General features: G+C 64.2%; 80 protein-coding genes (1 of these 80 running past the window's edge). 31 read left to right on the plus strand and 49 right to left on the minus strand.

Translation table 11 applies throughout. From position 1 onward, the window contains the following. A protein-coding gene (locus NLM31_RS39575) for a di-heme-cytochrome C peroxidase (RefSeq protein WP_254195748.1) crosses the window boundary here: on the plus strand, positions 1-1,300 show its final stretch. Its footprint begins 1,508 nt before the window's first position; 1,300 of the gene's 2,808 nt are visible here — the last part of the coding sequence; its start codon lies off the left edge, out of view; it ends in the stop codon at positions 1,298-1,300. Between the two features lie 175 nt (positions 1,301-1,475). On the opposite strand, the gene NLM31_RS39580 is transcribed toward NLM31_RS39575, so the two are convergent. Beyond that, the gene (locus tag NLM31_RS39580; RefSeq protein ID WP_254134574.1) at positions 1,476-2,423 is read right to left on the minus strand and encodes an alpha/beta fold hydrolase; all 948 of its coding nucleotides are present in this window, start codon (positions 2,421-2,423) and stop codon (positions 1,476-1,478) included. A 236-nt stretch (positions 2,424-2,659) separates the two neighbouring features. Between NLM31_RS39580 and NLM31_RS39585 the strand changes: the two genes are divergently transcribed. Both NLM31_RS39585 and NLM31_RS39590 read left to right on the plus strand, forming a co-directional pair. Then, on the plus strand, positions 2,660-3,121 hold the full coding sequence (locus NLM31_RS39585; protein WP_254134575.1) for an Hsp20 family protein: 462 nt from the start codon (positions 2,660-2,662) through the stop codon (positions 3,119-3,121). A gap of 221 nt (positions 3,122-3,342) precedes the next feature. Then, positions 3,343-4,113 (plus strand): alpha/beta fold hydrolase, encoded by a 771-nt coding sequence (locus tag NLM31_RS39590; RefSeq protein ID WP_254195749.1) that lies wholly within the window; start codon positions 3,343-3,345, stop codon positions 4,111-4,113. A 233-nt stretch (positions 4,114-4,346) separates the two neighbouring features. On the opposite strand, the gene NLM31_RS39595 is transcribed toward NLM31_RS39590, so the two are convergent. Then, positions 4,347-5,123 carry a hypothetical protein gene (locus tag NLM31_RS39595; RefSeq protein ID WP_254195750.1) on the minus strand — a complete coding sequence of 259 codons (777 nt, stop codon included), beginning with the start codon at positions 5,121-5,123 and terminating at the stop codon, positions 4,347-4,349. Between the two features lie 492 nt (positions 5,124-5,615). Between NLM31_RS39595 and gltB the strand changes: the two genes are divergently transcribed. Both gltB and NLM31_RS39605 read left to right on the plus strand, forming a co-directional pair. Continuing rightward, positions 5,616-10,349 carry a glutamate synthase large subunit gene (gltB, locus tag NLM31_RS39600; protein ID WP_254134578.1) on the plus strand — a complete coding sequence of 1,578 codons (4,734 nt, stop codon included), beginning with the start codon at positions 5,616-5,618 and terminating at the stop codon, positions 10,347-10,349. Between the two features lie 155 nt (positions 10,350-10,504). Beyond that, entirely contained in the window at positions 10,505-11,956 is a 1,452-nt protein-coding gene (locus tag NLM31_RS39605) for a glutamate synthase subunit beta (protein ID WP_254195751.1), read from the plus strand. Positions 11,957-12,124: 168 nt separating this feature from the next. Here NLM31_RS39605 and NLM31_RS39610 read toward each other — a convergent pair whose 3' ends face one another. Continuing rightward, positions 12,125-13,870: an outer membrane beta-barrel protein gene (locus NLM31_RS39610; protein WP_254195752.1), complete on the minus strand. Its 1,746-nt coding sequence runs from the start codon at positions 13,868-13,870 to the stop codon at positions 12,125-12,127. 192 nt (positions 13,871-14,062) lie between these two features. Between NLM31_RS39610 and NLM31_RS39615 the strand changes: the two genes are divergently transcribed. Continuing rightward, on the plus strand, positions 14,063-15,064 hold the full coding sequence (locus NLM31_RS39615) for an SIS domain-containing protein (protein WP_254195753.1): 1,002 nt from the start codon (positions 14,063-14,065) through the stop codon (positions 15,062-15,064). Positions 15,065-15,219: 155 nt separating this feature from the next. Here NLM31_RS39615 and NLM31_RS39620 read toward each other — a convergent pair whose 3' ends face one another. Next, positions 15,220-15,771: a carboxymuconolactone decarboxylase family protein gene (locus NLM31_RS39620; protein WP_254195754.1), complete on the minus strand. Its 552-nt coding sequence runs from the start codon at positions 15,769-15,771 to the stop codon at positions 15,220-15,222. 85 nt (positions 15,772-15,856) lie between these two features. Here NLM31_RS39620 and NLM31_RS39625 point away from each other — a divergent pair, with 85 nt between their 5' ends. Continuing rightward, positions 15,857-16,183: a helix-turn-helix domain-containing protein gene (locus tag NLM31_RS39625; protein WP_254134583.1), complete on the plus strand. Its 327-nt coding sequence runs from the start codon at positions 15,857-15,859 to the stop codon at positions 16,181-16,183. Positions 16,184-16,227: 44 nt separating this feature from the next. On the opposite strand, the gene NLM31_RS39630 is transcribed toward NLM31_RS39625, so the two are convergent. The 4 genes from NLM31_RS39630 to hemH form a co-directional block, all read right to left on the minus strand. Beyond that, on the minus strand, positions 16,228-16,671 hold the full coding sequence (locus NLM31_RS39630; RefSeq protein WP_254134584.1) for an NfeD family protein: 444 nt from the start codon (positions 16,669-16,671) through the stop codon (positions 16,228-16,230). 49 nt (positions 16,672-16,720) lie between these two features. Continuing rightward, positions 16,721-17,728, minus strand: coding sequence for an SPFH domain-containing protein (locus NLM31_RS39635; RefSeq protein ID WP_254195755.1), 1,008 nt, complete (start codon positions 17,726-17,728; stop codon positions 16,721-16,723). Positions 17,729-17,935: 207 nt separating this feature from the next. Continuing rightward, positions 17,936-18,901 (minus strand): ABC transporter substrate-binding protein, encoded by a 966-nt coding sequence (locus NLM31_RS39640; protein ID WP_254195756.1) that lies wholly within the window; start codon positions 18,899-18,901, stop codon positions 17,936-17,938. A gap of 11 nt (positions 18,902-18,912) precedes the next feature. After that, on the minus strand, positions 18,913-19,950 hold the full coding sequence (gene hemH, locus NLM31_RS39645; protein WP_254195757.1) for a ferrochelatase: 1,038 nt from the start codon (positions 19,948-19,950) through the stop codon (positions 18,913-18,915). An 82-nt stretch (positions 19,951-20,032) separates the two neighbouring features. Here hemH and NLM31_RS39650 point away from each other — a divergent pair, with 82 nt between their 5' ends. Next, the gene (locus NLM31_RS39650) at positions 20,033-20,431 is read left to right on the plus strand and encodes an MAPEG family protein (protein WP_254195758.1); all 399 of its coding nucleotides are present in this window, start codon (positions 20,033-20,035) and stop codon (positions 20,429-20,431) included. A 150-nt stretch (positions 20,432-20,581) separates the two neighbouring features. Here the strand turns inward: NLM31_RS39650 and NLM31_RS39655 are convergent, their stop codons facing one another. The 3 genes from NLM31_RS39655 to NLM31_RS39665 are packed head-to-tail and all read right to left on the minus strand — an operon-like array spanning position 20,582 to position 24,422. Beyond that, positions 20,582-21,706, minus strand: coding sequence for a nickel/cobalt transporter (locus NLM31_RS39655; protein WP_254195759.1), 1,125 nt, complete (start codon positions 21,704-21,706; stop codon positions 20,582-20,584). Continuing rightward, on the minus strand, positions 21,703-22,335 hold the full coding sequence (locus NLM31_RS39660) for a DUF1007 family protein (protein WP_254195760.1): 633 nt from the start codon (positions 22,333-22,335) through the stop codon (positions 21,703-21,705). Before NLM31_RS39660 ends, NLM31_RS39655 begins: the two co-directional genes overlap by 4 nt. A 5-nt stretch (positions 22,336-22,340) precedes the next feature. After that, positions 22,341-24,422, minus strand: coding sequence for a M3 family metallopeptidase (locus tag NLM31_RS39665; RefSeq protein WP_254195761.1), 2,082 nt, complete (start codon positions 24,420-24,422; stop codon positions 22,341-22,343). Positions 24,423-24,556: 134 nt separating this feature from the next. On the opposite strand from NLM31_RS39665, the gene NLM31_RS39670 reads away from it, so the two are divergent. From NLM31_RS39670 to NLM31_RS39690, 5 genes are all read left to right on the plus strand, one after another. Then, positions 24,557-24,811 carry a hypothetical protein gene (locus tag NLM31_RS39670; protein WP_254134592.1) on the plus strand — a complete coding sequence of 85 codons (255 nt, stop codon included), beginning with the start codon at positions 24,557-24,559 and terminating at the stop codon, positions 24,809-24,811. A gap of 678 nt (positions 24,812-25,489) precedes the next feature. Beyond that, on the plus strand, positions 25,490-26,632 hold the full coding sequence (locus NLM31_RS39675; protein ID WP_254134593.1) for a type III PLP-dependent enzyme: 1,143 nt from the start codon (positions 25,490-25,492) through the stop codon (positions 26,630-26,632). A 132-nt stretch (positions 26,633-26,764) separates the two neighbouring features. Continuing rightward, positions 26,765-27,352 (plus strand): GNAT family N-acetyltransferase, encoded by a 588-nt coding sequence (locus tag NLM31_RS39680; RefSeq protein WP_254195762.1) that lies wholly within the window; start codon positions 26,765-26,767, stop codon positions 27,350-27,352. A gap of 146 nt (positions 27,353-27,498) precedes the next feature. Beyond that, positions 27,499-27,888, plus strand: coding sequence for a RidA family protein (locus NLM31_RS39685; RefSeq protein ID WP_254134595.1), 390 nt, complete (start codon positions 27,499-27,501; stop codon positions 27,886-27,888). A 60-nt stretch (positions 27,889-27,948) separates the two neighbouring features. Further along, positions 27,949-29,391, plus strand: a complete 1,443-nt coding sequence (locus NLM31_RS39690; RefSeq protein ID WP_254195763.1) for a homospermidine synthase — start codon at positions 27,949-27,951, stop codon at positions 29,389-29,391. A 102-nt stretch (positions 29,392-29,493) separates the two neighbouring features. Here NLM31_RS39690 and NLM31_RS39695 read toward each other — a convergent pair whose 3' ends face one another. The 11 genes from NLM31_RS39695 to NLM31_RS39750 form a co-directional block, all read right to left on the minus strand. Then, positions 29,494-30,234, minus strand: a complete 741-nt coding sequence (locus NLM31_RS39695; RefSeq protein ID WP_254195764.1) for an acetoacetate decarboxylase — start codon at positions 30,232-30,234, stop codon at positions 29,494-29,496. Positions 30,235-30,349: 115 nt separating this feature from the next. Next, positions 30,350-30,688, minus strand: a complete 339-nt coding sequence (locus NLM31_RS39700) for a hypothetical protein (RefSeq protein ID WP_254195765.1) — start codon at positions 30,686-30,688, stop codon at positions 30,350-30,352. 101 nt (positions 30,689-30,789) lie between these two features. Further along, complete coding sequence (locus tag NLM31_RS39705) at positions 30,790-31,509, minus strand: MgtC/SapB family protein (RefSeq protein ID WP_254134599.1); 720 nt, start codon at positions 31,507-31,509, stop codon at positions 30,790-30,792. A gap of 30 nt (positions 31,510-31,539) precedes the next feature. Next, the gene (locus NLM31_RS39710; RefSeq protein WP_254195766.1) at positions 31,540-32,559 is read right to left on the minus strand and encodes a WD40 repeat domain-containing protein; all 1,020 of its coding nucleotides are present in this window, start codon (positions 32,557-32,559) and stop codon (positions 31,540-31,542) included. Next, positions 32,559-33,605, minus strand: coding sequence for a GTP-binding protein (locus NLM31_RS39715; RefSeq protein ID WP_254134601.1), 1,047 nt, complete (start codon positions 33,603-33,605; stop codon positions 32,559-32,561). The genes NLM31_RS39710 and NLM31_RS39715 overlap by 1 nt, the downstream gene beginning before the upstream one ends. Before the next feature lie 56 nt (positions 33,606-33,661). Beyond that, positions 33,662-34,525 carry a metal ABC transporter substrate-binding protein gene (locus NLM31_RS39720; protein ID WP_254195767.1) on the minus strand — a complete coding sequence of 288 codons (864 nt, stop codon included), beginning with the start codon at positions 34,523-34,525 and terminating at the stop codon, positions 33,662-33,664. A gap of 2 nt (positions 34,526-34,527) precedes the next feature. Beyond that, the gene (locus tag NLM31_RS39725; protein WP_254195768.1) at positions 34,528-35,397 is read right to left on the minus strand and encodes a metal ABC transporter permease; all 870 of its coding nucleotides are present in this window, start codon (positions 35,395-35,397) and stop codon (positions 34,528-34,530) included. Positions 35,398-35,403: 6 nt separating this feature from the next. Next, positions 35,404-36,156 carry a metal ABC transporter ATP-binding protein gene (locus NLM31_RS39730; protein WP_254195769.1) on the minus strand — a complete coding sequence of 251 codons (753 nt, stop codon included), beginning with the start codon at positions 36,154-36,156 and terminating at the stop codon, positions 35,404-35,406. 312 nt (positions 36,157-36,468) lie between these two features. Further along, entirely contained in the window at positions 36,469-36,969 is a 501-nt protein-coding gene (locus NLM31_RS39740) for a hypothetical protein (protein ID WP_008138982.1), read from the minus strand. Next, positions 36,966-37,577 carry a permease gene (locus NLM31_RS39745; RefSeq protein WP_254195771.1) on the minus strand — a complete coding sequence of 204 codons (612 nt, stop codon included), beginning with the start codon at positions 37,575-37,577 and terminating at the stop codon, positions 36,966-36,968. The genes NLM31_RS39740 and NLM31_RS39745 overlap by 4 nt, the downstream gene beginning before the upstream one ends. Positions 37,578-37,755: 178 nt before the next feature. Next, complete coding sequence (locus NLM31_RS39750; protein ID WP_063985730.1) at positions 37,756-38,352, minus strand: superoxide dismutase; 597 nt, start codon at positions 38,350-38,352, stop codon at positions 37,756-37,758. 209 nt (positions 38,353-38,561) lie between these two features. Here NLM31_RS39750 and NLM31_RS39755 point away from each other — a divergent pair, with 209 nt between their 5' ends. Together NLM31_RS39755 and NLM31_RS39760 are read left to right on the plus strand one after the other, a co-directional pair. Continuing rightward, entirely contained in the window at positions 38,562-39,089 is a 528-nt protein-coding gene (locus NLM31_RS39755; protein WP_254195772.1) for a GNAT family N-acetyltransferase, read from the plus strand. 101 nt (positions 39,090-39,190) lie between these two features. Beyond that, positions 39,191-39,631, plus strand: coding sequence for a DUF2147 domain-containing protein (locus NLM31_RS39760; RefSeq protein WP_254195773.1), 441 nt, complete (start codon positions 39,191-39,193; stop codon positions 39,629-39,631). Here the strand turns inward: NLM31_RS39760 and NLM31_RS39765 are convergent. Then, on the minus strand, positions 39,628-40,782 hold the full coding sequence (locus NLM31_RS39765; protein ID WP_254195774.1) for a DUF3095 domain-containing protein: 1,155 nt from the start codon (positions 40,780-40,782) through the stop codon (positions 39,628-39,630). The two genes, NLM31_RS39760 and NLM31_RS39765, sit on opposite strands and share 4 nt — an antisense overlap. A gap of 174 nt (positions 40,783-40,956) precedes the next feature. Between NLM31_RS39765 and NLM31_RS39770 the strand changes: the two genes are divergently transcribed. Next, positions 40,957-41,331 (plus strand): hypothetical protein, encoded by a 375-nt coding sequence (locus tag NLM31_RS39770; RefSeq protein WP_254195775.1) that lies wholly within the window; start codon positions 40,957-40,959, stop codon positions 41,329-41,331. A gap of 13 nt (positions 41,332-41,344) precedes the next feature. Here the strand turns inward: NLM31_RS39770 and NLM31_RS39775 are convergent, their stop codons facing one another. The 5 genes from NLM31_RS39775 to NLM31_RS39795 form a co-directional block, all read right to left on the minus strand. Beyond that, on the minus strand, positions 41,345-41,554 hold the full coding sequence (locus tag NLM31_RS39775) for a hypothetical protein (protein WP_254195776.1): 210 nt from the start codon (positions 41,552-41,554) through the stop codon (positions 41,345-41,347). 127 nt (positions 41,555-41,681) lie between these two features. Beyond that, positions 41,682-42,404, minus strand: coding sequence for an SDR family NAD(P)-dependent oxidoreductase (locus NLM31_RS39780; RefSeq protein ID WP_254134612.1), 723 nt, complete (start codon positions 42,402-42,404; stop codon positions 41,682-41,684). Next, positions 42,397-43,779, minus strand: a complete 1,383-nt coding sequence (locus NLM31_RS39785) for a class I adenylate-forming enzyme family protein (RefSeq protein WP_254195777.1) — start codon at positions 43,777-43,779, stop codon at positions 42,397-42,399. Before NLM31_RS39785 ends, NLM31_RS39780 begins: the two co-directional genes overlap by 8 nt. Next, positions 43,766-44,011 (minus strand): acyl carrier protein, encoded by a 246-nt coding sequence (locus NLM31_RS39790; RefSeq protein ID WP_015688794.1) that lies wholly within the window; start codon positions 44,009-44,011, stop codon positions 43,766-43,768. The genes NLM31_RS39785 and NLM31_RS39790 overlap by 14 nt, the downstream gene beginning before the upstream one ends. A 153-nt stretch (positions 44,012-44,164) precedes the next feature. Continuing rightward, positions 44,165-45,979: a long-chain-acyl-CoA synthetase gene (locus NLM31_RS39795; RefSeq protein ID WP_254195778.1), complete on the minus strand. Its 1,815-nt coding sequence runs from the start codon at positions 45,977-45,979 to the stop codon at positions 44,165-44,167. A gap of 226 nt (positions 45,980-46,205) precedes the next feature. Between NLM31_RS39795 and NLM31_RS39800 the strand changes: the two genes are divergently transcribed. Further along, positions 46,206-47,186, plus strand: a complete 981-nt coding sequence (locus NLM31_RS39800; protein WP_254195779.1) for a tripartite tricarboxylate transporter substrate binding protein — start codon at positions 46,206-46,208, stop codon at positions 47,184-47,186. Positions 47,187-47,256: 70 nt separating this feature from the next. Here the strand turns inward: NLM31_RS39800 and NLM31_RS39805 are convergent, their stop codons facing one another. The 4 genes from NLM31_RS39805 to NLM31_RS39820 all read right to left on the minus strand — a co-directional run bounded on the left by NLM31_RS39805 (position 47,257) and on the right by NLM31_RS39820 (position 50,956). Next, positions 47,257-47,535 carry a DUF3551 domain-containing protein gene (locus NLM31_RS39805; protein ID WP_254195780.1) on the minus strand — a complete coding sequence of 93 codons (279 nt, stop codon included), beginning with the start codon at positions 47,533-47,535 and terminating at the stop codon, positions 47,257-47,259. Between the two features lie 119 nt (positions 47,536-47,654). Next, entirely contained in the window at positions 47,655-49,532 is a 1,878-nt protein-coding gene (gene htpG, locus NLM31_RS39810; RefSeq protein ID WP_254195781.1) for a molecular chaperone HtpG, read from the minus strand. Between the two features lie 126 nt (positions 49,533-49,658). Next, a complete protein-coding gene (locus NLM31_RS39815; protein WP_254134618.1) occupies positions 49,659-50,090 on the minus strand; it encodes a hypothetical protein in 432 nt (143 codons plus the stop codon). Between the two features lie 266 nt (positions 50,091-50,356). After that, complete coding sequence (locus NLM31_RS39820; RefSeq protein ID WP_254195782.1) at positions 50,357-50,956, minus strand: nuclear transport factor 2 family protein; 600 nt, start codon at positions 50,954-50,956, stop codon at positions 50,357-50,359. A 186-nt stretch (positions 50,957-51,142) separates the two neighbouring features. On the opposite strand from NLM31_RS39820, the gene NLM31_RS43505 reads away from it, so the two are divergent. Both NLM31_RS43505 and NLM31_RS39825 read left to right on the plus strand, forming a co-directional pair. Continuing rightward, positions 51,143-51,568, plus strand: a complete 426-nt coding sequence (locus NLM31_RS43505; protein ID WP_375167562.1) for an energy transducer TonB — start codon at positions 51,143-51,145, stop codon at positions 51,566-51,568. Between the two features lie 35 nt (positions 51,569-51,603). Further along, positions 51,604-52,458, plus strand: a complete 855-nt coding sequence (locus NLM31_RS39825) for a TonB family protein (protein WP_254195783.1) — start codon at positions 51,604-51,606, stop codon at positions 52,456-52,458. Between the two features lie 73 nt (positions 52,459-52,531). On the opposite strand, the gene NLM31_RS39830 is transcribed toward NLM31_RS39825, so the two are convergent. Beyond that, entirely contained in the window at positions 52,532-53,338 is an 807-nt protein-coding gene (locus tag NLM31_RS39830; protein ID WP_254134621.1) for a response regulator, read from the minus strand. Positions 53,339-53,558: 220 nt separating this feature from the next. Between NLM31_RS39830 and NLM31_RS39835 the strand changes: the two genes are divergently transcribed. Together NLM31_RS39835 and NLM31_RS39840 are read left to right on the plus strand one after the other, a co-directional pair. After that, positions 53,559-53,789 carry a NepR family anti-sigma factor gene (locus NLM31_RS39835; RefSeq protein WP_200471650.1) on the plus strand — a complete coding sequence of 77 codons (231 nt, stop codon included), beginning with the start codon at positions 53,559-53,561 and terminating at the stop codon, positions 53,787-53,789. Then, positions 53,789-54,337 carry a sigma-70 family RNA polymerase sigma factor gene (locus tag NLM31_RS39840; RefSeq protein WP_084292346.1) on the plus strand — a complete coding sequence of 183 codons (549 nt, stop codon included), beginning with the start codon at positions 53,789-53,791 and terminating at the stop codon, positions 54,335-54,337. Before NLM31_RS39835 ends, NLM31_RS39840 begins: the two co-directional genes overlap by 1 nt. 89 nt (positions 54,338-54,426) lie before the next feature. Here NLM31_RS39840 and NLM31_RS39845 read toward each other — a convergent pair whose 3' ends face one another. From NLM31_RS39845 to NLM31_RS39880, 8 genes are all read right to left on the minus strand, one after another. Next, the gene (locus NLM31_RS39845) at positions 54,427-55,128 is read right to left on the minus strand and encodes a nitroreductase (protein WP_254195784.1); all 702 of its coding nucleotides are present in this window, start codon (positions 55,126-55,128) and stop codon (positions 54,427-54,429) included. A 123-nt stretch (positions 55,129-55,251) separates the two neighbouring features. After that, positions 55,252-56,496 (minus strand): acyl-CoA dehydrogenase, encoded by a 1,245-nt coding sequence (locus NLM31_RS39850; protein ID WP_254134623.1) that lies wholly within the window; start codon positions 56,494-56,496, stop codon positions 55,252-55,254. Positions 56,497-56,634: 138 nt separating this feature from the next. Further along, entirely contained in the window at positions 56,635-57,876 is a 1,242-nt protein-coding gene (locus tag NLM31_RS39855) for an acyl-CoA dehydrogenase (protein ID WP_254195785.1), read from the minus strand. Between the two features lie 15 nt (positions 57,877-57,891). After that, on the minus strand, positions 57,892-59,019 hold the full coding sequence (locus tag NLM31_RS39860) for an acyl-CoA dehydrogenase family protein (protein ID WP_254134625.1): 1,128 nt from the start codon (positions 59,017-59,019) through the stop codon (positions 57,892-57,894). 112 nt (positions 59,020-59,131) lie between these two features. Continuing rightward, entirely contained in the window at positions 59,132-61,003 is a 1,872-nt protein-coding gene (locus NLM31_RS39865) for an AMP-binding protein (protein ID WP_254195786.1), read from the minus strand. Positions 61,004-61,047: 44 nt separating this feature from the next. Further along, positions 61,048-61,854, minus strand: a complete 807-nt coding sequence (locus tag NLM31_RS39870) for an enoyl-CoA hydratase/isomerase family protein (RefSeq protein ID WP_254134627.1) — start codon at positions 61,852-61,854, stop codon at positions 61,048-61,050. Between the two features lie 181 nt (positions 61,855-62,035). After that, positions 62,036-62,794 (minus strand): SDR family NAD(P)-dependent oxidoreductase, encoded by a 759-nt coding sequence (locus NLM31_RS39875; protein ID WP_212327383.1) that lies wholly within the window; start codon positions 62,792-62,794, stop codon positions 62,036-62,038. A gap of 55 nt (positions 62,795-62,849) precedes the next feature. Beyond that, the gene (locus tag NLM31_RS39880; protein ID WP_254195787.1) at positions 62,850-63,428 is read right to left on the minus strand and encodes a TetR family transcriptional regulator; all 579 of its coding nucleotides are present in this window, start codon (positions 63,426-63,428) and stop codon (positions 62,850-62,852) included. 230 nt (positions 63,429-63,658) lie between these two features. On the opposite strand from NLM31_RS39880, the gene NLM31_RS39885 reads away from it, so the two are divergent. Together NLM31_RS39885 and NLM31_RS39890 are read left to right on the plus strand one after the other, a co-directional pair. Continuing rightward, a complete protein-coding gene (locus NLM31_RS39885; protein ID WP_254195788.1) occupies positions 63,659-64,831 on the plus strand; it encodes an acetyl-CoA C-acetyltransferase in 1,173 nt (390 codons plus the stop codon). 186 nt (positions 64,832-65,017) lie between these two features. Further along, positions 65,018-66,562 carry an acyl-CoA synthetase gene (locus NLM31_RS39890; protein ID WP_254134630.1) on the plus strand — a complete coding sequence of 515 codons (1,545 nt, stop codon included), beginning with the start codon at positions 65,018-65,020 and terminating at the stop codon, positions 66,560-66,562. A gap of 121 nt (positions 66,563-66,683) precedes the next feature. Here NLM31_RS39890 and NLM31_RS39895 read toward each other — a convergent pair whose 3' ends face one another. After that, positions 66,684-67,226, minus strand: a complete 543-nt coding sequence (locus tag NLM31_RS39895; protein WP_254134631.1) for a methylated-DNA--[protein]-cysteine S-methyltransferase — start codon at positions 67,224-67,226, stop codon at positions 66,684-66,686. 140 nt (positions 67,227-67,366) lie between these two features. On the opposite strand from NLM31_RS39895, the gene NLM31_RS39900 reads away from it, so the two are divergent. After that, positions 67,367-68,185: an alpha/beta fold hydrolase gene (locus tag NLM31_RS39900; protein WP_254134632.1), complete on the plus strand. Its 819-nt coding sequence runs from the start codon at positions 67,367-67,369 to the stop codon at positions 68,183-68,185. A gap of 2 nt (positions 68,186-68,187) precedes the next feature. Further along, complete coding sequence (locus NLM31_RS39905; RefSeq protein WP_254195789.1) at positions 68,188-69,000, plus strand: alpha/beta fold hydrolase; 813 nt, start codon at positions 68,188-68,190, stop codon at positions 68,998-69,000. Positions 69,001-69,036: 36 nt separating this feature from the next. On the opposite strand, the gene NLM31_RS39910 is transcribed toward NLM31_RS39905, so the two are convergent. Then, positions 69,037-69,492 (minus strand): carboxymuconolactone decarboxylase family protein, encoded by a 456-nt coding sequence (locus NLM31_RS39910; protein ID WP_254135549.1) that lies wholly within the window; start codon positions 69,490-69,492, stop codon positions 69,037-69,039. 99 nt (positions 69,493-69,591) lie between these two features. Between NLM31_RS39910 and NLM31_RS39915 the strand changes: the two genes are divergently transcribed. The 4 genes from NLM31_RS39915 to NLM31_RS39930 all read left to right on the plus strand — a co-directional run bounded on the left by NLM31_RS39915 (position 69,592) and on the right by NLM31_RS39930 (position 73,751). Continuing rightward, complete coding sequence (locus tag NLM31_RS39915; RefSeq protein WP_254195790.1) at positions 69,592-70,461, plus strand: sigma-70 family RNA polymerase sigma factor; 870 nt, start codon at positions 69,592-69,594, stop codon at positions 70,459-70,461. A 176-nt stretch (positions 70,462-70,637) separates the two neighbouring features. Beyond that, entirely contained in the window at positions 70,638-71,315 is a 678-nt protein-coding gene (locus NLM31_RS39920) for a GntR family transcriptional regulator (RefSeq protein WP_254195791.1), read from the plus strand. Between the two features lie 138 nt (positions 71,316-71,453). Then, positions 71,454-72,254 (plus strand): phytanoyl-CoA dioxygenase family protein, encoded by an 801-nt coding sequence (locus NLM31_RS39925; protein WP_254195792.1) that lies wholly within the window; start codon positions 71,454-71,456, stop codon positions 72,252-72,254. A gap of 189 nt (positions 72,255-72,443) precedes the next feature. Next, positions 72,444-73,751, plus strand: coding sequence for an NAD(P)H-dependent oxidoreductase (locus NLM31_RS39930; RefSeq protein WP_254195793.1), 1,308 nt, complete (start codon positions 72,444-72,446; stop codon positions 73,749-73,751). A 309-nt stretch (positions 73,752-74,060) separates the two neighbouring features. On the opposite strand, the gene NLM31_RS39935 is transcribed toward NLM31_RS39930, so the two are convergent. From NLM31_RS39935 to NLM31_RS39945, 3 genes are all read right to left on the minus strand, one after another. After that, complete coding sequence (locus tag NLM31_RS39935) at positions 74,061-76,202, minus strand: pentapeptide repeat-containing protein (protein WP_254195794.1); 2,142 nt, start codon at positions 76,200-76,202, stop codon at positions 74,061-74,063. Positions 76,203-76,353: 151 nt separating this feature from the next. Continuing rightward, positions 76,354-76,794 (minus strand): hypothetical protein, encoded by a 441-nt coding sequence (locus tag NLM31_RS39940; RefSeq protein WP_254195795.1) that lies wholly within the window; start codon positions 76,792-76,794, stop codon positions 76,354-76,356. Between the two features lie 887 nt (positions 76,795-77,681). Beyond that, positions 77,682-78,026: a hypothetical protein gene (locus NLM31_RS39945; protein ID WP_254195796.1), complete on the minus strand. Its 345-nt coding sequence runs from the start codon at positions 78,024-78,026 to the stop codon at positions 77,682-77,684. 427 nt (positions 78,027-78,453) lie between these two features. Between NLM31_RS39945 and NLM31_RS39950 the strand changes: the two genes are divergently transcribed. Further along, positions 78,454-80,250 (plus strand): NAD(P)/FAD-dependent oxidoreductase, encoded by a 1,797-nt coding sequence (locus NLM31_RS39950; RefSeq protein ID WP_254195797.1) that lies wholly within the window; start codon positions 78,454-78,456, stop codon positions 80,248-80,250. Positions 80,251-80,325: 75 nt separating this feature from the next. Here the strand turns inward: NLM31_RS39950 and NLM31_RS39955 are convergent, their stop codons facing one another. The 3 genes from NLM31_RS39955 to NLM31_RS39965 all read right to left on the minus strand — a co-directional run bounded on the left by NLM31_RS39955 (position 80,326) and on the right by NLM31_RS39965 (position 83,649). Continuing rightward, a complete protein-coding gene (locus NLM31_RS39955) occupies positions 80,326-81,990 on the minus strand; it encodes a sulfatase-like hydrolase/transferase (RefSeq protein ID WP_254195798.1) in 1,665 nt (554 codons plus the stop codon). 195 nt (positions 81,991-82,185) lie between these two features. Further along, entirely contained in the window at positions 82,186-82,374 is a 189-nt protein-coding gene (locus NLM31_RS39960) for a hypothetical protein (protein WP_254134640.1), read from the minus strand. Between the two features lie 174 nt (positions 82,375-82,548). After that, entirely contained in the window at positions 82,549-83,649 is a 1,101-nt protein-coding gene (locus NLM31_RS39965; RefSeq protein WP_254195799.1) for an NAD-dependent epimerase/dehydratase family protein, read from the minus strand. 288 nt (positions 83,650-83,937) lie between these two features. Between NLM31_RS39965 and NLM31_RS39970 the strand changes: the two genes are divergently transcribed. Then, entirely contained in the window at positions 83,938-85,029 is a 1,092-nt protein-coding gene (locus NLM31_RS39970; protein WP_254195800.1) for a TRAP transporter substrate-binding protein, read from the plus strand. Positions 85,030-85,139: the final 110 nt, after the last annotated feature.

Below are 85,139 nucleotides of genomic sequence, written 5' to 3' on the forward strand. Positions count from 1 at the left end.
CAACGAGAAGACGAAGCGGGACGAGCAGCAGCAGGACACCGAGGAAGGCTACGGCCGCCTCGACGCACTCAACCGCATCGGCAACCAGGTGTTCTCCCAGGACATGACGCTGAGCGGCCTCAGCGGCTTCGAGAAGAATCTGCATGCCAAGGACGCGCCGGTCAGCTTCCCGCCGATCTGGACCGTGCCTTGGCTCAAATACGCGCAATATGACGCGTCCATCGAGCAACCGCTGATCCGCAACGCCGGCGAAGCCCTGGGCGTGACCGCGCTGCTCAACCTGTCCGACAATACGCCCAAGGACGCGCTGTTCCGCTCGTCGATGGACATCAAGAACCTGAACTGGATCGAGGATCTGCTGAAGGGGTCGGCGCCCTATCCGAAGAAGCAGCTCTCCGGACTGACATCACCGAAATGGCCTTCGGACATCTTCGGCGATGCCGCCTGGAAGATCGACGGCGAGCGCGTCAAGCGCGGCCGCAAGCTCTATGCGGAGATCTGCGTCGAATGCCATCTTGGCCCGGTCAACGATCCCGTGTTCGACAGCGAATTTCCCGACCAGAGCATCTGGTCTTCGTCACGGTGGGAGACCATCGGCAATGAGAAATTCCTGAACGAGGTCCAGAAAAGCGTCAAAGGCATGGGGACCGATCCCTCTCAGGCCAGCGTGCTGGCGACCCGGACGGTGCAGGTGCCGGGCTTCCTCAAGCTCGATCCCACGCAAAACCTCAATGCCTGGTGGCGTTGCAATCTGCCGGATATTTCGTCGACCGACATGCCGTACTCGGTCGGCCTGATGGTGCTCGTCGACATCGTCAGCCGCAAGGCGATGGACGATGCGAAGATTCCCCCGAAGGTTCAGGACGCCTGGTGGGGTGCGCGCAAGAACTGCCCGAATTCCGGTCCGCAGCCGGCCGAGAAGAACGAGCCCGGGCCGTGGTATCGCGCGCGTCCGCTCAACGGCGTCTGGGCCACCGCGCCTTACCTGCACAATGGATCGGTGCCCTCGCTCTGGTGGATGCTGAGCCCTGCCGCCGAGCGCCCCAAATCGTTCTGCATGGGCGGTGGTCGCGACTACGATCCGAAGCAGGTCGGCTTCGCCGTCGCCGATGGCGAGAGCTGCAAGACCGGGCAGTCGCGCTTCTCGACGCGCGCGTCGGATGGCACCGAGATGTTCGGCAACAGCAATGCCGGCCACTCCTTCGATGGCACGCCGGGCCCCGGCAAGGACGGGACCATCGGCCGCGTGCTCAAAGAGCAAGAGCGCTACGATTTGATCGAGTATCTGAAGACGCTTTGAGCTGCGCTTCACCTCTCCCCGCTTGCGGGGAGAGGTCGGAATTCGCGCGCAGCGCGGATTCCGGGTGAGGGGGTACAGGTCTCACGACGATCGCGCGTGTGGAGAGAAGCCCCTCACCCCAACCCTCTCCCCGTAAGAACGGGGCGAGGGAGCACACCGCCTTCGCGGATGCATCTCACTTGAACAGCGGCGTGCCCGGCACGAACGCATCAAACGCGGCCCAGAACTGGGAGCGGTAGCGGTCCTGCTCCTGCAGGATCTCGTGCTTCGAGCCGGCGATCACGAGATGGGAGCCGGCGCGCAAATGGTAGGCGAACTCCTCGATCGCAGCCGTTGAGACGACCGTGTCGTTGGAGGCCGCCAGCATCAGGATCGGCTGCCGGATTTCGGACGGATAGGTCATGCCCTTGAAGGTGTTCATCGCACGGAACGCGGAATCGGCCCAGGCAACCGTCGGTGACGCCAGGCCGAGCGTGGGGTCCTCCTCCAGGATCGCGGCGTTGCGCGCATAGCGCACGGGATCGCTGGTCAGCGGATTGTTGATGAAGGGGGACAGCCCGGTGAGGTGGTCGCTGCCGCCGGGAACATAACCGCCGCCCCGCCCCAGCATCCGCATCGTCCTCAACAAGGTCCGCACCGGAAACGAGGTGGAGCGGCCGGGCAGGTCGATCATCGGCGCCGACAACACCATGCGGTCGAACCAGCGCTTTTGCGCATGCGCCAGCCGCAGCAGCACGGCGCCCCCCATCGAATGGGCCAGCGCGAAGAACGGCGGCGGACAATCCGGCAGCACCACCTGCTGCACGAAAGTCTCCACGTCGATCTCGTAGTCGGCGAAGTTACGTACATAACCCTTGCGCGGATCGCGAAGGCGGCGCGAGGAGTGTCCCTGCCCGCGCCAGTCGAACGTCGCCACCGCAAAGCCGCGGTCGCGCAAATCGCGTACGGTCTCGAAATATTTCTCGATCTGCTCGCTGCGCCCGGTGAAGACGCAGACGGTGCCCTTGCGGTTCGCCGGCGGCGCCCAGCGCGCAAAGCGCAGCTCGACGCCGTCGGGCGTCTTGATGGTGCCGCTGACGACGTCTTCGGGAACGGGATTGGACGGAATCGAGACCAGCGTCATGATCGGGAGTGCGTGGGCGCCAAGTGCTGTAACTCAAGTGCTGCAAATCAAGGGGCGGGAGCGCCGAAAAGGCGCCAGTGCCGCCCTCTTGAACGCTGTCTGGACTCACCCATATCACCTTGGTGCAGGCCGCTACCAGTGTTTCGGAACCGGAACATCAGGCTGCACACAGACTAAAGCCCGGCCCGATTGGCGGGCGGGTTACCGAAAACAGTCGCTCAATGGAGGACTAGACCATGCGTACCTACGATCTCACCCCGTTCTATCGTTCCACCGTCGGCTTCGACCGTCTCTTTAACCTGCTCGACCAGACGAGCTCGGACGGCAGCCCCGGTTATCCCCCCTACAACATCGAGCGCACCGGCGAGAACGCCTACCGCATCACCGTTGCGGTGTCCGGCTTCGCCAAGGATGAGCTCTCCATCGTCGCGAAGGAAAACACGCTGACGATCAAGGGCGAGAAAGTCGCCAACGAGAACTCGAAGTCCGAAGTGCTCTACCGCGGTATCGCTGCGCGAGCCTTCGAGCGCGCCTTCCAGCTTGCCGATTTCGTGCAGGTGAAGGACGCCTCGCTCGAGAACGGCCTGCTCCATGTCGAGCTCGTGCGCGAGATTCCCGAAGCCAAGAAGCCGCGCCAGATCGCGATCAACAGCGGCGCAGCCAAGGCGCAGGTGATCGAGAGCTCGGTCGCCGCCTAAGCACGCAGCAACTTCCAGGTTACGAGAACGCCCCGGTGCCCCGGGGCGTTTTTCGTTGTTGATGTCGTCTCTCTCCCCATCATCGTCCCGGCCTGCGCCGGGACGACACCGGTTGTTTGATTAGCCTTTTTGCACCGCATCACAGAACGGTGAGCGCGTAACGCCGCCCCCTCACGCTCCGTCCTTTGGACATCGAACCCAAAACAAGACGGAGAACGATCGTGACTTTCTGGCGCAGCCTTTTCGTCGCCGCGAGCCTGCTGGCGGCCCCCATCAGCCTTGCCCATGCGCAGACCCCGCAGACGGTGAAGGCGAAGAACGTCGTGCTGGTGCATGGCGCCTGGGCCGATGGCTCGAGCTGGTCGGAGGTGATTCCGATCCTTCAAGCCGCAGGCCTCAATGTCACCGCCGTGCAGAATCCGCTGGGATCGCTCGCCGAGTCGGTCGAGGCGACCAAGCGCGTGCTGGCCGAACAGGACGGTCCGACCGTGCTGGTCGCGCATTCCTGGGGCGGCACCGTGATCAGCCAGGTCGGTACGGATCCGAAGGTGACCGGCCTCGTCTACATCGCCGCGCGCGCTCCCGATGCCAACGAGGATTTCGTCGCACTGTCGAAGCAGTTTCCCACGGGACCCGCGCGCGCCGGCATCGTCGAGCGCGACGGCTACACCAAGCTCTCCGAAGACGCGTTCCTGAAATATTTCGCCAACGGCGTCGCGCCGGAGCGCGCGAAGGAGCTCTACGCGGTGCAATGGCCGACGGCCGCCTCGATCTTCGCCGGCCGCACCACTGAAGCCGCCTGGCATTCGAAGCCGAGCTGGTACGCGGTGTCGAAGAACGACGGCACCATCAACCCCGATTTCGAGCGCTTCCTCGCCAAGCGCATGAATGCGACCACGATCGAGCTCGACGCCGGCCACCTCTCGCTGGTGTCGCATCCGAAGGAGGTGGCGAATCTGATCCTGGAGGCCGCGGGGTATCCGCGCAGCTGAGCGGCGATCGCTGAAACGCAGGAGGCGCCTGAATGCTCAGGCGCCTCTTGTTTTGTTCCGGTGTCGTCCTGGCGAAAGCCAGGACCCATTACCCCAGGCAAAAGTTTGGCGAAGACTCGCAGTTCGGGACTCACACCAGCCGAAATCGATAGACCTCGCGGTATGGGTCCTGGCTTTCGCCAGGACGACACTGAGGGTGTTGCGCCAGCTCGCGTCTCACTAACCGCAGCAGATCAATCCAGCCCCTGTGCCGCGGGCATCTCCTGCGTCGGCTGGATCGTTGCTGGCTGCTTGGCCTGACCGACGGTTGCCTGCGGCGCGGCCTCGGCGGGCTTGGGCTGCGCGGCGGCCGTCTGCTGCGTAGGCTGCGCTTGCGGCGCCTGGGCAGGCTGCGCCGCCTGCTCGACGGGCTTCGCGGCAGCCACCGGGGTCTCGGCGCGCGGCGGAGCCGCCTTCGGCAACGGGACGGTGCGGCTGGCGACATGCGGGATCGACGCCGGCGGGCGCGGCGGGCCGCCACGGACCATGGTCGGCGGCGGCAGCGCGCTTTGCGGCCGGTAAGGTGCAACCGAAGGCTCCTCATAGGCCGGCGCCATGCCATAGGCATCAGCGGCCGGCATGAAGCGCAAAATTCTTCCGTCGCGGGCATCGATCACGAGCCGGCCGTCGTCGCCGCGACGGTCGATCACCGCGATGGTGTAGACGGCGCCGCGCAGGCGCGGGATGCCGAGCGGCGAGAAGCCGTTCTCGCGCAGCACCGCATAGACCTCGGTGGCCGGCAGCAGCGCCGGTGCCGGGCCGCGCTCCTCATAGCCATAGCCGTAACCGTAGCCTTGGCCGTAACGCGGCGGTGGCGGGGGCACGACGACCGGCGGCCCGTAGGGTCCCTCGAAATCCGACACCGCGATCATGGTCCCGCCGGACATACCGCTCGCCGGAACCTGGGCCTGAACAGCGGTTGCAGCCAGCGCCAGCGTGGCCGCGGCCACACATCCTGTGAAAAACTTCATGGTCGACACGCTCCTGTCAGGCCGTTCGGAGGGTCGCGCTCTTTCGCTTCTTGCGGCGTGGCGCGCCTTTCGAAGGGCTGAGGTGAAGCTTCATCCGGGATTTCGGCGGCGCTTGGGCCGGAACAGGGCGCGTTTGCTTCAAAACCGGGGCCGCGCAACTTTCGGAAAGCGATTGATTGACATATCGGGAATCGGGACTTCCACGCGCTTGTGTGATAGACAAAAATTTGGCAAGGTGATGGTTAGGACAGGAAGACTGTCTCAATTTTGCTCGCGATTCCGGCACAGGGATTGCAGCGAAAACCGGCACTTTCGAGCGCCGGCAAGGTACCAGGCAAAGCCGTTCTCGGGGACGAAGAACGCCTAGGCCTGAATTTAAGAAAATGCGGCTCGCAACGGACGAGCGGTGACCCAGAGGCGGGTGCCGCGGAACGCCCAAGGTGCGCCGAAGATAGCGGTGAGGCAGCTTGCCGCATGGAGAGGATTGGAACAATGAACGGGTCGCAATTCGAGCGCGCAAACATCGTGGCAGAAGAGCTGTCGGCGACGGTCGCCTCGAAAACGACCGATCCGATTCAGGAACACAATTCGCGCCCGCCCGCCGAAGGCCTCTACGATCCGAGCCTGGAGAAAGACTCCTGCGGCGTCGGCTTCATCGCCAACATCAAGGGCAAGAAGTCCCACGAGATCGTCTCGGACGCGCTCAACATCCTCTGCAATCTCGAGCATCGCGGCGCCGTCGGCGCCGACCCGCGCGCCGGTGACGGCGCCGGCATCCTGGTGCAGATCCCGCACGCCTTCTTCAGCCGCAAGGCCAAGGAGCTCGGCTTCGCGCTGCCCGCGCCCGGCGAATACGCCATCGGCGCGCTGTTCATGCCGCGCGACACCGCCTGGCGCAACGTCATCAAGAGCATCATCGCCGACCAGATCAAGGAAGAGGGCCTGACCCTGCTCGGCTGGCGCGACGTGCCGACCGACAATTCCTCGCTCGGCGTCACCGTGAAGCCGACCGAGCCCGCCTGCATGCAGGTGTTCATCGGCCGCAACGGGGTGGCCAAGACCGAGGACGAGTTCGAGCGCCGGCTCTACATCCTGCGCAAGTCGATCTCGCAGGCGATCTACCAGCGCCGCGACCGCGGGCTTGCGGGCTATTACCCGTGCTCGATGTCCTGCCGCACGGTGATCTACAAGGGCATGTTCCTCGCCGACCAGCTCGGCAAGTATTATCCCGATCTGCACGAGAAGGATTTCGAGAGCGCGCTCGCGCTCGTTCACCAGCGCTTCTCGACCAACACCTTCCCGGCGTGGTCGCTGGCGCATCCCTACCGCATGATCGCGCACAACGGCGAGATCAACACGCTGCGCGGCAACACCAACTGGATGGCGGCGCGCCAGGCCTCGGTGAGTTCCGAGCTGTACGGCAAGGACATCAACCGGCTCTGGCCCATTTCCTATGAAGGCCAGTCGGACACCGCCTGCTTCGACAACGCGCTCGAGTTCCTGGTGCAGGGCGGATACTCGCTGCCGCACGCCGTCATGATGATGATTCCGGAGGCGTGGGCCGGCAATCCCCTGATGGATGAGAAGCGCCGCGCCTTCTACGAATATCACGCCGCCCTGATGGAGCCGTGGGACGGCCCGGCCGCGATCGCGTTCACCGACGGCCGCCAGATCGGCGCCACGCTCGACCGCAACGGCCTGCGGCCGGCGCGCTATCTCGTGACCAAGGACGACCGCATCGTGATGGCGTCCGAAATGGGCGTGCTGACCATCCCCGAGGACCAGATCATCACCAAGTGGCGCCTGCAGCCCGGCAAGATGCTGCTGGTCGACCTCGAGCAGGGCCGCCTGATCCCCGACGACGAGATCAAGGCCGAGCTCGCCCGGAGCCATCCCTACAAGGAGTGGCTGGAGCGGACCCAGATCGTGCTGGAAGAGCTGCCGAAGGTGCCGACCACCGGGGTGCGCTCGAACCTGTCGCTTTTGGATCGCCAGCAGGCATTCGGCTACAGCCAGGAAGACATCGCGATCCTGATGACGCCGATGGCGGCTATCGGCGAGGAAGCCGCGGGCTCGATGGGCAACGACACGCCGATCTCGGCGCTGTCGGACAAGGCCAAGCCGCTGTTCACCTACTTCAAGCAGAACTTCGCGCAGGTCACCAACCCGCCGATCGATCCGATCCGCGAAGAGCTGGTGATGAGCCTCGTCTCCATCATCGGACCGCGGCCGAACCTGTTCGACCTGCAGGGCCTCGCCACCACCAAGCGTCTGGAAGCGCGTCAGCCGATCCTGACCGATGCCGATCTCGAAAAGATCCGCTCGATCTCGGAGGTGGCCGAGTCGCACTTCAAGTCGCGCACGCTGGACACGACCTTCCACGCCGGTCTCGGCGCGGCCGGCATGGACCAGGTGCTCGACGAGCTCTGCGCGCGTGCCGAGAGTGCGGTGCGCGAGGGCGTCAACATCATCATCCTGTCCGACCGCATGGTCGGCACGGACCGCGTGCCGATCCCGTCGCTGCTGGCCTGCGCCTCGGTGCATCACCATCTGATCCGCACCGGCCTGCGCACCTCGGTCGGTCTCGTCGTCGAATCCGGCGAGCCGCGCGAAGTGCATCACTTCGCCTGCTTGGCCGGTTACGGCGCCGAAGCGATCAATCCTTATCTGGCGTTCGAAACCATCGTCGCGATGAAGGACCGCCTGCCCGGCTCGCTCGACGACTACGAGATCGTCAAGCGCTACATCAAGTCGATCGGCAAGGGCCTGCTCAAGGTGATGTCCAAGATGGGCATCTCGACCTACCAGTCCTATTGCGGCGCGCAGATCTTCGACGCGGTCGGCCTCAAGGCGGACTTCGTCGCAAAGTTCTTCGCCGGCACGCACACCCGCGTCGAGGGCGTGGGCCTTGCCGAGATCGCCGAAGAAGCGGTGCGACGTCATGCCGACGCGTTCGGCGAGGCGCTGGTCTACAAGACCGCGCTCGATGTCGGCGGTGAATACGCCTATCGCAGCCGCGGCGAGGATCATGCCTGGACCGCGGAATCGGTCGGGCTGCTTCAGCATGCCGCCCGCGGCAATTCGCTGGAGCGCTATCGCGCCTTCGCAAAGATCCTCAACGAGCAGTCGGAGCGTCTCTTGACGCTGCGCGGCCTGTTCCGGATCAAGAACGCCGACGAAGAGAAGCGCAAGCCCATCCCGCTCGACCAGGTCGAGCCGGCCAAGGACATCGTCAAGCGTTTCGCCACCGGCGCGATGAGCTTCGGCTCGATCTCGCGCGAGGCGCACACGACATTGGCGATCGCCATGAACCGGATCGGCGGCAAGTCGAACACCGGTGAAGGCGGCGAGGAAGCCGACCGCTTCAAGCCGATGCCGAACGGCGACAGCATGCGTTCGGCGATCAAGCAGGTCGCCTCGGGCCGCTTCGGCGTCACCACGGAGTATCTCGTCAACTCCGACATGATGCAGATCAAGATGGCGCAGGGCGCCAAGCCCGGCGAAGGCGGCCAACTGCCCGGCCACAAGGTCGACGCGACCATCGCCAAGGTGCGTCACTCGACCCCGGGCGTCGGCCTGATCTCGCCGCCGCCGCACCACGACATCTACTCGATCGAGGATCTGGCGCAGCTGATCTACGACCTCAAGAACGTCAACCCGACGGGCGACGTTTCGGTCAAGCTCGTCTCCGAGATCGGCGTCGGCACGGTGGCCGCGGGCGTCGCCAAGGCGCGCGCCGACCATGTCACCATCGCGGGCTTCGAGGGCGGCACCGGCGCTTCGCCGCTAACCTCGATCAAGCATGCCGGCTCGCCGTGGGAAATCGGCCTTGCCGAGACCCACCAGACGCTGGTGCGCGAGCGGCTGCGCAGCCGCATCGTGGTCCAGGTCGACGGCGGCTTCCGCACCGGCCGTGACGTCGTGATCGGCGCGCTGCTCGGTGCCGACGAGTTCGGCTTTGCCACCGCGCCGCTGATCGCGGCGGGCTGCATCATGATGCGCAAGTGCCATCTCAACACCTGCCCGGTCGGCGTCGCCACGCAAGACCCCGTCCTGCGCAAGCGCTTCACCGGCCAGCCCGAGCACGTGATCAACTACTTCTTCTTCGTCGCGGAAGAAGTCCGCGAGATCATGGCCTCGCTCGGCTTCCGCACCTTCAACGAGATGATCGGCCAGGTTCAGCTGCTCGACCAGACCAGGCTGGTGGCGCACTGGAAGGCCAAGGGCCTCGACTTCTCGAAGCTGTTCGTCAAGCAGAAGGAAGAGAAGGGCCAGAAGATCTATCACTCCGAGCGCCAGAACCATCATCTGGAGGCGGTGCTCGACCGCTCGCTGATCGAGAAGGCACAGCCCTCGCTCGATCGCGGCGCACCGGTGAAGATCGAGGCCACGATCAACAGCACCAACCGCTCCGCGGGTGCGATGCTGTCCGGCGCGGTCGCCAAGATCTACGGCCATGCCGGCCTGCCGCAGGACACCATCCACGTCAGCCTCAAGGGCACGGCCGGCCAGGCCTTCGGCGCGTGGCTCGCCAACGGCGTCACCTTCGAGCTCGAAGGTGAAGGCAACGACTATGTCGGCAAGGGCCTCTCGGGCGGCAAGATCATCGTCAAGCCGCCGGCCAACAGCGGCATCGTGCCCGAAGAGAGCATCATCGTCGGCAACACCGTGATGTACGGCGCGATCCAGGGCGAGTGCTACTTCCGCGGCGTCGCCGGCGAACGTTTCGCCGTGCGCAACTCGGGCGCGGTCGCCGTCGTCGAAGGCGCGGGCGATCATTGCTGCGAATACATGACCGGCGGCATCGTCGTCGTGCTCGGCAAGACCGGACGCAACTTCGCAGCCGGCATGTCGGGCGGCATCGCCTATGTGCTCGACGAGACCGGCGACTTCGACAAGCTGTGCAACATGGCGATGGTCGAGCTCGAGCCGGTGCTGTCGGAAGAGCTGATCAACGCCGGCACCTATCACCACTCCGGTGACCTCGAGGCGCACGGCCGGGTCGACGTGTTCAAGAACCTGCTCGATTCCGACGTCGAGCGGCTGCACGTCCTGATCTCGCGCCACGCCAAGGCGACCGGCTCCAAGCGCGCCGCCGACATCCTTGCCAATTGGAAGGACTGGCTGCCCAAATTCCGCAAGGTGATGCCGGTCGAGTACCGGCGCGCGCTGCGCGAGATGGCCGCCAACGCGGACGCCGAGCCGAAAATCGCGATCGGGGCGTAAATACAAGAGCCTCACGGTGAGGAGGTGCGAAAGCGCCGTCTCGAACCATGAGACCACCAGCCGGGCCTTCATCCTTCGAGACGCGCGTTCCGCGCTCCTCAGGATGAGGGTCTAGCTAGAGACCAAACGACCAAGCGGCAGGGACTTCGGGTTTAATGGGCAAGATCACGGGTTTTCTTGAAATCGAACGGCATGACCGCAAGTACACCCCGGTCGCCGAGCGCGTGAAGCATTACAACGAGTTCGTCGTTCCCTTGACCGAAAAGGAAACGCGCGACCAGGCCGCGCGCTGCATGAACTGCGGCATTCCCTATTGCCATGGCACCGGCTCGGTCGCGCCGGGCACGCCCGGCTGTCCGGTCAACAACCAGATCCCTGACTTCAACGACCTCGTCTATCAGGGCAATTGGGAAGAAGCCTCGCGCAACCTGCACTCGACCAACAATTTCCCGGAGTTCACCGGCCGCATCTGCCCGGCGCCGTGCGAAGCGTCCTGCACGCTCAACATCGACGACAACCCGGTCACCATCAAGACCATCGAATGCGCAATCGTCGACCGCGCCTGGGACAATGGCTGGCTGAAGCCTGAAGTGGCAGCCGTCAAGACCGGCAAGAAGGTCGCCGTGATCGGCTCGGGTCCGGCCGGCATGGCCTGCGCGCAACAGCTCGCGCGCGCCGGCCACGACGTGCACCTGTTCGAGAAGTTCGCCAAGGCCGGCGGCCTGCTGCGTTATGGCATTCCCGACTTCAAGATGGAGAAGGGCGTCATCGACCGCCGCGTCAAGCAGATGGAAGGCGAAGGCGTCACCTTCCACTACAACAGCCATGTCGGCGTCGACGGCAATGTCGATCCGCGCGAGATGCTCAACCAGTACGACGCGATCGCACTGACCGGCGGCGCGGAAGCCCCGCGCGACCTGCCGATCCCCGGCCGCGAGTTCGACGGCATCCACTACGCGATGGACTTCCTGCCGCAGCAGAACCGCCGCGTCTCCAGCGAGCCGCTCAACGGCGTCACCGAGATTTTGGCCGGCGGCAAGCATGTCGTCGTCATCGGCGGCGGCGACACCGGAAGCGACTGCATCGGCACCTCGCTGCGCCAGGGCGCGCTCTCGGTGACCCAGCTCGAGATCATGCCCGCCCCGCCCGAGCGCGAGAACAAGGGCCTGACCTGGCCGAACTGGCCTCTCAAGATGCGGACGTCGTCGAGCCAGGCCGAAGGCGCGATCCGCGAATACGCGGTGCTGACGCAAAAGTTCACCGCCGAGAACGGCAAGGTCAAGAAGCTGCACTGCGTGCGCGTCGACGACAAGTTCAAGCCGATCGAAGGCACCGAGTTCGAGCTCGACGCCGAGCTGGTCCTGCTCGCGATGGGCTTCGTCCATCCCGTGCACGAGGGCCTGCTGAAGCAGCTCGCGGTCGACCTCGACCCGCGCGGCAACGTCAAGGCCAACACTCTGGACTACCAGACCTCGCGCCCGAACGTCTTCTCCGCCGGCGACATGCGCCGCGGCCAGTCGCTGGTGGTCTGGGCTATCCGCGAAGGCCGGCTGTGCGCCCGCTCGATCGATACGTTCCTGATGGGGAAGACGGATCTGCCGCGCTGAGTTTTTTTGCTCGGCCGCCAAATTGGCAAACGGTGTCATCGCCCGGCTTGACCGGGCGATCCAGTATTCCAGAGACGTCAAACGTATGCGGATGGGCCGCGGCGTACTGGATGCCCCGGTCAAGCCGGGGCACGACAGCGGAGTGAGTGGCAACGCCCTCGCCGCCCCTTAATTCTGCAACCTCACCCCCAGCATCACCACCGTCCCCTGCGAGCTCGAGCCCGGCTGGTTCGAATCCAGGATGTCGTGGCGCAGCGTGCCCTTGATCCAGACATTGCGGTTGAGCTTGTAGATCAGATTGCCTTCGATCGAGTAGGTCTTGTCGTTGCGATTCTGGCCCTGGTAGTCGTAGGTGCCGTAGGTGAACTTGCCGATCGCGGTGAGCCAACGGCGGAAGTCGTGGTCGACTTCGGCGGCATAGGTGTGCACCAGCACGCCCGAGGAGCCGGGGATCGTGGTTTCCGCGATCTGGGTGTCGGTGTTGAATTTCACCGTCGTCAGCCCGCTCGCGTTCCAGATCAGCGAGCCCGAGGTCAGGAAGCCCGAGAGCTGGCTCAGCCGCGGGTCGACATAGTTGCGCGCGGAGTAGCCGACCGAGATTTCGCCGGTGAGGATGCGCGAGAACTCGAAGGACGAGCCGACCTTGGCGTAGCCGCCGGTTGAATCGCGGAAATAGCCATTGCGATCGGCGGCCTGGTCGTGGACCCGGTTGTCGCCCTCGATCTCGACGAAGGGCTTGAGGCCCGGCTTCAGCTCGTAGGAGAAGCGCCCGACGCCGCCATACTGGTTGAAGTCACGATCGTCGTTGCTGAAGGTCGAACCGTCGGTGAGTTTTGAATCCGTATAGGCCGTGCGATCGATGGTGGCGCCGGCCGCGACCTGGAAGCGATTGAAGGTCTGGTCGAAGCCGAAGGTGCCGCCATAGGTGGCGTAGACCGGATATTTCTGCAGGCCGGCCTGCACGTTCGGGCTGCCGGGATTGTCGGTGGCGAGCCGCAGACGGAATTGCGAGGTCAGCTTGAGATCGCGATCGACGTCGAAGCGGCCGTCGACATGGCCGGTGAAATCGGGACGGTTGATCTCGACCGGCGACGGCGAGGCAAGGCCGTCGATCGTCGCCGGCATGTTGTTGGTGTAGCCGGAGAACGAGCCGCGCAAGTCAGCGACCAGCGCGTGGCGCTCCCAGTCGGACATGACGAGCAGATCCGGCGCGACGACATAGACCGGCGAACCAACCGGCTTCTGCAGGCGCGCTGGATTGGTGTCGTACCCGGTAGAGAGTTCGAGCCCGCCCTTGATCAGAAAACTGCCGGCGTAATCACCGACCGCGCCGAACGCGTCGTCATCGATCTTGAGGCGACGGCGCTGCGGCTGGCCGGGCACGGTGCCTGCCATCGCCGGCGGCAACGGCGCCTTGTTCGCGGTCTCCGACGGCGGCGGCGCAATGCGCGGCGCACCGAGAGGCGACAGCGTCGGTGTTGCGGACGGCACCGGCGAGCCCGGACCTACGGGCTTCTTCGGCTTCGGCTGGCCCGGATAGAGCTTTGGCTGCTGGCGCTTGCGATTGAGCGAGTCGTAGCCGGAGCTGCTCGCGCCGTTCGCTGCGGGCAGGCCATAGGTCGGGACCTGGCCGACGCGCGAGGTCGCGGGTGCATCGCTTTTCTTGCGCGGATCGTCGTTGGGATCCGGCGGTGCCGGGATCGCATCCGACGGCGCCTGCGGCACACCGGCCGTACGCCGCGTCGGCAGCGTGTCAGGCGCGGCAAAGCCACCGCGGGTGGGATTGAACAGGTCGGGCGTGACGCTCTGGGCGGCCGCCGGCGCGCTTTCCAGCGCGGTCAGCAGCAGGCACGGCAAAGCGGCGCGAAAGACGTGCGCGCACCTGCTCCGGCCCCTACCTGGAGGCGACCCCACGATGGAATAACTCCAACGAAATCAAATACTTTCACGATGACCTCCCACCGGCTCGCGGGAACCATCGTTAATGGAGTTAAAACAATTATGGTTAATGACCGGTTGAGGGTTGTGGAGCCCGCGTCGCCTCACGGGCCGGGGCGTGCTAAGCAGGCGCCAACGGGCCGACGCCCCTCCTCCCTGGACCAGAACATGCCGAGTTCGAAACCGCTGATGACCCCATCATCCGCCCCCGCCAGCGTCGAATCCGCTCTCCGCACACTGGAGACCGAGAGCGGCGGCATCAATGCGCTCGCGGCCGCCCTGCGCGGCCCGCTCGGCGAAGCCTTCGCCAAGGCGGTCGACCTGATCCGCAACGCCGAGGGCCGCGTCATCGTCACCGGGCTCGGCAAGTCCGGCCACATGGCGCGCAAGATCGCCGCGACCCTCGCCTCGACCGGCACGCCGGCCTTCTTCGTTCACACCGCTGAAGCCGCCCATGGCGACCTCGGCATGATCACCACCGACGACGTCATCATGGCGCTGTCCTGGTCCGGCGAGCAGCCGGAGATGAAGACGCTGGTGAACTATTCCGCCCGCTTTGCCATCCCCATGATCGCGGTGACGTCGAATGCGGCGTCCTCGCTGGGACAGGCCGCCGACATCGTGCTCGAGCTGCCGAAGGCGCGCGAGGCCTGCCCGCACAATCTGGCACCGACCACTTCGACCATGATGCAGGTCGCGATCGGCGATGCCATCGCGATTGCGCTGCTCGAAGGCCGCGGCTTCACCGCGCTGGAGTTCGCGCACTTCCACCCCGGCGGCAAGCTGGGCGCGATGCTGAAATTCGTTCGCGATTATATGCGCACCGGCGCGGAGATCCCGGTCAAGCCTGAAGGCACCAAGATGTCGGACGCGGTGATGGAGATGTCGGCCAAGGGGCTTGGCTGCGTCTGCATCGTCAATGCCGCGAACGAGGCCGTGGGCATCATCACCGACGGCGATTTGCGCCGCCACATGCGGCCGGACCTGCTGACGGTGTCGGTCGACGACATCATGACGCGGCAGCCGAAGACTGTACCGCCCACGATGCTCGCCAGCGAGATGATCGAGGTGCTGAACACCCGTAAGATCACGACGCTGGTCGTGACCGAGGCGGACAAGGTGGTTGGCATCGTGCATCTGCACGATCTGCTGCGGGCGGGCGTGGCGTAGTTTCTTCGCCTCTCCCCGCCTGCGGGGAGAGGCCGGAATACGCGCGGCACGCGGGTATTCCGGGTGAGGGGGACTCTCCACGAGTCCAACTATCACCTCCCCCGCGGAGACTCCCCCTCACCCCAACCCTCTCCCCGCAAGCGGGGCGAGGGAGTCTACGTCGGAAACCGCGCCGCCTTCTCCTCCAGCGGCAGCCGTAAGCCGTTCGCGAGATACGATACCGTGCGATAGAAGCCGCACAGCAGCATGACCTCCAGAATCTGCGCCGCGTCGTAATGCGCCGCCAGCGCGGAAAACTCAGCGTCGGTGAAGGTCGCTCTGGTGTGCAGTGCGTCCACTGCCGCGATCAGGGCCTGCTCGGCCGTCGACCAGCAGGATGAACTCGCATCGCCCTCGACAGTCGCCCGCACGTCTTCCTCGGTAAGGCCCGCCGGGCCCGCGAAGATCGCGACATGCACGCCCCATTCATATTCGCAATTGTTCAACGCGCAGGTGCGGTCGATGACGATCTCGCGCTGGCGCAGGGAGAGTGGACCCGGATCAAGAAGCCCGCCGGCGCGAAACTTGTCCCAGGCGCGGGTGTGGCCGGCCATCACCCGGAACAGCACCAGCGGCGGCGCGCCGCGCATGATGCGGTCGAACTGCGCCTGGATATCCGGGGGATAAGGCTGATCGAGCGGAGCGATACGCGGCGTCGGCTGGGACATCGGGCGCCTTCCCTTGCTACATTTATCGTAGCAATACGCTACACTTTCTGTAGCAATGCGCAAGAGGGCTTCCAGGAGAGCTTCAATGGCAAAGCAGGCCAGCTCCAAAACACGCAGCGTGCGCGGCTCGCGCAGCGGACGGCCGATCATGGCGCTGCTCGACCTCCTCGGACAGCGCTGGACCCTTCGCATCCTCTGGGAATTGCGCGACGCCCCCCTCACCTCCCGCGCACTGCGCACGGCCTGCGACGAGGCTTCGCCGACAGTGCTGCAGGCGCGGCTGACGGAGCTGCGCGAGGCCGGCTTTGTGGAGCTCGGCGACGGCGGCGGCTATGGGCTGACGCCGCTGGGGCGAGAGCTGTGCGAGACCTTCATGCCGCTGCACAGGTTTGCGGAGAGGTGGAAGAAGTAGAGCCCTTGCTGACCCTCCCCTGCAGGGGGAGGGTAAGAATCGAACTACGCCGCGGCCACCGTCAGATTGACGCCGTCCACCTGGACCACCTTCACCCGCGTTCCCGCCGGCGTGTCCGGGCCGGCCACGCGCCAGACCGTGTCGCCGATGCGGACGGTGCCGTTGCCGTCGATGATCGGCTTCTCCAGCGTGAACTCGCGGCCGAGCAGCGCCTCGGTGCGCCTGTTGAGGAAGGGGCTGGCGCTGGCATCCGGCTTCGGCCGGGCGAGCCGGCGCCACACCGGAACGGCGGCGGCAGCGAACACCGCGAACATCACGAGCTGGATCTGCCAGGATATGAGCATAGCGAACGAGATCAGGCCGACCAGCAACGCGGCCAGCCCGAGCCAGAACAGGAACACGCCCGGCGCAATCACCTCCAGCGCCATCAGGATGAAGCCGAAGATCAGCCAGTTCCAGGTGCCGAGCGATACGAACATGTCGGTCATGACACGACCTCTTTATATTAGCGCATGACCTTAGATCATGCGCCGTTCCTTACCCCTGCCGCGGCGGGACCGCCGGCGGTGTCGTGCCGCCGGTCGGCGGTACCGAGCTGGTACGGCGCGCGGCGGCGGCGGCAGATGCTGCGCTTTCGCCGAACGTCGCCTTCGCGATCTCGCCGATGCCGGCGAGCGAGCCGAGCATGGAGGTTGCTTCCATCGGCAGCATGATGATCTTCTGGTTCGGCGCGTCCGCGAACTGGCCGAACGCCTTGATATACTTGTCGGCGATGAAATAGTTCAGTGCAGCGACGTCGCCCTTGCCGATCGCGTCCGACACCGCCAGCGTCGCCTTGGCTTCGGCTTCGGCCAGTCGCTCGCGTGCCTCGGCGTCGCGGAAGGCGGCTTCGCGACGGCCTTCGGCCTGAAGGATCTGGCCCTGCTTGGCGCCTTCGGCGCGCAGGATCTCGGACTGGCGCTGACCTTCGGCGGCGAGAATATCGGCACGCTTGACGCGCTCGGCCTTCATCTGCCGGCCCATCGCTTCGACGAGATCGGCCGGCGGCACGATGTCCTTGATCTCGATGCGGTTGACCTTGACGCCCCAGGACGAGACCGCGGCATCGACCACGCGCAGCAGGCGCTCGTTGATCTCGTCGCGGTGCGACAGCACCTGGTCGAGATCCATCGAACCCATCACCGAGCGGATGTTGGTCATGGTCAAAACCGTGATCGCCTGCGTCAGATTGGCGACCTCGTAGCTCGCCTTCGCCGCATCGAACACCTGGAAGAAGGCGACGCCGTCCACCGTCACGGTGGCGTTGTCCTTGGTGATGACCTCCTGCTCGGGAATGTCGATCACCTGCTCCATCATGTTGATCTTGCGCCCGACGCGATCGAAATAAGGCACGATCAGATTGAGCCCGGGGCTCAGCGTCTGGGTGTATTTGCCGAACCGTTCGATGGTCCAGTCATAGCCCTGCGGCACTGTTTTCACGCCGGCAATCAGCGTGACGATGACGAGCAACACCAGAACAATCGCGAAAATATCGAAACCGCTCATATTTCCTCCAAGGCGGGACCAGACCCTTCCCGCGCTGCCATTGGTCGGGACCAGGACCCTACCGGTTCAGCGGTCGCTTTTCAGGTCGGCATCCACACCATTCTGCACAAGACGCGACGAGAGGGAACGCTCACGATTATGTATTTACGAAGGGCCCTTGAAAGCGTCCAGACGCAGACCTAGCGGCAAAGGTTAACGATTGCGTCGCTATTCGATGACGTCGTTCGCGATTGCGAGCAGGCCTGGAGAAAGCATGACGCCGAGCGCCTTGGCCGTTTTCAGGTTGACGGCGAGCTCGAACTTGGTGGGATTCTGGACCGGCAGGTCCGCGGGCATCGCGCCTTTCAGGATGCGATCGATATAGGAGGCGGCGCGCCGCAACTGCTCGGCGCTGTCCGTGCTGTAGGACATCAGCCCGCCCTCGTCGACGAAGACGCGGCTCCAGAAAACCGCCGGCGCGCGTGCCTCATTGATTGCCGCCAGCAGCTGCGCACGATTGGCCATGGTGAAGAAGTCGGGCAGCACCAGGAGCGCGCCGTCCCTGCGCGAGGCCAGCGCCGCGATCGAGGCGGCATCGTGCACCGGCGCGGGCTCGACCGTGACATGAAGCGTGCGCGCGGCATCCTCGAGCGTGCGCAGCATCAGGGGCGCGAACGGGGCGGTGGCGGGATTGTAGACGACGAAAACGCGGGACACTTTTGGCGTGACCTGCGTCAGCATCTCCAGCCATTTTCCGGCGAGCGGGCCGTCATAGTCGGTGAAGCCGGTGATGTTGCCGCCGGGATGAGCGAGATTTTGCACAAAGCCCTGGCTGACGGGATCGGTGACGACGGCGAACACGATGGGAATCGTCGTCGTGCGCTGGCGCAGCTCTTCCACCGAGGGCGTGCCGATCGCGAGCAGGACATCGGGCTTCAGCGCGATCAGCTCGTCTGCAAGCGGAGCGATGGGGGCACGATCGCCGGCCCCGCTGCGCCAGTCGACCTTGATATTGTCTTGCTCCTTCCAGCCGTGGGCGGCGAGCGCCTCGGCGAGGCGGGCCTGCCCGATCACGTCGTCGGCCGTGACCGAGAGCACGCCCAGCCGGCGCGGTGCATTCGGCTGCTGCGCCAGCACCGAAGCCGGCCATGCCGCAAGTGTCCCAAGAAGCGCCAGACAGTCGCGGCGGTTCATGGGAGACATCATCAGATCCAGCCCTGAAGTTCGCGCAGCACCAGCGTCCGGATCACGTCCATGCCGGGATCGCTGTCGTTGAGGCAGGGGATCGCGGAAAACTGCTCGCCGCCATTGTGCTTGAAGATCTCGGCGTTCTCCTGCGCGATCTCCTCCAGCGTTTCCAGGCAGTCGGCGGAGAAGCCCGGCGTCACCACCGCGATGCGGCGCACGCCTTCCCTGGCGAGACGCTCCATCGTCTTGTCGGTGTAAGGCTGCAGCCACTCGTCATTGCCGAAGCGCGACTGGAAGGTCAGGAGCAGCTTGGTGTCGTCCATGCCGAGCCGGCGGCGCAGCGCTTCGGTCGTGGCGATGCAGTGGCTCTGATAGGGATCGCCCTTGTCGACATAGGATTTCGGCATGCCGTGGAAGGAGGCGACGATCAGCTCGGGCCTGAACGGCAGCGTCGCCAGATGCGTCTCGATCGAGACCGCGAGCGCCTCGATATAGGCGTCGTCCGCGTAATAAGGCGGCGTCACCCGCAGCGTCGGCTGATTGCGCAGGCGGGCGAGCACGCGGAACACCTCGTCGCAGACGGTCGCCGAGGTCGAGGCGGAATATTGCGGATAGAGGGGCACGGCGAGGATCCGGTCGCAGCCCTTGGCGATGAGTGCATCGATACCCGCCTTGATCGAGGGATTGCCATAGCGCATCGCCCAATCCACCACGACATGGACGCGGTCCGACAGCGCGGCGGCGAGCTTGTCGCTCTGCGAGCGCGTGATGGTCTTCAGCGGCGACTCGTTTCGCTCGTTGTTCCAGATCTTCCGGTAGTCGAGCGCCTTGGTGCGGGGACGGCTGCGCAGGATGATGCCGTTCAGCACCAGCTGCCAGATCAGGCCCTGGTCCTCGATGACGCGGGCATCCGACAGGAATTCCTTGAGATAGACCCGCACGCCCGGGGCGTCGGCGGTGTCGGGCGTACCGAGATTGACCAGCAGTACGCCGACGCGCGGCTGGGCTGACGGCACAGCCGGTTTCGTGGCCTGGATGGGGGTGACGGTCGTCATGATCCGTTGGGTCGCGCGTTGCCCCGAACTTGTCAAGATGAGCCCGGTTTCGCTAGGGTCGCGCCCAAGCGGGGGAGGGAAGATGACACTCGCGGAATGGTGCATATTTGGAGCGCTGCTGCTCTATCTCTTGACGATCGTCTCGATCAAATGGATCCGGTTTCGCGGCTTCGACAATTCCCGGCCGCGCGATCCCGCGTTCTATCAGGACGCGATCGCGCAGCGCGCGCTCGGCGCGCATCAGAACGGGATCGAGACGTTTCCGTTCTTTGCCTTTGCCGTGCTGCTCGCCGAATTCCGGGACTCGCCGCAGCGCCTGATCGACGAGCTCGCGGTGCTGTTCCTGATCGTGCGGATCGCCTATGTGTTGACCTATCTCGGCAACCGCCCGACGCTCCGCTCGATCCTCTGGAGCATCGGCTTTGCGATCAATCTCGGGATTTTCTTCATGCCGCTGCTGAAGCGGCTTTTGCCGGTGTGAACCTCCGTGTCCCGGACGCGGTGCAGCGCTCTTGCGCTGCTCCGCAGAGCCGGGACCCAGAAGGCTATAGCTTGCCGAGCGGAGAGATGGGCCCCGGCTCAGCAGCGCACCGCTACGCGCTGCGTTGCGTCCGGGGCACGAGAGTTTTGCCTAGAAACACGTCGTCCGCTCGGCCGCGACATAGCCAAGCAACAGGCCTGCGCCAAACAGCAGCACGAGGGCGGCAGCGGCGAATTCGATGCCGCGCATGAACAGCGCGCCGCCGCCGTCGCGGGCTCCGCTCAGGCGGCCGGCGATGTCCTTCGCGGAGACAGCAATCACGGCGATGGCCGCAACCGTAATCGCAGTGCCGAGCCCCATCAGGAAGGTCGCGGCGATGCCGGCCCAGAACAGGCCCTGGGCGAGCGCGAACACCAGCACCAGGATCGCACCGGAGCAGGGGCGGATGCCGACGGTCAGGATCGCGGCAAAACCGCGCCGCCAGCCGCCGGGGCCCGCGAGCTCGCTCGGCGTGGGGCCATGGGAATGGCCGCAGTGCTCGTCGTGGACGTGGTCATGAGCGTGATGCGCATGGGCGTGACCATGGTCATGGTGATCATGGTCGTGATCGTGGTGATGATGATCATGCGCATCATGATGATGGTGATGGCCGTGATCGTGATGGTCATGCGGCACGCCGGCGATCGCCGGCACCGGCTGCGTCGCCTGGAGCGCGCGGATGAAGGTGCGGCCCTTGACCCAGACCAGCCGCAGACCGAACAGGGCGATCAGGCCGTAGCTTGCGATCTCGATCGCGCCCTCCGCCTTGCACATGGTCTTGGCCGTCGCATTCAGGATCCAGGCCGAGATGCCGACGATCAGGATCGCCACCAACGACTGCATCAGCGCCGAGGCAAAGGACAGCGCGATGCCGCGCCGCGCGGTCTCGCGGTTGGCGACGAGATAGGAGGCGATCACCGCCTTGCCGTGGCCGGGACCGGCGGCATGGAAGATGCCGTAGGCAAACGAGATGAAGATCAGCGTCCACACGGCCGAGCCGTCTGTCTTGGCAGCGCGGATGGTCGACGACATCTGACGATAGAATTCCGACTGCTTTGCCAAGAGCCAGCCGATCAGGCCGCTGGCCTCCGGCTCGGCGGCAGGCGCCTGTTTCGGCGCGCCGAACGGGTTTTGCGCCAAGACATCGTGGGTCGTGGCATCGGCCAGACCGACGACGAGGAGAACAGCGGCACAGGCGAGGAGCCCGCGCATGAGCGGCGAGAGATGCGGCTTCAAGGGCAATCCACCGTGATCTTGTTGGCGAACATCATGCCGAAATTGGCATTCGGGCCGTCCATGAAGGTCTGCTCGTTGAGCTTCTGCGCGGTCGCTGTGCCGTCGCTGGGACGATCGAGCTTCATCTGGCAGCCGGCCGGCGCGCCGACAAGCTTGACCGGATTGTCCTTGGCCATCTGGAAATCGATGAAGAAGGAGCGGTCGAACACTTCCAGCATCAGTTGCTTCGGCTTGAGCGGCGTCTTCAGCGGCAAGGTGAAGTGCAGGGTCAGCACCGTATCCTTGTAGTCGAGATAATAGTCGACCGGCTCGTTAAAGCGCTCTTTCTTGCCGTCGGCTCGCGCAAAGGTGAAGTAGGCATATTCCTTCAGCGACTCGACATTGGTCTGCGCCAGCGGTCCCAGCTCCTCGCGGGTGTAGGCGCCCTTTTTCTTGGCTTCGAGCCCCTGCACTGCATAGGCCGAGAACATGTCGTCGAAGGTCCAGGCGTGGCGGACGCCGGTAATCGAGCCGTCCTCGGCATAGAGCAGTTCGCTGGTCGCCGTGATCCAGACATGCGGATGCGCGCTCGCCGCAGGCGCGGCGAACGTGATTGCAGCGGCGAGCAGCCATCCGAACAGGCGGCGCATGCCGGTCAGGCCGCCTTGGCGTCGTCGAGCAGGCCGCGACGACGGAGCAGCGCGTCGGGCTCGGGCGGGCGGCCGCGGAAGGCCTCGTAGGCCGCTTCCGGATCGACCGAGCCGCCGCTCGAATAGATGTCGTCGTGCAGGCGTTTTGCGACCGCGGGATCGAAGATGTTGCCGGCCTCCTCGAAGGCGCCGAAGGCGTCGGCATCCATCACCTCCGACCACATGTAGCTGTAGTAGCCCGCGGCATAGTGATCGCCGGAGAAGATGTGGCCGAATTGCGTGGGCCGGTGCCGCATCGAGATTTCCTCGGGCATGCCGATCTTCTCGAGCTCCTTCTTCTCGAAGGCGCGGACATCCTGCACGGCCGCGGCAGGCTGGGAGTGGAATTCGAGATCCACCAGCGCCGAGGAGACGAACTCGACGGTGGCAAAGCCCTGGTTGAACTTGCGCGCGGCAAGGAAGCGCTTGAGCAGATCGTCCGGCAGCGGCTCGCCGGTCTGGTAGTGGCGGGCGAACTGCTGCAGCACCTCGGGCCGCTCCTGCCAGTGCTCGTAGAGCTGCGAGGGCAGCTCGACGAAATCGGTGAACACCGAGGTGCCCGACAGCGACGGGTAGGTCACGTTGGAGAGCATGCCGTGCAGGCCGTGGCCGAACTCGTGGAACAGGGTGCGGGCATCGTCAGGCGACAGCAGCGAGGGCTCGGCGCCCGTGCCCTTGGCAAAATTGCAGACATTGATGACGAGCGGCGCGATCTCGCCGTCGAGTTTCTGCTGGTCGCGCAGCGAGGTCATCCAGGCGCCGGAGCGCTTTGACGGCCGAGCGTAGTAGTCGCCGTAGAACAGCGCCTTGTGCTTGCCGTCGGGGCCCTTCACCTCCCAGACCCGGACATCCGGGTGCCAGACCGGCACGTCCTTGCGCTCGGCGAAAGTGATGCCGAACAGGCGGGTGGCGCAGTCGAAGGCGGCGGCGATCATGTGGTCGAGCGTCAGATAGGGCTTGATCGCGGCGTCGTCGAAATTGGCGCGCTGCAGGCGGAGCTTTTCGGCGTAGAAGCGCCAGTCCCAGGGCGCGAGCTTGAAATTGCCGCCCTCCTCCGTGATCAGCGCCTGCATCTCGTCGCGGTCGGCGAGCGCCCGCGCCCGGGCCGGCTTCCAGACCCGCTCGAGCAGGCCGCGAACCGCATCCGGCGTCTTGGCCATGGAGTCTTCGAGACGGTAGGCGGCGAAGGTCGGGTAGCCCAACAGTTTGGCACTCTCCTCGCGCAGCTTCAGGATCTCGCCGATGGTCGTGTTGTTGTCGTTGCCATTGCCGTTGTCGCCGCGCGCGGTGAAGGCCTTGTAGACCTTCTCGCGCAGGTCGCGCCGGGCCGAGCTCTTCAGGAACGGCTCGGTCGAGGAGCGTGACAGCGTCACGATGGCCTTGCCCTCCATGCCGCGATCTTCTGCCGCAGCCCTGGCGGCGGCCACAAAGCTCTCCGGCAGGCCCTGGCGGTCGGCCTCCCCCAACTCCATGAACCAGTCCTGCTCGTCGCCGAGCAGATGATGGCTGAAGCCGGTCGCGAGCTGGGCCAGCTTCTCGTTGATCTCGGCCATGCGCGTCTTGGCCTCGTCGGAGAGGCCAGCGCCGGCGCGGTGGAAGCGGGTGTAGGTGCGCTCCAGCAGGCGGAGCTGCTCCGGGTTGAGGCCGAGATTGGCGCGGTTCTCGTGCAGCTGGGCGATGCGGCCAAACAGCACGGCGTTCATCATGATCGGATTCCAGTGCCGCGCCATCCGCAAGGAGACCTCCTTGTCGATGTCCAGGATGGTCGGGTTGGAATGCGCCGAGACCAGGTCGTAGAACACGGAGGCGACCTTGCTGAGCAGCTTGCCGGAGCGCTCCAGCGCCGTGATGGTGTTGGCGAAGTCGGCCGTGGCCGGATCGTTGGTGATCGCCGCGATCTCGGCGGAGTGATCGGCAAAGGCCTGCTCGAAGGCGGGCAGGAAGTGCTCCGGCGTGATCTCGTCGAAAGGTGGGGTCGCAAACGGCGTCACCCAGGCCTTCAGCAGCGGGTTGGTCTCGGAGTCCGTGGTTTGGCGGGGATCTGACATCGCAAGTCCGTTTTTTGAGCCGATTTGTTGGGTCCAGCTTAGCACGCCATGGGGCTTTTTTGGGCCATTTGGCCTTGCTCCCGCCCGCCTTTTCGGGGAGATTGCGGCCCTCGAAGCCACGGACCCCTATGCCCATGAACGCGCCCTCCTCATCTTCCCGTCAGATCGTCTGGCCGAGCGTCATCACCGTCATCAGCGCCGCCATCCTGATCGGCGCCGAGGTGTTCGGCGCGGCGTTTGCCGGCGGCTGGGCGCTCGCGATTCTGTTCGGACTCGGCGACCAGGGCGCGCACATCCTCCAGGCCGTGCTGTTCGCACTCGGCGTGCTGGTGATGACCGCCTTCATCCGCGCCGCTCAGCGCGTCGAGCCGTTCTTCAAGCGCGGCTGACGCTCCGCGCGCGCGTCTGAGTCACGCGCACGACACAGAAAACTTAACGCGCATTCATCTTCCGCGTCGCTCGCGCAACACCGCGCAAGCAGATGTTAGGCAATCCTGTCTTCAGCCTAAAAAAATTCTTGCGAAGCCGAGTCAAAACGCTTATGTGCGCTCTTGCCCAATTTCGCACGTGCCTGTGGTCGTGTGTCAGTCGGTAGGTATCCGGACAAGAGGCCGGACAGCCGCCAAGGGGTGAAGAAGCCGAGGGGCTCTTCGGAAGTGCGGAAGTCGGAAACCTCCAGGGGTTGAAGACGGACAGCAAACCCGGAGCGCCCAGCATCTCTCTCAAAGAGATGCCTAGTCGAAGGTGACTTCACTTTTTGCAACCGTGACTGGCAGCCGGAGGCGAACCGGCGCACCCCGCTCTCAACGGGGGACGCGACTTAAAGCAACGACGGATCGGGCTTTTTTGGTCTCTACCGGCATTCCAACGCCGGCGCGGGCTACTGAAAAGGCTTGTCCTTCATTGCCAGGTGTGCGGGCGGGAAACTCTCCCAACCAATCCACGGCAGCACAGTCTGGTTTGAGTCTTTTGGTCTCAACGCGCCTCCATCGCGCGGTGTGGCCGGAGCACTCTTATCCGACGTCACGTTGATGCGGACCCCGTCGCTGGGGCCGTTGGAGAGTGCCATGACCGAACGTATCCAGGAATTCCTGCGCAACCGCCGCAAGGAAGGTCTCGACACCGAGCCGTGCCTCGTCGTCGACCTCGAGGTCGTGCGCGACAATTACCAGACCTTCGCCAAGGCGCTGCCCGACAGCCGCGTGTTCTATGCCGTCAAGGCGAACCCGGCGCCGGAAGTGCTGGCACTGCTGGCCTCCATGGGCTCCTGCTTCGACACCGCGACCGTCGCCGAGATCGAGATGGCGCTGGCCGCCGGTGCGACGCCCGACCGCATCTCCTTCGGCAACACGATCAAGAAGGAGCGCGACATCGCGCGTGCCTTCGCGCTCGGCATTCGCCTGTTCGCGGTCGATTGCGTCCCCGAGGTCGAGAAGGTCGCCCGCGCCGCTCCCGGCGCGAAGGTGTTCTGCCGCATCCTCTATGACTGCGCCGGCGCCGAATGGCCGCTGTCGCGCAAGTTCGGCTGCGACCCGGAAATGGCCGTCGAGGTGCTCGACGTCGCCAAGCGCCTGGGCCTGGAGCCGTGCGGCATCTCCTTCCATGTCGGCTCGCAGCAGCGCAAGGTGAAGGCGTGGGACCGTGCGCTGGCGATGGCCTCGCAGGTGTTCCGCGACTGCGCCGAGCGCGGCATCAACCTGACCATGGTCAACATGGGCGGCGGCTTCCCGACCAAGTACCTCAAGGACGTGCCGCCGGTGGTGACCTACGGCCGTTCGATCTTCCGCGCGCTGCGCAAGCACTTCGGCAACCAGATTCCGGAGACCATCATCGAGCCGGGTCGCGGCATGGTGGGCAACGCCGGCATCATCGAATCCGAGGTCGTGCTCATCTCGAAGAAGAGCGACGAGGACGAGGTGCGCTGGGTGTACCTGGACATCGGCAAGTTCGGCGGTCTCGCCGAGACCATGGACGAGTCGATCCGCTACGCCATCCGCACCCCGCATGACGGCGCGGACATGACCCCGTGCGTGCTCGCAGGCCCGACCTGCGACAGCGCCGACGTGCTGTACGAGAAGACCCCGTATCCGCTTCCGGTGACGCTCGAGATCGGCGACAAGCTGCTGATCGAAGGCACCGGGGCCTATACGTCGACCTACTCGGCGGTGGCATTCAACGGCATCCCGCCGCTGCGGACCTACCACATCTAAGCTGCCTCTCTTGTCCGAGGCCTGACGAACCCGGGAGCCGGCTTGCCGGCTCCTCCCTGACATCTTTGATTCTGACGACGCCTTGGACCGGCGTGCTGCGCGCACGTCGGCTCAAGCGGGGACTGACGCGCCATGACTGCTTTTCGGAAGCCACAAGTCGCCCTCACTTCGAAAGCCGCTCCGTTCGCGATCCGTGCGGAACGTACTGTCGACGTCGCCGCCCGTGAAGCGCTGCTGGATGCCAGTTTTGGCGAAGACCGCCATGACCGCACCTGCCAGCGCCTGCGCGACGGACGTGCACCTGCCGCAGGCCTTGCCCTGTCGGCTGTGCGCGAGGGGACACTCGTGGGAACCGTGCGGCTGTGGCACGTCAGCGCCGGAGGCAGGCCCGCTCTGGTCCTCGGACCGCTGGCGGTGGACCCTGCCTGCCGCGAGCTCGGGATCGGCGCCGCGCTGATGCAACAAGCGCTGGCCGCCGCCCGGGCGCGCGGGCATACCGCCGTCATCTTGCTCGGCGATGCGCCCTACTATGCCCGTTTCGGCTTCTCGGCCGAGAAGACCGGCGCGCTGATGCTGCCCGGCCCGTTCGAGCGCGAGCGCCTGCTGGCGATCGAATTCGAGGCCGGTGCGCTGGATGGCGCCGAGGGGATGATCGTCCCGACCGGCGCGGCCCTGCCCAAACGGAGGGTAGTTCGCCCTCTCCAGGCGCACGCGGCCTAAGACATCGCCATGATGGCGACGGACCAAGCCGCGTTGAGCGGCTTCGTCCGGCTGCGCCTCCGTTCAGCTCCATTGCTTTGGGGTTGCGCCGGCCCGCAAATTGCCCGTAAACCCCACGAAATCCTCCTTCAGCCGAGGCCGAACCCATGTCCCGTCGCCTGATTTCCACCGGCTCCCCCCTCGAGAAGAGCGTCGGCTACAGCCGCGCCGTGATCGACGGCGACTTCGCCTTCGTCGCGGGAACCACCGGCTATGACTACACGACGATGACGATGCCCGCCGATGTCACGAGCCAGTCACGCAACTGCTTCAAGACCATCGAGGCCGCCCTGCGGGAGGGCGGATTCGAGATGGCCGATATCGTCCGTGCGACCTACTACGTCACCGACGCCAGCTACATCGACGCCCACTTCGCCGTCTGCGGCGAGGTTCTTGGTGACATCAGACCGGCTGCGACCTTGCTGGTCGTCAGCGCCCTCGCCAAGCCCGAGATGAAGGTCGAGATCGAAGTCACCGCCAAGCGCCGCAGCGCCTGATCCATTCCTCACCCTTTGCCTCACCCTTTGTCCGCCAGCACGTTCCGGAGAACCCAGCCCATGAGCCACCCCTCGCAGATCTACGCAAAGATCACCGGTCCCATCGTCATGGTCGGCTTCGGCTCCATCGGCAAAGGCACGCTGCCGATGATCGAGCGGCATCTCGATTACGACAAGTCCCGCGTCACCGTGATCGATCCCAAGGACGAGGGCCGCAAGGCGCATTGCGAGAAGCAGAATGTGCGCTTCATCCAGAAGGCCGTGACCAGGGACAATTACCGCGAATTGCTGACCCCGCTGCTGACCGAAGGCGGCGGCCAGGGCTTTTGCGTCAATCTCTCGGTCGACACCGGCTCGACCGACATCATGGAGCTCTGCAACGAGCTCGGCGCGCTCTATATCGACACCGTCAACGAGCCCTGGCTCGGCTTCTATTTCGATTCGACCAAGGGCCCGGAAGCGCGCTCCAATTATGCACTTCGCGAAGTGACGCTGGCCGCCAAGAAGGCGCGCCCGGCGGGCTCGACCACGGCCGTGTCCTGCTGCGGCGCCAATCCCGGCATGGTCTCCTTCTTCGTCAAGCAGGCGCTGCTCAACGTCGCGGCCGACCTGAAGCTCAATGCCCCCAAGCCGAAGACCAAGGCCGAATGGGCTGACCTGATGCGGCAGGCCGGTATCAAGGGTATCCACATCGCCGAACGCGACACCCAGCGCTCCAAGACACCGAAGGAGCCGGATGTCTTCGTCAACACCTGGTCGGTGGAAGGTTTCCTCTCCGAAGGCGTGCAGCCGTCCGAGCTCGGCTGGGGCACCCACGAGAAATGGATGCCCGAGAATGCGCGCACCCACGAAGCCGGCTGCGGCGCGGCCATCTATCTGATGCAGCCCGGCGCCAACACGCGCGTGCGCACCTGGTGCCCGACCCGCGGCGCGCAATACGGCTTCCTCGTCACCCACAACGAGTCGATCTCGATCTCCGATTACTTCACGGTGCGTGACGCATCGGGCAAGGCGATCTATCGGCCGACCTGCCACTATGCCTATCACCCGGCCGACGACGCCGTGCTGTCGCTGCACGAAATGTTCGGCCGCGCCGCGAAGATGCAGGAGAAGCACCACATCCTCGACGAGAACGAGATCGTCGACGGCATCGACGAGCTCGGCGTGCTGCTGTTCGGCCACGACAACAATGCCTATTGGTACGGCTCGCAGCTCTCGATCGAAGAGACCCGCGCGCTCGCGCCCTATCAGAACGCGACCGGCCTGCAGGTGACCTCCGCCGTGCTCGGCGGCATGGTGTGGGCGCTGGAAAACCCCAGGGAAGGCATCGTCGAAGCCGACGAGATGGATTTCGATCGCTTGCTGGAAATCCAGCTGCCGTATCTCGGCCCGGTGAAGGGTTTCTACACCGACTGGACGCCGCTGACGGATCGTCCGGGACTGTTCCCGGAAGACATCGACACCAGCGATCCCTGGCAATTCCGGAATATTCTGGTGCGGTGATCGCGCACGAGGCCTGATCGATCATGATGCCCGGCTTCGCGCCGGGCATTTTCGTTTCGCGACCGGTCTCGCCTCGTTACTTCGCCAGGTTACTTCGCCAGGTTACTTGGCCATGTAATCGAACGCCACGCTGCCGAGCCCGAGCGTCAGGTCCGCCTTGAAGTGCAACGCCGACATCACTTCGCGCACCGGCAGGCGGGCGACGTCGCAGAGCGCGTGAGGAAACAGGCCGAGTGCGGCGGGACCGGTCCAGGCTTCCTTCAGCGTGATGTCCTCGAGATGGAAGCGCACCAGCTCGCAGATCCGAGGGCTACCGTCGACATGCGGGATGATCTTCAGGATGAAGTTCGGTGCCTTCATCGGCTGCAGCACCTCGTCAAGGTCGACCTTGCGGTGCTTGTAGCCCATGGTCGCTGAGGCGCAGAGCACCGAACCATAATGCAGCGAGCCGACCAGCACGTCGCTCTCGACCTCGATCTTCGGCCGGGCCAGCTTCTTCGGAAAGCCCCACAGCTCGCGGCCGCCGGCGATCGGACCTTCGTCGTCGAGATACATCGCGTGGGTGTAAGCGCCCAGCTCACCCTTGAAGCGGACCGGGATCACCTGCCCGGTCTCGGTGTAGTCACCGAAGCCGGTGGAGTCGGGCATGCGGATGAATTCGTATTTCACCACCGGCTCCGCCACCTCGAGCGGCTCGGGCACGATGGCGGCAAGGGCGTCGGGATCGGTCCTGTAGGTGATGATGAAATATTCGCGGTTGAAAAAGCGATATGGCCCCGGCGGGAATGACGGGTTGGTGAGCGGCATCGAGTAAGCGGTACGGCGGACGTCCTCGATCTTCATGGAAGGCCCCATCTGTCGTTGGTTCGACGGATTATGGGGCGCCCTGCACGCCGAGGCGAGATCGATGAAGTGGCATCGGCAGTCAAATACGCGTCAAGACGCGCGGCCGTGGAGGCTATTTCTTCTCAAGCGGCGGCGCGACCTTCTCGGCCGGAGCCGGCGGCAATGCCGGTTTGGCGGCTCCCGCCGCACCTTGCGTCTGCGGATCGGGGCGCGCGGGCTCCGGCGCCGGCGTGGTCGGCCGATCGCCGCCGGGTTTGGCCTCGGCCGGCAACTTGTTCTGATCGTTGGACGGCGTGCCCTGAAGCGGCTGCGTCGCCTGGGCCAACTCCATCCGGCTCTGTGCGCGGATTTGGGCGAGTGACATCACTGACACCACGACGCCTGCTGCGAATAGCGAGCAGGCAATCGTCAAATCGAGCTTCAATCTGCGCTTGTCATCTTGGCCGGGCATGTCGATCACCGCCTTTGTCCGCGGGATCAACGAAATGGCCCGGCTGCGGTTCCGTGCCCAGCCGGGCGGGAACCGCTCGCTTGCACGCCAACAGGCCGCGCCTACTCCGTAGTGCTGACTTCCCAGGTGGCATGGCGCACGCCGGGCAGATGCTGGAGGTCGGTCGCCACCGCGTTCAGCTCGTTCGGATCGACCGCGGTCGCGACCAGCTTGGCGACGATCTCCAGCAGATCGTCGTCTCCGATCTCGACCACATCGACATCGGCCACCGGATATTTCGCGGCCTCCAGCTTGTCGACGAGACGATCGCGCATGTCTGGCAAGGCGTCAATCGTGACTGCGAGCTTGAAGTAATAGGTCGCCTCCAGCGCCTTCTCGTTCAGCGGAATGCGGTTGATGGCATTAACTAGCGGGCGCAGCATGGTGTTGCCGGCAATGACGAACACGGTCAGCGCGGCCGCCTGCGCGACCATATCGGCCCCGGCGCAGGAGCCGACGGCGGCCGAGGACCACAGCGTCGCCGCGGTATTGAGGCCGCGCACGTCCATGCCCTGCTTCATGATGACGCCGGCGCCCAGGAAGCCGATGCCCGAGACGACATAGGCGATCACCCGCACCGCGCCATCAGCGCCGTCCAGATGCATGGCGAGATCGACGAAGGCGGCAGCACCAACCGCGACCAGCACGTTGGTGCGCAGGCCGGCGGTGCGCTGACGATATTGCCGCTCGGCGCCGATCAGCGTGCCCAGCACGAAGGCCGTGAACAGGCTGATCAGCGTGTCGGCGAAGTCGGCAAGCTGGAAGGTCGTGAGAAATCGCATGGTCCCCTATACGGCCGGAACCATGACAGATCAAAGCTCCAGCAGACCGCCGTCCCCATTTTCGTCGGCGAAGGCCAGCAGCGTGCCCTTGGCGTTCCAGGCGAGCCCGGCCACCGGCGGGGTGCCGTTGCGGCGGACCAGGATCTCCGCGCCGTCCTCCAGCCGCACCATCAGCACGGTGCCGTCACTGTAGCCGGCGGCGAGGATGTCGTTCTTCGGGTGGCAGGCGACGACCGACACGCGCGCCTGCAGGGGCGCGAGCATCGCGGGCTCCTTGCCCATCGGGCCGTCCTTGCTGGCGAACGGCCAGATGATGACGGTATCGGCACCCGAGGTCGCCAAGCCCTTGCCGCCCACGCTCCAGGACATCGAGCGGACACGGCCGGGATAGCCGGTCATGCGCATGTGCCTGTTGTCGGCGAGCCGCCAGCCGTGCAGGGCCGCCTCGTGCATGGTGGTGACCAGGAATTTGTTGTCCGGGCTGAAGGTGACGCCGAGATGCGAGCCGGCCCAGGGCAGGAATTCGGCCGACCCTTCCATATTGGGAAACCACAGCGTCGCGCCGTTGTAATGCGCGATCGCGAGCCGCAGGCCCTTCGGTGCGAACGCGAGCCCGCCGACGGTCGAGGGCACCTCGAGCGATTTTTCCTCGGCCTTGCCGCTCTTGACGGTCGCGGTCTTGCCGGCCGACCAGGCGTAGGCGCCATCCGGATGCACCGCCACCGCGTCGATCCAGCGCCGCTTCGGATCGGTGGCGAGCAGCGTCACCTCGCCCTTGGCATCGAGCGAGACGACCTTGCCGTCATCGCCGCCCATCACGAGGCGCTTGCCGTCCGAGGCGGTCGAGAGAATGCCGCCACTATGCACGGCAACCGTCGTGATCTCGCCCTTGGCATCGACGAATGCGACGTTTTCCTCACCGGCGACGAAGGCGGCGCGGGGGCCAAGGAAATGCACCGAGGTCACGCCGATGCCAAGCGTCACGGGCTTGACGCGATCGGTGACGGAGACGATCGAGGCGGAATCGGGGGCCGGCGTAAACTCTTTCATCACGAGACGATGCAGCTCTCGAAGCCCTCGCGAATGGCCTTTTCCGGCAATTCGCGGCCGATGAAGACGAGGCGGCTCTCGCGCGGCTCGCCGTCCTTCCATTTCCGCTGGTGGTTGCCCTCCAGCATCATGTGAACGCCCTGGAACACGTAGCGGTCATCGTCGTCGTGGAAGGCGAGGATGCCCTTGGAGCGCAGGATCTTGCCGCCTTCGACCTGCACCAGGTTCTGGAGCCAGGGCATGAACACGTTCGGATCGAGCGGCTTGTCGGTCTTGAGCGACAGCGATTGCATGTCCTCGTCGTGATAGTGCTTCAGGCCGTGGCCGTGATCATGGTGGTGATGATGGTCGTGGCCGTGATGGTGGTCATGGTCGTGATCATGATCGTCGACCTCGAGGAAATCAGGCTCGATGTCGAGGATGCGGTCGAGGTCGAACGCGCCGCGATCGAGCACGTCGGCCAGGGCAACCGAGCAGCGCTCGGTGCGATGCAGCTTGGCATAGGGATTGATGCCACGGATGCGGGCTTCGACCTCGGCAAGCTCGGGCTTGGTGACGAGATCGGTCTTGTTCAGCACGATGACGTCGGCGAAGGCGATCTGGTTCTTGGCTTCGGGCGCATCCTTGAGCCGGTCGGCCAGCCATTTGGCGTCGGCAACCGTGACCACCGCGTCGAGCCGCGCGTTCTTCTGCACGTCCTCGTCGACGAAGAAGGTCTGGGCGACCGGCGCCGGATCGGCAAGGCCGGTGGTCTCGACGATGATGGCGTCGAACTTGCCCTTGCGCTTCATCAGACCGTCCATGATGCGGACGAGGTCGCCGCGCACGGTGCAGCAGATGCAGCCGTTGTTCATCTCGAACACTTCCTCATCGGCGCCGATGATGAGGTCGTTGTCGATGCCGATCTCGCCGAATTCGTTGACGATGACGGCGTATTTCTTGCCGTGGTTTTCCGACAGGATGCGGTTCAACAGCGTGGTCTTGCCGGCACCGAGATAGCCGGTCAGGACGGTCACGGGAATTTTGGACGCGGTCGCTTCAGACATAAGAACTCCGGGGTCGGCTTGCCGCGCGACGCGAGGCGACGGGGTGGCCCCCTGCCCTAATGGTCAAGCGCGCTGGTCAGGGTCTTTATATTGTGCCTGACCATGTCAATGTAAGTGGGTGCAGGCCCCTTTTCGCCGGTCAAACCGTCCGAAATCAGGGTCCCGCCGACCTTTGCGCCGGTCTCGGCTGCGATCCGCCGGATCAGGCGGTCGTCGCTGATATTTTCCAGGAAAACCGCCGGGATCCTCGCGGCCTTGACCTGGCCGATGATGGCGGCGATGTCCCGCGCACTGGGCTCGGTTTCGGTGGATACGCCGAGGGGGGCCACGAACTGGACGCCATATTCGGCGGCGAAATAGCCGAAGGCATCGTGGGTCGAGATGATCTTGCGCCGCTCGGGTGGGATTTTGGCCACGGCCTCGCGGACCTCCCGGTCGAGCGCTTCGAGCTTGTCCAGATAGGCCTTTGCCTGCGTGCGGAAGAGCTCGGCATCGTCGGGGTCGGCCGCGACCAGCGCGTTGGCGATGTCGGTCACATAGACCTTGGCGTTGGGCACGGATTGCCAGGCATGGGGGTCTGCGGCCGAGCCGAGCTTCAAAGGCGCGATGCCGGCGCTCGCGGTCACGATCGTCGCTCTGCTGCCTGCGGACTGAACCAGCCGCGGCAGCCAGCCCTCGAGGCCGAGCCCGTTGACGATGACAAGTTTTGCGTCCGCGATCCGCTTCGCATCGCTCGGGGCCGGCGTGTAGACATGGACGTCGCTGTCGGGACCGACCAGCGTGGTCACGTTGACCCGGTCGCCGCCGATAGCGCGGACGAAATCGCCGAGGATCGAGAAGCTCGCAACGACATTGAGCCGCTCGGCGGCATGCAGCGGCGAGGCGATCAGCAGCAGCGCAAAAAGCAGAAGGAAGCGCATCGTCATGCTTCCAGATGCCGGCCGGGAAACAGCTGCCGGACGATGCCGCCGACGCGGCCGAACAAGACGGAGACGATGTAGAACACCGTCGCCACGAGAATGATCGCAGGACCCGAGGGCACGCGGGTCTGGAATGACAGCACGAGGCCGGCATAGCCCGAGACGGCGGCAGCGACGACCGCGATGCAGATCATCACCGTCAGATCGCGCGACCAGAACCGCGCGATACCGGCCGGCAGGATCATCAATCCCACCGCGAGCAGAGTGCCGAGCGCCTGAAAGCCGTTGACGAGGTTGATGACGACGAGCGCGAGGAAGGCGAGATGCGCGGGGCCGCCGGCGCGGCTCACCGTGCGCAAGAACAAGGGATCGACGCTCTCGATCACCAGCGGCCGGTAGATCACCGCGAGCACCAGCAGCGTCACCGTGGCGTTGAAGGCGACCACCAGCAGCGTCTGATCGTCCATCGCAAGGATGTTGCCGAACAGCACATGCAAGAGATCGATATTGGTGCCCTTGATCGAGACGATGGTGACGCCGAGCGCCAGCGAGGCCAGATAGAAGGTCGCAAGCGAGGCATCCTCCTTCAACCCGGTCGAGCGCGCGACCACGCCGGCGAGAATCGCGACCGCAAAGCCGGCGATCAACCCGCCGGCCGTCATCGCGAACAGATTGAGGCCGGACAGCAGGAAGCCGACGGCGGCGCCCGGCAGAATTGCGTGCGCCATGGCGTCACCGACGAGGCTCATCCGCCGCAACATCAGGAACACGCCGATCGGGGCGCCCGCCAGCGAGAGCGCGATCACCGCGGCAAGCGCCCGCCGCATGAATTCAAACTCGGTGAATGGGCCGATCAGCGCGTCATAAATCATCTGCTATCACGCCGCCCGCGAGCGCCCGTCCTCGGCACAGGCGGTGGCGCTGTCGTCGAAGGCTTCGCACATCCGCATCGCAATCAGCAGGTTTTCCGGCGTCAGCACCTCCGCCGTCGGCCCCCAGGCCACGGGGCCGCGGGCCAGCACCAGCGTCTCGCTGAAATGGGTGCGCACCATCTCCATGTCGTGCAGCGCGGCGAGCACGGTGCGGCCCTCGCCATGCCAGTGCTTCACCAGCGCCAGCAGGTCGACCGTAGTCTTGCTGTCGATGGCGTTGAAGGGTTCGTCGAGAACGATCAGGCGCGCATTCTGGAGCAGCACGCGCGCGAACAGCACGCGCTGCATCTGCCCGCCCGAGAGCGTGCCGATCGGACGGTTCTCGAAGCCGTTGAGCCCCACCGACGCAATCGCGCGAAGAATCTTTTCGCGCGCGGCCTTGCCGATGCCGCCGAACAGGCCCGTCCCGCGCCACAGCCCGGTGCCGACGAAATCGAACACCGAGATCGGAAAGCTGCGATCGATGTCCGCGCTCTGCGGCAGATAGGCGATGTCGCGGCTATCGAGGCCGCCGAGATGGATGCTGCCGTCGAGCGGCCGGAGGATGCCGACGATGCCGCGCAGCAGCGTCGACTTGCCGGCGCCGTTGGGACCGATCACGGCGACCAGCGCGCCGGGCGCGACCTCGCCGTTGAGATGGTGCACGGCCGGATGGCGGTCGTAGCCGAGCGTCACGTTGTGAAAGTGTATGGCCGCCATGGTCACCTCATCGCCAGAAAGACGACGCCCCAGAGCACGGCGCAGACGGCGACGGCGGCCGACAGGCGGCCGGCCATGGTCATGCGCAGGATCGACCAGGGCGCCTCCTGGGCCGGGTGCGGCGAGGCCGCGTCATGGACATGGGCGTGGGTGTGGTCGTGCCCATGCGAATGCCCGTGGTCATCGTCATGGGAATGGCCGTGGGAGTGGCCAGGCGAATGACCGTGGGCATGGTCGTGATGATGGGCGTGGGACGCGGCGGGAACCATGCCCAGGACGTTATATTATAACATTACCCCTGTCCACGCCCGGTCACGGCTTGCCGATCACCATCGCGATGGCGGCCGCCACGAACGGGAACGGCACCGAGACCGCGCAGCGGAACCAGACGAAACGGGCCGGCATGAACGGGATTTCCCACAAAATCACCCGCTGGAAGGCGAACAGGGCCCAGGCCACGACATAGGCGACCACCTGGGGCACCCCGCCGCCCGACTTCAGCGCCACCGTGCCAATCGAAAAGCCGATCACGGGGCCGCCAGGCGTGGCGGCGCCGGCGACCACTGCGGTCGCAACCCCGAGCCAGCCGCTGTCCGGCCCGAGCCAGCCGGTGATCACCTCCTGCGGGATGATGGCGGCGATATAGCCGGAGCCGATCACCCCGAGCGCGATCCGCGGCACGATGTTGATGAAATCCATCGAGCCCTCGCGCAGCGAGGCCTTGAACACCGGAGGGCCGCGACGGAAGGCGATCAGGCCGACGCCGAACACCGAGCCCCACAGCAGGATATCGATGAGGAGCGCCGCGCTCACGCCGCCTCCTCGTCGCTGTCGCGCTTCGGATAGACCCGGACGTAGACGAAGCGGCCAAGCGCGCCGGCGAGCACCGGCAGCGGCAGCGAGATCAGGATCCGCCACAGCGTGAAGTCGGTGCCCATGATCGGGATTTCCCAGGCGACTGCGCGGCCGTAGCCGATCAAGGTCCAGCTCACGACCATGGCGATGGTGGCGCCGAAATCGGCGCCGACCGCGAGCAGCGCGCTCGCCACGGGATAGGCGGTGAAGGGACCGCCGGGCAGGATCGCACCGAAGGCGGTGCCGATCAGAAGGCCCATCAGGCCGGATTTAGGCCCAAGCGAGCGCGAGACTTTTTCGTGCGGCAGGATTTCCGAGATGAAGGCGCCGAGCAGGCAGCCCGCCAGTACGCGCGGCAGGATGCCGCCGAACAGCGAGAGGTCGTGAGTGAGAATGTCGAGAACGCCATCGGTGCCGTCACGGCGCCAGACCAGTCCGGCGCTCACCGCCACCAGCGCCGCAATGATGATCGTCGACCAGCCGATCGGCTTGCGGATGCGCCCGGGGCGCGGCTCGGAGTCCGCGTCCTCGGCAGGCGCAGGACTTTTCGGGGAAGAATCTGACAACGGGCTGGGTCGGCTCGAGGGTGATGCCTCTCCTGATTAAGGGCGCCGTCGAGGCGATGCAAACGGAACGATGACAGACCCGTGCGCGCACCGCGCAGGACTGGCTCAATCTGTCAATTCCGCACAGCAAAAAGGCGGCCGCGTGAGCGACCGCCTTTCGTTTCTGACGGTGTAAGACTTACGCCTTGTCAAACAGGGACTCGACGTATTCCCAGTTCACGAGGTTCTCGACGAATGCCTTGAGATAGTCGGGACGGCGGTTGCGATAGTCGATGTAGTAGGAGTGCTCCCAGACGTCGACGCCGAGGATCGGGGTCGCGCCGTGCACCAACGGATTCTCGCCGTTCGGGGTCTTGGCGATTTCGAGCTTGCCGTTCTTGACCTGGAGCCAAGCCCAGCCGGAGCCGAACTGGCCGACGCCAGCCGCCTGGAAGTCGGTCTTGAACTTCTCGAAGCCGCCGAGATCCTCGTTGATCTTCTTCTCGAGCTTGCCCGGCAGCTTGGTACCGCCGCCATTGGGCTTCATCCAGCTCCAGAAGTGGATGTGGTTGTAGTGCTGGCCGGCGTTGTTGAACACCGCGGGGTTCTTGCCGAACGAGCCCTTGACGATCTCTTCAAGGGACTTGCCTTCCCATTCGGTGCCCTTGAGCGCGTTGTTGCCGTTGGTGACGTAGGCCTGATGATGCTTGTCGTGGTGGAATTCCAGCGTCTCCTTCGACATGAACTGGCCGAGGGCGTCATAGGCGTAAGGGAGTGGGGGCAGCGTGAATGTCATGGGTTCTTGTCCGCAACTGGGTGGGGAACGTGTTCTAACGGTCACCCCTTATAGAAGGTTCCTGCGCCGTTAAATACCGCCAATTTGCGAAAAGGCGCGATTGCGACGGCATGGCCCGATTGCACAGCTTTCAGATCCCAGAAAAATATCATTGCCTTTGAAGCGCTTATGGCAGAACGAATGCGTCACGGAGCAGAGCTGCGAAAGCCATGAGCATCGAAATCGACATTTTGAACGGCGACGCCGCGTGGCCGATCGCCGAGCCGCTTTTCAAGGCAGTCTATCCGCGCGAGGTGGTGGAGAAGCTGCCTTGGGGCCATATCAAATGGGCGAATCCCGATCTCCGCGTGCTGATCGAGACTCCCGAGGACGGCCTCGTCTGCCATGTCGGCATCTATTTCCGCACCGTCACCTGGAATGGACAGAAGGTGCATGTCGGCGGCATCGGCGGCGTCTGCACGCGCGAGGATCGCCGGGGCCGCGGCTATGCCACCATGGCAATCGACGCGGCAGTGCATACGATGCGTGCCAACGAGGCGGTGCGCTTCGCGATCCTGTTCTGCGAGCCGCACAATGCCGCGTTCTACGAGGCGCGCAGCTGGCTGTCCTTCAAGGGCGAGGTCTATTGCGAGCAGCCGGAGGGGCGGATCCGCTTCACGCATACGGCGCCCTATGTGTTCAACATCGTCCGTGCACCGACGCTCGGCACCATTGACCTCTGCGGCCTGCCCTGGTGAGACGCTCTCTGGGGCAAATGAACGCAGCAATGTGATTCCATCAGGCGTTGCACGATTCTGATTTGCTGCTATGGAGACGCCCTCCATTCCGAGGCCTTCCCATGTCCCGCAGATTCGCCATCCTCACCGTCCTCCTCGCTGCGCTGTCCGGCGCAACGGCTGCGCATGCGCAGAGCGCGGACGCGAGCGGGACCTGGCTCACCCAGGCCGGCGATGCGCGCGTCAAAATCAGCAAATGCGCCGGCGGCATCTGCGGCGTCATCGTCTGGCTGCGCGAGCCCACCGACACCGCGACCGGCCAGCCCGCGACCGACAGCAAGAATCCCAATCCCGCACTCGCCAGGCGCCCGATGATCGGACTGCCGCTGTTCGCCGGCATGCAGCCGTCCGGTCCGAACAAATGGTCGGGCCAGATCTACAATGCCGATGACGGCAGCACCTATGCGAGCAGCGTCTCCGTGACGGGCGCAGAGACGCTGCGCGTCGAAGGCTGCGTCGGCGCGCTCTGCGGCGGCGAAACCTGGACGCGAGCAGGTCGCTAGGTCGCAGCCGCCACCATCGCCTTCAGCGCCGTCGCCGCCGAGGCGTAGCCGCCCCGCGCGCCGTCGATGAAGTGGACGTGGTCGCTGCGCAGCGCCGAGGGTGTGAAGCAGGTCATCATCGCGGCATCCTGCTGGTAGAGGCCGTAGCGCACGACGCCGTCGCGCGCGGCGATCGCGAGGCGATCGCTCAGGGCCCGCTCAAGCTCCGGCGTGCAGTCGAGGATCATGCGCAGTCCGTCGTCATATTTGCGGAAGTCGGAATTCTCGACCACCTGGCGCTTGTAGACCTTCGGCAGGAAGCCGCCGACCTTGATGTCGAAGCGCATCAGGACATAAGCGAAAAACGTGTAGGCGAGCAGGCCGGCGCGACGCTTGAGCAATGACCCGCCGCGGATCGCCCGCGCCTCGTAATCCAGGCCCTGCGGCGGCCATTTCAGCGGTGGCCCCTGCGGCGGCACGGGACGCCCGGACTCCGGACTACGCTCGACGAGATGGATGATGTCCTCGATCACCTTGCGGAAGGCCTGCGGGTCGACGCCAGCAGCCGGCATCACCAGCACCGACAGGATCAGCCCGCGCGAGGCTGGTATCACCTCGAAGCGGCAGGACAGGCCGGAGAGATCGGGCTGCGTGCCTGCGGGCGCCTCGGCGACGGCGAACTCGCCGCGCTTCATCGCGGCGTCGGCGAAGGCGAGCCCGCCGCCGGAGAACATTGCATAGGACAGATTGGCCGACGGACCGAAGCGCGCGACGCGCACGTCGAGACCCTTCGCACGGATGGCGCTCACCGGCACGAGCGCCACACGCATCTTGAGATCGAGGTCTTCCCGCACCCAGGTCGCCGTCGCAGCCAAGGCTTCGCGGGCCGCATCGAGATCGCCCGGCGCGACTGCAAAACTGGCGCCGTCGCCGCCGAACACGAAGGGAAATTCGCGTCCCTCCAGCGCATTCGTCACCGCAGCGATCACGGCAGCGCCAGCCATGTTGACCGCCTTGTAGCGCTGCGCCGCAATCGCCTTGGTGGAATCGACGATGTCGGCGACGCCGATGCTCCAGTCCTCCGGCAGCGGCGAATAGAGCTTTGGCTCCATCAGGCTGGTGAAGCCGCGGAAGACAGGGATGCTGCCGTAAAAGGAGTCGCCTGGGATCATCGGATGATGCCGGATGGTTGGGAAGCGTCCGAACGAGATACGTGGCAGGATCGATCGGGGTTCGCGCCCCCTTCGATGCCCCGATCATTGGCCGAAATGGCGCCGGACAACAAGCTCGCTCCGCGCCGCAATGCCGCCCGTCGTCATTGATCGGCATCAAACAGCCGGCCGGGGATGACGCTACGGTCGGACCGCCCCAGAAGCTTGCACGGGATCATCGAGGTGTCCGACATCATCAGTGCGGTCAAACTGCCGGAATGGCTCACCGCGGCCGTGGATGCCTGGGCGCGGGACCATCACCTGTCGCGCTCGGAAGCGATCTGCAAGCTGGTCAATTTCGGTCTCAGGATTGCGCCCGCGGCGCCGTCATCGGCGCACACGATCACGTCGGATGCGACGAGAATCGAGGAAATCGCGGTAAACGAGATCGAGAGCCTGCTCGATCCCGCTCTGCCCGCGGACGAACGCGAGCGCCGCATTCGCCGCCTGACCGAAGGGCCGCCGGAATTCTCGCACGCGCGGATTGATCTACCGAAACATCAGACGTGAGCGCCGACGCGCGCTAATGCAGCTTCTCGTCCTGGCGCTTGCGCAGGGCCGATGCCGGCACGTCATGACAGCCGATCAGCCGCACGAATTGCTGCGGATACATTTCGTAGCCGTGGCTGCCGGAGTTTTGATGCGACATCGGCGGGCAGCGGGTATCGTCCAGCTTCGCGGGCGATGGCTCTGCAGGCGTTTGACCGTGACTCGCAACGGTTGGCGTGACCATGGACTGCTCCCTGTCGTTTAGGGCAGTTCGATTGACGTAACCCAATCGAGCACGAGGCATCTTACGACTAAATCCGGCTCAATGTCATTGCGCCGGATCAACCCGATTGCGACGGCGGAGTTCCGTGTCAGGCCGTATTCCCTGCGTCGATCGTGAACACGGTGCCGGTGACGTTGCGGCCGCCCTCACCGAGCAGATATTCCACCATGCGCGCGACGTCGTCGGTCTCCGGCAGGCGGCGCAGTGCGCTGCGGCCGGCGATGCGTTTGCGGCTTTCGTCGGAGAGATTGTGCGTCAGCTCGGTATCGATGAAGCCGGGCGCGATCGCATTCACGGTGATGCCGAGCTTTCCGACCTCGCGCGCGAGCGAGCGGGTGAACCCGGTCGCGGCGGCCTTGGTCGCGCCGTAAACGGACAAGCCGTTGTAACCGGTCGTCGCGATGATCGAGGAGATGTTGATGATGCGGCCGGCGCCGTCCGCCATCATCTGGCGCGCGACATATTTGGTGAGGATGATCGGCGACAGCACGTTGAGCTGTACCAGCGACTCGATCTCCGAATTGTGCATGGTTGCGAGCAGGCCCTCGGTGCCGAGGCCGGCATTGTTGACGAGGCCGTAGGTCGGGCCGAACTCGTCGCGCACCAGTTTTGCAAAGGCCGGAATCGCATCGATTACGGCGAGGTCGCAGGCGCGGAAATGCAGGCGGCCCTCGGAGGCAGCGATCGCGGCCTTGAGCTCATCGCTCTCACGTCGCGCGGCCGCGATCACATTGTAGCCGGCGCTGACCAGCCGCTTGCCGATCGAAAGGCCAATGCCGCGGCTGCCGCCGGTGACGAGAACATTATGCATCGGTGCGCGCCAATTTGCCGGCCGGGGTGACGTCGAGCGCCTCGACGAAGCGGATCACCGCCGGCACCTTGTGGGACGCCAGCTGCGCGCGGCACTGATCCAGGATCTGGTCGCGAATGTCCTTCGCGCGCGCCTGGTCGGTCCCGTCGGCAAGGATCACGTCGGCGACGACGATGCCGCCCGTGATCGGGCTGCGCCGCGACTTCGCCCGCGACATCCGCACGTCGGGATGACGGTTGATGGCCGCCTCGATCTCCTCGGGATGAACCTTCAGCCCGCCGATATTGATGATGCCGCCGCGGCGGCCGACGAAATAATAGCGGTCGCCACGCAATTCGACGATATCGCCACTGTCGACGAAACCGTCGCCATCGGTGAGCGCAGCCGCGTTGCGGCCAATGTAAGCGTGTGCCGTCCGCGTCGAGCGGATGCGCAGCGAGCCGTCGACGACCTTCATCTCGACGCCGTTACGGTTGCCGAGATAGTTCGCCGGAAAACCCTCGAGCCCGTCATTGACGGCGAAGCCGACGCCGGCTTCGGTCGAGGCATAGGCATGACCGACGGAGGAATTGGGGAATGCCGCCGTGAGGCCGTCGAGCACCGCCTGGTCGGCGATCTCGCCGGAGAGGCGGACATAGCCGGGCGCGAACTGCGCGGCCGAGCCGCTCATCAGAAGCTTGCGCCAGTGCGAGGGCGTGCCGGAGATGTGCGAGACCCCGCGCGCGTTCAGCCGCGCAACGTGATCGGCGAGCGCCTCGTGCGGATCCGACAGCACCATCGAGCCGCCGGAGAGGACGGCGCGGAGGAAGATCTGCAGGCCGCCATAGCGGCGGATGTCGTAGAAGGTGGCCCAGACCGGCGCCGGGCCCTTGGCGGGGCCTTCGGCGACGATGGCGCCGGTGAGCGCTTCCAGCGTGTGGCCGACGATTTTGGGCACGCCCGATGTGCCTGAGGTCAGCATCAGCCATTCGGTCGCGCGCTCGGTCTGCGCAGGCGCCGTGGCTTGAAGCGGCAATCGTGCGGTAACGACCAGCGACACGCCGGTCGCGGCCCAGCGATCGGGCTCGTCGGTGACGACGGCATCGATCCCGGCATCGGCGATGAGCGCGTCCAGATGCGCAGGATTGAGATCCGGCGGGCATAGCAGCATGCGACGGGCGATGCCGTCGAGCTCGATCATGGCGAGGCCCGAGCGGAGCTGGTCCGACAGTTTCAGGAGGACCGCGCGGCCGGACAGCTCGCGCAGGCGGCCACCGAGGACCGTCTGCGACAGGATGTCGGTCAGCGACACGACATCGTGCGCATCCGACAGTGTCCGCCCTTTCAGCTCCGCGCCGAGATGATCACGGAGCGCGAAGATCTCACGCGGGGACATTTTCGTAGGCCCGCACGAAATCACCCACGGTGGCGGGGAACGCTGCGTCCTCGGAAATGGTGAAGGGATCGACGCCGGTCTCGTCCTCGAGACGCGCGACCAGGATCGCGAAAGCGAGCGAGTCAAAGCCCGTCTCGTGCAGGGACAGATCGTCCGAAAGTGCGGGAAGCGTGACGTGCTGCTCTTTTGCGATCTGCTGGATCGCTTCAATGACCTTGGATCGTACCGACATGGCTGGCTCGCCTCTGACTTTAGTTAATCGATCGTGTTTCTTGCGGCGGCTCTCGATGACCGCCTCCCCTTGCCCGTGGGTTTACCGGACAGAAGTAAATGGCCTCTTGGACAATTCAGATAAAATTGGACCTATCTCGCGATTTTGCTTCCGTTACAGCCGGATCGTACCGTCCACGACCTGCGCATACGTCTTCCCATCCAGCGCAACATAAGCGCCGGATTTCGGCTCGAGCATGAACATCGGATCCGTCACCGCGCCTGGATCAAAGCCCTCGCGCGCGAGCTCCCCCTTCTTCTGCTTGAATGTCTCGGTCGCATCGAGCTCGCGCGAGATGCGGATGAAGACCGGGCGGGCATAGGCCGGCAGCCGCTGCGCGAGATGCGCAGACAGCGCGGCGATGTCAAAGCCCTCGTTCACGACGATCGCGCTCATGCCGGCGCGGCCATCGGCACCGGGAATGCTGACGCCATAGGTGGTGGCATCGACCACGCCGGTGAAATCGCGCACGGCGTCGTTGACCTCGGAGGTCGCGACGTTCTCGCCCTTCCACCGGAAGGTATCGCCGATACGATCGACGAAATGAAAGAAGCCCTTGTCGTCAAGCCGCATCAGATCGCCGGTACGGAACCAGGCATCGCCCTTGGCAAAGACGTTGCGCAAAATCTTCTTCTCGGTCTCACCCGCGTCGGTATAGCCCTCGAAACGACCACCGCCCTCGTCCGCCCTGCCGATGCGACCGATGGCCTCGCCCGGCTCACCGCGGGCACAGGCCAAGCAAAAGCCTTCCTCATTGCGCAGCGGCGCGCCGCTGTCGGGATCGAGCTTGACGAGACCGGCGGGAAAGCGATGCGCGAGCAGCGGCGGGATACGGCCGATGGCGCCCGGCTGCCCCTCGACGTTGAACAGCGAGAAATTGCCTTCGGTCGCGGCGTAGAATTCGAGGATGCGGGGAATGGCGAAACGGCCCTGGAAATCCTCCCAGATATCGCCGCGCAGGCCATTGCCGCAGACGAGCCGCAGGCGATGGCGGTTTTCGTATTCCGACGGCGGCGCCTTGAGCAGATAGCGGCAGAGCTCGCCGATATACTGAAACAGGGTGCAGTCGTGCCGCACGATGTCAGGCCAGAAGTTCGACGCCGAGAATTTTTCGGCGACCACCACCGAACCACCAGCCGCGAGCATGCTGCACGGCGCGACGATGCCGCCGACCGAGTGAAACAGCGGCAGGCAATCGTAGAGACGGTCCTGCGGTGTCGCGCCGGTGAGGCCGGCGAACCAAAAACCCCAGTTGAGGATGCGGCGATGGCTGATGCTGGCAGCCTTCGGCAGGCCGGTGGTGCCGGAGGTATAGATCAGCAGCGCGCGGTCATCGATGGTGACGTCGCCGTGCTCCTCCGGCAGCAACGCCTCGTCGTCGAGCGCGGCGAGCGCAACATCGATCGCACGCTCGCTGCGGGCATCGCCATGGGTCCAGACCTTGGCCTCGGTCTTCAGGTGCGGCGCCGCGCTCTCCAGCGTCTCCGAGAGGTCATGCGCGACGATGATGTGCGAGGGCTTTGCGACATCGATGCAATGCGCGAGAGATTGCCCGACGAGCCTGGTGTTGATCAGCGCCACCACGCCGCCAACACGGCTGATGCCGAGCCAGGCCGCGACATAATCGATGCCGTTCGGCATGATCAGGCCGACAGTATCCCCTTTGGCGACGCCGACCGAGAGTGCCCAGCGCGCATAGCGATTGATGCGCTTCGACAGGCCGTCATAGTCGAGGCTTGCGTCGTCCGTGACCAGCGCGACACGGTCGGGCTGGCGACGCGCCCAATCATCGACGACGTCGGCGAACAGCCGGCCCGGCAGCGTCTCGATCCGCGCCGTCAGCTCGATCGCCTTCAGCCAGATCTTTGAAGCCGAAGGCGCGCGCGCGGCTTTCGTTTGCTCGATGACGCCGGTGGTCATGCCGTTCATTCTTTCGGGCGGTATCTGCTTGTTCCCGGCAGCTTAGCGCGCGCCCCCTGCCCAGGTGTTAAGAGACAAGGTAAAACTCGGTTAGCTCTCGATTAACTGCGATCATCCTTTACCAAGCCGACGGGAACGTCGTGCGGCCCGACGCGATTCTTGCGATAGCAACGCCAGTCATTCGAGCGTGCTGCGCGCGTCCCCTCGCCCCGCGAGAGATGAACTGGAGGCCATGATGATCACCAGGCGACATTTCCTTCAGACCGCGGCCTGCGCCGCAGCCACGCTCGTGGCTCCGCGCGCCTTTGCGATCGGCAACCCGTCCTATCCCTCGCGCAGCGTGAAATGGGTGGTGCCCTATGCACCGGGCGGCGCCACCGACGTGCTGTCACGTCTGATCTGCCAGCGCCTGTCCGACCGGCTCGGCCAGACCTTCGTGGTCGAGAACAAGCCTGGTGCCGGCAGCAATATCGGCACGCAGGCGGTGATCACGTCGGCGCCAGACGGCTACACGCTGCTGCTGACCTCGACTGCGAATGCGATCAACGCCTCGTTCGATCCGGCGTTGCCCTATGATTTCGCCAAGGGCATCGCGCCGGTCGCCGGCGTTGCGCGGATTCCGCTGGTGCTGGTCGTCAACAACGACTTGCCGGTCAAGAGCGTTGCCGACTTCATTGCCTACGCCAAGGCCAATCCCGGCAAGATGTCGATCGCCTCGTCCGGCATCGGCACCTCGCTGCATCTCTCCGGCGAGCTGTTCAAGTCGATGGCCGGCGTGCAGTTCACCCACGTGCCCTATCGCGGTTCCGCGCCGGGCCTGACCGACGTGATGAGCGGGCAAATCCAGGGCATGTTCGACAACGTCACCTCGTCCTTCGAGCTGGTGCGCGCCGGCAAGCTGCGCGCGCTCGGCATCACCACGCGCGAGCGCTCGGAGATTTTGCCTGAGGTACCATCGATCGCCGGCACGCTTCCCGGCTACGAGACATCCTCGTTCTACGGCGTCGGCGCCCCCTACGACACGCCGCGCGAGATCGTCGACCTGCTCAATCGCGAGGTCGACACGGCGCTGTCCGACGCCGAGATCAAGGTACGCATCGCCGAGCTCGGCGCGATCCCGCTACACGGCAATGCAGGCGAGTTCGGCGGCATGCTGACCGCCGAGACCGAGCGCTGGCGCAAGGTGGTGGAGTTGTCGGGGATCCGGAAGGAATAGCCTTCTTCCACGCGTCAGGCGGATTGATTGCTTGGTCGAACAATCCGCCGGACATCGCACCCACAGCCCGTCAGTACACCGTCTTGTGACGCTTGCGCGCCGGAGGCTGCTGCCGATCGAAGGCGTAATAGGGATTGACGTCACACATCGCGGAAAGGCCCGATGCCGTCGCGCGGCACTGCTCAATTGATGTAAACGAGCAATCGTACCAGTCGCTGGCGCCGCCGTGAGGGCCGCCCGACCAGATGTGCATGCACACCGGATAACGCGGGTCGTAACGCTGGGCGCTGGCGGAAGTCGCGACGAAAAGCGCTGCGATGGCGGTGAGGGTCAGGACAGGGAGGCGCATCGGACATTTCCTCGAATAGGTGGCGTCGACGGATCTGATGCCGACGGCCTCCTATGACACAACGCTACGCCCGAGGCGACTGTTCCTGGGGACAATGACGGCAAGGTGAGCGCCGCGCGCTACCCGCCCAGCCCCTGCAGCACGAGACGATTCAGCCTTGCCGCAAACGCGGCCGGATCTTCCGGCAGCTCGCCATCCAGAATCTGCGCCTGTTCGAGCAGGAGCAGGCTGAGGTCATCGACCGTGTTCGAGCCGGCTTGGGCCTTGGTGATCGCCGTGACCATGGGGTGGCGCAGATTGATCTCCAGGATCGGCTTGGTGCGCATGCCGCGGTTCTGCTGCGCCAGCAGGCGCTCGAGCTCGCGGCTTGGGCCCTGGCTGTCGGCGACGAGGCAGGAAGCGGAGCTGGTGAGGCGGGTCGAGGCCTTGACGTCGCTGACGCGCTCGCCAAGCGCCGCCTTGATCACCGCGATGGTGGCGGCCTCGTCGGCCTCGGGCTCGTCCTTCTTCGTCTCGTCCGTGTCGTCGACGCGCGGGATCAGGTCGAGATTGAGATCACCCTGGCTCAGCGACTTCAGCGGCTTGCCCTCGAACTCCGTCGGCATCGAGGTCCAGAAGGCATCGACCGGATCGGACAGCAGCAGCACCTCGATGCCGCGCGCGGTCGCAGCTTCCAGCCGCGGACTGGACTTCAGCCGCTCGATGCTGTCGCCGACGAGATAGTAGATCTCGGTCTGGTTCGGCTTGAAATCGGCGACGATGTCCTTGAGTGCGCGTTTCTCGCCGGTCGTGGTGGTGAAGCGAGACAGCGCGAGCAGCTTTTCGCGGCGCTCGAAATCCTCGTAGATGCCCTCTTTCAGCACCGCGCCGAAAGCGTCCCAGATCTTTGCGAAATTCTCGGCGTCCTTCTCGGCGAGGCTTTCGAGCTCGTTGACGACGCGGGTCGCCACGGCCTTGCGGATCTGCGCCAGCTGCGGGTTGTTCTGGAGCATCTCGCGCGAGATGTTGAGCGGGAGATCCTCGCTGTCGACGACGCCGCGGATGAAGCGGAGATAGCCCGGCAGGAGATCCGCATCGTCGGTGATGAAGACGCGGCGGACATAGAGCTTGACGCGGCCCTTGCGGTTCGGCTCGAACAGATCGAACGGCTTGGTCGACGGCGCGAACAGCAGCACGGCATAGGAGTAGCGGCCCTCGGCGCGATAATGCAGCGTCATCGCGGGATCGTCGAAGGCGGACGCGATCTGCTGGTAGGCCTTCTTGTAGTCTTCCGTCGAAAGCTCGGATTTCGAACGCTGCCACAGCGCGCTCGCCGAATTGATCTGGCGTGGTTCACCTTCTTCCGGCACCAGCTCGATCGGGAAGAGGATGTTGTCGGAATAGGCCCCGACGATGCGCTCGATCTCGTAGGTCTCGAGATATTTCTTCGCGTCGTCCTTCAGGTGCAGGACGATCTCGGTGCCGCGCGCCACACGCGCCGCCTCCTCGTCACTCGCGCGAGCGATCTCGAAGCCGGAGCCGCCTGACGACGTCCAGGTCCAGACGTCGCTCTCGCCGGCACGGCGGCTGACGACGACGATCTTGTCGGCGACCATGAAGGCGGAATAGAAGCCGACGCCGAACTGGCCGATCAGGCCGAGGCCGTCCTTGGCCTCCTTCAGCTTCGACACGAAGGCCTTGGTGCCGGAGCGGGCGATGGTGCCGAGATGATCGATCAGCTCCTGCCGCTCCATGCCGATACCGTTGTCGGCGATCGTCAGCGTCCCTGCCGTCTTGTTCGGGATGATCCGAATCTTGGGCGCGTCGCCCTCACCCAGCAGGGCCGGATTGGCGATCGCCTCATAGCGCAACTTGTCGCAGGCATCCGAGGCGTTGGAGACCAGCTCGCGCAGGAAGATGTCGGTCTCCGAATAGACGGAGTGCACCATCAGGTGCAGCAGCTCGGAAACCTCGGCCTGGAAAGGCTGCGTATGCGTGGCCGTATCGGACGTCGTCATGCGTTTACCCGGTCAATCGGAGTTGGAGAAACCCGGGATATAACGCGATGGGATAGGGGATCAAGTGGACGTGCAAAGCCGCCCCCCCAGGCGGAGGGGCGGTTTGGCAGGTAGGGACGGGCCCGATCAGGTCACGCAGCGGCCGGGCTGCAGCAGCTTGGCGACCTCGGTCAGGGAGCTCACCATCGGCTCACACGCGATGGTCGGCTTGCGGCCCGGCTTCAACAGCATGGTTGAGGGCTTGGCGTTGCCGGTCTCGACCACCGCGGGGACCCGGATCAGCACGGACGTGTCGGCCAGATCGTTCAGCCGCATCGAGACGGTGCGGGTCGGAGCGGCCGCCGGCTTGAGGTCGGCGAGCCGATCGGACTTGCTGGCGCGATTGACGTCATGACTTGCGACATTCCGACCCGAGGTCTGGCCCGGCTGCTCGGCGAGAGCCTGCCAGCGTTCGGCCAGATCGTGGCCAGAGGCAAGCTGAACGGCGCCGACCTGAACGGCGCAAAGCGTCGCGGCGATGGCGACGGCACCCAAAAATACCTTTTGAATCTGTGGCATGGCTGTCGGTCCCTCGCCCCATGGCGATCACGGGAACAACGCGAGGAGAGGACAGGAGTTTCCCAGAGGTTAAGATCACTTAACCGTGTGCCAAATTCACGCCAGGCCGCACAAAAAATTTTGCAGCCGCCTGGAACGACTCCCGCGCCTGGGAGTCGTCTCAACAGCCGGCTATTCCCCCCTGCCCCATAAGCCGGCGACGTAGGGCGCGACTGTGGTGATGCCAGTCGCGCCTTACTTTTTTCTCGCGTTCGCTTGCCCGCAGTCTATTTGGCCTTCCCCGCAAGCCAGTCCCGCCCCTCGCCATAGAGCTTCTCGACCTCGGGGCCGATCAGGCCGGGCATGTCGCGCTTGACCTTGTAGCCAATCAACTCCTGCATGTAGGCGAGGTGACGGTAGCCTTCGGGCAGCGCGGCGAGCGCCTGCTGGTCGAGGCGAAGCATCGCGGCAGGATCGACCGGGTCGATCCGATCCTTTTCGTAGATCGGTTGGCGGCGGACGATGCCCCACTTGCCTTGCCGGTTCTCCAGGAAATCGTAGAACCGCCCGGTGCAGACGACGTCGCACAGTACGTCGTGGACCGGAGCCCGCTGCGAGATCGTCATCTTGGTTTGCGCAATGGCCCGCTCGCCCGCAAGGTCGATGCTGGTGCCGCCGAGGAAATGCAGGATGCGCACGCCCTTGGCAAAGCCCTCCTGGCTGACGCGCATGAAATCCCGCGCCGGTCCCTGAAACCAGGTCGCGGACATCCAGCCCTCTTCATGCCAGACGGTGGCAAACCGCTCCCAGTCACCGGCGTCGCGCCACACCGCCCAGTTTTCGACGAGGTCGCGGATGGCGAGACGGTCGAGCAGTTGCTGGTCCATGGGCACGTCTCCGGTGGCTTGAAGTGGCGATGAGTGTCATCGCGGTGAGATACCAAGGGGGCAAGAAGATTGCCGTCAAGCGGTGATGTTTCGCGATAGCTCGAATAGCCCACAATGACGAGAACGCAATACGAGCGCCATGGCTTGCAATCAACCGTAACGCGATTAGTATCTGCACCGATGCAGATGAGATTCCCTTTGCTGGCCGCGTTTTTCGGATTGCTATTGATCCCGTCGCCGCTGGTATCTGCGCGGCAGACCAGCTCAAATTCTCGACAAGCTCAGCAGGAGGGACCTCGTCAGAGCCATACGGTAAAGGTTGCCGTCGCTATCGATCGCACGGGCAAGGTCATTTCCGCGACCCTGGCGGAGAGCTCCGGCTCTAAAGATTTCGATGACGCGGCTCTGGCGATGCTCAGGAAGGCCGCGCCGTTCCCAAAGCCTCCGTCCGAGATGGAAGGCGATATCCTGAATTTCACCGTGCCTGTCACCTTTACCCAGCGAGGGTCGAAAGTCCCACTCTTGTCGGACCGGAAGGCGGCTCCATCGACCCCAGACCAAGGGCGGCCTGATGCAGGCGCAAATATACATAGCATCTGCCGCGGCTGTTGAATCCTCCCTGCCATTGCATACAAAGCCCCCTCCCCATGCAGATCAAAGTACGTTTGTCAGCTGCACTCCTCGGATTGCTGTCGGCTTTTCCTGCGCTTGCGCAGACTGATACGCCGACCGAGAACGTCAGAGCCTGGAGGGCAAGGATCGCGGCGCATATCGCCAGCAACAAATATTTTCCAGCTAACGGACTAGGGCAAACCGGCCATGCCAAGGTCGCATTCACCTTCGACCGGTCCGGCAAATTGATCTCGCGGGCGCTGACTGAGAGCACTGGCTCGCAGGCGCTCGACGATGCAGCACTCATGATTATCGCTCGCGCCGAACCTTTTCCGGTCCCGCCTTCGGAATTAGGGGACGAGTCGTTCTCGTTCTCCGTGCCGATTAACTTCGCCGGTCGGCAATTTCACGTGCCGCCGTTCGCGCTCCTGGTGAACAAGCCGGACCCCAATCTCACGGAATCCGATCCGATGGTCGCTTGGCGCAAGGCAGTTACCGACCATGTCTGGCACAACAGGGCGTTTCCTCCGGAGGCGGTCGGACAAAAGGCCAATGCTGGCGTAACATTCGTGGTCGACCGTTCCGGCAAACTAATCTCGAACGCTCTGGTGGAAAGCACCGGCTCCGCACCGCTGGATGCCGCAGCCCTCGCCATGGTCGAGCGATCCGCGCCGTTCCCGAAGCCACCCGAGGTGGCAAAGGATGATCTGCTGAGTGTCACCGTCCTCATGGCTTTCGATGGGACCCAGCAAAACCCGGGGCCGTCGCCGGAGCGAGAAAAATTGCTCCAATCCTGGATCGCGGACCAGGCTAAGCTGAATACGAAATCGCCCGGGCCGAGCGATACCAAGCTGAACTCGATGCTTCGCAGCATTTGCCGCGGCTGCTGAGTCGGAGCAAAGCCCCAAATGCAAAAACGGCGCGCCCTGCGACGCGCCGTTTGCTCATTCGATGCGAATCTTATCAGGCCGCCGGCGCCTTCGGCGCGCGGTTGCGCGAGTTGCGCTGGAAGAACAGCGCCTGGCTCGCCACCGCCGACACCATCGCGGGCTGGAACGGTTTTGAGATCAGGAACGCCGGCTCCGGACGCTCGCCGGTGAGGAAGCGCTCCGGATAGGCGGTGATGAACACCACCGGCACCTCGAAGGTGCGGAGCAATTCGTTGACGGCATCCAGGCCCGACGAGCCGTCGGCGAGCTGGATGTCGGCGAGGATGAGGCCCGGCCGCTTGTTCTTGGCCAGCGCCACCGCATCGGCGTGGGTGCGCGCGACGCCGACGACGTTGTGGCCGAGATTCTTCACCAGGCTTTCGAGGTCCATGGCGATGAAGGTCTCGTCCTCGATGATCAGGACGTCGGTCGCGATCTCGGCCGCCATCTCGCGGCCGGCGGCATCAGCCAGCCGGCGCGTCTCGGCGACGTCGGTCGCGAGAACAAAGGCGACTTCCTCTTCCGAAAATCCCTCGAGCGAGAGCAGCAGAAACGCCTGCCGCGGCAGCGGTGTGATGTTGGACAGCCGCCGCTCCGGCGGCATCGGCAGCGTCGCTACCTCGGCGTCGTCATTGACCGAGACCGAATTCCAGATCTGGGTGAACAGCCGGAACAGGCCGGCGCGCGGCCCGTGGCTCTCGTCGAGCACCGACGGATCACCCAGCATGGCTTCCAACATGGCTGCGACATAGGCGTCACCGGAGGCCTGGCTGCCCGTCAGGGCGCGCGCATACCGGCGCAACAAGGGCAAGTGCTCAGCAACAAGCTGCGAACGGGACATCCCCACTCCATTCATTTCGGGCCAACCTTAAAAATAGGGAACTGCGAGGGGAGGCCCGGGTTCCCCTACTGGGGCTGATTACGCTTCAGGATAAGAAAAGTTCCCACGGCTTGGGAACTTTTTGCCGAACCTGGAATTGAACTCATCCAGGGAACGGCTCCCGGTTGAGAAAACTTCTCGATTTTGCAGTCACTTAACTCGGGGAAACGTGGAACAGGTCATGAAAGATCTCAAGTCTCAAGCCAGCAAAAGCACGACCCCCGGCAAGGGAGGCCTAACTCCGGAGATCCAATCCCGGATCGGCCATCAACTGCGCGCCATGTACGACGACGTCGTGCGGCAAGGGGTTCCGGACCGGTTCGCGGAGCTCATCAAAAAGCTTGATGCGCCGGGAGGATCCCAGAACGAGAATGGGGCTGGGGGCTCCAACGACAACAATGGGAGGGATTAATGCCTCTCACGAACTCCCTGCGTGACGACATCCTCGCGGCCGTGCCGAGCCTTCGCGCGTTCGCGATCTCGCTCAGCGGCAATGCCGACCGCGCCGACGATCTGGTGCAAGAGACGCTGTTGCGTGCACTTGCCAACATCGACTCGTTCCAGCCCGGCTCCAACCTGCCGGCATGGCTGTTCACGATCCTGCGCAACCTGTTCCGCTCCGACTATCGCAAGCGGCGGCGCGAGGTTGAGGACGCTGAGGGCAACTATGCCAAGACGCTGAAGACGCAGCCCTCGCAGAACGCCCATCTCGAGTTCGAGGAGTTCCGCGGCGCGCTCGAGAAGCTTCCGCAGGACCAGCGCGAAGCGCTGATTCTGGTCGGCGCCTCCGGCTTCTCCTATGAGGATGCGGCCTCGATCTGCGGCTGTGCGGTCGGCACCATCAAGAGCCGCGTCAACCGCGCACGCTCGAAGCTCGCTGCGCTGCTCTATGTCGACGGCGCCGAGGACTTCGGACCCGACGAGACCGTGCGCGCCGTGATCGGCGGCAGCGGCGGTTAGCGCGTCAATCGACCTCAGGCGACAACGGTGAAGGCGGCCGTCTTGCGCGGCCGTCTTCGCATGCGTGTCAGCAGCGTATTTCCGCTCGGCTACTTCTCGACGAACGTCACGGTGTCCGCGACGGTTGCGCGCGAGGTGCGGTAGCTGTTGACCTTGTGCGCGTTGTCGGCATAGCCGAACGAGATGCCGCAGACGACGCGACGGTCTTCAGGCAGATTGAAGTGGCGGCGGATCAGGCCCGAATGGCGCGCAAGTGCCGCCTGCGGAATCGTGCCGAGCCCGAGCGCTTGTGCTGCGAGCATGAAATTCGACACATAGGCCCCGCAATCGATCGCACCGTAGATGCCGAGCGGCTCATTGGTGTGAATGATCGCGACATGCGGCGCGCCGAAGAAATTGTAATTCTCCAGCGCCTGCTTGGCGTAGCCGCTTCTGTCGCCGCGCGGGATGCCGAGCGTGTTGTAGAGCTGAAAGCCGCTCTCGCGGCGGCGTTCGAGATAGACGCCGACATATTCGCGCGGCGGGGTGAAGTCGTAATCGTCGCCGAGCCCGCCCGAGGCCTCCTTGTAGATCAGTTGGCGGAAGCGCTCCTTGGCCTCGCCGCTGGCGATGATGACCTGCCAGGGCTGGCTGTTGCACCAGGACGCGGTGCGTTGCGCCGTCGTCAGCACATGCTCGATGGTGGCGCGGTCGACCTCCTTCGGCAGGAAGGCGCGGACCGAGTAGCGCTCGTTGAGGAGCTCTTCGAGCACGCCGATGCGGTCTTGGGTCTGGCTCACTTTTGCGTCCATGAATTCTTCTCTTGTAGGGTGGGCGAAGGCGCGTAGCGCCGTGCCCACTAACTTTCCCCGATCTTGAGACATGGTGGGCACGCTTCGCTTTGCCCACCCTACGAGATACCGCGGGAAGCGAGATCACCGCCCCTTGGTCGGGATCTTGTTATACGGCACGTCCTTGTCGACGCGGATGTCGCCGGGCAGCCCCAGCACCCGCTCGGCGATGATGTTGCGCAGGATCTCGTCGGTGCCGCCGGCGATGCGCATCGAAGGCGAGGACAGCAGCATCTGCTGGAATTGGCCGTGCACCGTCTCCTCATCGCTGCCGGTGAGAACACCGGCCGCGCCCTGGAGGTCCATCGCGTAGGTCGCGATGTCCTGCAGCATCATGCCCGACACCAGCTTGCCGATCGAATTCTCCGGTCCCGGCCGCTCGCCCTTCGACAGCGCCGAGATCGCGCGGTAGCTGGTGTATTTCAACCCGCTCGACTTCACCGCCCAGCTCGCGAGCTTCGAACGCACGGCGGGATCGTCGATGGCGAGCCCTTCCTGCAGCATTAGGTTCGAACAGAACTCAAATAGTTCGGGCACGCCGGTCGCAAGACGCGCCCCGATCGACATGCGCTCGTTCATCAGCGTGGTCAGCGACACGCTCCAGCCCTCGCCGACCGCGCCGAGCCGCTGGCTGTCAGGGATTACGACGTCGGTGAAATAGACCTCGTTGAACTCCTGCATGCCGTTGGCCTGCTTGATCGGCCGCACCTCGACGCCCGGGCTCTTCATGTCCAGGAAGAACATGGTGAGGCCCTTGTGCTTGGGCACATTCGGATCGGTGCGCGCGATCAACAAGCCGTAGTCGGAGTAATGCGCGCCCGAGGTCCAGATCTTTTGGCCGTTGACGACCCAATTGTCGCCCTTCTTCTCCGCGCGCGTACGCAAGCCCGCGACGTCGGAGCCGGCCGACGGCTCGGAGAACAGCTGGCACCAGATCTCCTCGCCCGCGGCGAGCTTCGGCAGATAACGACGCTTGGCATCCTCGCTGCCCCACGCCATCACGGTCGGGCCGCACATGCCCTCGCCGATCTGGAACGGCTGCGTCAGCTTGCCGTAGACGCCCTCCTCCTGCTGCCAGATCACGCGCTCGATCGGCGTGGCGCCGCGGCCGCCATATTCCTTCGGCCAGTGCAGACAGGCCCAGCCGCCCTCCGCCTTCTTCTTCTGCCAGGCCTTGCCGACCTCGACCATGTCGTGCTTGGCCAGCCTGATACGGCCGAGCGAGGATTTTGACAGCTCCTGCTCGAACTCCTTCGGCGCGTTGGCGGCGACCCATTGGCGTGCGGTCTCGCGGAACGCGGCTTCCTGCGGGGTGTCGTCGAAATTCATCTCCGAACTCTCCTCTCTCTCGCCCCGGACGCTGCGCAGCGCGAAGCGGTGCGCTGCAGAGCCGGGGCCCATTCCGGCTTTCTGGGTCCCGGCTCTGCGAAGCAGCACTACGTGCTGCATCGCGTCCGGGACACGAACTCATCTTCCCTTGGTCGGGATCTTGTTGAACGGTACGTCCTTGTCGACACGGATATCGCCGGGCAGGCCCAAGACCCGCTCCGCGATAATGTTGCGCATGATCTCGTCGGTGCCGCCTTCGACGCGCGTGCCGGGCGCACGCAGCAGCATCGCCTGGAAACGGCCGGCGAGCTCGGCATCCTCGCCGCTGACCACGCCGCTCGCGCCCTGCAGATCCAGCGCGTAGGTCGCGACGTCCTGGATCATCGAGCCCGCCACCAGCTTGCCGATGGAATTCTCCGGTCCTGGCCGCTCACCCTTCGACAGCGCGGAGATCGCCCGCATGCTGGTGTATTTCAGCCCGCTCGCCTTCACCGCCCAATTGGCCAGCTTCGAACGCACCGCGCGATCCTCGATCGCCGGACCGTCATCGAGCATGAGGCTGGAGCAATATTCGAACAGCTCCGGAAAGCCGGTCGAGACGGCCGCGCCGATCGCGCTGCGCTCGTTCATCAGCGTGGTCAGCGAGACGTTCCAGCCGTCGCCGACCTCGCCGAGGCGCTGATGATCGGGAATGCGGACATTGGTGAAATAGACCTCGTTGAAATCGGAGGCGCCGCTCGCCTGCTTGATCGGCCGCACCTCGACACCAGGGCTCTTCATGTCCAGGAAGAACATGGTGAGGCCCTTGTGCTTGGGCACGGTCGGATCGGTGCGGGTGAGCAGGATGCCATAGTCGGAATAATGCGCGCCCGAGGTCCAGATCTTCTGGCCGTTGATGACCCAGTCGTCGCCGTCCTTCTCCGCGCGGGTGCGCAATCCTGCAACGTCGGAGCCGCCGGCGGGTTCGGAGAACAGCTGGCACCAGATCTTTTCGCCTGATGCGAGCGGCGGCAGGTAGGTGCGCTTATGCTCCTCGCGCGCGAATGCCATCATGGTCGGCCCGCACATGCCGTGGCCGATGATGAACATGCGGGAGAGCTGGCCGAACGGCCCCTCCTCCTGCTGCCAGATCACGCGCTCAATCGGCGACGAGCCGCGGCCGCCATACTCCTTCGGCCAGTGCAGGCAGGCCCAGCCGGCATCCGCCTTCTTCTTCTGCCAGGCTTTTGCGACGTCGAGGATGTTGGCGTTCCTGAGCACGGTGCGGCCGAGCGAAGACTTTCGCAGCTCGTCCTCGTACTGCTTGGGCGCGTTGGCACCGATCCAGGCGCGCGCTAGGTTGCGGAATTCGGCTTCCTGCGGGGTGTCGTCGAAGTTCATATTCGTGCCCTTCGCTTACGCCGCGTTCTTCTTGCGCATGCGGTCGATCAGCTGGTCTTCCCAGTAGGACAGGCTGCCGAGGCCGAGCGCCATGGCGTTGGCGCGGCGGTAGTACATGTGGCAGTCGAACTCCCAGGTGAAACCCATGCCGCCGTGGACCTGGATGTTGTTCTTGGCGCAGTGCTGGAATGCCTGCGTCGCGCTGATGCGCGCAGCAGCGGCGGCTTCCGGCAGCTCAGCCGCGTTGGTCGAGAGCGCCCAGGCGCCGTAATAGCTGTTGGAGCGCGCCAGCGTCGCCGAGACATACATGTCAGCGAGCATGTGCTTGACCGCCTGGAACGAGCCGATCTGGCGGCCGAACGCAATGCGGTCGAGCGCGTAGTCGCGGCCCATCTCCAGCGCGCGGTCGGAGCCACCGACCTGCTCGAAGGCGCAAAGCACCGCAGCGCGGTCGAGCACTTGGGTCAAGATGCTCCAGCCGTCGCCGGCGGCCCCAAGCGGCTCCGCCTTGCAGTCCTTGAACGTGATCTCGGCCTGACCACGGGTCGGATCCAGATTGGTGAGGCTCTTCACCTCGACACCACCCGCCTTGAGATCGACCAGAAACAGCGAGATGTCGCCATCGCGCCCGCTCGAGCCCGTGCGCGCCGCAACCACCGCGAAGTCGGCGATCGCACCATCCGCCACCGGCTTCTTGACGCCGTTGAGCACGCCGTTCGCAGCCGCGAGCTTGACGTTCTTCGGCGCCGGATTGCCCTTGCCCTCGAACAGAGCCAGCGTGCCGATCGCCTCGCCCGAGGCGATCGCGGGGAGCCACTTCTTCTTCTGCGCGTCGCTTCCGGCGATCAGCAGCGCTTCGGCCGCGAGATACACGGTCGAAGAGAACGGCACCGGCGCGTTGGCCCGGCCCATCTCCTCGGCGATCACGCAGAGCTCGAGATGACCAGCACCGGCGCCGCCAAACTCCTCCGGGATCGCAACGCCGAGAAAACCCATCTCGGCGAGGCCCTTCCACAGCTCCTTGTCATACGGCGCCTTGCCGTCGAGCACGACGCGCACCGCCTTCGGCGAACATTTCTCGGCGAGGAATTTGCGCGCCTGGTCGCGGAGCTGCTTCTGGTCGTCGGAGAAATCGAAGTTCATGGCGGGCTACCCTGTTATTGCTGTTCTGTAGGATGGGTGGAGCGAAGCGATACCCATCAATTATCTGACGAGAGGCGATGGGTTTCGCTGCGCTCTACCCATCCTACGATCTTCATCTCAGCACGATCACGTCCTGGTCCGGCTTGTCGGCATAAAGCCGCTCCACCAGCACCGCGCGGCGCTCGAGGCCTGCGCGCTGGTTGATGTAGCCCTTGTCGGTGAGCTCGTTGCCGTCGATCGAGGGCGGCTCGGCCATCAGCATGGCGCGCGCGATGATGCGACTGCTGGCGCCTTCGCATTCCCTGTTGTGCGCCTCGAGCCCGCGCTTGAAGCAGGCGATCACCTCGGGGTTCTTCACCGCGTCCTCGAAGCTGAGATCAGGATTGCCAACGAGCTGGCGGCACGCATGCAGGTTCGGCCAGGCGAGGAGCCCGATGAACGGAAGATCCTGTCCCGCAACCAGCGCGTCATGCACGACGGGCGTCGCAGCCGCGATCGCATCGGTGCGGAGCGAGCCGACATGCACGAAGGTACCGGTGGTGAGCTTGAAGTCTTCCACCACACGCCCCGCGAAGATGATGCCTTTCACCGGATCTGCATCGTCAACGAAAATGCCGGCATCGCCGATGCAATAAAAACCCTCTTCGTCGAACATCTTCTTGGTCAGGTCCGGCTGACCGAAGTAACCGGGCGTGACGTTGACGCCGCGCAGGCGCAGCTCGTATTTCGAGCCGCACGGCACCATCTTCAATTCGACGCCGGGGAACGGCAGGCCGATCAGGCCGACGCGCTCAGTATCCCAATAGGTGCCCGTCGAGGTCGGTGCGGTCTCGGTCGAACCCCAGCCGGTATAGAACACGATGCGTTCGCCGGTGGTCTTCACGGCGAGAGCCTGCATGCGGTCGTAGAGATCATCAGGCAACCGCGCGCCGCCATAGGCCATGATCGAGAGATTCTTGAAGAAGGAACGGCACAGCGCATCGTCCTTCTCCATCGCCGCGGCGAGCGCGGCATAACCGGCAGGCACGTTAGCGTAATAGGTCGGCGAGATCTCGCGGAGGTTCCTGATGGTTTCTTCGAGCTGGCCCGGCATCGGCCGGCCATCGTCGATATAGAGCGTGCCGCCGTCGACCAGCACCGGATGGAACGCGGCATTGCCGCCCATGGTGTGATTCCAGGGCATCCAGTCGAGCACTGTGGCGAGCGGGCCGCCCGGCGTGCGCGGCCGCACCTGCATCATCATCGCCGCATTGGCGCACATCATCTCCTGCGTGTTGATGACGGCCTTGGGCATGCCGGTCGAACCTGACGTGAACAGCAGCTTGCCGACCGTGTCAGGCGTGATCTTTGCGATCGATGCGTCCACATCCGCCGTCACCGGCGTTGCGGCGAGCTCGGCAAAGCTGACACTCTTCACGCCCTCGCAGGGCCGCGCGACGTGAACAACGGTGACGCCCGAGAGGTCGAGCGCCTTCAGTGCCTTCTCGAAGGTCGGGCCGTCCTGCACCATCACCACGGCCGGCTTGATCAGATCGAACAGGTACTTCAGCTTGACGTGATCATGGCTCATCAGCGAGTAGGCCGGCGACACCGGCGCTGCCGGGACGCGCGCCTGCATCGCGGCCTGCGTCATCAGCGCATGCTCGATCGAATTGCCGGAGAGGATCGTCACCGGACGTCCATCGAGCTTCAGATTAAGCAGCGCCTGCGTCAGCGCGTCGACGGTACGCTTAGCTTCACCATAGGACACCTTGCGCCATTCGCGGTTCGGACCGCCGCGTTGCGCGAGCCAGATGCGCTCGGGTGCTTCCTTGGCCCATTTCGCCAGCGAGGCCGGAAGATGCTTTTCGTAGGCCTGCAGCGGAATGCGCGACTTCAGCACCACCGTACCGTCAGTACGCCGCTCGACATCGATGTCGCGCGCGAGCCACTCGACCTTGCGAAAGGCGGGCTTTGCCATCACCGCCGCCGCGCTTCCACTCATTTTGCGTCTCCCGGAATTATTGTCCTTTGCGGATCTTCGTTGTTTCAGCGCTTGATATAGACAGGCTTTCGCTTCTCAAGGAAGGCCCTGATGCCTTCCGAAAATTCCTCGGAGCGGCTGCAGAGGACCTGGTTGCGGTCCTCCATCGCGATCGCAGCTTCCAGCGATCCGGCATCGACGCTCATGTTGAGACATTCCTTTGACAGGCGCAGCCCAACGGGCGAGGCCGTCATCATTGCATCGACATAAGGCTCGGCCGCCGCATCGAGCTTGTCCTCGTCCACGACCTCGGAGACAAGCCCAACCGCAAGCGCGCGCTCGGCGCCGATGAAGCGCCCGGTCAGGATCAGCTCGGAGGCGACGGAGACGCCGACGAGGCGCGGCAGAAAGTAGCTGGTTCCGATGTCGCAACCGCCAAGGCCAAGCTTGATGAAAGCGCAGTTCATGCGCGCCGACTTCGTCGCGATGCGGATGTCGGAAGCCAGCGCCAGCGCAAACCCGCCGCCGGCCGCGGCGCCCTGCACCAGAGAGAGGATGGGTTGCGGACAGCGGCGCATCAGCATCACGATGTCAGCGATGCGGCGTTGCGAGTCGAGCGACTCGGTCACTCCGGGCGGCTCCTGCTGCCCGGCCCTGCGCGCCATCGCGGCCTTGAGGTCGAGGCCAGCACAAAAGTTCTTGCCGGCGCCGCGCAGCACGACGACGCGCGTGTCGCGATTGCGCTGCAGGCCCTGGAAATAGACGTTGAGCGCGTCAATCAGCGCGGGATCGAGCGCGTTGAGGCTCTCCGGACGATTGAGCGTCACCCGGTCGACGCCGTCATCGTGCTCGATCAGCAGCGGTTGGGACATGGGGCCTCGTGCATACCGCTGATTGCGGTGCCAATTGCTGCGCCCTCTCCCCTTGTGTGAGAGGGCAAGTCGCTGTGAGCCCAAAATTCGCTTGGGTGAGGGGTCTGTCTCCGCGGACGCAAACCCCTCATCCGGCGCTTCGCGCCACCTTCTCCCACAGGGGGAGAAGGGAAGAAGTGCCCTACCGCGGAGCCATGCGAATGGCACCGTCGAGACGAATGGTCTCGCCGTTGAGCATCGGGTTCTCGACCATGTGCACGGCGAGCGCGCCGTATTCCTTGGCATCGCCGAGACGCGAGGGATGCGGCACCTGGGCGCCCAGGCTCTTGCGCGCTTCCTCGTTGAGACCCATCAGCAGCGGCGTGAAGAACAGACCGGGCGCAATGGTGTTGACGCGGATTTTCTGGCTCGCGAGATCGCGCGCGGCAGGCAAAGTCAAACCGACGACGCCACCCTTCGACGCCGAGTAGGCGATCTGGCCGATCTGGCCTTCGTAAGCAGCGACCGAGGCGGTGTTGATGATGACGCCGCGCTCTTCACCGATCGGCTCGATCGTGACGAGACGCTCGGCGAACAGACGCAGGCAGTTGAACGTGCCGATCAGGTTGACGTTGATGATGCGCGCGAACTTTTCCAGCGGATAGACGCCGTCGCGGCCGACAATACGCTGCGAGCCACCGATGCCGGCGCAGTTCATCAGCACGCGGGCAACGCCATGCGCGGCTTCCGCCTTGGCGATCGCCGCCTTGATCTGCTCTTCGCTGGTGACGTCGGCATGGAGCGCGACGCCCTTCACTTCGGCGGCGACCTTCTCGGCATTGTCCTTGTTCTGATCGATCACGCCGATCTTGGCGCCCTTGGCGGCCATGGCGCGCGCAGTCGCTTCACCAAGACCCGAACCACCACCAGTGATGAGAACGGCTACGTCTTTCAATTCCATGACAGGCTACCTTTCCTTGGGCGTTTCTTCTCTAGACTTGAACGTCTCGGCCGGATTATCCGGCAGCGGCAGCTTCCTCGGCTTGCGTGAGGATGCCGCCGCAGATCAGCGTTTCCATGTGCTTGATGTATTGCCGGCAAACGTCATCGGTGACCGGACCGACGCCGGTCGCGCGAGACATCGCGTGCCGGCCGAAGAACAGGTGATCGCAGGCGCCGATTAGGCTGGTGTAGAACAGCACCGGATCGGTTTGGCGGAACTCGCCGCGGCTGACGCCCTCGGCGAGCAGGCGGCGATGAAAGTCGAGCAGCGGCGCGACGAAGAATTTCGAGACTTCATCCGCCGAGCCGGCAACGCTCTCGTGCAGGAGATAGTGGATCAGCCGGTTCATGTAGGGGAACCGGTGATAGGCGCGGATGATGCCGGCGATATGCAGCTTCAGCTTCGCGGTCGAATTGATCGGCTGCGCCAGCAGATATTCGAGGTTCGACATCTCGGTCGCTGCGTCGCGCGCGAGCAGCGCCAGCAGCAGCCCGTCCTTGTTGCCGAAATGATATTTGACCAGCGCGGCGTTGGCGCCGGACTTCTGGGCGATGTCCGAGAGCGAGATCTCGATCGATGAGCGTTCGATCATCAGCTCGCTCGCGGCCACGAGCAATTTCTCTGCCGTGGAATTCTTCCCGCTCGGAAGCCTGTTCGGTACGCTGGTAGTCACGGAGATCCCTTGTTCTCGGCGCTGGAGCGGGCCGCAGATAAACCCAAGCAGCGCCTCCCCACAAGAGTTAATTGATCGATTGACTAAACGATATCCCGCCCCTTAAAACCCCGACAACCCAGTTCAGAACAATCCAGGGAGAGACCGAAATGGCCGAGGCTTATATCGTCGCCGCTGCGCGTACCGCGGGCGGGCGCAAGGGGGGCCGCCTCGCCGGCTGGCATCCGGCTGATCTCTCCGCAAAAGTGCTGGACGAGCTGGTCGATCGCACCAAGATCGATCCGGCGCTGGTCGAGGACGTGATCATGGGCTGCGTGATGCAGGTCGGTGAGCAGTCCAACAACGTCGCACGCAACGCGATCATGGCCTCGAAGCTGCCGGAGAGCGTGCCGGGCACCTCGATCGACCGCCAGTGTGGTTCCTCGCAGCAGGCGCTGCACTTCGCGGCACAGGCCGTGATGTCCGGCACGATGGACGTGGTGATCGCGGCCGGCGTGGAATCGATGACGCGCGTGCCGATGGGCTTGTCCTCGCAGCTCGCCGCCAAGAATGGCTTTGGTCACTACAAGAGCCCGGGCATCGAGGCGAAGTACCCAAACATCGTGTTCAGCCAATTCACCGGCGCCGAGATGATGGCCGAGAAGTACGGCCTGTCGAAGGATGATCTCGACGAATATTCCTACAACAGCCATCAGCGCGCGATCGCGGCGACGCAGGCCGGTCATTTCAAGAAGGAGATCGTGCCGCTCGAAATCACCCGCGCGGACGGGTCCAAGGACACGCATCACATCGACGAAGGCATCCGCTTCGACGCCACGCTCGATGGCATCAAGGGCGTCAAGCTGATCGCAGAGAACGGCAAGCTGACTGCGGCGAGCGCCAGCCAGATCTGCGACGGCGCGTCCGGCGTGATGGTCGTGAACGAGCGCGGCCTCAAGCAGCTCGGTCTCACACCGCTGGCCCGCATCCACCACATGACCATGACCGGCGGCGATCCCGTCATCATGCTCGACGCCCCCCTGCACGCCACCAAGAAGGCGCTGGAGAAGGCCGGCATGAAGGTCGACGACATCGACCTGTTCGAGGTCAACGAGGCTTTTGCTTCGGTGCCGACCGGCTGGCTGAAGACCACCGGCGCTGATCCGGCACGTCTTAACGTCAACGGCGGCGCCATCGCGCTCGGCCATCCCCTCGGCGGCTCCGGCACCAAGCTGATGACGACGCTGGTCCACGCCCTGCACCAGCGCGGCAAGCGCTACGGCCTGCAGACCATGTGCGAAGGCGGCGGCATGGCCAACGTGACGATCGTCGAGCGGCTGTAAGCCGTCGTTGTGGCCACATCGGCCACCACATTATAGGTGTCGTCCCGGCGAAAGCCGGGACCCATAACCACAGGCGAACGTGGTTAGGCCGCGCTGGGGCGACATCTCGTTTCAACGATCTGAATCGGTGGTTATGGATCCCGGCCTTCGCCGGGATGACACCTTCTTTGTTGCGAGATCTCCGCCATGACCCACCCGTCCATTTACGCGAAGACCACACCCGACAAGATCGCCTATCAGATGGCCGGGACCGGCAAGGCGATCACCTATCGCGAGCTCGACGAGCTCTCGAACCAGGGCGCAAACCTGTTCCGCTCCCTCGGTCTGAAGGCCGGCGACCACATCGCGCTGCTGATGGAAAACCGCCTCGCCTTCATGGAGATCTGCTGGGCGGCGCAACGCAGCGGGCTCTATTACACCGCGATCAGCCGCTACCTGAAGCAGGACGAGATCGACTACATCATCGGCGATTGCGGCGCCAAGGTCGTGATCACCACGCCGAAATGCGCCGACCAGATCAAGGACCTGGTCAAGGGCACCGCCGGCGAGCCGATCTTCTACATGGTGGATGAGCCCCTGCCCGGCTTCCGCTCCTACGACAAGGAAGCAGCCGCGCAGCCGACAACGCCGATCGCGGACCAAGTCGCCGGCTACGACATGCTGTATTCCTCAGGCACCACCGGCCGACCGAAGGGCATCAAGAAGGCGTTCGAGGGCAACGCCATCGATGTGCCGAATGCCTTCCTGCGCGTGCTCTGCGCCGACATGTGCGGCATGAATGCCGAAAGTACTTATCTCTCGCCGGCGCCGCTCTATCATGCGGCCCCGCTGCGCTTCAACATGATGGCGATCGTGCTCGGCGGCACCTCGATCATCATGGAGCATTTTGACGCCGAGGACTTTCTGAAGCTGGTCGAGAAGTACAAGGTCACGCAATCGCAGCTCGTGCCGACCATGTTCGTGCGCATGCTCAAGCTGCCGGATGAGGTCCGCACCAAGTACAACGTCTCGACACTGAAAGGCGCGATCCACGCCGCCGCGCCCTGTCCGGTCGACGTCAAGGCAAAGATGATCGAGTGGTGGGGGCCGATCCTGATCGAGTATTACGCGGGCTCGGAAGGCAACGGCGTCACCGTCTGCAACTCGCAGCAATGGCTGGAGCATCGCGGCAGCGTCGGCCGCGCCGTGGTCGGCAAGATCAAGATTCTGGACGAGAACGACGAGGAGCAGCCGGTTGGCGAGATCGGCACGGTCTATTTCGCCGATGCGCCGGCGTTCACCTATCACAACGATCCCGATAAGACGAAGAAGGCCTACAACGCCAAGGGTTGGTCGACGCTCGGCGACGTCGGCTATCTCGACAAGGACGGCTTTCTCTTCCTCACCGACCGCAAGTCCTACATGATCATCTCGGGCGGGGTGAACATCTATCCGCAAGAGACCGAGGACGTGCTGATCACCCATCCGGAGATCGCCGACGTCGCGGTGTTCGGCGTTCCGAACGAGGAGATGGGCGAAGAGGTCAAGGCGGTGGTGCAGCCGCACGACATGACGCGTGCCGGCAAGGCGCTCGAGGCGGACCTGATCGCCTACTGCAAGACGCGTCTGTCGGCGATCAAATGCCCACGCTCGATTGACTTCGAAGCTGAGCTACCGCGCACACCGACGGGAAAGCTGGTGAAGCGGCATCTGCGCGACCGGTATTGGCCGAAGACCGCGGCGAAGATTTAGCGGACGGTCTCGTAGGGTGGGCAAAGGCGCAAAGCGCCGTGCCCACGTCTTCCTGCATTGTTGTAGAGAGATGGTGGGCACGCCTCGCTTTGCCCACCCTACGACGCCGGGGCAAGCTCCCTCAATCAAACAAACTCGGCGTGTGGTTCACCAGCGCGCCTTCGATTTCCAGCATCTTCAGCTTGGTCACGACGCCGCCATTCGCCGAGAAGCCGCCGGGCTTGTTGCCGGCCGCGAGCACGCGGTGGCAGGGCACGACGATCGGGCACGGGTTGTGCCCAAGCGCCTGGCCGACATCGCGCGAGAGCTGAACGCCACCGAGGCGCTTGGCGATGTCGCCATAGGTCATGGTCTTGCCGGGCGGGATGGCGCGGGCGATCTCATAGACGCCGCGGTTGAAGTCGGGCACGCCGTCGAGATCGAGCGGGATATCGGTGAGGTCGTCGTGCCCGCCGGCGAGCAGCTTGACGATGCGGTCGATCACCTGCTGCACCTCAGGGGTCGGTTCGGCTTCGGTGGCATCAGCGTGGCGCTGAGCGATGCGGGTGCGGATCTTCTGCTCGCCGCCCATCGGCAGCTGGGTGCCGTTGATGCCACGCGGGCCCCACGCGATGGCACAAAGGCCGATCTTGGTGTCAAACAGGGCAAAATGCTGGTCGGTCATGGCTTGGTTCCTGAGCTCGCGTCCTTCTCGCATGCCCCCATTGTCATCTCGGCCTAAATCTAGGCTTGGAAATAGTTGCGATCCACCCGGTTTCCGGGAATCTTGCACAGGAGTTCCACGCCCCTTTCCGCGAGTCCTGAATGCAAAGCCTCCACGTCAACGGATACGACATGCCCTATCTCGACGTGGGCAACGACAGGGACAGGCCGCCGCTGGTCTGCGTGCACGGCTCGCTCTCCGACTTCCGCGTCTGGGGCTGCGTGCTCGGGCCGCTGACGCAGCGGCACCGGATGATCGTTCCGAGCCTCCGGCATTTCTTCCCGGAAAAATGGGACGGCGTCGGCGATACCTATTCGATCGCGCAGCATGTCAGCGACGTCATCGCCTTCATCGAGAAGCTCGACCTCGGCCCGGTCGATCTGATGGGCCATTCCCGCGGCGGCCACATCTGCTTCCGCGCGGCGCAGCAGCGGCCGGATCTGCTGCGACGGCTGGTGCTGGCCGAGCCCGGCGGCGAGCTCGATGCGAGTCTCGATCCCGAGTACGCCGGCGGCCCCTCGCCGTTGCTGGCACGGTTCACGGCCTCGGCCGAGAAGATCGCGGACGGCGATGTCGATGGTGGCCTTGCCGTCTTCGTCGACACGCTGGAAGGCGCCGGCACCTGGCCGCGGCTGCCGGCAATGGTGAAGCAGAACCTTCGCGACAACGCCACTACCCTGATCGGCCAGGTCCGCGACAACCGCCCGCCGTTCTCGAAAGCGGATGCGGAAGCGATCAAGATGCCGACGCTGTTCATCCTGGGCGCACAGACCAAGGGCCTGCTGCCGAAGGTGCTGCATGCGCTCGCCGCTCACGTGCCCTACTCCAAGACGGCGATCATCCCGAACGCGACGCATCCGATGTTCGAGCAAGCGCCGCAAAAATACTCCGAAGTGGTCCTGGATTTTCTGGCGAGCTGATCATGCAGAGCTTTCGCGTCAACGGTTATGACATGGCCTATCTCGAAGTCGGACAGGGCCATCCGCTCGTCTGCGTGCACGGCACGCTCGGGGATTTCCGTACCTGGTATTCGGTGCTCGGGCCGCTGTCGAGGAATCATCGCGTGATCTCGGTCAGCCTGCGGCACTTCTTTCCCGAGCATTGGGACGCCGTCGGCGACGACTACAAGATGGCGCAGCACGTCGCCGACACGATCGCTTTCATCGAGCAGATCAAGCCCGGCCCGGTCGATCTCATGGGCCATTCGCGCGGCGGCCACATCGCGTTTCGCGTCGCGCAGGCACGGCCTGATCTGCTGCGCAAGCTGGTGCTGGCCGAGCCCGGCGGCGATCTCGACGCCAGCCTGCCGGTGCCCGAAGGCACGCCGGCGCATCCGCCGCTCGCCGCGAAGACGATACGCTCGGTCGAGATGATCCGCGCCGGCGACATCGAGGGCGCGCTGCAGAATTTCTACGAGGGCATCGAGGGTGACGGCTCGTGGCGGCGCGTGCCGGCGGCTGCCAAGCAACAGCTGCGCGACAACACGCTGACCTTCCTCGGCCAGATCAACGAGCAGCGCAGGCCCTATACGCTGGCGGATGCGCAGGCGATCAAGACGCCGACGCTGCTGATCGGCGGCAGCGCCACCACCGGCAGCCTGTCGGTGATGTGGCGCGTGCTGGCTGAGCACATTGCGGGCAGCAAGACGGCGGTGATCCCGAACGCCGGCCACTGGATGTTCGAACAGGCGCCGCTGGAGTACAGCGAGGTCGTGAACAGATTTTTGGCGGAGTAGCTCTCTCCCCGCTGACGGGGAGAGAGAAAGAAGGTCTCACACCTTCCACACGCCGACCGGCATCTTGATCGTCGCGTTCAGCCGGTTCCAGACGTTGATCGTTGCGATCGAGAGGATCAGGGTTGCGAGCTCGCGCTCGTCGAAGTGCTTGGCGGCCTCGTTCCAGATTGCATCCGGCACCGGGTCTTCGCGATCGGCAACGCGCGTGACGGCTTCGGTCAGCGCCAGCGCGGCGCGCTCGGCGTCGGTGAAATAGGGCGCCTCGCGCCAGGCGGACACGGCGAACAGGCGCTCGTCGGTCTCGCCCAGCTTGCGGGCGATTTTCGGATGCATGTCGACACAGACGCTGCAGCCGTTGATCTGGCTGGCGCGCAGGTGCACCAGTTCCAGGAGCTTTTCCGGCAGGCCCTGCTTGGTCAGGCTGGCGAGGGCTTGAAGGTGGTTCATGGCCTCGGGCAGGACCATCACCGGGTGATTCATGCGGGCGTGCATCATTTGCGTCTCCATCTATCGAATTTCGAAGGTTCCGGTCACATCGGCCGGATTGGCTTCGTCATGGGCATGACGGATCGCGACGAGGGAATGTGACCGATGACCCAAGAAAACTTCGAAGAAAATTTTCTGAGCCGGCAGTTCGAGGCCAACCGGGACCATTTGCGCGCCGTCGCCTACCGGATGCTGGGCGCGAGCGGCGAGGTCGACGATGCCGTGCAGGAGGCCTGGCTGCGGCTGAGCCGGAGCGACACGTCCGACGTGGCGAACCTGCGGGGCTGGCTGACCACCGTGGTCGCGCGGATCTGCCTCGACATGCTGCGCGCGCGGAAATCGCGCAAGGAAGACCCGATGGGCCCACACGTGCCCGAGCCGGTCGACGAGACGCGGGAGCGCGAGGCGGAGATGGCCGATTCCGTCGGGGCGGCGCTGCTGATCGTGCTCGAGACCTTGCAGCCGGCGGAGCGGCTCGCCTTCGTGCTGCACGATATGTTCGCAGTGCCGTTCGAGGAGATCGCGCCGATCGTCGGCCGCACGGTCGATGCCTCGCGACAACTTGCGAGCCGCGCGCGGCGGCGCGTGCAGGGCGCGCCGGTGCCGGAAGCGGATCTGTCGCGCCAGCGCGCGATCGTCGATGCGTTCCTCAAGGCGTCTCGCGAGGGCAATTTCGAGGGGCTGCTCGCGGTGCTCGATCCCGACGTCGTGTTCCGCGCCGACGATGCCGCGGTGCGGCTCGGCACGCTGCCGGAGATCCGCGGCGCGGATGCGGTCGCGCAGCTCTACAAGGGCCGCGCCCAGGCGGCACGCCCGGCGCTGGTCGATGGCGAGATGGGTGTCGCCGTCATCCTCGGCGGACAATTGCGCATCGCGCTGCGCATCACCTTCAGCGGCAATCGCATCGCCGGGATCGACGCCATGGCCGATGCGGAGCTGGTCGCGGCGCTGGACGTCGAGGTGCTGGAGGGCTGAAGCGGGTCATTCTCGCGAAAACAACCCCATGCACAGTAGCCGACCCAAGCAATATCAATAGCTTAGGCGGTTTGAACCGTCGCGCCGCGACGGTATTCAGGTAGCGCTTGACGCCCCCGGCACGGAGCCGTAACTTCGAATACGGAATTCCGTATTCCCTTTTCGGAGCCGCCGGCGTGATCCCTCTCGACCCGCTCCCGAACCTGATCGACCAGGTCTATGCCCGGATCCTGGAGGCGATCTCCGATCGCACTCTGCAGCCCGGCCAGCGCATCCGGCAGAACGAGCTCGCCGACAAGCTCGGCGTCTCGCGCCAGCCGGTGTCGCATGCGCTGCATCTGTTGCACCGTCAGGGTCTCGTCGCCGAAAGCGGCAAGCGCGGCTTTGAAGTCACCCAGCTCGATCCCGCCCGCATTCGTCAGCTCTACGAAGTGCGCGGCGCCATCGACGCGCTCGCCGCCCGGCTTGCCGCCCAGCGTGCCGCAACCGATGCAGCCGGGCGCGCGCGGCTCGAGACAGCGCTTGCCGCGGGACGTCGCATCGATCGCAAGACTGTGCTCGCCGAGCTGATCGCGCTCGACGTCGAATTTCATCGCGCCATCTACCAGCTCGCCGGCAATCCCGTGATCGAGGAGACGATCACGCCGCAATGGCCGCATATGCGCCGCTCGATGGCGACCGTGCTCTCCGAGCTCGATTATCGCGGCAGCGCCTGGGCCGAGCATGCCGATATCGCCAAGCACATTCTCGCAGGTGACGCGAAGGCGGCCGAACGCGCGGCGCTGGCGCATGCGCAGACGGCCGGACGGATGACCGAGGAGAGATTGAAGGCGACGGACGAGGTGGCGGCGTAGCTGCAAACGCCTGCGCCGTCATGGCCGAGCTTGACCCGGCCATCCACGCCTTTGCTTCACGCTCGGAGAACGTGGATGCCCGGGGCAAGCCCGGGCATGACGAGAGAGAACAACAAACAAAACCAAGGAGGACGACCCATGAAACTGTCTCAGGAGCAATTGGAGTTCTTCCACCGCGAGGGTTGGCTGTTCCTGCCCGAGCTGTTCAACCAGGAAGAGTCCGATCTTCTCGCGCGCGAGGCGGTCGGCATTTACGACGCCAACCGGCCGGAGGTCTGGCGCGAGAAGAGCGGCGCACCGCGGACCGCCTTTGCCGCGCATCTCTACAACGAGGCTTTCCGCGTTCTGGGCGCGCATCCGCGCATGATCGATCCGGTCGAGCAGGTGTTCGGCGAGCCGGTTTACATGCACCAGTTCAAGATCAACGCGAAATCGGCCTTCACCGGCGACGTCTGGCAATGGCACCAGGATTACGGCACCTGGAAGCGCGACGACGGCATGCCGGAGCCGCGCGCGATGAACATCGCGATCTTCCTCGACGAGGTGATGCCGATCAACGGCCCCTTGATGCTGGTGCCACGCAGCCAGAATGCCGGCGATCTGCAGGCCTCGCATGATCTCTCCACCACGTCGTATCCGTTGTGGACGCTGGACGAAGACACGGTGACGCGGCTGGTCAAGCAGGGCGGCATCGTGGCGCCGACCGGCAAGCCCGGCGGCATGCTGATGTTCCACGGCAATCTCGTGCACGGCTCGAGCGGCAACATCACGCCCTATCCGCGCAAGATCGTGTATCTAACCTTGAACGCGGTCTCGAACTACATCCGCACCCCGACGCGGGCGGACTACATCGCGCATCGCGATTTCACGCCGATCAAGACGGTGGATGACGACGTGCTGGTGCGGCTGGCGCGGGCACCGCGGCAGCCGGCGGAGTAAGGTCGGAGCCACGGGCGAGATTCACCTCTCCCTTTGGGAGAGGTCGGCGCGAAGCGCCGGGTGAGGGGTTAAGGCCTCTCGTCGGAGCTGCGGCCCCTCACCCGGTTTGCTGCACAAACCGACCTCTCCCCTCCGGGGAGAGGTGAACTGAGCGCAGCTGCATCAGCAACGCTGAACATCGGAATTCCCATGAACCTCTTCCGCATCCTCCAGGCCCGCGCGTCCGCCGGAATGCCTGTTCGTGTCGCGCTGATCGGCGCCGGTAAATTCGGCTCGATGTTTCTGGCGCAGGTGCCGCACACACCGGGGCTGGAAGTGCCTGTTATCGTCGACATCGACCGCGATCGCGCACGCGAGGCCTGCCGCACCGTCGGCTGGAGCGCCGAGCGGATTGCTGCCACCGTGTTCACCGATGACGGCGCACGCGCCATCGCCGGCGGTGCGATGGATGTGGTGGTGGAGGCGACCGGCAATCCCGCCGTCGGCATCAAGCACGCGCGCGCCGCGATCGCGGCGGGCAAGCATGTCGTGATGGTGAATGTCGAAGCCGACGTGCTCGCCGGCCCCCTGCTCGCCGAGGAAGCGCGCAAGGCAGGCGTGGTCTATTCGCTCGCCTATGGCGACCAGCCGGCGCTGACCGCCGAAATGGTCGACTGGGCTCGCGCCACCGGCTTCCGCGTCGTCGCCGCCGGCAAGGGCACAAAATATCTGCCGGCCTACCACGACGTGACGCCGGATGGCGTCTGGCAGCACTATGGTCTGACCGCCGGCGAAGCGCAGTCGGCCGGCATGAATCCGCAAATGTTCAACTCCTTCCTCGACGGCACCAAGTCGGCGATCGAGATGGCCGCGATCGCGAACGCCTGCGGGCTCGACGTGCCCAAGGGCGGCCTGCTGTTTCCGCCCTGCGGCGTCGACGATCTCCCGCACATCATGCGGCCCAGCGACAAGGGCGGCGTGCTGGAGCGGTCGGGCGTCGTCGAAGTCGTCTCGTCGCTCGAGCGCGATGGCCGGCCGGTGTTTCGCGATCTGCGCTGGGGCGTCTATGTCGTGCTGGAGGCGCCGAACGACTATGCCGCGGATTGCTTCAAACAATACGGTTTGAAGACCGATGCCAGCGGACGTTTCGCCGCGATGTACAAGCCGTATCACCTGATCGGGCTCGAACTGAACATCTCGGTGCTGTCGGCCGCGCTGCGGGGCGAACCGACCGGGCAGCCTTACGGCTTCCGCGGCGACGTCGCATCCGTCGCCAAGCGCAATTTGCGCGCCGGCGAGATGTTGGACGGCGAAGGCGGCTACACCGTGTGGGGCAAGCTGGTGCCGGCGGACGCGAGCCTCAAGGCCGGCGCCCTGCCGATCGGCCTCGCCCATCGCCTCAAGCTGAAGCACGACGTCGCGCACGGCGAGATCGTGCGCTGGAGCGATGTCGAGTTCGATGCCAGCAACGAGACGATCAAGACAAGGAAGGCGATGGAGACGGCGTTCACGAAATAGCGAACAGACACCCGGAATTCGTGACGCTGCGGATCGGCCGAGGCCTGATGTCGGCTACTGCCTCAAAAGCGGTGCCTAAGCGGACCTCGTTGGAGGTCCGAATTGGGCCCAACAGCGAAAGTACCGCAGTTCGCCGGTGATATGTTGCGACGTTCCATTGCATGCAGACAACCTCGTTGACGTCGCCCGGACTGGCTTTGTGTACGCAATAAGCATTTGCGGGTTGGGCGCGCTGATCAGCACTGAATTAAGGCGGCAAGATAAGACAACAGCCTCCGGCGTATTGTGGCGTAGGCGGTTCTCTGGACGTCAACCACCGCACGGGTAGCACCTCGGATTTGTTGAACTCGACTCTTCGAGCAACTTGATTTCCTGTCTAATGCTGAGAAGCGTCGTCCGATCCGCGTCGGTCAGAGACGCTGCAACAGGGCAGACACTACTGTTCTTGTTCAGAAGCTCTGAAATTAAGTCGCGCGCGGCGGGACCAGCATTCTGGAGCTGGCCGAACTTCGCGACGGCGCGTACAACCAATGCCTCGTTTTCGTCCCCTGGACAAAAGAGCGCGCTTAAGGATTCCGCGAGCGCAGCGCGATTTGACCTAACGCCAACCATGTGCGTCACGATAGCTTTTCTCCACTCGTCAGCTGCAGGTGGCGGTGCCGAGGTGGGATCGCAAGATTGGAGTGTCTTGTCAGGACTTGAGCAGTCGAGGACCAAGATTCTTTCCAGCGCGGCCTCGCGCACGGGCCCAGACGGGAGCGATCGCAGGCTTGTACGCAGCTCCTCGTAGGCCTTATCCTTGTCGTCCCACGCTCGATCCTCTTGCTTCTCCAACTCCTGCCACCGTGGTTGCCAGGTCTTTGTCTTGTTATCCTCCACCATAGGGATCGCCGAGAACACCGCGGGAAAGCGTGCCTGATTGCTCCGCCAGAGATAGGTGCCACTAAGGTCAGTCGCCTTCAGATTCGCGCCCGAGAAGGACGCCCCTTGAAGCTGCGCGTTATTGAACAACGCGCCCTCGAGATGCGCTTGGTCGAGCGACGCGCCCTGAAGTCGCGCGCCAGAGAGGTTCGCCCCCTGAAGATACGCTTCGGTCAGCGACGCGCCCTGAAGCTGCGCCGACTGAAGCGACGCGCCCTGAAGCTGCGCCCCGTCGAGCAACGCGCCCTGAAGCCCCGCCGAGTCGAATGACGCGCCCTGGAGATGCGCGTGGTCGAGCGACGCCCCCTGGAGATGAGCGTGGTCGAGCGAAGCGCCCTGAAGCTGCGCTTTAGTGAGCCGGGCTCCCTGAAGGTCGGCGTCAGCGAAATCGACTCTTGGCAAACTGGCGAAGGTGAATATCGCTCCCCTCAGATCGCGCCCGAAGGGGCGGAAAACGAAGTCCCGCCAATTCGCCTTCGTGGGATCGTCGATGCTGAGGCCCTCGTAGACGTTGAGGCCGGGCAGGACGAGCGTGTTCGAGAATGGGAATCGGCGGTGAGTGACATTGTTCGGTTCGGCACTGAAGAGCGTATTGTGCACCGTGACGACCCACATTCGTTGGTCCCACTTCGCCAGCAGCTTTTCCTGCCACTCGCCAGGAAAGGTCGCAATCGCCCAAGAGAACGCAATGGCAAGGAAACTGAAGAACAGCCCTATCCCAACCGCGACCAATGAGGTCCTCGGGGCCGTCGCATCGCTCTCGCCCCCTGAGAGGACTTTTCGCCACAGCCACCAAACGAGTGCGAGATCAAAGAGCAGCGCGATCCGCTGCGTCCACGCGACGCGGACATCGTGATAGGGCAGGAATTGAATCTGGATCACCAGAAGCAGCAGCACAGGCGCCACGACGAGCGTGATCCAGGCTATCCCGCGCAGGAGCAATCCAAATGAGCTCTCGCGCAAATCGGACGGGCCCGCGAGGAATTGGATGAAGATGTTGCTCGGCAGCTGCCGCCTGAGTTTGTCGCGCGTCGCCTTGCGCCGTTCTGTCTCCCCTCCGTTCACGTCCTCGATCTGCGTATAGAGCGCCTGATGATAACGCTTCGCCTTGTCCGTCAACATGACGAGATGTACGAGCGTGTAGGCGTGAACGATCAGGAATAGGATCGGCGCCAGCAGGAAGAACGCGACCAACGGCAGGTCGATCCCGAGGAACGGCAGTTTGACCGCTTTTTCGAAGAAGAGGTCGGCGTGGGTCACCGCCCCCGCGGCGACCGCGAGATAGAAGAGAACGAAGAGATAGGAGAGCCAGAGGCCGCCACTTACGGACGCCGCATCGTCGACCGCCTGCTTAATCGCTTCGAGGTCGTCGGCCTTTTTGGCGAAATCCGGCAGTTCGTCTGAGTAAGCGACCTTGGTGGGGGCGTCGGGCTCGCGCGCGTCTTCGTTTTCCTGCAGAATCGCGGAGCCGGGGGGATCCATGGCTGGAGGCGTAACCCTGGGCGAAGGCGGTTGCGATTGCACGTTCATGACGCTCGGCTCCCGGCAATCCGGCGGCCTGTCCTTCAACCAGGGTCAGACCAATCAAGGGCCTATCAAGCGATCTGGGGCCAAGTCATCACGGGCGCAGTCCAATTTGTTTCGCACACGGACCCGTGCGTGCCTCGCCCCGGAGCTTAACCTAACCTCCCAAAAAGATCTTCACAGTATCTAATCGTCCCTGCACTGAAGCCTTGATCTTCAGATATCCGCTCATACCAACGGGATCTTCCCCATGTGCGCCTCCAGAACAATTGCCGTGCACACCGTTGAGTAATGCGTCCAATTCACCCTCAGCAATGCTGATCTGTTGCAGAGCATCCGGCTTCTGGTCTTGTGACAAAGCCGATACTGCGGCGTCGAGTGCATTCACCGCTGAGTTAGCGTGGGGCTGCAATTGCGCCCAGCTAACAGGAGGCACACCGTGCGCGCCACCTGAGCAACCCTCGCTCATCGATATGACCATGTTTTGGATCTGGGACCTTGCTTCGCTCACCACGGTCCGTGCGGCAGAATTCGCATCCTGAGCGCTAACGTTGCCGAGCGGAGCTAAAAAGAGACTCCCGCCGATCATCGCGGCCATCGCAGACCCCAGAGAACGAGTCATCAGCCTTTTGGAGAACGCGATTACCAAGGTCACTCGAGAACCTCGTTGCTTGTACAAACCGTATGCGTTTGTAGAGCCGCTGATAGAGCGCAGCTAGTCGCGACCAGCCACACTAGAAACGTAAACATCAATCCAGTTCAAGTCATCATTCGTTCTCCAGTTCGCCCTCTGCTGGGACGCACCGCGTCATCAGTAGAAAATCGTCTTATGACTTCGAGGCTGCGTCGAGGCTCGAACTTGATTCACATCACGTTGAAAGAACTGCTGTAGGATTGCGCCCATGAACTTTGCGCTTGAGCCCTCAATCCCCCCACAACGAGAGGGTGTGAGATAACATACCACTCCCGCAGTTTTTGTCACGGAGTTCTTCGCGACAGGTCTCAACCATTGACCTAGTCGCGAGCACGACAGCAACCCCGTCAGTGCCCCCCTAGAAACGTCGCATCCAGATCAAACCGAAAACGCCCCTCATTGAGCAAAGCGTGTCCGCTCTTCCTTTGAATGTTGACCTGCGAGCGGAGGTGGATTGAGAGGAGTCCATGTCGCGGCAGAGGTGCTCCGAGCTAGTGCGCCTGCCTGGCACTGGGCGTCAGGTCGATCAGGCCTAGATCCACAAGCATGCGATGGAAGCGACGTTTCCGTTCGGAAGACGACGCGAAATAGGCTTCCCTCCAATCATCAAGCAGGCTCGCGCGCGTGGCGAATATCGGGTCGAGCGCAATGCCCGCCCGTTGCAAGGCGAGGCGATGTCGAGGTCGGTGCCCCTCCCGGGGGCCGAAATGGGGGATATTCAGGGCTTCGATCGCATAGAACGTGCCAAACGGGCGCCGCCCATCGCACGGTCGTTTCAGGTGTCGATCGATCTACTTCGTCAACACGGGTTGATGGTCCCCGTGATGCACGATGAGAACGGGCCGTCCAGGGAAGCTGCTTGCGAGCTTCGCTCTGAGCCTTTGCCAGACAGACGCGGTCTCCGCCAGTCTTGTGTAGTACTCAACGTATCCAGCATCGGGGAAGCTCGCGATCCCAAAGTGACCTGATGGCACGAGCTGCCGATCATGGGGACCGTGATTGAAGTTGGTCAGCGCATAAAGAAATCTCGGTGTCGGATCGCTGGCGATCCCCCTGGCATGCGCATCGATGACCGCATCCAGGAACATCACATCGGTGCGCGCCTCGCCCTTCGAGACGACCGTGGAGCCTGTCATCGGGTCGCGCTTTGCGCGGACCCGGTGGCGGTCTCCTCAGGGTGAGGCTCATCGGCACCGGAGGCCTTCGAAATAGTTGCCGCGCGCTCCGTCCTCATCCTGAGGAGCACGCCCAAAGCGGGCGTCTCGAAGGATGGCCGCAGGGAAATCACTCTCAAATGCGATAGCGCCCGGTGCTTCGCGGACTCAAACCGGACATGGCAGCAGGTCCGTTCAGGACCACCTCCAGACGCATGCAGCGCAGCAAATAGAACGCTCGGCAGACCCACCTCACCGATGGGCAAAGCGGCGTTGTTGCAGGTGAGAGCCGAGAGGCGCTGAAGCCCGGCCGGGAACCCTGCCGTGCAAGTCTGGATTCCCGCGATGGTTGGGATAAGCTTACGTTGCCTGCGCAGAAAAATTGCAAAACGACATTTGGGAGGACGTAATGCTCGACACCACCCTAAGCGCGCGCGTCCAGGCTTTCCTCGACAAGTTTGATGCCGCGCTTGCGGCGGGCGATCTCGACGCCGCCGTCGGAATGTTCGCGCCGGAATGCTTCTGGCGCGACCTCGTTGCCTTCACCTGGAACATCAAAACCATGGAAGGCCGCGATCAGGTTCGCGACATGCTTGCGCATTGCCTCGCACATGTGAAGCCGCACAATTGGAAAATCGCCGAAGGTGAAACGCCGACCGAGGCTGACGGCGTGACGGAGTCCTGGATCTCATTCGAGACTGAGGTCGCGCGTGGGTACGGACTCGTCCGCTTGCAGAACGGCCAGATCTGGACGCTTTTGACCACGATCGTCGAACTCAAGGGCCATGAGGAAAAGGCGGGTTTCACCCGGCCGCTTGGCGCCAGGCACGGCGTCAATCCCGGCTCCAAGAGCTGGAAGGAGCTGCGCGACGAGGAAGTCGAAGAGCTCGGATTCAAGACCCAGCCCTACGTGCTTGTCATTGGCGGCGGACAGGGCGGCATCGCGCTCGGGGCGCGGCTGCGCCAGCTCGGCGTACCCTCGATCATCGTCGAAAAGAACGCACGCGCCGGCGATTCCTGGCGCAACCGCTACAAGTCGCTCTGCCTGCACGACCCCGTCTGGTACGATCACTTGCCCTACATCGATTTCCCGAAGAACTGGCCGGTGTTTTCGCCCAAGGACAAGATCGGCGACTGGCTCGAAATGTACACCAAGGTCATGGAGCTGAACTACTGGACCAACACCACGGCCAAAAGCGCCAATTGGGACAACAGCAAGAAGGAATGGACCGTCGTCGTCGAACGCGACGGCAAGGAGCTCACTCTGCACCCCAAGCAGCTTGTCTTCGCGACCGGCATGTCGGCCAAGCCGAACATGCCGAAGATCAAAGGCATGGAATCGTTCAAGGGCGACCAGCACCATTCCTCCCGCCATCCCGGCTCCGGCGGCTACAAAGGCAAGAAGGTGGTGGTGATCGGCTCGAACAATTCGGCCCACGACATCTGCGCGGCGCTGTACGAGGCCGGCGTCGACGTCACGATGGTACAGCGCTCAACCACGCACATTGTGCGCTCGGACTCGCTGATGGCGACCCTCGGTGACCTCTATTCCGAACGTGCCGTCCGCGGCGGAATGACAACGGCAAAGGCCGATCTGATCTTCGCTTCACTGCCCTACCGGATCCTGAATCAATTTCAGAAGCCGGTCTACGACAAGATCCGCCAGGATGACGCGGCTTTCTATGCCGGGCTGGAAAAGGCCGGCTTCAGGCTCGACTTCGGTGACGACGAATCCGGGCTGTTCATGAAGTATCTGCGCCGCGGCTCGGGCTATTACATCGACGTCGGCGCCTCACAGCTGATCATCGACGGCAAAATCAAACTGTTCGCAGGACAGGTCGAGGAAATCACGCCCAACGGCGTCAGGCTCGACAGCGGCAAGGAATTGCCGGCGGACGTGATCGTCTATGCCACCGGCTATAGTTCGATGAACGGCTTTGTCGCCGATCTCGTCAGTCAGGAGACGGCCGACAAGGTTGGCAAAGTCTGGGGCCTCGGCTCCAATACGACGAAGGACCCCGGCCCATGGGAAGGTGAGCAGCGTAACATGTGGAAGCCGACGCAGCAGGAAGGCCTGTGGTTCCACGGCGGCAACCTGCATCAGTCGCGACATTACTCGCAATTCCTTGCCCTGCAGCTGAAGGCGCGCCAAGAGAGCATCCCGACGCCGGTCTACGGCCTGCAGACTGTCCATCACAAGGGCTGACATTGCAGAGAGCACGGCGGGGCTCGCCGATTGCGGGCCCCATGCTATTTCCGGGTCGCGACCGGGTGCTCCGAGCTAGCGCGCCTGCCTGACACTGGGCATCAGGTCGATCAGGCCGAGATCCACCAGCGTGCGATGGAAGCGACGTTTCCGTTCGGAGGACGACGCGAAATAGGCTTCCCTGCAATCATCAAGCAGGCTCGCGCGCGTGGCGAATATCGGGTCGAGCGCAATACCCGCCCGTTGCAAGGCGACAGTTCCGAGAAAGGCGATGTCGAGGTCCGCGCCCCGTCCGGGGCTGAAATGGGGGATGTTCAGGGCTTCTATCGCATAGAACGTGCCAAACGGGCGCCGCCCGTCACACGGTCGTTTCAGGTGTCGATCGATCTGCTTCGTCAACACGGGTTGATGGTCCCCGTAATGCACGATGAGAACAGGTCGTTCAGGGAAGCTGCTTGCGAGCTTCGCTCTGAGCCTTTGCCAGGCAGACGCGGTCTCCGCCAGTCGCGTGTAGTACTCGACGTATCCGGCATCGGGGAGGCTCGCCATGGCAAAGGCGCGCTCCCTCTCGAACTGACCCGATGGCACGAGCTGCCGATCGTGCGGACCGTGATTGAAGTTGGTCAGCGCATAAAGAAATCTCGGTGTCGGATCGCTGGCGATCCCCCTGGCATGCGCATCGATGACCGCATCCAGGAACATCGCATCGGAATTTGTTGCCTCGAAGCGCCCGGCATCGAACGGCGGCGGAAGCTCGTCGACGAAGATACGCTCGTCGATACCGATCGAGCCGTAGAATTTGTCGTAACTGAGAAACCCGCGGCGACAGCTGGATATGAGGGTTGTCTTGTAGCCGAGCGACGCCAACGAACGCGGCAGGCTGCTGTGAAAGCGGCCGGCCCCCTTCTTGAAGAGGTAGTAGGCGCTCGAGCCGAAGCTCGCACTTGAAAGACCGGTGAGCAGGCTGAATTCGGATTGCCACGAACCTCCGCCAAAGATGTCGACATTCAGGCGCCCAAACTCGCCATCTGGCGGAGACAGGAAGGCTTCGACGGCCGGCTCGACCGGCAACCCGAAAATGCGCGGGTCGAACACGGACTCGTGCTGGATGACGATGATGTCGGGAGAACAGGCCGAGCGCGCGGGCGTGGCCTCCCTCAATGGCAACGGTTCGTTGGCGATATCGCTCAGAGCCAACCCGCCGAACTGTCGCCAGCAAGCGGGATCAACCAGCGAGGCCATGAAGGTCGCGTAGAAGCACCGCCCTTGCGTCAGCGTCTGCCGCAAAAGGGTGGCGCCCTTCGACACGGAAGCCATTGCAAAGCCAACCAGCGCCAAGGCGAACAAGAGAATTCGAAACGCGATCGACACGGGAGATCCAGCCGCATAGAGCAGAACCGCGCTCGCAGCAAAGGCGAACAACGCGCTTCCCGCCACAACACCCAGCATCATGCGTGGATATTGCAGCACGAAGAATGGGACTGTGCCGGCAAACGCCAGCGGCAGATCGGAGACGGTCAGCTTGAGCGCGCTGTGATTGAATTTGACGATGGAGATGCCGGCGATCGCCACCGCCAGCATGCCGGACAGCAGGATCGCTCGATCGAGATCGGCAAGAAACACCAGCAGCAGGGCAGCATTGAGGAGAAGTGCGACGACGGCAAACGGCAGATGCTCAACGCTCCGTTCCATCAGGGCAATCGCGGCGATGGCCGCCACAAGGATCAAAATTGAAATCATGGGCCGAGCATGCCCCGGGCATTGGATTTTTTCAATTTGGGCCCTGGGCAGCCAGAGCAGCGCAGGCCGGCAGCGGCATCAACCGATCCTGCAGCGCAACAAGAACGAGAGGTCGACGAAATCGGTAAGGCCGACATCGCGATTGGTGACGTTGAAGGCTGCGTTACACGCCAATTCGGCCTGCCCCCGGTGGGCTCACTGCCCTTGGGTCAATTGCTGCAGGATCTGTTGGAACATTTGGGCCTGGTCGCTTTGTGCTCTGTCGTTTCTGCACACGGCCTCGAGTGCGCCCTTGATCCCGCCGCTCACGCAGTCGAGCTCGCGCTCGCCAAGAACGTCGCTCTGCGCATTGATCTGATCAGTCATCTTGATTGCATCAGTCATCACACGTCTCCTTGAGTTGGCGCGATTGTCCGACACCGATGCGACCACATTAGGCATCACCGCTCTCATCTGTATGTGACGGCCATCACAAAGTGTCTGATTTGGGGGGCGCCCGCCCGTAAGCGCGTGGGTGGAGAGAGCGCACCACCTTCGCGGCGATCGCTCGAACGTCACTCACGGCAACAGCCGCTCCTGCCTCGCCTGCCTGAACCACTTCCGGAACATGTCTTCCGTATCCATCATCTCGGTGAAGCCGGCGCGGTTGATCTTGACGGTCGAGACGATCGAAGGCGGGCCTGACGCGGTCTGGCCGTAGCGCAGGCTGTAATCGGCATACTGGAACGAGAGGCCGACGAATTCGGCAAGGCCTGGCGACACAAGATTGTGCTGGCGCCTGAGCGCGTCCCACGGCGCGAGCCAATTCGGAAACTCTTTCGCCATCGACAGCGGCACCGGCCTGCCGGGTTTCATCTCCAGCGCGTCGGCGACCGCGGGCCAGATGTTCTCCCAGGTGAAGACGTCGCCATTGGTGACGTTGAAGGCTTCGTTCCGCGCCGACCTCGCCTCGCCGGACCATGCGATTGCGCGTGCGAGAAGATCGACGTCAACGGCCTGCGACACCCGCGCGGCGCCGCCGGGGAAATCGAGCGGCCTGCCCTGCTCGCGCAGCATCGCCGCGTAGACGCCGAGCGGCGGGATCAGATCCATGGCGCCGCCCATGGCGAGGCCGACGATCAGGACGGGGCGCAAGATGCTCCAGTGCCAGGCCTTCGCCTTTTGAGCCTTGCCCATTTGGAGCTCGCGCAGAAAGCTTTCCTGCGCCCAATAAAAATTCGGCTGCTCGTACATTTCCGAGCGGCCTTCGCGGGCCGGCACTGTCAGGGGACGGACATGGACGCCATAGGCCTTGGTGCCCTGCAACAGGGCAACGTGCCTGAGATCAGGCGCGACCGGTTCGAGCGCGCCCATCAGGTTGCGCAGCATCAGATCGTTGGTTCGGATCTGCTCCGGATCGCGCCAGCCGTCGACGAGCTGCGGCGCCTCGTGAAGCGCGGCATAGACGAGATGGGTGGCGCCTCGCAGCTCGGCTGCGGCACGCCGGCAGTCGGCTTCGCTGGTCAGATCGACGGGCACGTGGCGCGCACCGTAGAGATCGCGCGGCTTGCGCCGCGACAAGGCAACGAGCTCGCAAGGCTCGGCTGTGCCGAAGTGTCGCAAGGCGGCGTTGCCGACGAGACCCGTTGCGCCGGCGACCACGACTTTCTTGCCCGCCATGCTCGTTCTCCCCTGTTATTGCCTGTTCGCGTAGCAGACGCTCCAGGCTGCGACTTGCGTCAGGCCCGTGTTCGCAGATGCGAGCGAGGCATGAGGCTTGATTATCGCCGGGCGGCCGGTCATCCTCGCCTCGGGAACCGCAATGATCGGAATTCCAACAACAAGAGCCCCCAGCGGGGCCATTTCGGAAGCGCTCACAAGTCTCAAACAAACAACGTCGGGCTCGGCGAAGATAAACGACAACAAGATCGTTCCCTGGTCGAAGCATCGGCATCACGGAGGGTACGCATGCAACGTCGTGAATTCCTGAAAGTCACGGGCGTCGGCCTGGCTGCGAGCACAGCGGTCGCCGCGCCCGCGATCGCACAGTCCTCGCCCGAAGTCAGGTGGCGTTACGCCACGAGCTGGCCGAAGGCGCTCGATACGCTCTATGGCGGCTGCGAATATTTCTGCAAGAAGGTCGCCGACATCACCGACAACAAATTCCAGATCCAGCCCTTCGCTGCAGGCGAGATCGTTCCGGGCTTGCAGGTGCTGGATGCCGTCTCCAACGGCACCGTCGAGATCGGCAATACCGCGCTCTATTATTATTGGGGCAAGAACCCGGCCTTCACGTTCGCAACGGCCCTTCCGTTCGGGCTGAACACGCGCCAGCAGATCTCGTGGTTGCTGTGGGGCGGCGGACAGGATCTCGTCAATGATCTGTTGAAGGAGCACAATGTCTACGGCATTCCGACCGGGTCGACCGGCGCGCAGATGGGCGGCTGGTTCAGAAAGGAGATCAAGAGCACCGAGGACCTCAAGGGCCTGAAGATGCGCATCGGCGGTTTTGCCGGCACCATTCTCGCCAAGCTCGGCTGCGTGCCGCAGCAGCTCGCCGGCGGCGACATCTATCCGGCGCTCGAAAAGGGCACGATCGACGCGGCCGAATGGGTCGGCCCCTATGACGACGAGAAGCTCGGCTTCGCCAAGGTCGCGAAGTATTACTACTATCCCGGCTGGTGGGAAGGCACGAGCCAGGGCCACAACATCATCAACATCGACAAGTGGAACGCGCTGCCCAAGCACTATCAGGCGGCGGTCGATTCGGCGTCGCGGGACACCTTCACCTGGATCACCGGCAAGTACGACGCGGTGAACGCGCCGGCGCTGAAGCGGCTGATCGTCAACGGTGCGATCCTCAAGGGCTTTCCGCAGGAGGTGCTGGAGGCCTGCTACACCACCGCCAACGAGATCTACGCCGACCTCTCCAAGACCAATCCGCATTTCGGCAAGATGCATGCGAGCATGATGGCCTACAAGAACGACTCGCTGCCTTGGACGCAAGTCGCCGAGCTGAGCTACGACAGCTTCATGGCGCGGATGCGGACCAAGACATGAGGCGTTGATCGGCCAGGAAGGGCGGAAACGACGAAAGCCCCGGAGGTGTCTCCGGGGCTTTTTGTTTTAGGCAGGTTCAAGCGGCTGATACAGCTATCGTAGGGTGGGCA

It is taken from the genome of Bradyrhizobium sp. CCGUVB4N (genome assembly GCF_024199945.1).
Taxonomy (GTDB): domain Bacteria; phylum Pseudomonadota; class Alphaproteobacteria; order Rhizobiales; family Xanthobacteraceae; genus Bradyrhizobium.

Coding starts and splice junctions, on each gene's coding strand:
- NLM31_RS39580 (WP_254134574.1), bottom strand. CDS start 2,423: ATGACGCTGGTCTCGATTCCGTCCAATCCCGTTCCCGAAGACGTCGTC.
- NLM31_RS39585 (WP_254134575.1), top strand. CDS start 2,660: ATGCGTACCTACGATCTCACCCCGTTCTATCGTTCCACCGTCGGCTTC.
- NLM31_RS39595 (WP_254195750.1), bottom strand. CDS start 5,123: ATGAAGTTTTTCACAGGATGTGTGGCCGCGGCCACGCTGGCGCTGGCT.
- gltB (WP_254134578.1), top strand. CDS start 5,616: ATGAACGGGTCGCAATTCGAGCGCGCAAACATCGTGGCAGAAGAGCTG.
- NLM31_RS39605 (WP_254195751.1), top strand. CDS start 10,505: ATGGGCAAGATCACGGGTTTTCTTGAAATCGAACGGCATGACCGCAAG.
- NLM31_RS39615 (WP_254195753.1), top strand. CDS start 14,063: ATGCCGAGTTCGAAACCGCTGATGACCCCATCATCCGCCCCCGCCAGC.
- NLM31_RS39620 (WP_254195754.1), bottom strand. CDS start 15,771: ATGTCCCAGCCGACGCCGCGTATCGCTCCGCTCGATCAGCCTTATCCC.
- NLM31_RS39625 (WP_254134583.1), top strand. CDS start 15,857: ATGGCAAAGCAGGCCAGCTCCAAAACACGCAGCGTGCGCGGCTCGCGC.
- NLM31_RS39630 (WP_254134584.1), bottom strand. CDS start 16,671: ATGACCGACATGTTCGTATCGCTCGGCACCTGGAACTGGCTGATCTTC.
- NLM31_RS39635 (WP_254195755.1), bottom strand. CDS start 17,728: ATGAGCGGTTTCGATATTTTCGCGATTGTTCTGGTGTTGCTCGTCATC.
- NLM31_RS39640 (WP_254195756.1), bottom strand. CDS start 18,901: ATGAACCGCCGCGACTGTCTGGCGCTTCTTGGGACACTTGCGGCATGG.
- hemH (WP_254195757.1), bottom strand. CDS start 19,950: ATGACGACCGTCACCCCCATCCAGGCCACGAAACCGGCTGTGCCGTCA.
- NLM31_RS39650 (WP_254195758.1), top strand. CDS start 20,033: ATGACACTCGCGGAATGGTGCATATTTGGAGCGCTGCTGCTCTATCTC.
- NLM31_RS39660 (WP_254195760.1), bottom strand. CDS start 22,335: ATGCGCCGCCTGTTCGGATGGCTGCTCGCCGCTGCAATCACGTTCGCC.
- NLM31_RS39665 (WP_254195761.1), bottom strand. CDS start 24,422: ATGTCAGATCCCCGCCAAACCACGGACTCCGAGACCAACCCGCTGCTG.
- NLM31_RS39670 (WP_254134592.1), top strand. CDS start 24,557: ATGAACGCGCCCTCCTCATCTTCCCGTCAGATCGTCTGGCCGAGCGTC.
- NLM31_RS39675 (WP_254134593.1), top strand. CDS start 25,490: ATGACCGAACGTATCCAGGAATTCCTGCGCAACCGCCGCAAGGAAGGT.
- NLM31_RS39680 (WP_254195762.1), top strand. CDS start 26,765: ATGACTGCTTTTCGGAAGCCACAAGTCGCCCTCACTTCGAAAGCCGCT.
- NLM31_RS39685 (WP_254134595.1), top strand. CDS start 27,499: ATGTCCCGTCGCCTGATTTCCACCGGCTCCCCCCTCGAGAAGAGCGTC.
- NLM31_RS39690 (WP_254195763.1), top strand. CDS start 27,949: ATGAGCCACCCCTCGCAGATCTACGCAAAGATCACCGGTCCCATCGTC.
- NLM31_RS39695 (WP_254195764.1), bottom strand. CDS start 30,234: ATGAAGATCGAGGACGTCCGCCGTACCGCTTACTCGATGCCGCTCACC.
- NLM31_RS39700 (WP_254195765.1), bottom strand. CDS start 30,688: ATGCCCGGCCAAGATGACAAGCGCAGATTGAAGCTCGATTTGACGATT.
- NLM31_RS39705 (WP_254134599.1), bottom strand. CDS start 31,509: ATGCGATTTCTCACGACCTTCCAGCTTGCCGACTTCGCCGACACGCTG.
- NLM31_RS39710 (WP_254195766.1), bottom strand. CDS start 32,559: ATGAAAGAGTTTACGCCGGCCCCCGATTCCGCCTCGATCGTCTCCGTC.
- NLM31_RS39715 (WP_254134601.1), bottom strand. CDS start 33,605: ATGTCTGAAGCGACCGCGTCCAAAATTCCCGTGACCGTCCTGACCGGC.
- NLM31_RS39720 (WP_254195767.1), bottom strand. CDS start 34,525: ATGCGCTTCCTTCTGCTTTTTGCGCTGCTGCTGATCGCCTCGCCGCTG.
- NLM31_RS39725 (WP_254195768.1), bottom strand. CDS start 35,397: ATGATTTATGACGCGCTGATCGGCCCATTCACCGAGTTTGAATTCATG.
- NLM31_RS39730 (WP_254195769.1), bottom strand. CDS start 36,156: ATGGCGGCCATACACTTTCACAACGTGACGCTCGGCTACGACCGCCAT.
- NLM31_RS39750 (WP_063985730.1), bottom strand. CDS start 38,352: ATGACATTCACGCTGCCCCCACTCCCTTACGCCTATGACGCCCTCGGC.
- NLM31_RS39755 (WP_254195772.1), top strand. CDS start 38,562: ATGAGCATCGAAATCGACATTTTGAACGGCGACGCCGCGTGGCCGATC.
- NLM31_RS39760 (WP_254195773.1), top strand. CDS start 39,191: ATGTCCCGCAGATTCGCCATCCTCACCGTCCTCCTCGCTGCGCTGTCC.
- NLM31_RS39765 (WP_254195774.1), bottom strand. CDS start 40,782: ATGATCCCAGGCGACTCCTTTTACGGCAGCATCCCTGTCTTCCGCGGC.
- NLM31_RS39770 (WP_254195775.1), top strand. CDS start 40,957: ATGACGCTACGGTCGGACCGCCCCAGAAGCTTGCACGGGATCATCGAG.
- NLM31_RS39775 (WP_254195776.1), bottom strand. CDS start 41,554: ATGGTCACGCCAACCGTTGCGAGTCACGGTCAAACGCCTGCAGAGCCA.
- NLM31_RS39780 (WP_254134612.1), bottom strand. CDS start 42,404: ATGCATAATGTTCTCGTCACCGGCGGCAGCCGCGGCATTGGCCTTTCG.
- NLM31_RS39785 (WP_254195777.1), bottom strand. CDS start 43,779: ATGTCCCCGCGTGAGATCTTCGCGCTCCGTGATCATCTCGGCGCGGAG.
- NLM31_RS39790 (WP_015688794.1), bottom strand. CDS start 44,011: ATGTCGGTACGATCCAAGGTCATTGAAGCGATCCAGCAGATCGCAAAA.
- NLM31_RS39795 (WP_254195778.1), bottom strand. CDS start 45,979: ATGAACGGCATGACCACCGGCGTCATCGAGCAAACGAAAGCCGCGCGC.
- NLM31_RS39800 (WP_254195779.1), top strand. CDS start 46,206: ATGATCACCAGGCGACATTTCCTTCAGACCGCGGCCTGCGCCGCAGCC.
- NLM31_RS39805 (WP_254195780.1), bottom strand. CDS start 47,535: ATGCGCCTCCCTGTCCTGACCCTCACCGCCATCGCAGCGCTTTTCGTC.
- htpG (WP_254195781.1), bottom strand. CDS start 49,532: ATGACGACGTCCGATACGGCCACGCATACGCAGCCTTTCCAGGCCGAG.
- NLM31_RS39815 (WP_254134618.1), bottom strand. CDS start 50,090: ATGCCACAGATTCAAAAGGTATTTTTGGGTGCCGTCGCCATCGCCGCG.
- NLM31_RS39820 (WP_254195782.1), bottom strand. CDS start 50,956: ATGGACCAGCAACTGCTCGACCGTCTCGCCATCCGCGACCTCGTCGAA.
- NLM31_RS43505 (WP_375167562.1), top strand. CDS start 51,143: ATGAGATTCCCTTTGCTGGCCGCGTTTTTCGGATTGCTATTGATCCCG.
- NLM31_RS39825 (WP_254195783.1), top strand. CDS start 51,604: ATGCAGATCAAAGTACGTTTGTCAGCTGCACTCCTCGGATTGCTGTCG.
- NLM31_RS39830 (WP_254134621.1), bottom strand. CDS start 53,338: ATGTCCCGTTCGCAGCTTGTTGCTGAGCACTTGCCCTTGTTGCGCCGG.
- NLM31_RS39835 (WP_200471650.1), top strand. CDS start 53,559: ATGAAAGATCTCAAGTCTCAAGCCAGCAAAAGCACGACCCCCGGCAAG.
- NLM31_RS39840 (WP_084292346.1), top strand. CDS start 53,789: ATGCCTCTCACGAACTCCCTGCGTGACGACATCCTCGCGGCCGTGCCG.
- NLM31_RS39845 (WP_254195784.1), bottom strand. CDS start 55,128: ATGGACGCAAAAGTGAGCCAGACCCAAGACCGCATCGGCGTGCTCGAA.
- NLM31_RS39850 (WP_254134623.1), bottom strand. CDS start 56,496: ATGAATTTCGACGACACCCCGCAGGAAGCCGCGTTCCGCGAGACCGCA.
- NLM31_RS39855 (WP_254195785.1), bottom strand. CDS start 57,876: ATGAACTTCGACGACACCCCGCAGGAAGCCGAATTCCGCAACCTAGCG.
- NLM31_RS39860 (WP_254134625.1), bottom strand. CDS start 59,019: ATGAACTTCGATTTCTCCGACGACCAGAAGCAGCTCCGCGACCAGGCG.
- NLM31_RS39865 (WP_254195786.1), bottom strand. CDS start 61,003: ATGAGTGGAAGCGCGGCGGCGGTGATGGCAAAGCCCGCCTTTCGCAAG.
- NLM31_RS39870 (WP_254134627.1), bottom strand. CDS start 61,854: ATGTCCCAACCGCTGCTGATCGAGCACGATGACGGCGTCGACCGGGTG.
- NLM31_RS39875 (WP_212327383.1), bottom strand. CDS start 62,794: ATGGAATTGAAAGACGTAGCCGTTCTCATCACTGGTGGTGGTTCGGGT.
- NLM31_RS39880 (WP_254195787.1), bottom strand. CDS start 63,428: ATGATCGAACGCTCATCGATCGAGATCTCGCTCTCGGACATCGCCCAG.
- NLM31_RS39885 (WP_254195788.1), top strand. CDS start 63,659: ATGGCCGAGGCTTATATCGTCGCCGCTGCGCGTACCGCGGGCGGGCGC.
- NLM31_RS39890 (WP_254134630.1), top strand. CDS start 65,018: ATGACCCACCCGTCCATTTACGCGAAGACCACACCCGACAAGATCGCC.
- NLM31_RS39895 (WP_254134631.1), bottom strand. CDS start 67,226: ATGACCGACCAGCATTTTGCCCTGTTTGACACCAAGATCGGCCTTTGT.
- NLM31_RS39900 (WP_254134632.1), top strand. CDS start 67,367: ATGCAAAGCCTCCACGTCAACGGATACGACATGCCCTATCTCGACGTG.
- NLM31_RS39905 (WP_254195789.1), top strand. CDS start 68,188: ATGCAGAGCTTTCGCGTCAACGGTTATGACATGGCCTATCTCGAAGTC.
- NLM31_RS39910 (WP_254135549.1), bottom strand. CDS start 69,492: ATGCACGCCCGCATGAATCACCCGGTGATGGTCCTGCCCGAGGCCATG.
- NLM31_RS39915 (WP_254195790.1), top strand. CDS start 69,592: ATGACCCAAGAAAACTTCGAAGAAAATTTTCTGAGCCGGCAGTTCGAG.
- NLM31_RS39925 (WP_254195792.1), top strand. CDS start 71,454: ATGAAACTGTCTCAGGAGCAATTGGAGTTCTTCCACCGCGAGGGTTGG.
- NLM31_RS39930 (WP_254195793.1), top strand. CDS start 72,444: ATGAACCTCTTCCGCATCCTCCAGGCCCGCGCGTCCGCCGGAATGCCT.
- NLM31_RS39935 (WP_254195794.1), bottom strand. CDS start 76,202: ATGAACGTGCAATCGCAACCGCCTTCGCCCAGGGTTACGCCTCCAGCC.
- NLM31_RS39940 (WP_254195795.1), bottom strand. CDS start 76,794: ATGGCCGCGATGATCGGCGGGAGTCTCTTTTTAGCTCCGCTCGGCAAC.
- NLM31_RS39945 (WP_254195796.1), bottom strand. CDS start 78,026: ATGACAGGCTCCACGGTCGTCTCGAAGGGCGAGGCGCGCACCGATGTG.
- NLM31_RS39950 (WP_254195797.1), top strand. CDS start 78,454: ATGCTCGACACCACCCTAAGCGCGCGCGTCCAGGCTTTCCTCGACAAG.
- NLM31_RS39955 (WP_254195798.1), bottom strand. CDS start 81,990: ATGATTTCAATTTTGATCCTTGTGGCGGCCATCGCCGCGATTGCCCTG.
- NLM31_RS39960 (WP_254134640.1), bottom strand. CDS start 82,374: ATGACTGATGCAATCAAGATGACTGATCAGATCAATGCGCAGAGCGAC.
- NLM31_RS39965 (WP_254195799.1), bottom strand. CDS start 83,649: ATGGCGGGCAAGAAAGTCGTGGTCGCCGGCGCAACGGGTCTCGTCGGC.
- NLM31_RS39970 (WP_254195800.1), top strand. CDS start 83,938: ATGCAACGTCGTGAATTCCTGAAAGTCACGGGCGTCGGCCTGGCTGCG.